This window comes from Brevibacillus sp. (genome assembly GCF_003521185.1).
GTDB classification, from domain to species: domain Bacteria; phylum Bacillota; class Bacilli; order Brevibacillales; family Brevibacillaceae; genus Brevibacillus; species Brevibacillus parabrevis.
The window spans coordinates 57672-169695 of sequence record NZ_DOTK01000089.1; the positions used below are offsets into that span (position 1 = coordinate 57672).

Annotated in this window: 105 protein-coding genes, 1 pseudogene and 1 riboswitch; of the genes and pseudogenes, 78 read left to right on the forward strand and 28 right to left on the reverse strand. The window is 53.6% G+C overall.

Going from position 1 to position 112024, the window contains the following annotated elements; all coding sequences use genetic code 11:
* Positions 1 to 719: 719 nt before the first annotated feature.
* Positions 720 to 1610, reverse strand: a complete 891-nt coding sequence (locus DEP07_RS26010) for a LysR family transcriptional regulator (RefSeq protein WP_173596184.1) — start codon at positions 1608 to 1610, stop codon at positions 720 to 722.
* Positions 1611 to 1776: 166 nt separating this feature from the next.
* Here DEP07_RS26010 and DEP07_RS26015 point away from each other — a divergent pair, with 166 nt between their 5' ends.
* The 6 genes from DEP07_RS26015 (at position 1777) to DEP07_RS26040 (ending at position 8522) form a co-directional block, all read left to right on the forward strand.
* Complete coding sequence (locus DEP07_RS26015) at positions 1777 to 2712, forward strand: dipeptidase (RefSeq protein WP_122963261.1); 936 nt, start codon at positions 1777 to 1779, stop codon at positions 2710 to 2712.
* 26 nt (positions 2713 to 2738) lie between these two features.
* Entirely contained in the window at positions 2739 to 3830 is a 1092-nt protein-coding gene (locus DEP07_RS26020) for a DmpA family aminopeptidase (RefSeq protein ID WP_287103222.1), read from the forward strand.
* Between the two features lie 56 nt (positions 3831 to 3886).
* Positions 3887 to 5203 carry a serine hydrolase domain-containing protein gene (locus DEP07_RS26025; RefSeq protein ID WP_287103223.1) on the forward strand — a complete coding sequence of 439 codons (1317 nt, stop codon included), beginning with the start codon at positions 3887 to 3889 and terminating at the stop codon, positions 5201 to 5203.
* Positions 5204 to 5571: 368 nt separating this feature from the next.
* Positions 5572 to 6720, forward strand: coding sequence for an ABC transporter substrate-binding protein (locus DEP07_RS26030; protein ID WP_370641104.1), 1149 nt, complete (start codon positions 5572 to 5574; stop codon positions 6718 to 6720).
* 17 nt (positions 6721 to 6737) lie between these two features.
* Positions 6738 to 7688, forward strand: a complete 951-nt coding sequence (locus tag DEP07_RS26035; protein ID WP_287103224.1) for a carbohydrate ABC transporter permease — start codon at positions 6738 to 6740, stop codon at positions 7686 to 7688.
* Positions 7689 to 8522 (forward strand): carbohydrate ABC transporter permease, encoded by an 834-nt coding sequence (locus DEP07_RS26040; protein WP_122963087.1) that lies wholly within the window; start codon positions 7689 to 7691, stop codon positions 8520 to 8522.
* Positions 8523 to 8527: 5 nt separating this feature from the next.
* On the opposite strand, the gene DEP07_RS26045 is transcribed toward DEP07_RS26040, so the two are convergent.
* The 10 genes from DEP07_RS26045 to DEP07_RS26090 form a co-directional block, all read right to left on the reverse strand.
* A complete protein-coding gene (locus tag DEP07_RS26045) occupies positions 8528 to 9406 on the reverse strand; it encodes a phosphotransferase family protein (RefSeq protein WP_287103225.1) in 879 nt (292 codons plus the stop codon).
* Positions 9407 to 9481: 75 nt separating this feature from the next.
* The gene (locus tag DEP07_RS26050; RefSeq protein WP_122963089.1) at positions 9482 to 9928 is read right to left on the reverse strand and encodes a hypothetical protein; all 447 of its coding nucleotides are present in this window, start codon (positions 9926 to 9928) and stop codon (positions 9482 to 9484) included.
* Between the two features lie 99 nt (positions 9929 to 10027).
* The gene (locus DEP07_RS26055) at positions 10028 to 10921 is read right to left on the reverse strand and encodes a DMT family transporter (RefSeq protein ID WP_122963090.1); all 894 of its coding nucleotides are present in this window, start codon (positions 10919 to 10921) and stop codon (positions 10028 to 10030) included.
* A 64-nt stretch (positions 10922 to 10985) separates the two neighbouring features.
* Positions 10986 to 12302, reverse strand: coding sequence for a sodium:solute symporter family transporter (locus tag DEP07_RS26060; protein WP_122963091.1), 1317 nt, complete (start codon positions 12300 to 12302; stop codon positions 10986 to 10988).
* Entirely contained in the window at positions 12299 to 13003 is a 705-nt protein-coding gene (locus DEP07_RS26065) for a response regulator transcription factor (protein WP_122963092.1), read from the reverse strand. The genes DEP07_RS26060 and DEP07_RS26065 overlap by 4 nt, the downstream gene beginning before the upstream one ends.
* A 5-nt stretch (positions 13004 to 13008) precedes the next feature.
* Complete coding sequence (locus DEP07_RS26070; protein ID WP_229049852.1) at positions 13009 to 13728, reverse strand: sensor histidine kinase; 720 nt, start codon at positions 13726 to 13728, stop codon at positions 13009 to 13011.
* Positions 13729 to 13898: 170 nt separating this feature from the next.
* Complete coding sequence (locus DEP07_RS26075; RefSeq protein WP_122963094.1) at positions 13899 to 14888, reverse strand: ABC transporter ATP-binding protein; 990 nt, start codon at positions 14886 to 14888, stop codon at positions 13899 to 13901.
* A 4-nt stretch (positions 14889 to 14892) separates the two neighbouring features.
* Positions 14893 to 15915, reverse strand: coding sequence for an ABC transporter ATP-binding protein (locus tag DEP07_RS26080; RefSeq protein WP_122963095.1), 1023 nt, complete (start codon positions 15913 to 15915; stop codon positions 14893 to 14895).
* 12 nt (positions 15916 to 15927) lie between these two features.
* A complete protein-coding gene (gene nikB, locus DEP07_RS26085) occupies positions 15928 to 16848 on the reverse strand; it encodes a nickel ABC transporter permease (protein ID WP_122963096.1) in 921 nt (306 codons plus the stop codon).
* Positions 16849 to 16861: 13 nt separating this feature from the next.
* On the reverse strand, positions 16862 to 17761 hold the full coding sequence (locus DEP07_RS26090) for an ABC transporter permease (RefSeq protein WP_122963097.1): 900 nt from the start codon (positions 17759 to 17761) through the stop codon (positions 16862 to 16864).
* Between the two features lie 184 nt (positions 17762 to 17945).
* On the opposite strand from DEP07_RS26090, the gene DEP07_RS26095 reads away from it, so the two are divergent.
* From DEP07_RS26095 to DEP07_RS26105, 3 genes are all read left to right on the forward strand, one after another.
* Positions 17946 to 19190, forward strand: a complete 1245-nt coding sequence (locus DEP07_RS26095) for an amidohydrolase (RefSeq protein ID WP_173596192.1) — start codon at positions 17946 to 17948, stop codon at positions 19188 to 19190.
* A 6-nt stretch (positions 19191 to 19196) separates the two neighbouring features.
* The gene (locus DEP07_RS26100; RefSeq protein WP_287103226.1) at positions 19197 to 20420 is read left to right on the forward strand and encodes an amidohydrolase; all 1224 of its coding nucleotides are present in this window, start codon (positions 19197 to 19199) and stop codon (positions 20418 to 20420) included.
* Positions 20421 to 20530: 110 nt separating this feature from the next.
* Complete coding sequence (locus DEP07_RS26105; RefSeq protein WP_173598367.1) at positions 20531 to 21751, forward strand: amidohydrolase family protein; 1221 nt, start codon at positions 20531 to 20533, stop codon at positions 21749 to 21751.
* A gap of 246 nt (positions 21752 to 21997) precedes the next feature.
* On the opposite strand, the gene DEP07_RS26110 is transcribed toward DEP07_RS26105, so the two are convergent.
* Positions 21998 to 22672 (reverse strand): MBL fold metallo-hydrolase, encoded by a 675-nt coding sequence (locus DEP07_RS26110; RefSeq protein WP_287103227.1) that lies wholly within the window; start codon positions 22670 to 22672, stop codon positions 21998 to 22000.
* A gap of 301 nt (positions 22673 to 22973) precedes the next feature.
* Between DEP07_RS26110 and DEP07_RS26115 the strand changes: the two genes are divergently transcribed.
* Positions 22974 to 23669 carry a hypothetical protein gene (locus DEP07_RS26115; protein ID WP_287103228.1) on the forward strand — a complete coding sequence of 232 codons (696 nt, stop codon included), beginning with the start codon at positions 22974 to 22976 and terminating at the stop codon, positions 23667 to 23669.
* Positions 23670 to 23866: 197 nt separating this feature from the next.
* Here the strand turns inward: DEP07_RS26115 and DEP07_RS26120 are convergent, their stop codons facing one another.
* A complete protein-coding gene (locus tag DEP07_RS26120; protein ID WP_242772157.1) occupies positions 23867 to 25111 on the reverse strand; it encodes an amidohydrolase family protein in 1245 nt (414 codons plus the stop codon).
* A 308-nt stretch (positions 25112 to 25419) separates the two neighbouring features.
* On the opposite strand from DEP07_RS26120, the gene DEP07_RS26125 reads away from it, so the two are divergent.
* Positions 25420 to 26889: an amidohydrolase family protein gene (locus DEP07_RS26125; protein WP_173598364.1), complete on the forward strand. Its 1470-nt coding sequence runs from the start codon at positions 25420 to 25422 to the stop codon at positions 26887 to 26889.
* A 95-nt stretch (positions 26890 to 26984) separates the two neighbouring features.
* On the opposite strand, the gene DEP07_RS26130 is transcribed toward DEP07_RS26125, so the two are convergent.
* Both DEP07_RS26130 and DEP07_RS26135 read right to left on the reverse strand, forming a co-directional pair.
* Positions 26985 to 27749, reverse strand: coding sequence for an SDR family oxidoreductase (locus tag DEP07_RS26130; RefSeq protein WP_122963104.1), 765 nt, complete (start codon positions 27747 to 27749; stop codon positions 26985 to 26987).
* 54 nt (positions 27750 to 27803) lie between these two features.
* Positions 27804 to 28010 carry a hypothetical protein gene (locus tag DEP07_RS26135; RefSeq protein WP_122963105.1) on the reverse strand — a complete coding sequence of 69 codons (207 nt, stop codon included), beginning with the start codon at positions 28008 to 28010 and terminating at the stop codon, positions 27804 to 27806.
* 513 nt (positions 28011 to 28523) lie between these two features.
* Here DEP07_RS26135 and DEP07_RS26140 point away from each other — a divergent pair.
* Together DEP07_RS26140 and DEP07_RS26145 are read left to right on the forward strand one after the other, a co-directional pair.
* Positions 28524 to 28967 (forward strand): aminotransferase class I/II-fold pyridoxal phosphate-dependent enzyme, encoded by a 444-nt coding sequence (locus DEP07_RS26140; RefSeq protein WP_173598363.1) that lies wholly within the window; start codon positions 28524 to 28526, stop codon positions 28965 to 28967.
* A gap of 127 nt (positions 28968 to 29094) precedes the next feature.
* The gene (locus DEP07_RS26145; RefSeq protein ID WP_287103229.1) at positions 29095 to 30168 is read left to right on the forward strand and encodes a branched-chain amino acid aminotransferase; all 1074 of its coding nucleotides are present in this window, start codon (positions 29095 to 29097) and stop codon (positions 30166 to 30168) included.
* 185 nt (positions 30169 to 30353) lie between these two features.
* On the opposite strand, the gene DEP07_RS26150 is transcribed toward DEP07_RS26145, so the two are convergent.
* Positions 30354 to 30872 carry a DUF3231 family protein gene (locus tag DEP07_RS26150; RefSeq protein WP_122963108.1) on the reverse strand — a complete coding sequence of 173 codons (519 nt, stop codon included), beginning with the start codon at positions 30870 to 30872 and terminating at the stop codon, positions 30354 to 30356.
* 266 nt (positions 30873 to 31138) lie between these two features.
* On the opposite strand from DEP07_RS26150, the gene DEP07_RS26155 reads away from it, so the two are divergent.
* The 11 genes from DEP07_RS26155 to DEP07_RS26205 all read left to right on the forward strand — a co-directional run bounded on the left by DEP07_RS26155 (position 31139) and on the right by DEP07_RS26205 (position 45403).
* Positions 31139 to 32743 carry a glutathione ABC transporter substrate-binding protein gene (locus DEP07_RS26155; RefSeq protein ID WP_122963109.1) on the forward strand — a complete coding sequence of 535 codons (1605 nt, stop codon included), beginning with the start codon at positions 31139 to 31141 and terminating at the stop codon, positions 32741 to 32743.
* Positions 32744 to 32953: 210 nt separating this feature from the next.
* Entirely contained in the window at positions 32954 to 34543 is a 1590-nt protein-coding gene (locus DEP07_RS26160; RefSeq protein WP_287103230.1) for a glutathione ABC transporter substrate-binding protein, read from the forward strand.
* Positions 34544 to 34656: 113 nt separating this feature from the next.
* A complete protein-coding gene (locus DEP07_RS26165) occupies positions 34657 to 36228 on the forward strand; it encodes a glutathione ABC transporter substrate-binding protein (RefSeq protein ID WP_287103231.1) in 1572 nt (523 codons plus the stop codon).
* A gap of 15 nt (positions 36229 to 36243) precedes the next feature.
* Positions 36244 to 37473, forward strand: a complete 1230-nt coding sequence (locus DEP07_RS26170) for an amidohydrolase (protein WP_122963111.1) — start codon at positions 36244 to 36246, stop codon at positions 37471 to 37473.
* Between the two features lie 222 nt (positions 37474 to 37695).
* Complete coding sequence (locus DEP07_RS26175) at positions 37696 to 39267, forward strand: glutathione ABC transporter substrate-binding protein (RefSeq protein WP_287103232.1); 1572 nt, start codon at positions 37696 to 37698, stop codon at positions 39265 to 39267.
* A 274-nt stretch (positions 39268 to 39541) separates the two neighbouring features.
* Complete coding sequence (locus tag DEP07_RS26180; RefSeq protein ID WP_122963113.1) at positions 39542 to 40162, forward strand: NUDIX hydrolase; 621 nt, start codon at positions 39542 to 39544, stop codon at positions 40160 to 40162.
* A gap of 185 nt (positions 40163 to 40347) precedes the next feature.
* Positions 40348 to 41787 (forward strand): MDR family MFS transporter, encoded by a 1440-nt coding sequence (locus DEP07_RS26185; RefSeq protein WP_122963114.1) that lies wholly within the window; start codon positions 40348 to 40350, stop codon positions 41785 to 41787.
* A gap of 178 nt (positions 41788 to 41965) precedes the next feature.
* Positions 41966 to 43216, forward strand: coding sequence for a GNAT family N-acetyltransferase (locus DEP07_RS26190; protein WP_280648178.1), 1251 nt, complete (start codon positions 41966 to 41968; stop codon positions 43214 to 43216).
* A 90-nt stretch (positions 43217 to 43306) separates the two neighbouring features.
* Entirely contained in the window at positions 43307 to 43483 is a 177-nt protein-coding gene (locus DEP07_RS26195) for a hypothetical protein (protein WP_167470237.1), read from the forward strand.
* Positions 43484 to 43638: 155 nt separating this feature from the next.
* Positions 43639 to 44115: a PilZ domain-containing protein gene (locus DEP07_RS26200; protein WP_122963116.1), complete on the forward strand. Its 477-nt coding sequence runs from the start codon at positions 43639 to 43641 to the stop codon at positions 44113 to 44115.
* Between the two features lie 136 nt (positions 44116 to 44251).
* Positions 44252 to 45403, forward strand: coding sequence for a DUF2087 domain-containing protein (locus DEP07_RS26205; protein ID WP_280648179.1), 1152 nt, complete (start codon positions 44252 to 44254; stop codon positions 45401 to 45403).
* Positions 45404 to 45445: 42 nt separating this feature from the next.
* On the opposite strand, the gene DEP07_RS26210 is transcribed toward DEP07_RS26205, so the two are convergent.
* The 3 genes from DEP07_RS26210 to DEP07_RS26220 all read right to left on the reverse strand — a co-directional run bounded on the left by DEP07_RS26210 (position 45446) and on the right by DEP07_RS26220 (position 46748).
* Positions 45446 to 45751 carry a hypothetical protein gene (locus tag DEP07_RS26210; RefSeq protein ID WP_280648180.1) on the reverse strand — a complete coding sequence of 102 codons (306 nt, stop codon included), beginning with the start codon at positions 45749 to 45751 and terminating at the stop codon, positions 45446 to 45448.
* A 124-nt stretch (positions 45752 to 45875) separates the two neighbouring features.
* The gene (gene gerQ, locus DEP07_RS26215) at positions 45876 to 46298 is read right to left on the reverse strand and encodes a spore coat protein GerQ (RefSeq protein WP_122963119.1); all 423 of its coding nucleotides are present in this window, start codon (positions 46296 to 46298) and stop codon (positions 45876 to 45878) included.
* Positions 46299 to 46325: 27 nt separating this feature from the next.
* A complete protein-coding gene (locus DEP07_RS26220; RefSeq protein WP_122963120.1) occupies positions 46326 to 46748 on the reverse strand; it encodes a cell wall hydrolase in 423 nt (140 codons plus the stop codon).
* 182 nt (positions 46749 to 46930) lie between these two features.
* Here DEP07_RS26220 and DEP07_RS26225 point away from each other — a divergent pair, with 182 nt between their 5' ends.
* Genes DEP07_RS26225 through DEP07_RS26235 form a run of 3 tightly spaced genes read left to right on the forward strand, consistent with a single transcriptional unit; the run spans position 46931 to position 50723 of the window.
* Positions 46931 to 47347, forward strand: coding sequence for a MerR family transcriptional regulator (locus tag DEP07_RS26225; RefSeq protein WP_242772145.1), 417 nt, complete (start codon positions 46931 to 46933; stop codon positions 47345 to 47347).
* A complete protein-coding gene (locus DEP07_RS26230) occupies positions 47344 to 48915 on the forward strand; it encodes a class I adenylate-forming enzyme family protein (RefSeq protein ID WP_122963122.1) in 1572 nt (523 codons plus the stop codon). The genes DEP07_RS26225 and DEP07_RS26230 overlap by 4 nt, the downstream gene beginning before the upstream one ends.
* The gene (locus DEP07_RS26235) at positions 48912 to 50723 is read left to right on the forward strand and encodes an acyl-CoA dehydrogenase family protein (RefSeq protein ID WP_280648182.1); all 1812 of its coding nucleotides are present in this window, start codon (positions 48912 to 48914) and stop codon (positions 50721 to 50723) included. Before DEP07_RS26230 ends, DEP07_RS26235 begins: the two co-directional genes overlap by 4 nt.
* Before the next feature lie 65 nt (positions 50724 to 50788).
* On the opposite strand, the gene DEP07_RS26240 is transcribed toward DEP07_RS26235, so the two are convergent.
* A complete protein-coding gene (locus tag DEP07_RS26240) occupies positions 50789 to 51355 on the reverse strand; it encodes a YqaA family protein (protein WP_063228694.1) in 567 nt (188 codons plus the stop codon).
* Between the two features lie 316 nt (positions 51356 to 51671).
* On the opposite strand from DEP07_RS26240, the gene DEP07_RS26245 reads away from it, so the two are divergent.
* From DEP07_RS26245 to thrS, 4 genes are all read left to right on the forward strand, one after another.
* Positions 51672 to 51890: a hypothetical protein gene (locus DEP07_RS26245; protein ID WP_063228695.1), complete on the forward strand. Its 219-nt coding sequence runs from the start codon at positions 51672 to 51674 to the stop codon at positions 51888 to 51890.
* Positions 51891 to 52043: 153 nt separating this feature from the next.
* A complete protein-coding gene (gene mqnC, locus DEP07_RS26250; RefSeq protein WP_122963124.1) occupies positions 52044 to 53150 on the forward strand; it encodes a cyclic dehypoxanthinyl futalosine synthase in 1107 nt (368 codons plus the stop codon).
* 185 nt (positions 53151 to 53335) lie between these two features.
* Positions 53336 to 54256, forward strand: a complete 921-nt coding sequence (ytxC, locus tag DEP07_RS26255) for a putative sporulation protein YtxC (protein WP_122963125.1) — start codon at positions 53336 to 53338, stop codon at positions 54254 to 54256.
* Between the two features lie 332 nt (positions 54257 to 54588).
* Positions 54589 to 56502 (forward strand): threonine--tRNA ligase, encoded by a 1914-nt coding sequence (gene thrS / locus DEP07_RS26260; protein ID WP_122963126.1) that lies wholly within the window; start codon positions 54589 to 54591, stop codon positions 56500 to 56502.
* Between the two features lie 89 nt (positions 56503 to 56591).
* Here the strand turns inward: thrS and DEP07_RS26265 are convergent, their stop codons facing one another.
* Positions 56592 to 58322, reverse strand: a complete 1731-nt coding sequence (locus DEP07_RS26265) for a methyl-accepting chemotaxis protein (protein WP_281869045.1) — start codon at positions 58320 to 58322, stop codon at positions 56592 to 56594.
* A 148-nt stretch (positions 58323 to 58470) separates the two neighbouring features.
* A riboswitch (cyclic di-GMP riboswitch) is annotated at positions 58471 to 58553 on the reverse strand.
* A 188-nt stretch (positions 58554 to 58741) separates the two neighbouring features.
* Between DEP07_RS26265 and moaA the strand changes: the two genes are divergently transcribed.
* The 12 genes from moaA to leuB all read left to right on the forward strand — a co-directional run bounded on the left by moaA (position 58742) and on the right by leuB (position 70442).
* Positions 58742 to 59767 carry a GTP 3',8-cyclase MoaA gene (gene moaA, locus DEP07_RS26270; protein WP_287103233.1) on the forward strand — a complete coding sequence of 342 codons (1026 nt, stop codon included), beginning with the start codon at positions 58742 to 58744 and terminating at the stop codon, positions 59765 to 59767.
* A gap of 262 nt (positions 59768 to 60029) precedes the next feature.
* The gene (gene infC, locus DEP07_RS26275; protein WP_005829338.1) at positions 60030 to 60533 is read left to right on the forward strand and encodes a translation initiation factor IF-3; all 504 of its coding nucleotides are present in this window, start codon (positions 60030 to 60032) and stop codon (positions 60531 to 60533) included.
* Positions 60534 to 60563: 30 nt separating this feature from the next.
* The gene (gene rpmI, locus DEP07_RS26280; protein ID WP_012685334.1) at positions 60564 to 60761 is read left to right on the forward strand and encodes a 50S ribosomal protein L35; all 198 of its coding nucleotides are present in this window, start codon (positions 60564 to 60566) and stop codon (positions 60759 to 60761) included.
* Between the two features lie 91 nt (positions 60762 to 60852).
* Complete coding sequence (rplT, locus tag DEP07_RS26285; protein WP_063228701.1) at positions 60853 to 61212, forward strand: 50S ribosomal protein L20; 360 nt, start codon at positions 60853 to 60855, stop codon at positions 61210 to 61212.
* A 270-nt stretch (positions 61213 to 61482) separates the two neighbouring features.
* A complete protein-coding gene (locus DEP07_RS26290) occupies positions 61483 to 61716 on the forward strand; it encodes a hypothetical protein (RefSeq protein ID WP_173596209.1) in 234 nt (77 codons plus the stop codon).
* A 154-nt stretch (positions 61717 to 61870) separates the two neighbouring features.
* Positions 61871 to 62572, forward strand: coding sequence for a phosphoadenylyl-sulfate reductase (locus DEP07_RS26295; protein ID WP_217021942.1), 702 nt, complete (start codon positions 61871 to 61873; stop codon positions 62570 to 62572).
* A 22-nt stretch (positions 62573 to 62594) separates the two neighbouring features.
* Positions 62595 to 63746, forward strand: a complete 1152-nt coding sequence (gene sat / locus DEP07_RS26300) for a sulfate adenylyltransferase (protein ID WP_287103234.1) — start codon at positions 62595 to 62597, stop codon at positions 63744 to 63746.
* 607 nt (positions 63747 to 64353) lie between these two features.
* Entirely contained in the window at positions 64354 to 66090 is a 1737-nt protein-coding gene (ilvB, locus tag DEP07_RS26305) for a biosynthetic-type acetolactate synthase large subunit (protein WP_173596212.1), read from the forward strand.
* A 1-nt stretch (position 66091) separates the two neighbouring features.
* Positions 66092 to 66598: an acetolactate synthase small subunit gene (gene ilvN / locus DEP07_RS26310; RefSeq protein WP_063228706.1), complete on the forward strand. Its 507-nt coding sequence runs from the start codon at positions 66092 to 66094 to the stop codon at positions 66596 to 66598.
* Positions 66599 to 66655: 57 nt separating this feature from the next.
* Positions 66656 to 67678, forward strand: coding sequence for a ketol-acid reductoisomerase (gene ilvC, locus DEP07_RS26315; protein WP_122963131.1), 1023 nt, complete (start codon positions 66656 to 66658; stop codon positions 67676 to 67678).
* A gap of 56 nt (positions 67679 to 67734) precedes the next feature.
* Entirely contained in the window at positions 67735 to 69270 is a 1536-nt protein-coding gene (locus DEP07_RS26320; RefSeq protein ID WP_122963132.1) for a 2-isopropylmalate synthase, read from the forward strand.
* A gap of 77 nt (positions 69271 to 69347) precedes the next feature.
* Positions 69348 to 70442 carry a 3-isopropylmalate dehydrogenase gene (leuB, locus tag DEP07_RS26325; protein ID WP_173596213.1) on the forward strand — a complete coding sequence of 365 codons (1095 nt, stop codon included), beginning with the start codon at positions 69348 to 69350 and terminating at the stop codon, positions 70440 to 70442.
* Positions 70443 to 70517: 75 nt separating this feature from the next.
* Here the strand turns inward: leuB and DEP07_RS26330 are convergent, their stop codons facing one another.
* Positions 70518 to 71864 carry a TrkH family potassium uptake protein gene (locus tag DEP07_RS26330; RefSeq protein WP_122963264.1) on the reverse strand — a complete coding sequence of 449 codons (1347 nt, stop codon included), beginning with the start codon at positions 71862 to 71864 and terminating at the stop codon, positions 70518 to 70520.
* A gap of 93 nt (positions 71865 to 71957) precedes the next feature.
* On the reverse strand, positions 71958 to 73400 hold the full coding sequence (locus DEP07_RS26335; RefSeq protein ID WP_173596215.1) for an aminotransferase-like domain-containing protein: 1443 nt from the start codon (positions 73398 to 73400) through the stop codon (positions 71958 to 71960).
* Positions 73401 to 73592: 192 nt separating this feature from the next.
* On the opposite strand from DEP07_RS26335, the gene DEP07_RS26340 reads away from it, so the two are divergent.
* The 18 genes from DEP07_RS26340 (at position 73593) to DEP07_RS26425 (ending at position 90561) form a co-directional block, all read left to right on the forward strand.
* Complete coding sequence (locus DEP07_RS26340; protein ID WP_173596216.1) at positions 73593 to 74099, forward strand: MogA/MoaB family molybdenum cofactor biosynthesis protein; 507 nt, start codon at positions 73593 to 73595, stop codon at positions 74097 to 74099.
* A gap of 133 nt (positions 74100 to 74232) precedes the next feature.
* Positions 74233 to 76011, forward strand: coding sequence for a B12-binding domain-containing radical SAM protein (locus DEP07_RS26345; protein ID WP_122963136.1), 1779 nt, complete (start codon positions 74233 to 74235; stop codon positions 76009 to 76011).
* Entirely contained in the window at positions 75974 to 76462 is a 489-nt protein-coding gene (locus tag DEP07_RS26350) for a DNA alkylation repair protein (protein ID WP_281869047.1), read from the forward strand. The genes DEP07_RS26345 and DEP07_RS26350 overlap by 38 nt, the downstream gene beginning before the upstream one ends.
* Positions 76463 to 76640: 178 nt before the next feature.
* A complete protein-coding gene (locus DEP07_RS26355; RefSeq protein WP_063228714.1) occupies positions 76641 to 77258 on the forward strand; it encodes a DedA family protein in 618 nt (205 codons plus the stop codon).
* A gap of 3 nt (positions 77259 to 77261) precedes the next feature.
* Positions 77262 to 77621, forward strand: coding sequence for a DUF1294 domain-containing protein (locus DEP07_RS26360; protein ID WP_122963137.1), 360 nt, complete (start codon positions 77262 to 77264; stop codon positions 77619 to 77621).
* Between the two features lie 183 nt (positions 77622 to 77804).
* Positions 77805 to 78569 carry an IclR family transcriptional regulator gene (locus DEP07_RS26365; protein WP_122963138.1) on the forward strand — a complete coding sequence of 255 codons (765 nt, stop codon included), beginning with the start codon at positions 77805 to 77807 and terminating at the stop codon, positions 78567 to 78569.
* A 164-nt stretch (positions 78570 to 78733) separates the two neighbouring features.
* Positions 78734 to 79273: a 3-hydroxyanthranilate 3,4-dioxygenase gene (locus DEP07_RS26370; protein WP_122963139.1), complete on the forward strand. Its 540-nt coding sequence runs from the start codon at positions 78734 to 78736 to the stop codon at positions 79271 to 79273.
* Positions 79258 to 80250, forward strand: coding sequence for an amidohydrolase family protein (locus tag DEP07_RS26375; protein WP_287103235.1), 993 nt, complete (start codon positions 79258 to 79260; stop codon positions 80248 to 80250). The genes DEP07_RS26370 and DEP07_RS26375 overlap by 16 nt, the downstream gene beginning before the upstream one ends.
* Before the next feature lie 14 nt (positions 80251 to 80264).
* Positions 80265 to 80726 carry a RidA family protein gene (locus DEP07_RS26380; protein ID WP_122963141.1) on the forward strand — a complete coding sequence of 154 codons (462 nt, stop codon included), beginning with the start codon at positions 80265 to 80267 and terminating at the stop codon, positions 80724 to 80726.
* 13 nt (positions 80727 to 80739) lie between these two features.
* Positions 80740 to 82191 (forward strand): aldehyde dehydrogenase, encoded by a 1452-nt coding sequence (locus tag DEP07_RS26385; protein ID WP_274875089.1) that lies wholly within the window; start codon positions 80740 to 80742, stop codon positions 82189 to 82191.
* A 31-nt stretch (positions 82192 to 82222) separates the two neighbouring features.
* A complete protein-coding gene (locus DEP07_RS26390) occupies positions 82223 to 83002 on the forward strand; it encodes a 2-keto-4-pentenoate hydratase (RefSeq protein WP_274875090.1) in 780 nt (259 codons plus the stop codon).
* Between the two features lie 14 nt (positions 83003 to 83016).
* Positions 83017 to 83916 (forward strand): acetaldehyde dehydrogenase (acetylating), encoded by a 900-nt coding sequence (locus tag DEP07_RS26395; RefSeq protein WP_242772129.1) that lies wholly within the window; start codon positions 83017 to 83019, stop codon positions 83914 to 83916.
* Positions 83903 to 84931, forward strand: coding sequence for a 4-hydroxy-2-oxovalerate aldolase (dmpG, locus tag DEP07_RS26400; RefSeq protein ID WP_122963145.1), 1029 nt, complete (start codon positions 83903 to 83905; stop codon positions 84929 to 84931). Before DEP07_RS26395 ends, dmpG begins: the two co-directional genes overlap by 14 nt.
* A 3-nt stretch (positions 84932 to 84934) precedes the next feature.
* Complete coding sequence (locus DEP07_RS26405; RefSeq protein ID WP_122963146.1) at positions 84935 to 85726, forward strand: 2-keto-4-pentenoate hydratase; 792 nt, start codon at positions 84935 to 84937, stop codon at positions 85724 to 85726.
* 64 nt (positions 85727 to 85790) lie between these two features.
* Positions 85791 to 85985, forward strand: coding sequence for a 4-oxalocrotonate tautomerase (locus DEP07_RS26410; RefSeq protein WP_122963147.1), 195 nt, complete (start codon positions 85791 to 85793; stop codon positions 85983 to 85985).
* A gap of 22 nt (positions 85986 to 86007) precedes the next feature.
* Positions 86008 to 87291, forward strand: a complete 1284-nt coding sequence (gene kynU, locus DEP07_RS26415) for a kynureninase (RefSeq protein WP_122963148.1) — start codon at positions 86008 to 86010, stop codon at positions 87289 to 87291.
* A gap of 56 nt (positions 87292 to 87347) precedes the next feature.
* The gene (locus tag DEP07_RS26420) at positions 87348 to 88763 is read left to right on the forward strand and encodes an amino acid permease (protein ID WP_122963265.1); all 1416 of its coding nucleotides are present in this window, start codon (positions 87348 to 87350) and stop codon (positions 88761 to 88763) included.
* Between the two features lie 49 nt (positions 88764 to 88812).
* Positions 88813 to 90561, forward strand: a complete 1749-nt coding sequence (locus DEP07_RS26425) for a hypothetical protein (protein WP_173598349.1) — start codon at positions 88813 to 88815, stop codon at positions 90559 to 90561.
* 157 nt (positions 90562 to 90718) lie between these two features.
* Here the strand turns inward: DEP07_RS26425 and DEP07_RS26430 are convergent, their stop codons facing one another.
* Entirely contained in the window at positions 90719 to 91720 is a 1002-nt protein-coding gene (locus tag DEP07_RS26430) for a virulence RhuM family protein (RefSeq protein WP_242772123.1), read from the reverse strand.
* A 269-nt stretch (positions 91721 to 91989) separates the two neighbouring features.
* Here DEP07_RS26430 and DEP07_RS26435 point away from each other — a divergent pair, with 269 nt between their 5' ends.
* The 4 genes from DEP07_RS26435 to DEP07_RS26450 are packed head-to-tail and all read left to right on the forward strand — an operon-like array spanning position 91990 to position 96999.
* Positions 91990 to 93525, forward strand: coding sequence for a spore germination protein (locus tag DEP07_RS26435; RefSeq protein WP_122963150.1), 1536 nt, complete (start codon positions 91990 to 91992; stop codon positions 93523 to 93525).
* Positions 93522 to 94682 carry a GerAB/ArcD/ProY family transporter gene (locus DEP07_RS26440; RefSeq protein WP_122963151.1) on the forward strand — a complete coding sequence of 387 codons (1161 nt, stop codon included), beginning with the start codon at positions 93522 to 93524 and terminating at the stop codon, positions 94680 to 94682. Before DEP07_RS26435 ends, DEP07_RS26440 begins: the two co-directional genes overlap by 4 nt.
* A complete protein-coding gene (locus DEP07_RS26445; protein ID WP_122963152.1) occupies positions 94675 to 95835 on the forward strand; it encodes a Ger(x)C family spore germination protein in 1161 nt (386 codons plus the stop codon). Before DEP07_RS26440 ends, DEP07_RS26445 begins: the two co-directional genes overlap by 8 nt.
* A 12-nt stretch (positions 95836 to 95847) precedes the next feature.
* Positions 95848 to 96999, forward strand: a complete 1152-nt coding sequence (locus DEP07_RS26450) for a GerAB/ArcD/ProY family transporter (protein ID WP_122963153.1) — start codon at positions 95848 to 95850, stop codon at positions 96997 to 96999.
* Between the two features lie 34 nt (positions 97000 to 97033).
* Here the strand turns inward: DEP07_RS26450 and sspI are convergent, their stop codons facing one another.
* Positions 97034 to 97270 carry a small acid-soluble spore protein SspI gene (sspI, locus tag DEP07_RS26455; RefSeq protein ID WP_063227234.1) on the reverse strand — a complete coding sequence of 79 codons (237 nt, stop codon included), beginning with the start codon at positions 97268 to 97270 and terminating at the stop codon, positions 97034 to 97036.
* A gap of 227 nt (positions 97271 to 97497) precedes the next feature.
* On the opposite strand from sspI, the gene DEP07_RS26460 reads away from it, so the two are divergent.
* Both DEP07_RS26460 and rlmB read left to right on the forward strand, forming a co-directional pair.
* A complete protein-coding gene (locus DEP07_RS26460) occupies positions 97498 to 98151 on the forward strand; it encodes a potassium channel family protein (protein ID WP_005829288.1) in 654 nt (217 codons plus the stop codon).
* A 2-nt stretch (positions 98152 to 98153) separates the two neighbouring features.
* Positions 98154 to 98969 (forward strand): 23S rRNA (guanosine(2251)-2'-O)-methyltransferase RlmB, encoded by an 816-nt coding sequence (gene rlmB, locus DEP07_RS26465; RefSeq protein ID WP_287103236.1) that lies wholly within the window; start codon positions 98154 to 98156, stop codon positions 98967 to 98969.
* A 63-nt stretch (positions 98970 to 99032) separates the two neighbouring features.
* Here rlmB and DEP07_RS26470 read toward each other — a convergent pair.
* Positions 99033 to 99272, reverse strand: a pseudogene (locus DEP07_RS26470) (LysR substrate-binding domain-containing protein); the annotation flags it as partial.
* On the opposite strand from DEP07_RS26470, the gene DEP07_RS26475 reads away from it, so the two are divergent.
* Positions 99244 to 99357 carry a zinc-binding dehydrogenase gene (locus DEP07_RS26475; RefSeq protein ID WP_233454121.1) on the forward strand — a complete coding sequence of 38 codons (114 nt, stop codon included), beginning with the start codon at positions 99244 to 99246 and terminating at the stop codon, positions 99355 to 99357. The pseudogene DEP07_RS26470 and the gene DEP07_RS26475 overlap by 29 nt on opposite strands.
* A gap of 108 nt (positions 99358 to 99465) precedes the next feature.
* Here the strand turns inward: DEP07_RS26475 and DEP07_RS26480 are convergent, their stop codons facing one another.
* On the reverse strand, positions 99466 to 100185 hold the full coding sequence (locus tag DEP07_RS26480; RefSeq protein ID WP_122963155.1) for a DUF2225 domain-containing protein: 720 nt from the start codon (positions 100183 to 100185) through the stop codon (positions 99466 to 99468).
* A gap of 454 nt (positions 100186 to 100639) precedes the next feature.
* Here DEP07_RS26480 and pheS point away from each other — a divergent pair, with 454 nt between their 5' ends.
* From pheS to larB, 5 genes are all read left to right on the forward strand, one after another.
* Positions 100640 to 101674 (forward strand): phenylalanine--tRNA ligase subunit alpha, encoded by a 1035-nt coding sequence (gene pheS, locus DEP07_RS26485; RefSeq protein ID WP_122963156.1) that lies wholly within the window; start codon positions 100640 to 100642, stop codon positions 101672 to 101674.
* A 15-nt stretch (positions 101675 to 101689) separates the two neighbouring features.
* Positions 101690 to 104113, forward strand: a complete 2424-nt coding sequence (gene pheT / locus DEP07_RS26490) for a phenylalanine--tRNA ligase subunit beta (RefSeq protein ID WP_242772117.1) — start codon at positions 101690 to 101692, stop codon at positions 104111 to 104113.
* 81 nt (positions 104114 to 104194) lie between these two features.
* Complete coding sequence (gene zapA, locus DEP07_RS26495; RefSeq protein WP_063227229.1) at positions 104195 to 104470, forward strand: cell division protein ZapA; 276 nt, start codon at positions 104195 to 104197, stop codon at positions 104468 to 104470.
* 77 nt (positions 104471 to 104547) lie between these two features.
* On the forward strand, positions 104548 to 105408 hold the full coding sequence (larE, locus tag DEP07_RS26500) for an ATP-dependent sacrificial sulfur transferase LarE (protein WP_281869069.1): 861 nt from the start codon (positions 104548 to 104550) through the stop codon (positions 105406 to 105408).
* A complete protein-coding gene (gene larB / locus DEP07_RS26505; protein ID WP_287103238.1) occupies positions 105401 to 106171 on the forward strand; it encodes a nickel pincer cofactor biosynthesis protein LarB in 771 nt (256 codons plus the stop codon). Before larE ends, larB begins: the two co-directional genes overlap by 8 nt.
* A gap of 51 nt (positions 106172 to 106222) precedes the next feature.
* Here larB and DEP07_RS26510 read toward each other — a convergent pair whose 3' ends face one another.
* A complete protein-coding gene (locus DEP07_RS26510; protein ID WP_063227226.1) occupies positions 106223 to 106597 on the reverse strand; it encodes a phage holin family protein in 375 nt (124 codons plus the stop codon).
* Positions 106598 to 106794: 197 nt separating this feature from the next.
* On the opposite strand from DEP07_RS26510, the gene DEP07_RS26515 reads away from it, so the two are divergent.
* The 5 genes from DEP07_RS26515 to DEP07_RS26535 all read left to right on the forward strand — a co-directional run bounded on the left by DEP07_RS26515 (position 106795) and on the right by DEP07_RS26535 (position 111964).
* Entirely contained in the window at positions 106795 to 109152 is a 2358-nt protein-coding gene (locus DEP07_RS26515; protein WP_122963160.1) for an endonuclease MutS2, read from the forward strand.
* Between the two features lie 20 nt (positions 109153 to 109172).
* Positions 109173 to 109583, forward strand: coding sequence for a DUF350 domain-containing protein (locus tag DEP07_RS26520; RefSeq protein ID WP_122963161.1), 411 nt, complete (start codon positions 109173 to 109175; stop codon positions 109581 to 109583).
* 41 nt (positions 109584 to 109624) lie between these two features.
* Entirely contained in the window at positions 109625 to 109942 is a 318-nt protein-coding gene (locus DEP07_RS26525; RefSeq protein ID WP_287103239.1) for a 2Fe-2S iron-sulfur cluster-binding protein, read from the forward strand.
* Between the two features lie 298 nt (positions 109943 to 110240).
* Positions 110241 to 111539: a nucleotide sugar dehydrogenase gene (locus DEP07_RS26530; protein ID WP_122963163.1), complete on the forward strand. Its 1299-nt coding sequence runs from the start codon at positions 110241 to 110243 to the stop codon at positions 111537 to 111539.
* Positions 111540 to 111763: 224 nt separating this feature from the next.
* Positions 111764 to 111964, forward strand: coding sequence for a cold-shock protein (locus DEP07_RS26535; protein ID WP_063227221.1), 201 nt, complete (start codon positions 111764 to 111766; stop codon positions 111962 to 111964).
* The last annotated feature ends 60 nt before the right edge of the window (positions 111965 to 112024 follow it).

Below are 112024 nucleotides of genomic sequence, written 5' to 3' on the forward strand. Positions count from 1 at the left end.
CGTCAGCGTGCTCCCGCTTCTGTGAGCGGCTGCTTTTGACGCGGTTTCGCTTTTTCCCCGGAGCCGTGCAGTCTAGGCCCCCAGCGGGTATCCCAAGAAGCTACAGCGATTCGTCTCTTTCCTCGCCACGCCTGAAGTACCGATGACGCAGACTTCAAAGAGTCAGCCCAAGCAAGCTTTTATGCATTCAGCCTTTTCCTTGAAACCCCCGATCACCACACCTAGCCCCAGACGAGGAAAGAGACGAAATGCGCGAAAGCTCTTTGGGATACCGACCGAGGTTCCGAGGAAAAAGCGAAACACGGTTTTAAGCGTCAGCGTGCTCCCGCTTCTGTGAGCGGCTGCTTTTGACGCGGTTTCGCTTTTTCCCCGGAGCCGTGCAGTCTAGGCCCCCAGCGGGTATCCCAAGAAGCTACAGCGATTCGTCTCTTTCCTCGCCGCGCCTGAAGTACCGATGACGCGATCTACAAAGCGCCACCCCAACAGGCTTTGCTCCTTAAGCTTTTTCCCGCCTCACCTGAAGTACCGATAACGCAATCTACAAAGCGAAGCCCAAGCAAGCTTTCATGCATTCAGCCTTTTCCTCGCCACACCCGAGTTACCAATAAAGCAATCCACAAAGCATCCTCCCAAGCGCTCCCCATTCAACCGAAGCCACCCAAAAAGAAAAAGCCTCGCGCACAAAAACGTGCCGAAGCCTTTTGCCAACGGTATATCCCTCACTGCAACGCCTTGTTTTGCATCAAAAAATCGATAAACGTCCGCATGATTCCGTTCACAGGCGTGTCTTTCAAGTAAATCAGCTCAAAATTGCGGTTGATTTGCGGCAGGTTGAGGACATCTACTTCCTTCAACTCCCCGTCGCTCAAATCCTTGCTGATCGCAAAGCGCGGCAAAAAGGCGATGCCAAGCCGCTGTTTCACCATCCGCTTGACGACCTCGATGTTGTCCGCTTCCATGACGACATTGTTTTGCAGTTGAAAATGGCTGAACGCGTTGTTGATCAGCTTCCAGTCCAGAGAGCCGCGGTTGAACAAAATCAGCCGTTCGCGCGCCACCTCTTCGATCGACACCTGATGGCGATAGGCAAACGAATGCTCAGGGTAAATCGCCAGCACCATGTCGTCGGACATGAGCTGAATCCGGTTGATCTGCGGGTGGTTGACCGCCCTGGCGATGCCGAACGAAACCTCGTGGTTGAGCACCATATCGAGCACCTGATGAGAATGTCCCGTGAGGATCGTCAGCTTGATTTTCGGGTACAGCTGCTGAAACTGTTCCACGAGATCCGGCAAGATGTAGAAGGCCGAAACGAATACGGTCGAAATGGTCAGCTCGCCTTCCACGTCGCCTTGCGACCGCTGAATCGCCTGTTGGCCTTCTTGCAGTGTGTTCATGATATTTTTCGCGTAGGGCAAAAACAAGTCGCCTTCTTTGGTCAGCGAGATCGTATGTCCGGTGCGTTGAAACAGCTTGCAGCCCATCGAGGTTTCCAGCGCTTTGATCCGCATGCTGACGGTCGGCTGGGAAAGGTACAACAGGTCTGCTGTTTTGCTGAAACTCCCGGTCAAGGCAACAAAGATAAACGCTTCCAGTTGTTCCATATTCATAGGGGTAGGCTCCATTATGCAAAATTTTGAAGATGCCTATAGCAAAAATTCATTGGAATCGCACTTAAAAATACATTACCGTAAAATGAGAGAATTAGGTAGAGTTCGACCAGAGAAAATAGAGCGAGGAATGATGGGAATGCAGGGAATGATGGGAATGCAGGGAATGATGGGAATGCCGATTATCGATTTGCATTGCGATGCGCTGTTGAAGCTGTGGGAGGAAAAGGGCAGCATCTCCTTCACCGATTCCGACAAGCTCGATGTGAACAGAAACAGACTGCACGAAGGCGGAGTAAAGGTGCAAAGCTACGCGATTTTCACGCCACCCGATCTGCCGTCGGAAAGCCGGTTCCAGTGCGCGCTGGATCAGATTCATTACTTTTACGCCGAAGTGCTCGGCAAACACCCGGAAATGAAACAGATTCGCGACTGGAGCGATCTGGACAAGCTCGGCGACGGCGAGATCGGAGCCATGTTGACACTCGAAGGGGTCGAGCCGATCGGCAACGACTTGAAAAAGCTGCACATTTTGTACCAGCTGGGCGTGCGTTCTGTTGGGCTTACCTGGAACCTGGCGAACTTGGCGGCTGATGGAGTGCTGGAAGAACGGAAGGGCGGGCTGACCGCGTTTGGCAAAGAGCTGATCCAGTTTCACAATGAACGAAAAATTTTGACAGATGTTTCGCATTTGTGTGAGCGCAGCTTCTGGGAGACGCTGGAGCTGGCAAAGTACCCGATCGCGAGCCATTCCAATGCGCAGGCGATTTGCGGCCATCCCCGCAACCTGTCCGATGAGCAGGCAAAGGCGATGTTTGCCAAAGGAGCCAACGTCCACGTCGTCTACTGCACGATGTTCATTAACGAGTCGACACCGCCGACAATCGACGATCTGATCCGGCATATCGACCATTTTTGCTCGCTCGGCGGAGTACGCCACATCGGGCTAGGCTCCGATTTCGACGGGATTTCTGCCAAAGTCGTCGGACTGGAGCATGCGGGCATGAGCCAAAATTTGATCAATGAACTGCTCAAACGATACACAGAGGATGAAGTGCGCGGGTTCGCCTACGAAAACTTTTTGCGCAACCGTCCAGTGTAAGCAAAAAAGCGCAAGGAGGAGTAACCATGGACCGCACTGAAAAGAACAGAGGAAAAATTCGCGAATGGGGAGCTGTCGTCGGCAAGCTGCCTACAGGCGAAAAAAACGATCTGACAGACGTGGCAGGTGTCCGCGTGGGGCATGTGACGATTCAGCACGAGTTGGCAGACGGGGAGTGCGCATGTACAGGAGTGACGGCGATTTTGCCGCACGGAGGGAGTCTGTTCCGCGAAAAGGTGACCGCTGCAAGCTACGTCATCAACGGCTTCGGCAAGACGACCGGGCTTGTGCAAGTAAACGAGCTGGGGGTGCTGGAATCGCCGATCATGCTGACCAACACGTTTTCGGTGCCAGCCGTCACGCAGGGCACATTGCAATACATGCTGGCTACCAATGAGGAAATCGGCGATACGACAGGAACGGTCAACATCGTGGTCGGCGAGTGCAACGACGGGCACCTCAACTCCATCCGCCGCTGTGTGGTACGGCCGGAAGACGCAGTGGCGGCGATTGAAAACGCTTCGGAGCAAGCGGTAGAGGAAGGAGCGGTCGGAGCAGGAACGGGCATGATCGCTTTTGGCTACAAAGGCGGAATCGGTTCGTCTTCACGGGTCGTGGCGGCGGATGGGCAGAAGTACACGCTCGGTTCGCTGGTGCTGTCCAATTTTGGCAGCAAGGACGACTTTTTGGGCCACCGGCTGTTTGCCAACAGCAATACCAACGCCGACGAAACAGAAACGGCCAAACAGGCAACCGAGCGCAAAGAGGACGGTTCGATCATCATGGTACTGGCTACGGACGCGCCGCTGAGCGATCGGCAGTTGCTGCGCGTCGCCAAGCGGGCAGGAATCGGGCTGGGGCGTACGGGAAGTCACTTCGGGCACGGGAGCGGCGACATCGTCATTGCCTTTTCCACCGCACAGAAAATTCCGCACAACACAGACGCGCATACCGAGACGCGCGTACAGCTTCGCGAGGATCACCCGATCATGAACGAGCTGTTTGCGGCGGCGGCAGAGGCGACGGAGGAAGCGATCTACAACTCGCTGTCCCAGGCAGTCACGACGAATGGCAGAAAAGGGCGCACGGTGCACGCGCTACCGACCACGCTTTTGTAAAAAGGTCGGCTTCAGCAAGAACGATCTCATTTATCCCAACAATATGGAGGACGGCTATGGAGCGACTGCAAACGACAGAGCTTGCGCATTACGTAGAAACTTTCATGGAAGAGCACAGCGTCCCTGGCCTTGCCGTGGCGCTGTCTCTTCACGGACAAACGATCTATGCCAAAGGGTTTGGCGTGCGCGATCTGGATACAAAAGAGCCTGTTACGCCCGAAACGGTTTTTGGCATCGCTTCCGTCACCAAGTCGTTTACGGCAGCGGCGATCATGCAGCTTGTTCAAGAAGGAAAGCTGTCGCTGGATGATCCGGTCAACAAATACTTGCCGTCGTTCCGACTGACAGGCTGCGATGCGGGCAAAATCCAGATTCGCCATCTCCTGTCCCATACCTCCGGCGTTCCGCCGCTGCTGCGCAAAGAAGAGCTGATCCAGTTTCACGAGCACCTCGATTATTTGGCTCACGTGGAATTTGCCGCGCTGGGCGAGCCGGGACAGTATTTCAGCTACGCCAATGACATGTTCCTGCTGCTTGGGGCGATCATCGAGCGAGTGACGGGCCGTCTGTACCGCCGTTATATGACGGAACGGCTGCTGGAGCCGCTTGGCATGCACCGCTCTACGTTCAGCCTGGAGGAAGTCGCGCGTCTGTCCAATGTCTCTACCCCGTATGCGCGGCGAGGGGCAAACCAGCAGATGACAAAGGTTGCCTGGCCGACGCTCGGCAACTACGAGGTTGGCGGCGGCATTCGTTCCAGCGTGGAGGATTTGCTTGCGTACGGAAGCCTGTACGTAGGCGGAGGACCCGATCAACAGCAGGAAATCGTGCCCGCCAAAGGACTTGCGCCGATGTGGCAGCCCGTCCATCGGCTGACGAAAGACGCCTGGTACGGATATGCGCTCAAGACGACAACGGACTACGCGGGGGTCACGCTGGTCGAGCACGGGGGAGGGCAGCCAGGCGTGTCGTCCAATTTCGGTTTTGTGCCAGAAAAAGGTCTGGTTTGTGTCGTGCTGTCCAACATGGAAAACGTGCCAATCCGCAAAGTATGGCTGGCAGCGGTAAACGCGGCGCTGGGCTTGCCGCTTGCCCACAAGGAGCCAGACGCGCCGCTGTATCAGATCGACGGCGAGGAGCTGGACAAGCTTGTCGGGACGTACGCTTGCGCAGAAGGCGGGCACCTGCGGCTCTTCGTCAGGGAGGGCGTGCCCGTCGCCGATGTGGCAGGCACCGAGTTTGCCCTGCGCGCTGCCGCAAGCGATACATTGATCTTTACAGACAGCGAGCTGCCGCTGCGCTTTTTCTTCAAGGCGGATCGCCGAGCCTGGGCTGTGCTGCTCGGGATGAGGATGCTGCAACGCGTCGAATAGTCTTTTGCAAAAGCTGCATTCGCAAGCCTGTTTCACGGGGGAAGTAAGCCGTGGAACGGGCTGTTTGCTTTGCAGCGAAAAAGAGTAAAGAAAGTGAAAATATTGGTAAAAATTTTAAAACTAATAATTCTGAATATTTACTATAATACGAACTGTCTTCCAAAAGTAGAGGGGGTTCGTGTATGGGAGTTCGATCCTGGATATTTGCGGCACTTCAAGTGAGTATCGCCACGGCATTGCTGGTTGGGTGTAGTCAGCCCGCCGCCAATTCCGGCCAAGCGCAGCCAGATGGCGCGAAAGAGCAAGCTGGACAAGAAGTCAGGCTGAAGATGGTCGAGAGCATTACCAGTCCGCAGCGCACAGCGCTTCTGAAGGAAATGCTGACCCAGTTTGAAACGAAAAACCCGGGCATCAAGGTAGACCTGATCTCCCCGCCTTTCGAGGGGGCCGATCAAAAAATTACGCAAATGTTGATGGCAAAAGAAGAGCTTGATGTGCTGGAGGTCCGTGAGTTCAATGCGAAGCAGTTCTCGATGAACGGCTTTATTGAAAATCTGAAGCCCTACACGGAAAAATGGAGCAATTACGACCAGCTGACCGATGTGGCAAAACGCCGCGCCACTTGGGTCGACAACACCCCTTACTATATTCCGAACGGCTTGTATCAGCGCGTCCTGTACTATCGGGCGGACTGGTTCAAGGAAGCGGGCATCGAAGCGCCCAAGACGTGGGCTGAGCTGTTGGCCGCGGGCAAAAAAATGACCGACCCGGCCAAAAACCGTTACGGGTACAGCTTCCGGGGAGGCCCTACCGGGTGGGACTACGCCTTGATTGCGATGTGGGCCTACAACGGCACCGAGGTCGATCCGTCCTCTGCTTTTTTCCTGAAAGACGGCCGGACGCTTTTTTCTACCCCGGAGTCATTGGAGGCAATGCGCTACTACAAGCAGCTGTACAAAGAAATATCGCCGCCCGATTCGGTAAGCTGGGGCTTCCAGGAGATGGTGCAAGGCTTCGTGGCAGGTTCGACGGCCATGCTGATCCAAGACCCCGATGTCATCGATGGAGCCAAGGAAAAAATGCAGGAAGGAACATGGGCAACCGCCCCTTTGCCGATTGGGCCATCAGGTGTAGCCCAGCAAGTGGTAGGCGGACCAGGCTGGGGCATGACAGCATACTCCAAGCATAAAGCGGAAGCATGGAAGCTGATCGAATTTCTTTCTGACCCCGAGCAAAGCACCCACTTCGCCAAGAAAACGTCTGTCATTCCTGTGGTAAAAAGCGCAGCGGAAGACGAGTTTTACAAAACCGGATACTTCCAGCCGTTCATTGAGATGAACCAGCAGCCGCAAACATTCATCGATGTATCCAGACCTGTCGACTACAAAGGCTGGGGAGCGTGGCAAAGCGCGGCAGACAAGGAAATCCAGAGCTATTTGCTCGATCAGCTCTCTGCGGAAGACTTGCTGAAAAAGTGGGACGAGTATTGGACAAAAGAGCGGGCTGAGCGCAAATAGACGAGGGGGGAACGGTCTTGCAAACAGAGAAGCCCATCGTCGTAACGAAAGAACCATTCGTTTCGCCACCGAAAAAGCCGTTTCGGCTGTCCAGGGAAGGAGCTTTCATCTGCCTTTGCTTGCTGCCAGCGGTATTGTTTGTCGGCATTTTTACTTACTATCCGCTGCTGCGCGGCATCATCATGTCCTTCCAAAACTACACGCTGTTTAATTTGCTGGATGTGCGCTTCATCGGATTGGACAACTTCTTCGCTGTCCTGACCAGCCCGGAGTTTCCCCGCGTGGCGTTGAACAGCTTTTACTGGGTGGCTGTCTCGCTGTTCTTCCAGTTGCTGTTCGGCTTTGCCTTGGCGTTGTTCATGCGCCGCCGTTTCCGGGGGAGAGGCATCTATCAGGCGTTTGTGTTTTTTCCGTGGGCGATGTCCGGGTTTTTGATCGGATTGATCTGGCGGTGGATGTTCAATGCGCAATTTGGCGTCATTAATGACTTGCTGGTGAAAAGCGGGTTGATCGCTGCCCCGATCCCGTTTTTGGCCGATGGAAAATGGGCGCTTGCGGCCGTGATCATCGCAAACATTTGGTACGGTGTCGCTTTTTTTGCCATCATGATTTTGGCTGCCCTGCAATCGATCCCGGAGGAGCTGTACGAGGCGGCAGCGATGGACGGCGCGGGGCGCATCCAGCAGTTTTGGAGCGTGACCTTGCCCTACATTTTGCCGACGATGCTGGTGACGATTCTTCTTCGGGTCATTTGGATCTTGAATTTTCCCGACATCATTTACGCGATGACCAATGGCGGTCCGGCAGGCTCGACTCACATCTTCGCCACGTATATGATCGATAAAGTCATTTTCGGACAGGATTACGGGCAAGCCTCGGCTGTAGGGGGCATCATTGTCTTGCTCCTTCTGGTGTTCACCGTGTTTTACGTCAAGGCGACCCGCATGGAGAAGGGAGGGGATTTCTAGATGCAGCGCGATCACATATGGTGGCAAACAGCGCGGGTAGTTGTCTTGGGCGGATTTTTGGCCTTTGCGATTTTTCCGTTGTACTGGATTGTCATCACGTCGCTCAAAGGGCAAAAAGAAATTTTCTCGTTGCCGATCCGCTACTGGCCCGATGAGGTGACGTTGCTCAATTATGTGGAGATTTTTCGCATCTCGCATTTTCAGGTCTATATCTGGAACAGCTTTCTCGTATCGCTGTTCGCTTCGGCGCTTGTCGTCGTGATCGCCATGCTTGGCGGGTACGTTCTGGCCCGCTTTTCGTTTCGGGGCAAAAGAGAGGTCATGTTCGGCTTTCTCGTCACACAGATGATTCCGATCTTCATCGGGATGGCGCCGCTCTATGTCATGATGTCGAAAATGCATATTTTGAACAGTCTGTTTTCTTTAATCCTGATTTACACCGTCATGCTGATTCCGTTTTGCACGATCATCATGTCCGGCTTTTTTCAACGCATCCCGAACGCGTTGGAAGAGGCGGCCATGATGGATGGCTGTTCCCGGATCAGCGCGTTGTTTCGCGTAATCGTGCCGATCATGCTCCCCGGTATCGCAGCCACGTTCATTTTTGCCTTCGTGCAATGCTGGAACGAGCTGATCATGGCCGTTTTGTTCATCGATGAAGAGTCAGTCAAGACGATCCCGGTCGCCATGAACGCTTTCATCAAAAAGTACGACATCGAGTGGGGAGCGATGTCGGCAGCTACTGTTCTGTCTGTCATCCCGACGATGCTGTTGTTTGCCTTTTGCCAAAAGTACCTGGTGGAGGGGCTGACGCAAGGAGCCGTGAAAGGATGAAGACGCTACACATAGTCCCGCATCCCCGCCCGATACGCCTGTTCATCCCCTTGCTCGATGCCGAACAATGCTTCCTGCAAGGCAAACGTGCTGCGATAAAAGCGCATGCGGACGAGGACGGAATCCAGATCGGGGTACCACGGTGACAGGCAGGACAAAAAGTTCTCGCCATAGCTCGCGGCGAGTCCGGCGAAATCGTAAGCCGCGTCGCCGATGCCTGCTCCGCCGAAGTCAATGATGCCCGTGATCCGCTGTTTTTGCGCGTCGTACAAAATGTTGGTCGTGCCGAAGTCACCATGAATGAGCCGCGGCGCAAACGCAAAGTGGGCAGGATCAGCCAGATACGTCTCAAATCGTTCAGCAATCTCCTGTTTGGCCGACTCGCGCATGGCCGGGAACAGCCGGGAGACGATTCGGTCGTAAAGCTCCGTCAGCTCGTCTGCCATGCCAACCGAGTCGGAAACAAGCTCGGGGAGCCGCTGTTCATACGGAAAAGAGTGCAGCTCGTACAGAAATCGCCCGAGCTGGGCCGCGATGGCAGGGAGCTGATTGTGACGGGCTGCTTGCGCAAACGCTTCACGCGTAAACGGCTCTCCGCGTAGCAGCGGGTAGCCAGTGAAGACTTTACCAGGCTCCTCCGGCACGAAGGAACGATAGACCGGAGCGGGGATCGGCAGGGAAACGCTATCCTGGACCGCTTGCAACACGGCTGTTTCTTTTTTCAACTGGCGAATGCCCAGCGCGTACTTGGGAAAGCGAAACACGTACGCGCCGTTGACGATCCACACATCGTTGTTTTGTCCGATCTCATTGCGAACGAGAGAGTGGACAATGAAATCAGGATAGACATCCTGGATGGCGCGTATGCAGCTTTGTTCATTCATAGCCGTTCTCCTTTTAGCGTGTAAAATGTGAAAAAGAAAGAGCACTCTCCCGCGTGGAAAGTGCTCTTTTCGCATTCAGGAAGCAGCCAGCTCGAATCGGACCACCGTTTCCTTGCCGCCCGCGAGCTTTTCCTGCTCGACGACTCGCCAGTTTCTGGAGATCGTCTTGCGCATCCAGTCGAGCGCTTCAACTGACAAGCGAACCTGGCTCAGTGCCGTTTCCTCTACCTCATAATCTTGCTCGGCCAGCAGCTGATAGCGCTTATTCAACAGGAACTTGATCCCGTTTATCGTCGTGAACTTGATTTGATAGCCGTCGCGAATGGCTTGTTCCAGCGCAGCAGAATCGTTTTGGTACAGTTCAAAGAGGGGAGAGAAATCGTATTTGCCGCCTTCCACATCAGCGAAAGGCTCCGAATCGCCCGTTCTCAGCCTGTGAATGATTTCTTCATCGACAAATCCATGGGCACGAGCGGCTTCCAGAAGCATCGTCTCCCATTGGGACAGCTTAACCGTAGACATGAACAGCCCTCCTCGATCTTTGCATGTACTGTCTAGTATAATCTCTGCTTTTGTAAAACTCAACCATAATTCCGACTGTTTTTGTATGAAATAAAAATGTCACGAAGAAACAGGCGAAGCGGACTTATGATCGCGCGGCTCTTTGGAAGTGGTGGTTAGCGTAACGCCTGCGATGATCAGGAGCGCTCCAAACAGTTGAATGAGCGTGACGGGCTTCGCCAACAGGAAAAAGCCGAACAGCATGGCGATAAACGGCTCCAGGTTGGAAAACATCGCGGCTTTGGCCGCTCCGACTTTTTGCAGCTGGCTGTTCCAGATCAAGGTGACGATGCCGTGCATGATGACAGCGGTCACAAACAACAAAATCCACGAAGACAACTGCGTGCTGTAGGCAACTTGCGGCAAGCTGGCGAAGACGAACGGCAGCAGCGCGCCGAATCCGATCAGGTTGGAAAAAAGCGTGGTCACGAGCGGAGGCAGTCGGTGGCCGAGCATGCGGACGAGAATGATTGAGACGGCAAATGTCAGCATCGTCAGCACGATCCAGAGAATGCCGACGTCAAAGTGCAGCTCGGCCCCTGTGTAAATGACGAACAGAACGCCAGCCGTACCGATGACAGCGCCAAGCCCCATGCGCCATGTCAGCGCTTCTTTTAAAAACAGGGCGGCGAGCAGCGCAGTCGTTACCGGAGTCAAAGCCAAAATCAGCGACGAAGTAGTAGGATCAGCCGTCACCAGCCCTTTGTAAAACGACCACTGGTTAATCCCGACGCCGACAATGCCGAGAGTCGCAACCAAAAGCCAGTCGCGCCGTGACAGCTTCGGAATCGTCAGTCGTCCTTTTGCCCAGATCAACAAAAACAGCGCGATGAACAGCAGACGCATGACAGACAAAAACAGCGGCGAAAATTCCGCCACCAGCATTTTGCCAAAGACAAAATTGCTGCCCCAGGCGGTGACGCAAAAAATGAGCAGCAAGTAAGATCGCAGCATGACATTCGTTCCTTCCTGTGCGATCAGCGCCAGCCAGCACCAGCAGCGTAAGGGCTTGCAGGCGTTACGCCGTGCGGAAGTAGCGCCTCCACAGCCAGGTGATGCTCAGGTAGCCTACCAGGAAGAAGGCCGTAGCAAAAGAAGCGATCCAGATCGCTTTCATCGGATCGACAAACGCTCTGCTGACGTACCCTGCTGCCTGTCCTACCACAGCGCTGATCAAAATGAAATTGGATGCCTTCCCCCGCGACCAGACGATGACGATCAAGGGCAAAATCAGGGAGGCGTAGATGATGCCGAAGAAAAACAGCAAGTCGAGCAAGGTCGGCTTGAAATAGCTCGTCAGACCAAAAGACACCGCGCCAATCATGATGGCGAGCATGTAGCCCGTGCGAATTTTTTGCCGTTCGGTTGCACGCGGGCGGAACAGCTGATAGACGTTGTTGACCATCAGGCTGATCATGGAATGCAGCCCGGCTCCGAATGCGGACATGATCGCACCGAAGGAGCACAGGACGAACAGGACAAGCAAAAACATCGAATCGATTTTGCGGACGAGGTCGAACATGAGCGAGTAGATGTCGTCAAAGCCGCCCGTGAAAATGACGATGATGATTAGCGACGAAAAGGCCAGCGGCACCGTGGCGAAAATCAGTCCGGACAGCAAAAAGGTCGGGACGATTTTTTTCTCTTCCATCATATACAGCCGCTGCCAGGAAGCCTGGTCGGAAAAAACTTGTCCGAAGCCGATCAACAGCCCCGTGACGATAAACAACAGCCCTTCCTTGTTACTTGCCACGAGCAAATACGGATGGTACAGCCGCAAGCCGTTGTAGACGTGCTCGACGCCTTTTCCGATGAAAAAGTAAACCGGAATGAGAATCGCCGCAGCAAATGTAATCACAATCTGCACGATGGCAAAGCGGTGGATCGAGCGGATTCCACCGATGCCGGCAAACAGGACGGAGAACACAAAAAAACAGAGCAGACCGAGCGGGATAGGCAAGCCGAACAAGATGTTCAGCAAAACGCCGCCAGCCATCCCTTGGACAAACATCGCTTCGATCGTCGTCAACAGCAACAAAATAATCATCAACCAGTAGCCAAAAGGGTGCAGCTTGCCCTGCAAGTAATCGCCGATGGTCATGCCTTCGGAAAATTCCCGGCGCACCCGGCGACCGAGCAAACCGAAGAAGCAGAGGGCGACTGCCCCCATCAAGGCGAAGCCGATCCCGCCGAAGATGCCGTATTTGACGAGCGCCTCTGGTGAGCCAAAAATGGTGTTGCCAGTCACCCAGCGGGCAAGAATGGAGACGGCCCCGAGTCCGATCCCGATTTTGGCTGCGCCCAGCACGTACTCGCGAAAGGATAAATACGTCAAAATACATTCCCCTTGTCCCGATATTCTTTGGGAGTTTTCCCGACCACCTTGCGGAAGATGGTGCTGAAATAGTGCTGGCTGTTGAAGCCTGTGCGCTCCGCTACGGTCGAGATGCTCCATTCCGGATGGCCGATCAGAAATTTTTTGGACATCTGAATCCGGTACTGCATCAGGTACTCGGAAAACGAAACGCCGACTTCCTCATGAAACCGTCGACTGAGATAAGTCGGATTGATGTGCACCTCTGCGGCGAGGTCAGCCAGGTTGAGCTTTTCGGCAAATTTCTGGTGGATGATGTTCATCGCATCGGAAATAATCCGGGTGTAGGCGGACAAGGCAGGACTTTTCTGGTATTTGTTCAAAATCTCGACCAGCTCGCTCTCGATGACAGGCTTCGTGATGTAATCGACGACACCGAGGCGGATGGATTGTTTGGCGTAATGAAAATCTTGGTAAGCAGTCACGATGATCAGTTCGATCTCTTTATGCTGGGCACGCAGCTCCTCGCCGAGCGCCAGCCCGGATTTCCCCGGCAAATTGATGTCCAGAAAGGCGAGATGAAGAGGCACCTTCTGGCTGATCGCCATGGCTTGGCTGCCGTCAGCGGCCTTGTACAGATTCCACAAGGGGAACATGGGCTGGATCAAGTATTCCAGCTGGTCCAGCTCCAACGGTTCGTCATCCACGAGTAGTACGTTCATCTTGTTCACCTCACATCAACATGTTCAAAAATACACGGCCATTGAACAATCACACGCGTTCCTCCCTCAGATGAGCTTTCTAGCTGTAATTGTGCGTGATCACCAAAGCAAAGGTGGAGTCGGCGCCGGATGTTGTCCAAGCCGTGGCCGCTCTTCTCATGCGGCTGTTCGGCTTCGCTGTCTGTTCCATTCTCATGCTCGAAGGCGGCGAGGTCAACGGAGCCGTTGTCTGCGACGACGAGCAAGACATCGTCTGCCTGGCGGCTGATGTGAATTTGCAAAACAGCGTCGCCCATCTTGCGCTCCAGCCCGTGTTTGAACGCATTTTCCACGAGCGTTTGCAGCACGAACGGAGGGATCGAGGCGGTGAGCAAATCGTCCGCGCATTCGAGAGTAATATGCAGCCGGTGGCCGAAGCGGAGCTTTTGAATCTCCAGGTACTGCTCGGTGTATTGAATCTCCCGGGCGAGTGAAATCAACGGCTCCGTCGATTTGTACTTGAATTTGAGAAACTGGGAGAGGACTTCGAGAGCCCTCACCAGCTCTTTTGTCCGGTTGAGCCGTGCCAGACTGAGGATGACATTCAATGTATTAAACAGGAAGTGCGGCTGGATTTGCTGGTTCAGCTGATTGTAGAGCGCTTGCTGAAGCTCCTTTTCCAGCTCGATCTTCACATTTTTGTTTTCCAGCAGGTCGATGCGCTTTTCAAAAATGAACAAAAACAATAAAGCAATAGCTCCTATAATAGGAGCCAAAATGAACAACAGAATGAGCAGAGTGAAACCTTCGAAGCTTATCATGAGATCCCTTCTGTATGGTCGTCTTTGATTTTGCAGTTACCATCATATCATGCCGCTTGAGGTTCGCTTGCTTTTTTAGAAAATTTTAATGTCTCTTACGGCACGAGGTGGCAGGCAACCTGATGCGTGCTGTGTACGTTGGTCAGAGCCGGAACTTCTGTCTTGCAGCGCTCGACCGCGAGCGGGCAGCGCGTATGGAAGCGGCAGCCTTGCGGTGGATTGATCGGCGAAGGCACGTCTCCGCGCAGGATGATCCGTTCTTGCTTTTTGCTGACGTCCGGGACCGGAATCGCGGACAAAAGCGCCTGTGTATACGGATGCTGCGGACTGTCGAACAGCGACTTCTTGTCGGCGATTTCCACGACTTTGCCGAGATACATCACCATCACGCGATCAGAAATGTGGCGAACGACGCCAAGGTCATGCGAGATGAACAAGTAGGTCAGCTTGAACTCTTTTTGCAGGGATTTCAACAGATTCAGCACTTGTGCCTGAATCGAAACGTCGAGAGCAGACACCGCTTCGTCGCAAATGATCAGCTTGGGCTGCATCGCCAGAGCGCGGGCAATCCCGATCCGCTGCCGCTGCCCGCCGCTAAATTCGTGCGGAAAACGATCGATTTGATCCGGGCGCAGACCGACGTGGCTGAGCAGTTCAATGATGCGCTCCCGGCGCTGATTGGCAGGGACGATGTTTTGGATCGCCAGTGCTTCGCCGAGAATTTGCGCCACGGACTGACGCGGATTCAGCGATGCGAACGGGTCCTGGAAGATGACCTGCAAGTCTTTGCGCATGCTGCGCATTTGCGATTTGGACATGGCGAGCAAGTCTTTTCCTTCGAAAAATACCGAGCCGCTTGTCGGTTCATCGAGGCGAAGGATGGCGCGTCCGGTAGTCGATTTTCCGCAGCCGGATTCGCCTACGATGCTGAGCGTTTCGCCTTCAAAAATCGTGAAGCTGACATCGTCAACCGCTTTGACGTGATTGACGGTGCGGCCCAAGATGCCGCCTTTGATCGGGAAGTGCTGCTTGAGGTTTTGGACTTCGAGCAGTGGTTTTTTCGTTTGATCGGCTGTCATCATCATGACGTCATACCCCCATTTCTGTAGCAGTCTTGCTGGCGCCATCCCATTCAGGCGTGTACATCCAGCAGCGTACCTTGCTTCCGTCGTCGCTTGTCAAAAGCTCGGGCAGCTTGGAGTGGCACAGTTCAGTGGCATGCGGGCAGCGCGGGGCGAAGCGGCAGCCAGTCGGCATGTTGAAGGGGCTTGGAACGTTGCCCTTGATCGCCACCAGCTCTTCCACATCCTCGTCCAGACGGGGGAGGGAGTTCATCAGACCGATCGTATACGGGTGCTTCGGATTTTCGAACAAGTTTTTGGCGGTCGTGTACTCGACGACTTTTCCGGCATACATGACAGCGACGCGGTCGCACGTCTCTGCGACGACGCCGAGATCGTGGGTAATCATGATAATGCTCATGCCCATTTCGGCCTGCAGCTTTTTCATCAGCTCCAAAATTTGCGCCTGGATCGTCACGTCGAGCGCGGTCGTCGGCTCATCCGCGATGAGAATTTCCGGGCGGCAAGCGAGTGCCATCGCGATCATGACGCGCTGACGCATCCCGCCGGACAACTCGTGCGGCTCCTGGGTCGCGCGTTTTTCCGGGGAAGGGATGCCGACGAGGCGCAGCATGTCGACCGCTTTTTCCCACGCTTCTTTGCGGCCCATGTTCTGGTGCAGACGCAGCACCTCGGCGATTTGCTCGCCGACCGTGTACACCGGGTTGAGCGATGTCATCGGCTCCTGAAAAATCATCGAGATTTCGTTGCCGCGAATTTTGCGCATCTCGGCTTCTGATTTGGCAATCAGGTCTTGCCCTTTGAACAAAATTTCTCCTCCTACAATTTTTCCCGGAGGGCTGGCAATCAAACGCAAGATCGAAAGCGAGGTGATACTTTTTCCACAGCCGGATTCGCCTACCAGACCGAGCGTTTCTCCTTTGTTCAGGGAGAAATCAACGCCATCCACGGCTTTACTGACGCCATCATCTGTGAAAAAGTGCGTTTGCAGGTTGCGAACGTCCAGTATTTTTTCTTGTTGTCCTGGCATGGTGCTCCCTCCTTAGTTCAGATCGATTCGTTTATTGAAGTAGCGATACAGTACGTCGACGAGCAGGTTGACGAACACGAAGATGACGGAAGCGATCAGTACGCCGCCCTGGACGACAGGCAAATCGCGCATGCGGATCGCGTCGACGATCAGACGGCCCAAGCCGTTGATGGCAAAGACGGATTCGACGAGAACCGTACCGCCCAACAGGAACCCGAACTGCAAGCCGACAACGGTGATAATCGGAATCAGGGCGTTTTTCAACGCGTGCTTGTAAACGATCACTTGTTCACGCAAGCCTTTTGCCCGCGCTGTGCGGATGTAGTCCTGGCGTACGACGTCGAGCATGCTGGAGCGGGTCATCCGCGCTACGATGGCAGCTCCGGCCGTTCCGAGCGTGATCGCGGGCAAAACCATGTGTTTCCACGTGCCCCAGCCAGCGACCGGGAACCATTGCAGTTTGACCGAGAAGTAGTAGATCAGGCTCAAACCGAGCCAGAAGCTTGGCAGCGAGACGCCGAGCAGGGCGACGATCATGATCGTGATGTCAGCCGCGGAATACTGCTTGGTAGCCGAGATGATCCCCGCGACCATTCCGAGTACGACGGTGACAAAAATACTGGCAATGGCAAGCTCGATCGTTGCTGGCAGGCGAGCCATGATTTCGTCGAAGACAGGCAGGTTGGAGCGCAGGGACGTACCCAAATCTCCGGTCATGACGTCCGTTACATAATGGAAGTATTGCACCATGACAGGCTGGTCGAGCCCGAGCTGTGTGCGAATTTTGGCAATCGTTTCTGCAGAAGCACCTTCACCAGCGAGCAGGACAGCCGGATCGCCGGGAACCATTTGCATGATCAAGAACACAACCAGAATGACACCGAGCAGGACGGGAATCATCTGTAACAGGCGACGAACAATGTAGACAAACATGAAGCCTTCCCTCCTATTGTTTCATTCTTGGGTCCAGAGCGTCCCGCAGGCCGTCTCCGAAAATGTTGAAGCCGAGTACGAGCGTAGAAATCGCCAGGCCAGGGAACATGGCCAAATAAGGAGCGGTGAACAAAAAGTCGCGTCCGTTGCTCAGCATGGCGCCCCATTCCGGCAGGGGAGGCTGTGCGCCGAGCCCAAGGAACGACAGACCGGCAGCGGACAAAATCGCTGTCGCGAGACGCATCGTTGCTTGCACGATAATAGGAGACAAAATATTTGGGAAAATGTGCTTGAAAATGATCGTGAAGTCGTTGGCGCCGAGCGAGCGAATCGCGTCGATGTATTCCAGCTTTTTCACCGTCAAGGTAGAACCGCGGACGATCCGGGCAAACACCGGAATCGAGAAGACCCCGACAGCGACCATGACGTTGAACAAGTTGGGACCCAGGGCGCTGACGATAGCCAGCGAGAGCAGGATGCCCGGGAACGCAAGCAGAACATCAATGACACGGGAGATGACCGTGTCGACCCATTTGCCGTAGTAGCCGGACAACAGACCGAGAATAATTCCGAAGAAAGCGCCGATAAAAACAGCGACGAATCCGACAGACATGGAAAGACGTGTTCCGTAGAGGAGACGACTGAGCACATCCCGACCTTTGTCGTCCGTACCCATCCAGTGATCAGCGGATGGCGGCTTGAGCTTGTTCACCAGATCAATCGCGTAAGGATCGTGCGGAGCGATAACTGGTGCCAACAGGGCGATTGCGATGTAGAACAAGACGATAAACCCGCCTACCATCGCCAATTTGTTTTTGCGCAATTTCCGGTAAAAAGTCCGCCATCTGCCTGGGCGTGCTGCCGCAGCTTTTGACGGAAGAGCTTGATTGGTTGGTGCGAACTCAACCTTCATGATGTGACCCCCTCCTTTGCTTACGTCAAAGTTATCAGAAAAATGTATGAAGTAAAGGCAATTTGAACAAGTCGTAAAAATAGTGAAAATAGACGTAAAGATTGTGCAAATCAACGCTCGTCCCTTCCTAGATAATGGGTAGGGAAGGCATAGATACACATTTCCCAGAGAGGATGGATGATGGATGGGCACTGCCTATTGGCTGACCAATGTTCGTTTGGAGACGGGCTATCGCAGGGAAAACGGAGTCGTCGCTGGAACGGATGCATCCTTGTTTCACATCTTGATAAAAGACGGAAAATTTGCACGTATTGCACAGGCGACGGAGACGCTTGCGGACGATTTGCCGCAAAAAGACGCCAAAGGACTTTTGGCGTTGCCGTCCTTCATTGAAAAACATGTGCATCTGGACAAGACACTCTTGGGCGAGCCGTGGCGGGCTGTCATTCCGGTAGCGAACATTATCGAGCGCTGCGAGATTGAAAAGCGGGCATTGCCAGCCTTGCCGACGACTACGCAGGAGCGGGCGGAAAACCTGTTGTCCGTGCTGCTTTCCTACGGTTCCACACACGTGCGCACACACGTCGACATTTATCCGGAAGCGGGCATCTCCAATCTGGAATCGGTGCAGGCAGCGCTGGCTACTTATGCGAATCGGGTAACTCATGAGATCGTGGCGTTCCCGCAGCACGGACTTTTGCGGACGGATGCGCAGCCGCTGTTGCGTGAGGCGCTGCGCCAGGGCGCGACACATGTCGGCGGAGTAGACCCGGCAACGGTAGACGGCGATCTCGAACAATCGCTGCACCAGATGATGGAGCTGGCGGTCGAGGCGAACGCCGGGGTTGATTTGCATTTGCACGACCCGGGACATTTGGGAACGTTTACGATGAAAAGGCTTGCAGCCATGACGGTAGACGCCGGGTGGCAAGGCCGCGTAGCGATCAGCCACGCTTTTGCGCTCGGAGACATTCCGGTGCCGGAAGCAGAAGAGATGGCGACGATCTTGCGGGAAGCGGGCATTACGATTATTTCCAGCGTTCCGTTCAGCCGGGCGATCCCGCCTGTGTCATTGCTGCATCAAAACGGAGTGGACGTGGCGCTTGGCTGCGACAACATTTTTGATACGTGGCAGCCGTACGGCAACGGCGACGTGCTGGAGCGCTTGTGGCGCTTGGCGGAGCGCAACCGTTGGCTGGACGAGCTGGCTTTGTCCCAGTCGCTTCGCTTCATTACGGGCGGGAAAACGACTTTGGATGCGAACGGCACGCAACTGTGGCCTGCTGTAGGAGAAGAAGCGAGCCTCGTTCTGGTGGAAGCGTCGTGCTCGGCTGAAGCAATCGCGCGGCGGGCAGATCGCCAGGCGGTCTTTTTCAAAGGAAGCCAGGTCGCCGGACAAGTGGAAGAAGCGACCACAACGAAGGGATGATCGCAAATGAAGGCATCTCCGTACTGGATAATTAACGCTCGCCTGGAGTGCGGGTATGAGTGGGATCAGGGAGTTGTCACAGGAACGCGTACCGAGCTGTGCGATTTGCTTATCGAGAACGGGAAAATCACCCGAATCGTTCCGTCCAGCGAAATTTTGGAGGACGGAGTGCCAAAAAAGGATGCGAAGGGTCTGTTGATTTTGCCTGCGATGGCGGAAAAGCACATCCACCTGGAAAAAACGTATTACGGCGGGCCGTGGAAAGCGACGACTCCGGTGAAAAACTTGTTTGAACGGCACGCGGAGGATCGCACGTTGCTGCCGATGTACTTGAAGCAGGCACAGGCGGGAGCGGAGAGCATTTTGTCGCTTTTGGTGGCAACGGGCGTTACGCACGTGCGCACGCATTGCCACGTCGACCCGACTGTCGGCCTCGGCTTTTTGGAGGGCATGCTGCGGGCTTTCGAAACTTTTACAGACAAAGTGTCGCATGAGATTGTCGCCTTCCCGCACTACGGCATGCTGCGCACGCAAGCACGCGAGACGGTGCGAGAGGCGCTGCGCCAAGGAGCGACGCATGTGGGCGGCGTCGATCCCGGCGGTGTCGACCAGGATATCGAACGCTCGCTGCAAACGATCATGGAGCTGGCTGTGGAAGCGGATGCCGACATCGACTTGCATCTGCACGACCCTGGGCACCTCGGACTTTTCACGATCAAGCGGATCGCAGCGATGACGGAAGAGGCAGGGTGGCAAGGGCGTGTCACGATCAGTCACGCGCTCGGGCTGGGAGATGTGTCGCTGGAGGAGGCGAGAGAGGTAGCGCAGCAGCTGGCAACGCTCGGCATCTCGATCGCATCGACGGTTCCGATCAACCGCCCGACGATTCCGATTCCGCTGTTGCACAAAGCAGGCGTCGCCGTCATGCTCGGCAACGACAGCCTGACAGACAACTGGACGCCGTTCGGAAGCGGAGATTTGCTGGAAAAAGCAGGCCGACTCGCGGAACGTTTTCGCCTGACGAATGAGCGGTCGCTGGGAGTGGCCCTCGGCTTCGTGACAGAGGGGCGCATTCCGCTGGACGATGCGGGCAATCGTCTGTGGCCGCTGGTAGGGGATGAGGCAAGCCTGATGGCAGTGGAAGCCGCTTCTTCGGCAGAAGCGGTGGCAAGGCGGGCGAAGCGCAGAGTGGTGCTGTTTCAGGGCAACAGGGTAGCGGGCGAATGGTAACAGGCAACAGGCGGCGCGACATGTGGCGAAGAAGCCAACGGTCGGCGGCAAGCCTTGCGCGGTGACAGCGGTTTTTTACAAATTCCATCTGGAAAGGATGTTATGAATACATGTCTACAGCCTATTGGATTACGAACGTTCGCCTGGAGCGTGGATACCGGACAGAAAATGGCAAAATTGTCGCAACCGACACAGAGCTGGCGCACCTTTTGATCGAGGACGGCCGGATTGCCCAAATCGCCTATGGCGACGAGGCAGGGGCGAGCGGACTGCCTGTCAAAGATGCGAACGGCTTGTTGGCTGTACCGTCGTTTCAGGACATGCACATCCATATCGACAAGACGTACTACGGCGGCCCGTGGAAAGCGGTCACTCCGGTCAAAAGCATTTTGGAACGTCTGGAAGAAGAGAGCCGACTGATGCCCAAGCTGTTGCCGACGGCGCAGGAGCGCGCGGAAAAGATGCTGGAACTGCTTTTGTCCGCCGGTTCGACGAAAATTCGCAGCCATTGCAACATCGATCCGTATATCGGCCTGAAAAACTTGGAGGCGACACTTGCTGCCATGGAAACGTTCAGCGGCAAGTTGGAATGCGAGGTCGTTGCTTTCCCGCAACAAGGGCTTTTGCGCAGCAATCAGGTGGAGAACATTCGCCAGGCGCTGAAAATGGGCGCGACCTACGTCGGCGGCGTCGATCCGGCGACTGTCGATCAAAACATCGAGAAATCGCTGGCGACGATTTTTGAACTGGCGGTAGAAGCGGATGCTCCGATCGACGTTCACTTGCACGATCCTGACCATCTCGGCATTTTCACGTTCAAGCGTCTGGCGAAAATGACCGAAGAGGCAGGCTGGCAAGGCCGCGTCACGATCAGCCACGCCATCGCTTTGGCTGACGTCAGCCTGGAGGAAGCGGGAGACGTAGCCGAGATGCTCGCCGCACTCGGCATCTCGATCACTTCTACGGTTCCTGTCAACAAGGCGACTATTCCGATTCCGCTTCTGCGCGACAAAGGCGTCAAAGTCATGCTCGGCGACGACAGCATTACCGATCACTGGTCGCCGTTCGGCCAGGGAGACAGTCTGGAAAAGGCAGGACGATTGGCGGAGCGCTTCCGCATGCAGGATGAGCGTTCCTTGTCTCAGGCGCTGGGCTTTATCACAGGCGGCAAAACGCCGCTCGACAAAGAGGGCAACCGCCAATGGCCAAATGTAGGAGACGAAGCAGACATGGTGTTGTTGCACGCTTCCTCTGCGGCAGAAGCGGTGGCGCGCCGAGCGAAGCGCCAGGCTGTCGTGTTCCGTGGCAATGTGGTGTCCGGGGCGCTGTAAGCTGACAGGTACTTGAAACGTTACGTACCATTTGCAGCAAAACATTCATGGCCGTTTTGTTGACTGCAAGCGGTCACATCCCATTTCACGAAAAACGTCGAGATGTTTTCACAGAAAAAAAGAGGCAGACCGCTTGCGGTTTTGCCTCTTTTTTGGCGTATGGAGCCATGCTTGTTTGCTAATGCGTTCGTGAAACAGCCCGTTCTTCCTATGAAATCAACGCCTGAGACGACAGACAGCGCGCGATCATGCCTGGCCAAGCTTCACGATTTGCTCGCGGACATTTTCCCTGCACATTCCCCCGTGATAGCAGACGACGGCTTCCAGGTCGAGGTCTGCATACTTTTTCAGCGAGCGCCGGGCTGCGTCCATATCTGGTGTCGTCGGGGCATGAATGCCGCCGATCATCCCGTCTACACTGTACAGCGAATCTCCGGCAATGAGCGTCTTGCTCTTTTTTACATACAGGCTGATATGTCCGGGAGTATGTCCGGGCGTATGAATGACGCGAATCCCGCCGCAAAAAGCCAGATCCTGACCGTCCTTTACTGTATGATCTACGCGGCCTTGCGGGGGATTCTCCAGGTGGCTGTCTTTTAACAGCGGCAACTCTCCCTGAATGTACGGCTGATCCAGCGCGTGCGCGTAAATTTTCACACGTGGACCGCATTCCTGCAAAATCTCAGGCAGACAGCCGATATGGTCCATGTCCTGATGCGTCAAAATCACGGCTTGCAGCTGGGCGATCGGCACTCCTGCCGCGTCCATGGCTGCGCGCAAATCTTCTATTTGCCCGGGAAAGCCTGTGTCTATCAAAACGCTCATTTCTCCCTCGCGCAGAAGCATGGGGTGAACGATATTCCCGTGAAAATCGAGCGAAAGCATGTAAACCCCCGGTGAAATTTCCGCCGCCATTGTCATCGTCATCAACCTTTCGTAAAATTACATTTTTACGTAAATATATAATATTACGTTGGTTTTGCCGTTGTCAATCTTTACCGGATGATTTGGCTTGCTGCCCTTGACCTGGTTGTATCGTGTGGCACAAGAAAAAAGCTCCCGACTGTACACACTCAACAGTCGGGAGGTGGCTTGCCTCTTCGTCGGATAGGGAAAATTTCCTTGTTTTTTATTTATTTCACATATAAAAATATTGAAAAATAAATAAAAGTAATATAGTATAGTGCCCGAATCTACCAAAAATAGGAAGCGGTGCATAAGAATGATAAAGAGATCTGTATTCGCTATTGCTGGTCTTGGCTCATTGTTATTGTTTGCGAATAGCGCTTCAGCCGACATCACGTCTGCGACTTCATCTGTCGACATCAGTAGCTCAACCACAAGTAGCTACAAAGTAAAGTTTTCCGCTAAGACGCTTAATAATAATGCGAACGCTAAAGTGTATACGTATACTTTGTACAAAGGAGTCGTGCTCGTAGACGAAGTAGAGGATAGAGTTCGGACGTCAGGTGCTTATACTTCCAGTCATGGACCGAAAATTAGATACAAGGTTGAGAGCGAGCATACTGAAAGTTTAGGCGCTGGACCAATAAGTGACTTCAAAATGTCCTCGGATACGGCCGTGTATAATCCGATTGATTGGACACTCGTTAAGGAAGATCCACATGAAGCCAAAGAATACGAGAATCTACTCGTACAAAGCGCCAATGAAATTGCTGACGATACTGGAATAGACTTGTCAGAATACACTGTAGTCGACAAAGAGGTAGTTTTCAATTTGGACAAAGACCTCTTTAAAGAGGTCAACGCCGTGACTAAGATTTCGATTGGTGATACACGCCCACAAATTTACCTCCATGAATCCCGTGAAAGTTTGTATGTACTGAAGCAATCAGCAGACGGGGAAAGCACGGTTACGGAATTTGTACTGGAAAACGATAAGTGGGAAAAGCAATAGTGTAAGGGGGGAGGTAGCGAAAGCTGCCTCTTTTTTCTTTCTTTAATGTCACAACTGCCATCCGATTACGGATGTATCCACATACACTACGAAAAGGGGCGGCATGCCAAATGAAAAACAGATACGAAATCAGGGGAGACGGATGCTTGCCAGCTCCCACCTTGGCCGCGTTCTCCTTCCAGACGTGGCGCCTGGCACTAGTTTTCCCCTCGTCTCTCCAACGCCCCATGCACGACTTTCCCTTTGAACATGACAGCAGCCCGGCGCGATCTTCTGGCGATGGCTTCGGCGGAGCAGGAAGCTTCGGCAAAAACGATGTTCGCTTCGTCACCAGCTTTGGGCCATGCGCGGTTGCCAGCGCGGTCGAGCGTCGTTTTGCCGCCTGTGATGAAAAAGAGCGATTGCACCAGCGAGCGCTCGTCCACCCAGCGATAGCGCTCCACGAGGCGATTCAGCTTCTCCAGCATGTCGCCCGTTCCGTACGGCGACCACGAATCGTAGAAACCGTCATAGCCAAGAGCTACGCGCACGCCTTTTTCGTGCAGAATCGGTACGGGAGGCATCGCTCGGTTGATCGGCACGGTCGTCATGATCATCGTGCCCAATCGGGACAAGCGCTCCGCCATTTCTGTGCTTTCCTCGACAGATACATCACCGAGAGCAAAGGCGTGGCTGATCGCCATCCGGTTTTGCCAGCCTGCTTCTTCTGTCAGGTCGAGAATGCGCTTGATCGTATAAAAGCCGAGCGTGCCCGGATCGTGCAGGTGGATATCGACATCGGCGTCAGCTTCCACGGCAATGTCCATCATCTCCCGCAGCGAACCTTCCAGCTCGTTATCGATGCCAGCCGGGTCCAATCCGCCGACGAGCGTAGCGCCTTCTTTCATCGCCTGTCTCATCAAGGAGCTTGCTTGTGTGCGCAACAGCCCTTGCTGCGGAAAAGCGACAATCTCGTAGGTCATCCGGTCGCTGTACGCTTCCAGTGCGGCCCGTACGCCCTCCAAGTTTTTCAGGCCGATGTACGGGTCAATATTGACGTGCGTCCGTACATGTGTGGCGCCGCCGTTCAGCAAAAGCTGCAACATCGCTTCGGCCCGCTTTTGCGTGGTTCCGGTCATCAGCGGCATTTCTGTCGCTTCGAACTCCAGGCGATCAATCAGCTTTTTCGGAGGGAGACACGACTTCCATGTAGCGCCTGCATACGTTTTGTCCAGATGGTTGTGCTTTTCCACGAACGACGGGAGCGCAAGCAGTCCGTTGGCGTCCTGCTGCGGAAGCGTTGTGTCGAGTGGCTTGGTCGCGGAAATGATCTCGTTAATCACCCCGTCCTGAATTTTCAGGTGGCAAATTTCCGAGCGTGTGTGGACTACCCCATCCTCTCCGGTTTCAAATCCGCTATCGAGACGAACGTTGGTTAGCCAGTATGAGTATGCTTGACTCACAAAAAATCAGCCCTTTCGCATGAAAAATAGTAAGAGGATCGTTGAAAAAAGCCCAGCCTAGCTTCATTGCTCTCTATTAATTGTAAGGAATATTTTGAATAAAGATTTGCAGCTTCTTTACGAGTTTTTGCATGATTTTTACTTATTGGCGAAATTCTTGCCGTTTTTTGAAAAGTAGTAAAGATTGTGCAAATACATGTAAAGCAATTGAAACAAACTTGACAGAATATTTCTTATACTGGCAAAGGATACAAAGATAGATAGTGGAGAGTGTGAGCACGAATCCGGAAGCAAGGGGGAGGAACAGCATGAAAAAGAAACTGACAGCCAAATATGTCATCGGGTACGACGGAGAAGACCACATCATCATCAAAGACGGGGAAGTCGTCTACGAAGGTGAGACGATTTTGTATGTAGGACATGCGTATGACGGAGAAGTGGACGAAGTGACCGACTTGGGCAATGCCGTGATCAGCCCGGGGTTCATCGATCTGAACGCGCTTGGCGATATTGACCACGACATCGTGCATCTGGAAGTGTCGGCGCAGCGAAACAAAAATTTGCTCTGGTCGGAAGCGTACTACAACAAAGGCTACCACGAGGTCATGACGCCGGAGGAAGAGGCGTTCAAATCGCTGTACGCCTACAGCCAACTGATCTTGAACGGCGTGACGACGGCGATGCCGATCACCTCTGTCTTTTACAAGCGCTGGGCAGAGACGTACGAGGAACTGGCAGCGGCAGCGGAGCATGCAGGACGTCTGGGACTGCGCATGTACATGGGACCGAGCTACCAGTCGGGAATGCGCGTCGTCAAGGCAAATGGCGAGATTGAGGTGCTGTGGAACGAAGCGGAAGGACGGGCAGGGCTTGAGCGGGCTGTCCAGTTCGTCAAAGACTTTGACGGCGCCCACAACGGCCTGATCCGCGGCATGCTCGCGCCGGAGCGGATCGAGACGCAAACGCCGGAAAATCTGGTTCTGACGAAACGCTACAGCGATGAGCTGGGTTGCCCGATCCGCCTGCATGCGGCGCAAGGAAGCTACGAGTACACGGAAATTCATCGTCGCCATGGCATGTCGCCCATCCAGTACCTCAACGAAATCGGGTTCCTGGGCAAAAGGACGGCGATTCCACACGCGCATTTCATCCCTGGCTACAGCGAAGCGACGATCGGGGAAGGCGACGATCTGGCTATCCTGCAAGAAACGGGAACAACGGTCATTCATTGCCCGCTCGTCATCGGACGCCACGGCTCCGCGCTGGAATCTTTTGCCCGCTACAAGCGTCGCGGCATTAATATCGCGATCGGGACGGACACGTTCCCGCCAGACTTCATCCAAAACATTCGCACGGCCAGCATGCTTTCCCGCTTGCAGGAGCGCGATGTGGCAGACTCCAGCTACGCGGATATTTTCCGCGCGGCAACACTGGGCGGCGCCCGCTTCCTCGGAAGGGACGATCTCGGCAGACTCGCTCCGGGAGCGCAAGCCGACATCATCGCGATCGACCTGGACGGATTCCACATGGGAACCGTTGACGATCCGATTCGCACCCTGATCATGTGCGGCTCCGGGCGCGATGTGAAGCTGTCGATCATCGCAGGACGCACCGTAATGAAAGACCGCGTGCTGCCAGGCGTTGATCTTGCGGAAATCAAGGAGCGCGGCCAACGCTATTTTGACAAAATGCGCCTCGGCTATGTGGAGAGAGACTATCAACAGCTTGGCGAAAAGGAACTGTTCACGCCGTCGTTTCGCATCGTCAACAAACCGTAACGCTCTGCACTAAAAGCCAATCCAAAAAGCACAATCTGCTGTTGTATAGCGGATTGTGCTTTTATTTTGCGCGCAACACACGCAACAGTGGCAGCTCAACGCAAAAATCCTCCTTCCGAATGAATGATTTGTCCGGTAATCCATCCCGCTTCCTCGCTTGCCAAAAAAGCGACCAGACGTGCCGCATCTTCCGGTTGGCCGATCCTGCCCATGGGGCTGCGCTCCAAGAGGAACGGCACCAGCTCTTTTGACATCCATCCGGTATCTGTAGGGCCGGGATTGACTGCGTTGACGGTAATTCCGAGCGGAGCGACTTCTGCGGCAAAAGTAATCGTGAACGCATCCAGCGCCCCTTTTGTCGCGGCATAGGCGATTTCGCCAGGCATGGGACCTTTCGATTGCCCGGAAGTCAGGTGAATAATCCGGCCGTTGCCAGGCTGGGAGAATCGACGGGCAAATTCGGCGCTGAGCATGATCGGCGCGCGAACGTTGAGCGCATAATGAGCGTCCAGACTGGCAGCCGAAAGCGACTGATAATTGTCGGAAGTGGAATGGCAAGCGTTGTTGACGAGAATACAGGGAGCGCCAACCTGCGAGCTGGCTTCATCGAGGACATGCGACCACGAGTCAGGCTTGGACAAATCGATTTCGCTGCACGCGCACTGTACTCCATAGCGGGTCAACTGTTCGCGCAGTTGCGCTGGCTCATCGTCTTGTATCCCCCAGTCCATTGTCTTGTCGTACGCTGTCCAATACGTGAAAAACAGATCAATCCCTTGTGCAGCCAACGCTCTGCATATGGCAGCACCAATACCGTTCAGCCGACTTGCTCCTGTGACGATGGCGACTTTTCTACTCATAGGCACGAAACCTCCTCAGCGATAATGGATCATTTGCGTTTTGCCCACGGGTAATCAAAACAAGTTCAGCAACAACGATGGCGGAGCCAAGTAAATATACCCGATGATGAGATAGGCGAACAGCAAGAAAAAGCAAATCCCGGAAATGGTGAGGTGTATGCGAATTTTTTTCGGATGGTAACCAAACAAACCGAGGAGCAGGCAAACGAAGCCGACGATTCCCAGCAAAAGCGGGATCGCGATGATAATATATTCATTCATGATAAAAATCACCCCACTTTACTACCTTCTTTTCGTTCCATGTAAAAGTCCAATCTTTGATGGGATGCGTGAGCACAACCAGAGCGCTGTTTTGCAAAATGCAGTCCATTTTTCTTGCGCCGATGAATACTGCCTTTTTTGGGAATAGTCAATCACTTCGCTGTTCGCTCGCACATGCCGATGAAAATCACCCGACTCCATGAACAGGTACAACGTTTTCTGGAAAATGGGCGAAGCGTACTGATCGTAGCTGTTGCTTTTCGTCAGGAAGCGGTCGAGCAGTGCGGGAGGCAGAACGAGATAGCTGAGCCGAATAGAGGGGCACAACACTCTGGAAAACGTTCCGACGTACACGACGCGTCCGGTGGAGCATGTCGACTTCCATTCCTTTCGTTCCTGGCACTGGAAAAAGCAGAAAACTGGATATTTCTTCTTTGTAAAATTAAGGATATTCTACATCATAACATCTTTGCAAAGCGAATCGGAAGCAGGGATGAGAAAGTCGCACGCGACATGGAGGAGAGAAGCAATGACGATGATTTTGCCTCATATCGAAAAGATGCCCGGCTATGTGGAAGGCGCGATGCCCTCGGCGGGAACAAAAGCGTTCCGCCTGAATCTGCGATCGCACGCCATCTCGCGCTTGCGGCGTTGCGCGATCAAAGCTATATGCAAGAGACGACAGGCAGGATCAAGCGGACGCGGGCGGTTTTTTCCAAGCAGCTTGAATCGCTCGGTTTCAGCGTCGTCCCAGCGCAGACGAATTTCATTTTGTGCCAGCCACCAGCGAAGGCAGAAGGACAGTCTGCGCGCGAGCTGTATGAAAAGCTGATGGAGCAAGGAATTTACGTGCGCTATGATCAACTGCCGCGCCTTGCGGACATGCTGCGCATCACAGTCGGAACGGAAGCGGAGATGGAAGAGGTTTATGCTGCACTTTCCCCGATGATAGAGTAACTTTCCTGTTAGCCGTTTCTGGCAAAAAGAAAGTTAAGCTGGCAATCATTCGAAATAGTTGATATTTTAAATATATAAAGCTTATTTCAGAAATGCAGGATTTTAATAATCAAGGGAGATGTAGAAGATGGAGTGTCAGCTAACGATTGTCCGAACAGAACAGAAAAAAGAGAAGCCAGCACTCGACAAGCTGGGGTTCGGCGTGCATTTTACCGACCATATGTTCACGATGGATTACACGGAAGGAAAAGGCTGGCACGATCCGCAAATCGTTCCGCACGCTCCGCTGACGCTCGATCCGGCTGCGATGGTACTCCACTACGGACAAGCGATTTTTGAAGGAATGAAAGCATACCGCAACAAAGCAGGCAAGGTGCTTCTGTTCCGTCCGGAGCAAAACTTCAAGCGGATGAATCGGTCCCTGGAGCGGATGAGCATGCCGCAAGTGGACGGGGAATTTATGGTCGATGCGCTGAAACAGCTGGTAGCGCTTGAAAAAGAATGGATTCCGGCAGAGAGCGGCATGTCGCTGTACATCCGTCCATTCGTGATCGCTACGGAGCCATGTTTCGGCGTGCGTCCATCGCACACGTACAAGCTGATCATCGTTCTGTCTCCGGTTGGCGCTTACTATGCAAATGGTATGGAGCCAGTGAAAATTTACGTAGAAAACAAATACGTTCGCGCTGTCCGCGGCGGTACAGGCAATGCCAAAGTAGCGGGGAACTACGCAGGCGCTCTGAAAGCACAGGCGGAAGCCAAGGAAAAAGGCTACGAGCAAGTGCTTTGGCTGGATGGCGTAGAAAATAAATACATTGAAGAAGTCGGCAGCATGAACGTATTTTTCAAAGTGGGCGAAGAAGTGTGGACCCCTGCTTTGAACGGCAGCATTTTGGAGGGAATCACCCGTGATTCGACGATCCACCTGCTGAAAGACTGGGGCATCCCGGTAGTAGAAAAGCGGATTTCCGTCGAAGAATTGTACGAGGCGTACACAAAAGGGCAACTGGAAGAAGCGTTTGGAACAGGCACGGCAGCGGTCATCTCGCCAGTCGGCGACCTGAACTGGAACGGCCACCAAATGATTCTCAACGGCGAAAAAACAGGCCCGTTGACCACCAAACTGTACGAAACAATGACCGGAATCCAGTATGGCGAAAAAGAAGACAAGTTCGGCTGGTCTGTAGAAGTCAGCAAGTAATTTCATAACGACAATGCGACAAGCTGCAAAGCATGCCTTCCTCGTCTCGACGAGCGGGGGCATGCTTTTTTATGGCGCTACGCCAGCGAGATTTGCCAAGTTGCTTCCCTCAATGTAATCAAAAATGACCGAACGTGCAAATAAGCACTGCCCACCCAGTGACAGTGCTTATTCACGACAACAGGCTAGACGTGCGCAAGCTCTGGCGCGTGCATGTGCAGGGGTGGGGAAATCAGCCAGCCCTTTTCCTTGAGGATGCGCTGCAGACGAAAACCGGAGTGCGCTTTCGCAAAGTGGAACTCGGCAAACATCAAGCCGATATCCTCGCGCAGCGACTGGCTCATGACCTGGCTGCATGTCAGCAAGCCTCCGGCAATATCCCGGGCAATTCCCAGGGCAATCTCGGAGTCGTTGAGCCTGGCTCCGACCGGAATGCTGCTCCGATCAGCCAGTGGCCGATCGGGAGGGGAAGGCGGCAAGGCGACGCCGTTTATTTTAAGTACATCCTCCAACTGGTCAATTTCCTTTTTCATCGTTTGCATGATATCTTCGAGAAAGTCCTTCAAATCCGTATCGCCAGCATGATTCATCGCTGTCTGATAACCAGCGAGCAGAGCTTTTGTCGTCGCCAAATAAACCCAGACGCCAAACACTTCGCCATAATGCAGCGGCTCTTGTTTGGAATTGTCACCAAAAATCCCCATGCCTGTCCTCCTTCTGATGCCGTTCATCTGACGGCGGCACTCGAATGATCTTCCGCCCATTGATAAGATTCGCCATGCACGGCAAATTCACCGTGGAAAATGTAGGCACTCGCCTGGTAGAGATTTTTTTAACATTCAAAAACAACAAGGTAAAGATAGTGAAAAAGAAAGTAAAGATCGTGCAAAGATTAATAGTAAGAAAATTAGTAATATTTTGTTATGTCATTATTTTTCTTTTTACCAACGAGACAAAGGGGGCATTTTCATTGAAGAAAACGCGCATCGTACGTTCCATTCTTGCTTTGTCTGTCGCGTTTGCGACCGTTTTGACAGGCTGTTCCGGCACCTCGCAATCGCAACCGGCTTCGACCGGCTCCAACTCCGGACAAGCAACCGGCAGTCCTGCGCCATCCACCCCTGCTGCGTCTGGCGGCGGTACGTTGATTATCGCCCGGCTGTCTGACGCGAACAACCTCGACCCGCATTTCAGTACGCAAATCAACTCCATGGCAGTCGTGCAGCACAAAATGTACGAAGGTCTGGTGATGATGGACCGCAACAGCGAGTACAAGCCGCTTCTGGCGACAGAATGGAAGCAGAAAGACGATGTGACATGGGAATTTACTTTGCGGGACGGCGTGACGTTCCACGACGGAACCGCGTTTGATGCGGAAGCTGTGAAGAAGACGATCAATCGCATTTTGGACAAAAACCAGCCGACTCCCAAGGCAAACATGTTCGGGATGATCAAGGAAGTCAAAGTGATTGATCCGAAAAAAGTGGAGATCATTTTGCATTATCCATTCGCGGGATTGCTTTCTGTCCTCGCCAGCGCCGAGGGCGGCATCATCAGCCCGAAGGCGATTGAGCAGTACGGCAAAGACCTGGCCAAGCACCCGGTAGGGACAGGCCCGTTCGTCTTTGAGTCGTGGACGCCCGGTCAGGAAATCGTCATCGTCAAAAATGAAAACTACTGGGGCACGAAGCCAAAAGTGGACAAAGTCGTGTTCAAGACGGTTCCGGAGGACACGACGCGTGTCGCGATGGTGGAGACAGGCGAAGCGCACGTTGCCGAGCAGCTGCCCGTCACGGAGCTGGAGCGGGTGCAAAACTCCGCGAATATGTCGCTGGGGCGCTTCGAGTCTTTTGCCGTGGATCATATCGGGATGAATGTCAAAATGAAGCCGTTTGACGATGTCCGCGTCCGCCAGGCGATTGCGCATGCGATTGACAAGGAAGCGATTATTCAAGGCGTCTACAATAACGTCGGCAAAGTCGCGATCTCTTCGCTCGGTCCAAAAGTAATCGGCTATAGTCCGAACATCAAGACGCCTGAGTACGACTTGAACAAAGCCAAGCAATTGCTCACAGAAGCCGGATACGGCAACGGACTCAAGGCGACCGTGTACTTGAATGACAACAAAGCTCGCATCAACGTGGCAGAGGTGCTGCAATCGCAGCTGAAAGGCATCGGCATTGACCTGCAAATCCAGGTGATGGAGTTCGGGGCGTATTTGGAGCTGGCGGCAAAAGGCGAAGCCCAGATGTTCATCAGCGGCTGGGGCAATGCCACAGGCGACGGCGACTATAACCAGTACAACTTGTTCCACAGCACGTCTGCGGGAGTGCCAGGCAACCATTCCTTCTACAGCAACCCAAAAGTCGACGCGTTGATCGAAGCAGCCCGCAAGGAAAAAGACCCGGAGAAACGCAAGCAAATCTACGCAGAGGCGCAACAGATCGAGATGGACGAAGTGCCGCTGCTCCCGTATCGCAGCTCTGAAAACCTGGCAGCTATCGCGAAAAATGTGCAAGGCGTCTACATCAGCCCTTCCGGCTACATCGAGGTCAGCGATGTGACGATTCAATAGGCTGTGCCAAAAGTCTCTCCCAATTGCTGGGAGGGGCTTTTTCTTTTGCCATCCCAATATGTGGAAAAGGCGAAAAAAGAGTAAAGAAAGTGAAAATAGTAGTAAAGAGAGTGAAAAAATAATGCCTGAATAGTAGGTAAAATGAGACATGCGCGAATGGTCAAAAAATTACAGCACATCCGGCGCAAACAAAAGAGGGGGAAACACTACATGAAAAAGACGCGCTTTTTCCAGACGCTGATCGCCATGACTGTTGCCGTATCGGCAACGCTGGCCGGCTGCTCGCAGGCGCCAGCGCCAGAAGCGGGGACGAACGCCAATACGTCCGGGCAAACAGCAGCGCCTGGCACGGGCAAAGCAGGTGGCACACTGGTCATCGCCCGGTTGTCGGACGCAAACAATCTGGACCCGCACTTTCTTACGCAAATTAACTCGGCAGCTATCATTCATCACAAAGTATACGAGGGTCTGGTCCGCATGGACAAAGAAAGCAAATACGTCGGTTCGCTGGCAAGCGAATGGAAGCAAGTGGACGATGTGACGTGGGAGTTTAAACTGCGCACAGGCATAACTTTCCACGACGGCACCCCATTCAATGCAGAAGCGGTGCAAAAGACGATCGCCCGCGTCCAGGACCCGGCAGTCGGCTCGAACCGCGCCAACCTGTTCGAAGCGATCAAGGAAGTAAAAGTCGTGGATGACAACACGGTGCAATTTATCCTCAACTACCCGTACGCTCCGCTGTTGTCCGTTCTCGCCAGCGCAGAAGGCGGCATCCTGTCGCCAAAAGCGATCGAGCAGTACGGCAAAGACTTGACCAAGCATCCAATTGGAACAGGGCCGTACAAGTTTGAATCGTGGACGCCAGGACAAGAAGTTGTGCTGGTGAAAAACGACAACTACTGGGGAGACAAGCCGAAGCTGGACAAGGTTGTCTTCAAAACAGTACCTGAGGACACAACCCGACTGGCTATGGTCGAGACAGGCGAAGCACAAGTGGCTGAACAACTTCCTGTAACAGAAGTAGACCGCGTGAAAAACTCGGCAAACATGACACTCGGCCGCTATGCGTCCTTCTCCAGCGAGCATATCGGCATCAACAACAAGAAAAAGCCGTTTGACGATGTGCGCGTCCGTCAAGCGATTGCGCTTGCGATCGACAAGCCGACGATCATTCAAGGGGTGTACAACGATGTGGGAACGGTCGCTCATTCCTCGATCTCTCCTACGATGGTCGGCTACAGCGCGAACGTAAAAGACCTTGGCTACGACATCGAGAAAGCGAAAAAATTGCTGGCGGACGCAGGCTATGCCAACGGCTTCAAGGCAACCGTCTACCTCAATGACAACAAGGCGCGGGTCAACGTAGCGGAAGTATTGCAACAACAACTGAAACAAATCAATGTCGATCTGGAAGTCAAAGTGCTGGAGTTTGGCGCCTATATCGACGCAGCGAGCAAAGGCGAAACAGACTTGTTCATCAGCGGCTGGGGCAACGCGACAGGCGATGCTGACTACAATCAGTACAACTTGTTCCACACGAAGTCTCACGGCGCACCAGGCAACCACTCCTTCTACAGCAATCCGGAAGTAGACAAGCTGATCGAAGAAGGACGCAAAGAGAAAGACGAAGAAAAACGCAAACAAATTTACGAAAAAGCGCAACAGCTCGAAATGGATGAAGTAGCAGTCGTGCCTTACCGCTTCGCAGAAAACTTGGCAGCGATTGAAAAAGGGGTAGAGGGCGTCTGGATCAGCCCGGCTGGTCACATCGAAATCGACGAAATCACCTTGCCATAACCGCAAGCTTCCAAGAGCAATGAATCGCAGCATAGCCGAGTTCCTTGAAGGGATCAGCTATGCTGCTCTACTTTCAAAACAAGAGACAGAAAAGCAAAAACGGGGGCGATTTTATGAAAAGACGCAAAGGATGGAGCATTCTGATGTCGGGCGTGCTCGGCGTTGGACTGGTGCTTGCAGGGTGTTCGGCACAACCGGAGCAGGGGGCTGCGGACAATCCAGCCAAAAGCGAAGCGGCTGATGGAACACAGACGCTGATTATTGCCAGACAATCGGATGCCAACAACTTGGACCCGCACTTTATTTCCGCGATCAACGCGGCGAGCGTCGTCCATCACAAAGTGTACGAAGGATTGATTCGCCGTGACGAAAATATGGAGTTCAAGCCGATGCTCGCAACCGAGTGGAAGCAGCTGGACGAAGTGACGTGGGAGTTCAAGCTGCGCCAGGGCGTTGTTTTCCACGACGGAACACCGTTTAACGCAGAAGCGGTCAAAGCGACGTTTGCTCGCGTCCTCGACCCGAAAGTCGGCTCTCCGCGCGCCACCCAGTTCCAAATGATCCAGGAAGTGAAAGCCGTAGACGACTACACTGTGCAAATCAAGCTGACTTACCCATACTCGCCGCTGTTGTCCATTTTGGCCAACCATGAAGGGAGCATTATCAGCCCGAAAGCGATCGAGCAATACGGAAAAGATTTGAGCAAGCATCCGGTAGGCACAGGGCCGTTCGTGTTCGAGGCGTGGACGCCGGGACAGGAAATCGTGCTCGCACGCAATGACAACTACTGGGGTGAAAAGGTAAAATACGCAAAGACCGTCTTCAAGGTCGTTCCGGAAGATACGACGCGAATTGCCATGGTTGAGACAGGCGAAGCCCATATTGCGGAGCCGCTGCCTGTAACCGAGATCGAACGCGTCAGCCAGTCGCCGCAAATGGCTCTGTATCGCACAGAAGGACTGGGCACCGATTTTATCGGCTTCAATACGAAGAAAAAGCCTTTTGACGATGTCCGGGTTCGCCAGGCGATCAACTATGCGATCGAGACAGATGCCATCATCCAAGGCGTTTTTAACAATGTAGGAACAAAAGCCAATTCTGCGATGAGCCCGAAAGTTCTCGGCTATAGCGAGGCGCTGAAAGGCTACGAGTTCGACCCGAACAAGGCCAAGGCGCTGCTCAAGGAAGCGGGCTATGCCAACGGCTTCAAGACAACGCTGTGGACCGGGGATCGCAAAGAGCGGATCAATGCCGCAGAAGTCATTCAGTCGCAGTTGAAAGGCATCGGCGTGGAAGTAGAGGTCAAAGTGCTGGAGTACGGAGCGTACCTCGATGCCGAAGACAATGGCGAGACAGACATGTTTATCAGCGGTTGGGGCAACGCAACAGGCGACGGCGACTACAACCAGTACAACCTGTTCCACTCCAGCTCGCTCGGCAAGGGCGGCAACACGACTTTTTACGTAAACAAGGAAGTGGACAAGCTGATCGAAGAAGCGCGCCGCGAGCCGGACAGCGCCAAGCGCAAGCAACTTTACGCCCAGGCGCTGGAAATCGAGTCCAAGGAAGCGCCGATGGTTCCGATCCGCAATCTGGAACACGTTGCAGCGGTCAGCAAAAAAATCAAAGGCTTCTGGATCAGCCCATCCGGTTACATGATGATTAACGATATTACGATGGAGTAAGAAGGGGGAGCGAACATGGAGAGCGGGAAAGACAGCCTCTGGATCAAAAACGCACGTCTGGAAAGCGGGTTTCAAGAGGAGAACGGGAGGATAACAGGGACGGTGACAGAGCGTGTCCATCTGCTTTTGGCGGACGGCCGCGTGGAAAAAATCGTCCCTGCCAGCACTCCGCTCCCACAAGCTGCCTCTTACTGGGACGCAGAAGGACTGCTCATGCTGCCGTCTTTTCGGGAGATGCATATCCATCTGGATAAAACGTTTTACGGAGGTCCCTGGCAGGCAGTCATTCCTGCTCCCAACCGCTTTTTCCGGATTCAACAAGAGCAGGAACTGCTGCCGCGCCAGCTTCCGGTAGCCAAACAGCGTGCAGAAGGCTTGCTGCACCTGCTGCAATCGCACGGTGCGACACACGTCCGAACGCATTGCAATATCGATCCGGTCATCGGATTGCAAAACTTGGAGGCCACACTCGCTGCTCTGGAAACTTACCGGGAAAAGCTTTCCTGGGAAATTGTCGCTTTCCCTCAGCATGGATTGCTGCGCAGTGATTCCGTAGCACTCGTCCGCGAGGCGATGAAGCATGGGGCGGGACTCGTCGGGGGTGTCGATCCAGCTTCTTTTGACGAAGATATCGAAAAATCGCTGCACACAATGATGGATATTGCGGTAGAAGCCAATGCGGACATCGACCTGCATTTGCACGAGCCGGGGCATTTGGGCATTTTTATCATGAAGCGACTCGCTGCGATGGTGCGCGATGCTGGCTGGCAAGGCCGGACGACTGTCAGCCACGCCTATGCGCTGGGAGAGGTGCCGACGGCTTTGGCAGAAGAAATCGCGGAATTGTGCACGGAACTGAACATCGCGATCATGTCCGCAGTGCCGATCGACATGCCGACGATCCCGATTCCGCTGCTCCGGGCAAAAGGGGTGCAGATCGGGCTCGGCAACGATAACATTACCGATCATTGGGACCCGTTCGGCACAGGAGATATGCTGCAAAAAGCGAATCGCGTAGCGGAGCGCTTCCGGCTCATTGACGAGAAATCGCTTGCCCGCACGCTCGGCTTGGTCACTGGCGGTATCACCCCGCTTGACGAGGCAGGGAATCGCGCCTGGCCAAAGCCCGGTGACGCTGCCGATGCTGTGTTTGTCCGGGCCAGTTGCTCGGCTGAAGCTGTCGCACGTCAAGCTGCGAAGGAAGCAGTCGTGTACGCGGGAAAAATCGTCTGGCAAAAGCAGTAGCCATCTGCTTTTATTGGAGAAAACCGCTTATCCGTTCACAGGGGATGAGCGGTTTTTTCACGCAGTCCCTTTCCGGAAGCTGAATTAGATAAAATTAAATAAAAGTAAAAATATTATAAATAGAAGTAAAGATGCTGAAAGGCTGCGCAGAAAGTCTACCGTATAATGCAAATAAGAAATAGATTCAGAATTTTCGACAGCATTGTACAGGGGGACACGCAGATGAAGAAAACACGCTTGTTTGGATCGCTGCTCGCGCTGTCGCTGACCGTCGGTGTAGCACTGACGGGATGTGGCGCAGGTACAGAGCAGCAAAACGCAAATGGAGCACCGGCTTCCGAGGCGGCAAAAGAAGGCGGAACCTTGATCGTAGCGCGCAAGGCAGACGCAAACAATCTCGATCCGCATTTCATTTCCAACATTCCATCCGCCAACTATATTTACGGCAAAGTATATGAGAGTCTGGTGGCGCGGGACAAAAACGCAGGCTACAAGCCAGCGCTGGCTACCGAGTGGAAACAGGTTGACGATCTGACTTGGGAATTTAAGCTGCGCGAAGGCGTTACTTTCCACGACGGCACACCGTTCAATGCCGAAGCCGTGAAAAAGACGTTCGAACGTGCCCTCGATCCGAAAGTAGGTTCCCCGCGCGCTTCCAACTTCGCGATGATCAAGGAAATCAAGGCAGTCGACGACAAAACGGTTCAGTTTATTTTGGACTACCCGTTTGCGCCGCTGCTGTCGATTCTCGCAAGCACGGAAGGCAGCATTATCAGCCCGAAAGCGATTGCCGAAGGCGCTGACACATTGGCGAGAAAGCCGGTAGGAACCGGGCCTTTCAAATTTGAAGACTGGATTCCAGGTCAGGAAATGACCCTGGCGAAAAACGAAAACTACTGGGGCGAGAAGCCGAAAGTGGACAAAGTCCAATATAAAGTCGTACCGGAAGACACGACCCGCATCGCGATGGTCGAGGCAGGCGAAGCGCATATCGGCGACCAGCTTCCTGTAACAGAGGTGGAGCGCGCACAAGCAACGCCAAGCATGAACATGGTTCGCGCAGAAGGTCTCGGTGTGGAATACATCGGCTTCAACGTGACGAAAAAACCGTTTGACGACGTACGTGTGCGCCAGGCTGTCGCGCATGCGATTGAAAAAGAAGCGATTGTCAAAGGCGTGTACAACAACGTAGGGACAGAAGCAGTCTCTTCGATGTCTCCTAAAGTGATCGGCTACAACCCGAACCTTGAGGACTACAAGTACGATGTGAACGAAGCGAAGTCGCTGCTTGCTGCGGCAGGGTACGCGAACGGCTTCAAAACATCGATTGTGACCGATGACCGCAAAGAGCGCATGAACGTAGCGGAAGTAATCCAGTCCCAGCTGAAGGGCATTGGCATCGACGTGGAAATCAAAGTAATGGAGTACGGGGCATATTTGGAGTACACAGACAAAGGCGAGCATGCGATGTTTATCGGCGGCTGGGGCAATGCCACAGGCGACGGCGACTACAACCAGTACAACGTCTTCCACAGCTCCTCTAAAGGCAGCGCCGGAAACATTGCCTTTTACAACAACCCGGAAGTCGACAAGCTGATTGAAGAAGGCCGCCGCGAAAAGGATGAAGCGAAGCGGAACGCGATCTATGCCAAGCTGCAAGAGATCGAGCTGAAAGAAGTTCCGGTCATTCCGATCCGCACCATCGACCACGTATCGGTAACAGCCAAAGATGTAAAAGGCTTCTGGTTAAGTCCGGTAGGCTACCTGATGCTGGACGAAGTCACAATTCAATAAGCTTTCACCAGGACAACACGATGAGACAAAGGGATGGCGCCAGGCGCTGTCCCTTTGTCTATAGGAAGGGAGCGAGGCTGTCAACATGACCGGGAGTGCTGCTCGCCAGCGGCCTGGCAAGGCTTTGGATCGAGCATGGACAGCGCAAAAGCAAAGCCGAAACGGGGCGGAGTGGCGGTAGTGCATATTTCGGGCGAACAGAGTAGCCAACACTTCGCCTAACTGGTAAGGTGGAAAAGAATGAGAAACCGATACGCAGATGAGGTGGAGTTGGATGACGGAAGAACGCTTTGACATTTTTGACGAATCAGGACAGCAGATCGGTGTGGAAGCGCGCAGCGAGGTGCACCGAAAAGGGGATTGGCACCAAACTTTCCATTGCTGGCTTTACCGGGTGCACAATGGACAACTGGAGCTTTTGTTCCAGAAAAGGCATCCGGAAAAAGATACGGGCCCGAATTTGCTTGATATAACATCGGCAGGCCATTTGCTCGCAGGGGAGCGGCCCTGTGACGGAGTGCGGGAATTGGAGGAAGAGCTTGGACTTGTCGTGCCGTATGAAAAGCTCCGCCAGATTGGCGTCATTCGCGATGTGATTACGGCGCCAGGCATCATCGACAAGGAGCTGTGCCACGTATTTGCGATGGAGTGCGATCAGCCGCTGCACGAATATCGCTTGCAAAAGGAAGAAGTGACAGGACTTCTCTGGGTGAATGTGCAGGAGTTGGAGGCGTTGTTTGCAGACCAGCTTTCGCAAGTGGCAGCGAAAGGGTTTTTGACCGATGCGGCAGGAGAGCGCTACGACGCTAGTCTGATGGTCAAGCAGAGTGATTTTGTTCCCCATGAAGTGCATTATTATCAGGAAGTGTTTCAGGCGATCAAAAGCTGGCTGTAACAAGATCAGGAGCGAAGGCGGCTCCCCGAGTCCCCAGTCTTGTCAATCCTTTCGCGCGTTGCAACAACGGCGCGGACAGGTGGCAGACGCGTTTTTGTTTCATAGGTAAGCAAAGTTTTGTGATATACTATGACAACGCTTTTTGGCGAATCGCGATCGTGCGTAGATAGAGAGAGGAGATCGAGATGAGAGTAAAAATTATGGTGGCACTGATGCTTTCCACCTTCCTGGCCGCCATGGAAGGGACGATTGTCAGTACAGCGGTGCCGCGGATTACAAGTGATTTATCGGGATTTGAGCTGGTCAGCTGGGTTTACGCCATCTACATGCTGGCGACTGCCGTGTCTGCCCCGATTTATGGCAAACTCGCTGACTTGTTTGGACGCAAAAATGTGTTGCTGATCGGGATCGGTATTTTCTTGCTTGGTTCCACGCTTTGCGGTGTGGCCATGACGATGGGCCAGCTTATCGTGTTCCGGGCGATTCAAGGCTTGGGCGCGGGTGCGGTCATGCCGATTACGATGACGATTATCGGCGACTTGTATACCGAGCAGACGGCGAGAGCGAAAGCCCAGGGCTGGATCAGCGCTGTATGGGGCCTGTCAGGTGTGGCAGGGCCGCTCGTTGGCGGGTTTTTGGTCGACACGCTTTCCTGGCGTTATATCTTTTTTCTCAATTTGCCGTTCGGGCTTTTGTCCTTTTTCATGCTGGTCTGGTTTTACCGCGAAAAGCTGCTGGCAAAAGCGAAGCGTCATATCGATTATCCGGGAGCGCTGATCTTCACCGTGGGCACGATTGCCTTGCTGTACGCGCTGTTGACGGGCAGCCAGGATCAGTCCTGGACCAATCCGGTGACGATTTCCTTGATTGTGTTTGCACTCGTGACCTACCTGGTTTTCGTTACGGTAGAAAAGCGCTCGCCTGAGCCGCTGATTCCGCTCACCCTTTTGACGAATCGCAACGTGACGATGATCAACATGCTGACGTTTTTGACCAACGGGATTGTGATCAGCATGGTCGTGTACTTGCCGATCTGGAGCCAGGGCGTACTGGGGGAAAGCGCGACGATGGCAGGCTTTGTCCTGACTCCGATGCCCGTCTGTTGGACGATCGGCTCGATTTTGTCCGGCAATCTCTTGGGCAAGCTGCGGGCAGAGCAGTTGATTATCGGAGGGACGGCCATATTGACCGTTGCCACGACGCTTTTAACGATTCTGTCTTCCCATTCGGCAAGTTACTTGATTTATGTCGCCGTAGGCTTGGTGGGGCTTGGCATGGGGCTGATCAGCCCGATCGTCATGGTCAAAATTCAGGCGTCGGTCGCTGTCGACAAACGGGGAACGGCTGTCGCATTGAACACGTTCACAGGAACCTTCAGCCAAACCTTCGGGGCGGCAGTCTTCGGGATGCTATTCAACATGGTCACGGTAGCGGGAGGCCACGCGAATCTCGGGGCATCCTTCGAGACAGGCTCCATCCCTGCGGAACAGCTGGCGTCGATCCGCGATTTGCTTTCTTCCGGGGTCCACGTCGTCTTTACCGGAACACTGGTTATCGCGATTGGCTGCTTCCTCTTGTCGCTTGTGATTGCCAAAAATCAGCGGCAACAGGCGAACAGCCAGTAATTTATCAAGCGTCGGCCATCCGGTCGGCGCTTTTTGGATGGCCAAGCCAAATATGGCTGAAAATGAAACTTTTCCAAAATATACAAAAACTTGTTGCTATTTACCGCATAGATTCTATAAAATTTTTTTAGACGAAATGGTTTGTCCCAAATGCGTACAGACAGGAGTGATTGTGACGATGGACGAGATTCGCCCTGTTTCTTTGAACGATATCGACGAGGTAGCGAGAATTGCCGCCATGGCTTATCCGGGAAGCAATCTTCTCGGGACGGAGGGCAGACAGCAGTTCGCTGAACGGGTCAAAAGCACGCTGGAAAATGACCCGAACGTAAGCTATCACGGATGCTATCGGGACGGACAGCTCGTAGGAATCATGAAGTGGTACGATTTTTCCATGTATGTATACGGTCAATCTGTACTGACAGGAGGAATCGGCACGGTCGCTGTCGATCTGTTGCATAAAAAAGAAAAGGTAGCGAAAACGATGCTGCACGGGTTTCTCGCGGCTTACCGGGAGAGAGGGATTCCACTTGTGTCGCTCTATCCGTTTCGCGTTGATTTTTACAAGCAGATGGGCTTTGGGACAGGAAGCAAAATTCATCAGTACAAATTCAAGCCTGCAAGCCTTCCCTATACGGGCAAGGATCAAATCGTGTACGTGACAAAAGAGGACAAGGAGCAAGTGCTGGCGTGTTACCAGCGGGTCGCCCGGCAGACGCACGGGATGATCAAACGGACGGAGCGGGATGTGGACAGCCTGCTGAATGTGCCGGAAAAAATCGTCGTCGGTGTCCGACAGGAGGACAAACTGACGGGATATCTTGCCTTCCAATTTGAAAGCGCTCACGAGGAAAATAAAATTTTCAACAACATCGTCGCGAAAGAGCTGGTCTATGAATCGCGCGAGGCGTTGGCGCAGCTACTCTCCTTCCTGCACAGCCAGGCGGATCAAATACAGCGGGTTGTCCTCAATACAGCCGACGAAGACTTCCATTTGCTTTTGTCTGATCCGGGAAATGGAACAAACCGACTTTTGCCTAGCGTCTACCATGAGAGTCATGTTTCAGGGGTTGGGCTGATGTATCGGGTGATTGATGTACCGGGCTTTTTCCGGCAAATGTCCGCTCATCGCTTTGGCGCAGAAACGGTTCGCTTGCAGTTGACGGTGCGCGACTCCTTCCTGCCGGAAAACAGCGGGACATGGCTTGTCCAGTTCACAGACGGACATGCTCGCGTGGTAGAGGAAGGACAGGCAGACGCTGCTGTTCAACTGGATATATCCGATTTTTCCTCGCTCGCCATGGGGGCGGTTCGTTTCAGCAAGCTGCACGAGTACGGTCTGGCAGAACTGGATGACCTGCGCGCGTTGCCGCAGTTGGATCGGCTTTTTTACACGGCGAAAAAACCGCAGAGCATGACGCCGTTCTGATTTTTAAAATTGTCATGATTTTGCCATAATTGGTCATCTTATTTTGCCTCTCCCCATATGTTGTTAACAAACGGGGAGGGGGCAGGTCTTATGATTTTTTTTACCGTCGTCATCTTTTTTGCGTTTTTGCTGGTTGTCTGGTTTGTGGTGAAGCTCCTGTTCCGTCTGGAGAAGCGCGATTCCATCAAGTACGACCAAAGGGAGCTTTGGGAATCATTTGACACAAAGTTGCAGGACATTCGGTACAAGAAAGAGAAAAATAAATAGAGCGCCAGTCACACGGCGCTGTTTTCTTTTGTGACATGCGGTGGGAAGTCATTACCTAAGAAATGAATGCGGGCAGCGAAAACCTTGTGCCGACAGGGACGAGGGCTTCGCCGCGTTTGGGAATAAATCGGGCAAGGGAAAGGAAGGTGAGAGCAATGGCGAGTGGATCAGAGGGTCACAAACGTGAATATTTCCGGTTGAAGCTGGAGCATCCCCTCTGTGCATTCATGACCATTGTTCTTGTCAAAGGAAAGACGATGGAGATCGGCAGCGCGAAGGTGCTGATTGAGGATATCGGCGCAGGCGGACTGCGATTTCTCTCGCACTTGAAAATGCCGGCCAGCGACCAGCTCGTCTTGCAGTTTGAGACGGAGTTGTGCGGTTCGACATTGAAAATGTACGGACATGTCGTGCGTACAAGCCCGTGGGAGCAAGATTTTTATGAATACGCGGTACGGTTCACGATGGAAGAAGCGCAGCATTTGGAGATCAACCAGTTGGTGAACCGTCTGGCCATTCGCTATCGGCAAAACCGGGTAGGGACGGAAGGGAGCTTTTGGAAGGGCGATCGGCAAGCCTTTCTGCAAGAATTGGCCCAGGCGTCGCAAACTTTGGAGACGACGAGAGCATAGGGCAAAACAGCAAACGAATCAAGACGAGCAGGCTTCTTGTTGGTGGGGTGACCAACAAGGGGCTTTTTTTGACAATGCACAAACGAAGTGTTATATTGTCTGCAATAAACTAAACATTTTGGGGATGTGCTTGTCAATGGGCATCAATGAATCGTTTTGGACTGCTTCATTGGAGGAAGCCAAGCAAGGATATGTAGAGCGGGAGCACGATTATTTGTGCTTGCTATGTGGAGCAGAAGTGGAAAAAGGAATTATCTATCCGGTAGACGGCGCCCTGTTCGAGGCGTCCCGTTACATGCGTCATCATATCGAGCAGGAGCATGAATCGGTTTTTGCTCATCTGAGCGGGTTGGACAAGCGGTTGACCGGACTGTCCGATCATCAGGCCAGCTTGATGCGGTTGTTTTATGCGGGCAAAAGCGATGCCGAGGTGCAAGCCGAGATGGGCATCGGCAGCGCTTCGACGATCCGCAATCACCGTTTTGCCCTCAAAGAGAAAGAGCGGCAAGCAAAAGTATTTTTGGCAATGATGGAGCTGCTGCGGGAAACGGACAAAGCAAGCACAGGCTCTTCAACGGGCAAGGGAAAGCCAAACAAGCAGGCTGAAAAGCAGAGAGAGGCCGGGCCGTCTGAATATGCCGCGGTTGTGCAAAAGTATTTTCCGAACGGGCCAGGCCATTCGCTGGCGCGGATACCACGCAAGCATAGCCACAGGCAGATTGTTTTTCAGGAGATTGCCAATCGCTTTGCGCCGGACAAGGTGTACACGGAGCGGGAAGTCAATGAGCTGCTGGAAGCGATTTATGAGGACCACGTCACCTTGCGCCGTTACTTGATCGACTTCGCTTTGTTGAGCCGGGAAGCCGACGGCAGCGCGTATTGGCGCACGAGCCAGGCGGGCGGCGACGGAGCGGAGCAAGAGGCGATGACGGATCGCAAGCAAGAGCTGAAACAGCTATACAAAGAAGTGAAGAGCGAGGCTGGCGTCTACCAGATCCGCAACAAAGAGAACGGCAAGGTACTCGTGGCGAGCACCATGAACATCAAAACGATGAACGGCAAAAAGTTCATGTTGCAGCACGGCTCCCATCCCAACCGGGAACTGCAAAACGATTGGAACGAGCTGGGCGCTGATGCATTCGAGTTCGAGGTGCTGGAAGTGCTGGAAAACAAAGACGAGCCTGCGTTTGATGCGAAGGCTGCTTTGGAGAAATTGGAAGCAAAGTGGGTAGAGAAGCTGGCTCCATACGGCGACCGCGGATACCATACCCGAAAACAGGCAGAGTAGAGAAAGCAACAGGCTACCTTGAACTGGAGGGTAGCCTGTTTTTTAGTCGAGCAGGCGAAAGCGCTCCAGGTGGTCGTGCAATCCGATCTGCTGCAAAATCTCGATTTGCCTCGGGCCAATCAGGTCAAAGTGGGGAAAAGCGGCGCGGTTGTGAATATAGGCGGGATTCAAGCCGTGCTGGCGGCACCATTCCACCAGCTTGTTTGGATCGGCGCAGTCTACTTTTGTCACGGTTTTCATCTCAGGAAAACGCGGGTCCAGCCAGTAATGCGTCAGAAAAGCAATCTCTCCGCGCCGGACCGCCTGTTTCCACTCGTTTAACTCTGCTCGTGAAATGCCGAATGCCACGAATGCTCTCCTCTTTCTGTTGAAAAGATGTGTGGCACAAGCGCATGCTTTGCCTATCGCCCCATTATAGCAAAAAGACAGCGCCCATCTGAACGAGAGATGGACACTGTCTTTTTGGTAAAGCTTAACGTACCCCCTGAGGAAGTGTCGGAGGAATGTAGTTCAGCTCTTCGTCGGCTGTGATGTAGTCGGTATTGACCATGAGCAGCAAGTAGCGTTTGCCCGTTTGCGGGTCGCTGAGAATGATGTGGTCGCGCCCGGCTGTCTCCAGCACGCCGCGGAAAATTTTCGCGTTCCACTGGCTGTTGTTCTCGAACGTCTGATAAACGGTAATGACTTTGCCGCGATTCATGCGCAAAATGTTTTCGATGTACGATTCTTCCATGACTTGCCCCGGCGTATAAGGCGTGCCAGGGATCAGCGCGCCGCTTGGCTGCATAGGAACCAATTGCGGCTGCTGTTGTTGCTGCATGCCAAAAGGAAACTGTGCGGAAGGATACATTTCATACCCGTAAGGATACGGTTGGTATGGGATTTGCTGACTCATGATGAACTCGCTCCTTTTATCTATCTGTTAAAAAACGCGCGGACAATCGGCTCTGGTTGGAATGAAGAAGCAGTGCGCCTTGTAACGCCCGGAGTTTGCCTGATCCCACCAGGTGGCAGGGCAATTGCCGACAGGACGGTAAAACCAAAGCGCATTGGTGGCTGGACGTGTCCGCTCGCCATTGATCGTTCGCTGGGCCAAACGTCTTTCGCGCTCACGTGCCCGCTGGTAGAAGTACGGCTTTTGCACAGACTCATATCCGCCCGGAGATTGATAGACCATATCTCGCATCGTCCGTATGTTCTTGAAGTCAAGGCAGTTGGCGAGAATCCGGTTGACGCCCACATTCCCCACCATCAGCATCCCCAGCTCGCCTTCGCCTTCCGCTTCCGCGCGCATTAAACGAGCCAACATATCGACGTCATTGCTGTTCGCTTTGATAACGGCCATTGCTTCACCTCCTCATAAAACTCACAATGACAATATATGGGCGTATGCCAGATCGGTGATTGCACCAGCGAAATTTTTCGGTAGATCGGGGCGGCAGTTGACGTTAACGTAAACGGAAGGTAAAATATGGTTAATCAGTTATTTCTGAATATTAGAAAAGAAAGGTAAAGGAGCAGGAGACGATGAACAGAGAAGGCGACGAAAAGCAAGCACCATGGTCCATCTCTGATCTTGCTCACGAACTGGATGTCAGCACGAGAACGATTCGTTACTACGAGGAAGTCGGCCTGATTTTTCCGGCTCGAACTGAGCGGGGGATCAGGTATTACAGCCGCCAGGATCGGGCCAGGCTGCGATTGATTATGCGGGGAAAGCGCTTCGGCTTCTCGCTGGAGCAAATCCGGGAAATGATCGAGTTGTTTGGCGAGGATCGCAGCGGTCGCGCCCAGTTGCTGCGTGCCATTGATTACGGCAACCAGAAGCTGGCGGAGATTGACGACAAGATCAGGGAGCTGTCGCTGCTGCGGGAAGATATTCTCGCTTACAAGCTGGGGTTTGAACAAAAATTGCTGGAAGAAAATGGGGAGGGGAACCGATGAACGTATCAGCTTTGCTTGCTGTAAACGGACGCAAATATCCCGACAAGCCTGCACTTGTCGCAGGTGATGCAGAACTTACCTTTGCCGAGTGGAATGATCAGGCGAGCAGGTGGGCCTATCGTTTGAGAGAGCATGGCGTCGAGCCAGGAGATCGCGTGGTTTTGATGCTGCCGAATTGTCCGGAGTTTGCGGTTTTTTACATAGCCGTTATTCGCTGCCAGGCGCTTGTCGTACCGATCAATGCGCGGTCGACCCAGGAGGAAGTGCGCTACATATGCGAGCATGCAGGGGCGAAAGCACTGATCGTTCACGAAGCTCTCGTGCACGCGGTCAACGAATGGATCGAACAAGGAACGAATCTGCTTGCCATCAAGACGGGCGGCAGTCAGGGCGTTTGGCTGGGAACAGTAGCTTGGGAGACAGGCGAAGACGTTCTCGGCAAGCTGGATGAATTTGCGATCGACCCGGATGCTCCGAACTTGACAGAAGACAGCGAAGTCAGCATTTTGTACACGTCAGGTACAACGGGCCGGCCAAAAGGTGTTTTGTACACGCACAGAAGCTTGCTGACCGTCGCGACCATGATGGCCATCGAACTGTCGATCCAGCATCGCTCTCGCATCCTCCAGCTCATGCCGCTCAGCCATTCAGCGCCGCTGCACTTGTTTTTTATCTCAGGCTTGATGGTCGGAGCGACGCAAGTGATGGCGCTCACGTTTTCGCCGGAGCTTCTCTTGTCGCTCGTGCAAAAGCACCGGATTACCCACTTTTTCGGGGCGCCCGTTGCTTACTTGCTGACGATGAAGCATCCCGAGTTCGCCCGGTACGATTTGTCATCCGTGGAGTTTTGGATGTACGGAGGCGCTCCTCTGTCCAAGGAAATGGCTGCGCAGATGGAGCAAGCGTACGGCAGGGACAAACTGGCTTGCGTCTACGGGCTGACGGAAGCAGGGCCGACGGGCACTCGCCTGCTGCACCGCGAGCACCCGGACAAGGTGGGCAGCGTCGGAAACCGCGGCGTCCTGTTCGCCGAAGTCGAGGTTGTCGACGAAGCGGGCAGACCTGTCCCGGCAGGTACGCCTGGCGAGGTGCGAGTTCGCGGAGCAGGCTCGATGAAAGCCTATTACAACAACCCGGAAGCGACGAGCGAGGCGCTGCGCGACGGCTGGCTTTACACGGGAGATATCGGAAAATTCGACGAGGACGGCTTCCTGTGGATCGTCGACAGGAAAAAGGATGTCATGATTACGGGCGGAGTCAATGTCTACCCGAAGGAACTTGAACAGCTGCTGGAGCGTCACCCGGCGATTGCCGAAGTGGCTGTCGTGGGGCTGCCCCATCCCGAGTGGGGCGAGACGGTTACCGCCTATGTAGTGCTTGTTGCAGGGGCTGATCCGGCGCACGATTGGCTGACAGAAGTGCGCGGCTTTTTGAGCGGACACCTTGCCGATTACAAGCTGCCGCGACAGGTGAAAGTCCTCGCCCAGCTGCCGCGCAATACGAGCGGAAAAGTGCTCAAGCATGCTTTGCGCGATTCGGCTGCGCAAAAGGAAGTGGAGCTGACATGAGCGACCTGCAAGCGAAAATCGACCAGCGCCGCTACAGCGACAACATCCCTCACCCGCGCGCAGGCAGCCAGCAAAACTTTTTTGCGGCAGACCCCAACCTTGCTTTTTTGCTGGAGCGGTATTTGCCGGCGCCGATGCACGATTGGGCGAAGCAGCAGCTTGGTTGGCTGGGGGCACATGCGGCGGGGCCGCTGGATGAGCGGGCAGCCTATACCGATCGGGACGGCAAGCCGCACTTGCGCAAATACAATCGCCTTGGCGAAGACGTTTCCGAGATCATCACCAACGAAGGCTACAAGCAGACGGTGGCTGACGTGTACGGGGCGGGGATCGTCCATTATTTGTACCACGACATTCCCGAGCTTGGGTTCAAGGCACCGTACAGCTACTCCTTTTTGCTGGGCTACCTCGTCAGCCAGACCGAGCCAGGCTTTTATTGCCCGGTGACCTTGACGATGTCGGCGGCGTATTTGATCGATAAATACGGGGATGAGCAGCAAAAAGAGCAGTACCTCAGCGGGCTGACCTCGCGGGATCGCCGTTCGCTGTACGAGGGAGCCACTTGGCTGACGGAGCGTCAGGGCGGCTCGGATGTCGGGGCGAATCTCACGGTTGCCAAGCCGACAGCCGGGAAGCCGGGCGTCTATCAGTTGACGGGCGAGAAATTTTTTGCCAGCAATGCGGGTGCGATGGTCGCCACGGTGCTTGCGAGAATCGACGACAGCAAGCCGGGAACAAAAGGCTTGGGACTGTTTCTCGTCCCGTGGGTTCGGCCGGATGGCACGCGCAACCAGATTGAGGTTCGGCGTTTGAAAGATAAGCTCGGAGTGAACGCAGTGCCGTCTGCGGAGGTGCTGCTGCACGGCGCGGAAGGCTATTTGATCGGACAGCCGGAAAATGGCTTCAAATACATGGCGGAAGCGCTGAATTTGTCGCGAATTTGCAATGCGATCGCATCGGTCGGAATCATGCGCCGAGCCTTGTATGAAGCCAAATATTACGCGAGCGAGCGGCATGCTTTTCAAAAGCCGATCGACCAGTACCCGATGGTCAGAGAAATGCTGGTCAACCTGCTCTTGGATACGGAAGTAAGCACAGGCGCCGTGTTCGACATGATTGCTATCTACGACCGCGTACAGGATGGTTCGGGGGGCAGGGACGATTTGGCGCTTTGCCGGCTGTTGATTCCCCTGTTGAAATACCGGACGGGAGAGGAAGCGGTGGAAGCCGCTCACACAGCTATCGAGATTCACGGCGGCAACGGTTTTATCGAAGAGTATGTCACACCGCGCTTGCTGAGGGATGCGCAGGTGCTGACGGTGTGGGAGGGCACTTCGAACATTCTTGCGCTGGACATTTTGCGCGTCATGCAAAAAGAAAACAGCCATGCGGTCTTGATCCGGCTGTTGCGTTCGCGTGCGGCAGGCTGGCACCATGCCTTTTCCCGGCCGTTCGCCCAGCTTTTGCAATCCGAGCTGGCTGTACTGGAGGAGAATATTGCTTATTTGCTCCAGCAGTCGCCTGATTATCTCAGCTATAAATTGAAGGCGCTCGCCGACCACATGATTGACTTGTACACGCTTTCCTGCATCGTCAGCGAAGCAGAGGATCAGCTGCTGCGAGACAACAATGCCCGCAAATACGTGCTGGCAAAGCTGTACGCAAACAAGCATTTGCTGCCGAAGACAAAGCGGGGCATCCAGGGTGACGAGCTGCTGGATGTGCAGTTTTTCCGCGAGCTTCTGGACTATGAGCCGATCCCGCTGGAGGCGCTACAGCAGCAGTCTGCCTTTGTGTTCGCCACGTAACCAATCGCATCAAAAGGAAAAAACGCCCATGCAGCCAATTCGAGGTTGCTTGGGCGTTTTTCATCTCAGGCATAGCGTTTTCTGCGTTTGTTCCAGATGAACCAGCCAACGGCTACAAGTGCAGCGGCTGCGAGCAATGAGACTTCCAAGTATTCGTCCAGCAACACTTTGGCATGTTTGCCGTACAAGTAAAACAACGTACCGATCAGGAAAAATTTCAGGCCGCGACCGACGATGGCAAAGAGCATCAGCTTTGTCAGCGAATAGTTGAAAACGCCGCTCAATACGGTAAATACTTTGAACGGGATGGGCGTAAATGCGCCGATCAACACCGCAGCGTCTCCGTTTTTGGCGAATTTCTCGGTGGCGACCACGACCCATTTTTCCGGGAGCAGCTTGTGCAAAAGCGGTTTCCCCAGCCACTTGCCGAGCAAAAATCCGATTGGCGCCCCAAGAATCGAGGCGGTAAAAGCCACCGTTGCAAAGCGGAGGGCCGATCCGGGGTCAAGCAGACTCATCGCAATTTGCATAAAAAAAGGAGGAATCGGACTGATGAACGAATCCAAAAATGCCATGCCAAAGAGGCCCCATATTCCATATTGCATGAAAAGTTCTGTGATTTGATCGAGCATGAGCATCTCCTTAAGCACATTTCCTCTCGGGAATCAATTATACAGGAAAAAAGCGGTTTTCAGTAGTTAGGATATGCTTGGTCGTGCGGACAAAGACCGAAAAAGCGGGCTGATCCAAACAGATAGAAATACGATTGATTACACCGGGGGGTTACATTTTCCTGGTATTTTCCGGCTTTTAAGGAGATTCGTCCTGAGCGAAACGGCCCTGTGTATGCGTGAGTCGTGGTCGGGAAGTCCCTAGCTTTTCCATTGACGATAGGAAAGAATATCCATTAGTATAGAGAAGAAGGACATACAGCGTTGGGAGGAGCCCATGAAGACATTGGGATCGGGGAAAGTCGTTTTTTATGCGCCGGATGGAACCAGCGTGCAACTGACAGGAGAAATTGACGTGCGCGGAGACCGGGTAGCCGTGACTGAAATCATTTACTTTAACGGTCAGCCTAATGGTGCGCGTGAAACCAATCTGCCACTTTCGCAAACGGTCATCTACTGGGAACCGGAAGTGTATGAGCAGATCGGATTTGAATGATAAAAGAACAAGAAATATCGGGCAGCCCTGCTTTTTGCGGGGCTGTTTTGCATAAAGCTCCTGTTTGTGGCAGCACCTCGGGCTATAGCCGTTATGTCCCGAGTGTGATATCATGTGGGATGGAATTTACGTATGGTACAAGGAGTGATCCTGATGATCGATGCTATATTGGAGCGTGCCCTTGCAGGGGAACGACTGGGCCTGGAAGACGGCCTGGCCTTGTTTGCCAGCAACGAAATTGAAAAGATCGGACACTACGCCAATCTGGTGATGCAAAAGCATCATCCGGAACCAATTGCCACGTTTGTTATCAGCCGAAATGTGAACTACACGAACATTTGCGATACGTATTGCCGCTTTTGCGCCTTTTACCGTCGTCCAGGCTCAAGCGAAGGCTATGTACTGCCAAGAGAAACCATTTTCCAAAAGATTCAGGAGACCGTAGACGTAGGCGGTACGGAAATCTTGATGCAGGGCGGAACGAACCCGGATTTGAAAATTGATTACTTTACCGACCTGCTGCGGGCGATCAAGGAACGTTTTCCGAAAATCACCATGCACTCGCTGTCGGTAGCGGAAGTCATCAAAATCGCGGAAGTCTCCAACATGTCGGTCGAGGATGTGCTCAAAGAGCTGAAGGCAGCGGGGCTGGATTCCTTGCCGGGAGCGGGCGGAGAAATTCTCGACGACCGTACGCGCCGCAAAATTTCCCGTTTGAAAGGCTCTTGGAAAGAGTGGATCGATACGCAAAAAGCTGCTCACCGCATCGGGTTGCCAGGTACGGCGACGATGGTAATCGGCTTTGGCGAGGAGATGGAGGAGCGCGTGCTGTCTTTGCTGCGCATCCGTGAAGCACAGGACGAGACGCACGGCTTCAAAGCGTTCATCGTCTGGACGTTCCAGCCTGACAACACCAACATGAAGGCCGTCAACAACACGCCGGAAGAATACCTCAAGTCTTTGGCGATCAGCCGACTCATGCTGGACAATATCGAAAACTTCCAATCTTCCTGGGTCACCATGGGCCCGCACTACGGCCAATTGTCGCTCTCTTACGGAGCAAACGACTTCGGTCAGACGATGATGGAAGAAAACGTCGTTTCAGCCGCCGCATGTACGTACAAAGTGAACACCAACCAGATTCTCGAACTGATTCGCGGAGCAGGCAAAATCCCTGCGCAGCGCAATACCCAGTACGACATCCTGCGCGTGTTCCAGGACGGCGAGATGGCAGAGAAAGATTTTGTGATGCAAAACTAATTGATATACCAGCTGTTTCCACGCGCTGCTTGATCACCAGCCTTTGTCAAAGGGGAAGTGATGAGGGAGCGCGTTTTTCATATGGAACGACCCCATTTTCCAATCCCCGGTTTCCAATCGTTTAAAAGTATATCGCCAATCAAGGGACATATACTGTAACTACAATTGCGGTTGGGGGGATGAAAATGCAAACGTATCGCGTATTGCTGGAGAATGTCCCTGAGCATAGTGGCACGTATCGCGTGATCGTAAACGAAATGCTGGAGCGAGTCAATACGGCCCCGGTGCGCATTACATACAAGGAGCAAGAGCAGGAGGACTACTGCACGTTCCTTTTTCAAAGCTGGTGCGAAGAAGAATATGATGCGCAGACGATAGAGTGGGCGAGAGCTTTTGTGGCATTGACGTTGGCAGAGTGGGTGACACAGGTCAAGGAAGCGGACATCATGCAGGAAATGGCTGCCGATCTGTTGGCGGCAGAACAGCTGGAAGAAGAATGGGGAGAAATTTTGCCTTACATCGAGCGCATGTGCCAGGAAATCGAGCAGGATGGCCGCGAGCTTTTGGCTGCCACGACCCGCAAGGCCAATGTTTACCGCAAGGCGTTTTTGTATCTGGAGCAGGAGCGGACGATCAACGTCCTGGGTTTCATCCGGTTCCGGCTGCAAGAGCATTGGAACGAGCTGTTTGAACTGGTGGAGTCCGGGATTGACGAATATCTGGAAGACAAGCAATACCAGGAATTTGTCGAGCTGTTGCGCTACTTCATCGCCGTGCAGGAAGTGAAACAGGAAGTGGTCCATGTTGTTCCTAGTGTGGACAAACCTTTCCATCTTTATGACAAACAGGGAGACCGTCTCTGGCTGGAGCAGCTGGATTCCGTGCTCAGCATGGACGAACAAAAGTGCCGGGACGAGGATTATTTGGTCAGCGCCTTGGTTACACTGGCTCCTGAGAGTATCGTGCTGCACATGGCTGGCGACAGACCGGGGCTTGCGCAAACGATACGCAGCATTTTCGACAGCCGGCTGATTACGTGCCATTCCTGTTCATTATGCATTGGGCAAAGACGTGTACTTGACGGGAACAATCCGAGTCCACTATAATAAGCAACAACAAACGTATATGGCTTACAAATACGATGAGAAGGACATGGACGATATGAAGATCGCTCTAGAGAGGCGGGCCTAGGCTGGGAGCTTGCTGCGAGATCATATGGATCTACCCCCTTCGAGTAGCAGCCGGGAACGAAGCGCGTTTGCTTCCACTATCGGTTTGCCGGTTCCCATACCGTTATCATGTCATGAGGAGTCTGTTTCGGTGTTCCTTTTTATGCAAACAGACTTGAACTAGGGTGGTACCGCGAGAATGCACTCGTCCCTTTTTGGGATGGGTGTTTTTTATTTTCTCAAAAACAAACAGGAAGGAAGAATCCAAGGTGGCACAAATTAACGTAACATTCCCAGATGGCGCAGTTCGTCAGTATGATGCTGGGATCACCATCGAAGAGATCGCAGGCTCGATTAGCGCAAGCCTGAAGAAAAAAGCAGTAGCCGGTAAAAAAGACGGCAAAGTGGTGGATTTGTACACGCCACTTGAGGATGATGCAGCGATTGAAATCGTCACTCTCGATACACCGGACGGATTGGAAGTATATCGCCACAGTACCGCTCACTTGCTCGCCCAGGCTGTACGCCGCATCTACGGCAGCGAAGTGAAATTCGGTATCGGTCCCGTGATTGAGGATGGCTTCTACTACGATATGGATATTCCGGTAGCACTCTCGCCAGAGGATTTGGGCAAGATCGAAGCCGAAATGGAAAAAATCGTGAAAGAAGATTTGCCGATTCGCCGCAGAGTGGTGAGCCGCGATGAGGCGATTCGAATCTTCTCCGATCTGAACGATCACCTCAAGCTGGAACTGATTCGCGATCTGCCAGACGAGGCTACCATTACTTTGTACGAGCAGGGCGAGTTTTTCGACCTCTGTCGCGGCCCGCACTTGCCATCGACTGGCTTCATCAAGGCGTTCAAGCTGATGAGTGTAGCAGGCGCATACTGGCGCGGAAAAGCGGAAAACCAGGTGCTGCAACGCGTATACGGTACAGCTTGGCCGAAAAAAGCCGACATGGATGAATATCTGCACTTCATCGAAGAGGCGAGAAAACGCGATCACCGCAAACTGGGCAAAGAGCTGGGATTGTTCATGTTCTCCGAAGAAGCTCCAGGCATGCCGTTCTACCTGCCATACGGCTTCACTGTCCGCAACGAGCTGGAGCAATTCTCCCGCCGCCTGCAGCAGTTGGCGCAGTACACAGAGGTGCGCTCTCCGTTCCTCATGAACGAGCGTCTCTGGAAAGAGTCCGGCCACTGGGATCACTACAAGGAAAACATGTACTTCTCCGAGGTCGAGCACGCGACTTATGCGCTGAAGCCGATGAACTGCCCTGGACACATGCTGATTTACAAAAATGCGATGCACTCCTATCGCGACCTGCCAATCCGCTACTCCGAATTTGGTCAGGTGCACCGCCACGAGTATTCCGGCGCGCTGAACGGCATGCTTCGCGTTCGGACTTTCTGCCAGGATGACGCGCACGCCTTCGTTCGTCCTGACCAGATCCAGAACGAAATCAAGAGCATGATTCAACTGATCGATAAAATTTACAACGTCTTCGGCTTCGAATACAGCGTAGCGCTCTCGACTCGTCCAGAGGATTCCATGGGCTCCGACGAACTGTGGGAAACTGCGGAAAGCTCCTTGAAAAAGGTGCTGGAAGACTTGGAAATGCCTTACGAGATCAAAGAAGGCGACGGCGCTTTCTACGGTCCGAAGATCGACTTCCAAATTACCGACGCGTTGAAACGCCGCCACCAATGCGGAACGATCCAGCTCGACTTCCAGATGCCAGAGAAGTTTGACCTGACTTATATTGGCCAGGACAACGAGAAGCACCGTCCGGTTGTCTTGCACCGTGCGATGTACGGCTCGATGGAGCGCTTCATCGGCATCCTGATCGAGCACTATGCCGGGGCGTTCCCAGTATGGCTGACCCCGGTTCAGGCTCGCCTGATGAACATCAGCGAGGTACACATTCCTTATGCCGAGCAAGTCAAAGAAAAACTGCAACAAGCAGGAATCCGCGTGGAGCTGGATGCGCGCAACGAAAAAATCGGCTACAAAATCCGCGAAGCGCAAGTGCAAAAAATCCCGTACATGCTGGTCATCGGTGAAAAAGAGATGGCTGACGGCACACTGTCTGTTCGCAGACGCGGCGTAGGCGACGAAGGTGCCATGACTGTGGATGCCTTCGTGGAAAAAATCCGCGCTGAAATCAACGAAATGAAGTAAAAACAACAAAACGGTCATGAAAAAGGGCAGTCTCTTCCGCGATGAAGAGAACTGCCCTTTTTGCTTTTTTCGTGATTCGTGAAAGGAAATTACAGAGCGGATTCCAGGCGGGACAACAGGGAGACGACCTCGCTCGATGCCTCCTGGAGCAAGAGATACGTTTGCTGCGCTCCCGCCAGATCTTGAGCCTGGTACTGCTCGACGGCTTGCTTGGCGTAAGCATGAACCATCCGGTGCGGCTCCTCAAGCTTTTTGAAGATCGGATTGTTTCGCACTTGGGCAGACAACTCGCCATAGTACCAGTTCCCGAGACGGCATGTGTGGTGGGAGCCCATTTCGCTTGCGTTCAAGTGCTCCAAGCCCAAAAACATGTTGTAAATTTTCCATTTCCACAGAAGATGGTCGGTTTTTGCCACGCGGACGATGTCTTTCGAGCTGAGCTTGACGTTGATCGTAAAGAATGTTTTGCGGTAATCGTCCATTTTTCGGCTCAATTCCAAAATCAGCTGGGCCGTATCCTTGGCGATTTCCTGCGAATGCGCGCTCAAGTCAAAGATCGTGGAGTTGCGGCGGGCAATGTCCGTTACGGAAGAAGCCTGCTCCTCGGTCATGGCGGCAATTTGCGAGGTCGATTGGCTGATTTCCTGCATCGCGGTCACAATTTTGTTCAAGGCGACGTCAGCGTATTGGGCCTCACTCACACAGCGCTCAACCAGTTTGCCTGTATCGTCCATTTGCTGGGTCACCTGATTGGAGACATGCTGCAACGATGCCATATTGGTTGTAATTTGGCTGATTTGTTCTTTTGTATGCTCGGCCAATTTGCGAACTTCCGAGGCGACAACCGCGAAGCCGCGCCCCTGGTCGCCTGCCCGCGCAGCCTCGATACTGGCGTTGAGGGCGAGCAGATTCGTTTGCTCGGCGATTTCCCGAATAATATGCACGACATCCTGGGTCTGGTGAATCTCCTGATCGAGCTTGTTGACGCGGCCCATGACCTCTTCGAAGACGCGCCCGACTTGGCGGATGTCTCCCAGCGCGGCATTGATGATCTGCCTGCTCTGTTCTGCGGAGTGGACGGCATCGTCCGTTCCTTCCGCCACCTTGATAGCGTGGTTGGCCACTTCCTGAATGGAAGCGCTCATTTCTTCCGTAGCTGCTGTCACGCTGTGGCTTTCCTCAATTTGTTCGTCCATGCCCGAGATGAGCTGTTTGGTCGTATCGAGCTGTGTCATATGATTCAACATGTCGGAGATGCCGAACAAAAATGATTTGAACGTCTCTTCCATATATACTTCCACGATCAGTTGCTGATCGAACGCTGCCAGTTTTTGGACGGATGTGACCATTTGCATCATTTGATGCGGCTGATGGCTCCATTTTTCCATCAAGATCGATGTCATGATCTGAATCAACATATGATGAGCGGAGATAAAATGATCGGCTGTCAGATGAATGCGGCTGTGAACTTGTCCAATCACAATTCTCGTCTTCACGTATTCGTAATCCACATTCGCCTGCAGAAACTGTTCAAGATACAACTCCAATGTGTGTTTCAATTTTCCTAGTGTTGAGTGGTCGAGAATCAGTTTTTGCAATTGATCAACAGCCGTGATTGCGCCGTAAAATTGGTCGACAATCTTCGCTTTAAAGGGCGAAAGCGTTTCGGCAGCATTTTTGACATGGGCGAGCGTGTCTTGATCCACCCCTAAAAAGGACAAGCGCTCCTTTACTCGTTCTCCTACTTGATCGATGTCAGTCGTGTGAGAGGATTTTACGTACTCTGTCCATGGCTTTGTTTTCTTCGTAAAAAATGGCATGCAGACCTCCGGATTCTTTGCTTTTCTCTTTTTTAGTCGTTCGCTTCAAAACGGGGGAAGAGAGCATACGTCAATGGTGCTTTGGTGAGTGAATTGGCGATAGTGGACACGACAAATGTTCTGGGATAAAATAAACCGACCCTACAGCAATAATAGGGTCGGTTGCACTACTCACTCCCAGCCATTCAAGTGCCCACATACAAATCGCTGATCATCGCTTCCACTTTCAGTTATACAATTTCACAATATATAGTCATATTAGCTTATATTAATTGAAAAAGGGAATAGCAAAAATGAGCTATTTACACTTTCAAGCAAAATATTATGGTTTTGCATAGGAACAACCAGGCGAAAGTGCAGGAAAGCTATTACGCCCGATCGTGGATATGATACGCTAGGAAAAAGGAGAGTGACAGCCAATGCCAGAGCAGTCGCCACTCGTTGATACACGAAATCGCCCTCTCCGCGATTTGCGTATTTCCGTGACAGACAAATGCAATTTTCGTTGCAGATACTGCATGCCTGCGGAAATTTTTGGACCGGACTTTGAGTTTTTGCCGCAGCACAAGCTGCTTTCATTTGAAGAGATTGTTCGCCTGACCGACATTTTCGCCTCGCTTGGCGTCCAGAAAATCAGAATTACAGGTGGAGAGCCGCTCATGCGCAGAGGCTTGCCTGTGTTAATTGAAATGATAAAAAAAGTAGCAGGTATTCACGACATCGCTATGACCACCAACGGTTCGTTGCTCGTCCGCCACGCGCAGGCTCTGAAGGAAGCAGGACTTGACCGCGTGACAGTCAGTCTCGACAGTCTGGACAACGAGCGGTTCGGCACATTGAACGGCAGGGGCTATCCGGTAGAAGCCGTGCTGGACGGCATACGGGCGGCGGCTGAAGCAGGTCTTGGCGTGAAAATCAACATGGTCGTGCAGCGGGGAGTGAATGACCAAGATATTTTGCCGATGGCCAAATACTTCCGCGAGCAGGGGCATACTTTGCGCTTCATTGAATTTATGGATGTCGGAAACTCCAATGGCTGGAAGCTGGATCAGGTCGTGCCGTCCAGCGAAATCGTCGGCATGATTCACCAGGAGATGCCGCTTGTTCCGATCGAGGCAAATTACTTCGGGGAGGTCGCTTCGCGCTATCGCTACGAGGACGGGGATCAGGAGATCGGGCTGATTTCTTCTGTGACGCAAGCTTTTTGCTCCACCTGTACCCGCGCCAGGCTGTCCGCAGAGGGCAAAATGTACAACTGCTTGTTCGCTTCTGCGGGAGAAGACTTGCGCGAGCCGCTGCGAAACGGAGCGAGCGACGATGAGATCAGAGCGCAGATTCAGACGATCTGGAGCAAGCGCGATGAACGATATTCAGAAGAGCGGCTGGATGAGACGCCTGGCCTCGTAAAACGTCCCAAGGTGGAAATGTCGCACATTGGAGGATAGTGTGTGATAAGCCTTGACAAAGACAACTCTAACCTGTATCATGAATTGAGTGTATAAACACTTCATACTTCGAGAACAAGCAGAGGCGCCCAGCTTCTCACCTGCGTCGACGTCTTCCACGACTGTTGACAGGTAACTCTTATGCAAAGATCCTTGGATCTGATGAAATTGCTTAGGTGAGATATGTGCGGGCGCAGATGCGTTCGCACATTTTTGTTCCTTCTCGAAATTGACGGAGGTGGCAAGTATTAGCAAGGATCAAATGTTAATCAACGAAGCGATCCGTGCCCGTGAAGTCCGTTTGATCGGTGCTGACGGGAGCCAATTGGGAGTCGTACCTTTTAGGGAAGCGTTGCGCATTGCCCAGGAAGCCGAACTGGATCTGGTAAACGTTGCTCCTACAGCCAAACCGCCTGTTTGCCGTATCATGGACTATGGAAAGTTCAAGTACGAGCAGGCGAAAAAGGAGAAAGAAGCGCGGAAAAACCAGAAGATCATCGAGCTGAAAGAAGTGCGTTTTTCGTCCAACATCGAGGAACACGATTTTCAAACCAAGCTTCGCAACGTCCGCAAGTTCTTGGAGGATCATCACAAGGTGAAGTGTACGATCCGTTTCCGTGGACGTGAAATCACCCACTCCGAAATCGGCCTTGGCGTTATGGAACGTGTGGCTGCCCAGTGTGAAGATCTCGCTACGCCTGAGCGTAAACCGAAGATCGAGGGCCGCAGCATGATCATGATTCTGGCTCCGAAAGCGGAAAAGTAAGATAGTAGTTTAGACAGGAGGATTTTTCAGATGCCTAAAATGAAAACCAACAAGGCTGCTGCGAAACGTTTCAAAAAGACTGGAAGCGGCCAATTGAAGCGCGACCGCGCATTTGGTAGCCACTTGTTCGCTAACAAATCGACGAAAGCGAAGCGCCACCTGCGCAAAGCTGCACTCGTTTCCAAAGGCGATCAAAAACGTATTGAGCAAATGCTCACTTACCTGTAAGTTTTTGTATCACTACACACATTACGCAGCATGAGCTCCCTAAGCGCCTAGCAGTAGGCCGCCATGCTGGAAAGACCAGGAGGAGTTTAGTATGCCAAGAGTAAAAGGTGGCATTGTTACACGCCGTCGTCATAAGAAAATCTTGAAGCTGGCGAAAGGATACTTCGGTTCCAAACATCGCCTGTTTAAATCCGCTAATGCGCAGGTAATGAAATCCCTGCTTTATGCATACCGTGATCGTCGTCAAAAGAAACGCGACTTCCGCAAACTGTGGATCACTCGTATCAACGCGCAAGCTCGCTTGAACGGTCTGTCCTACAGCCGTCTGATGCATGGCCTGAAAGTGGCTGGCATCGAAGTGAACCGCAAAATGCTGGCTGATCTGGCTGTTAACGACAAAGCTGCTTTCAACGAACTGGCAACAGTTGCAAAAGGCAAGCTGAACGCTTAATCAGCTGCATCACGAGCCGACCTTTTCCCCGTGGGGAGAGGGTCGGTTTTTTTGCGTATAAAGGTCTTTCCCTTTTTCCATCCGCAAGACAGCAAGTATCGGCAAAAAGCAGCCAAACGGCTTTTGCCGCCAAAAAATGGGCGTGGGACGTAGAAGAACTTCCGTCTCAGGTTGGAGAGAAAAACAATCTTCCGTCCGTGTCGGAGGGACTGCCTCCTGCCATACAATAAAAAGTGTCAAAGGAAAACATTGGATAGGGAGAGATCATATATGAAAAAACAAAAATGGATGATGATGATGGGTGCTACGGCGGTTGTTTGTTCGGCGTTGTTCGTTCCGGGAGCATTTGCCAAAGAAAAAGACGATGTCTATGTAGCACCGGTCGTTTTCACGAAAGGCGCACCTCTTGTGCAAAACGTGGATCAGGTCAAAAATACGATTCCTACCAGCAGCACATTTATTATCCCGCCTGCCAAAGAAGACGTGAAAGTAGAAAAGAAATAACAGCGAAATACCGCGAGAAGCGATCAGGCATAATGTCTGGTCGCTTCGTTCATTTTGGCGTGGCCGATGCAGTTTTGTCGGCAGGACGAATCTCCACTTCCGGATTTTCAACATATGATGGTGGGTGAATCCTAGCAGGAAGGGAGTTTCGCTGATGAGCAATCGCCAGAGGATGGCGGATGAGGAATTGCAGGTATGGGCATACCGGATGGAAGCCAAATTGCCACAGGACGTGCTGGTTCTGGCGGTAGAAAACTTTGCAGGCAATCTCGTCCTCGCCTCAAGCTTTGGTGCCGAAGATGTAGTGCTGATCGACATGCTGCATAAACTGGCGCCGACCATACCTGTCTTTTATCTCGATACGAACAAGCATTTTGCCGAAACCTACGAGACGCGGGACAAACTGCAAGAGCGTTACCAGACCAAGTTTATCCAGGTGTTGCCACAGATGACGCTGGCTGAGCAGGAAGAGAAGCATGGAGCGAAATTATGGGAAACGGACCCGAATCTTTGCTGCCAAATTCGCAAGGTAGAGCCATTGCAGCGGGTTTTGTCCGGCTACGACGCGTGGATTACAGGAATACGCCGCGATCAGGCGCCGACACGCGCCCATGCGAAAAAAGTGGAGTGGGATGACAAATTCAATCTGGTGAAGTTTAATCCGCTTGCGGACTGGACGATGGATCAGGTGTGGGAATATATACATGCAAATCAGGTCCCTTACAATCCGCTGCATGATCGCCACTATCCGAGCATTGGCTGCAGTGTGTGCACCCGGCCTGTCCTCCCGGGGCAAGATCCGCGTGCAGGGCGCTGGGCCGGCTTTGACAAGACCGAGTGCGGTCTGCACAAGTAGGAGAGGAAGAGGGGGAGTTGGCATGCAAACGATCTTGCCGCACGGCGGAACGCTCATCAATCGGCTGGTGAACCAGGCGGAAGCGGCAGACAACGCAGGTGTCAAAAAAGTGATCACGATAGACGAATGGACCTTGTCCGATCTCGATTGTTTGGCGATTGGCGCCTTTTCGCCGCTGACAGGCTTTATGAACGAGGCAGACTACCGCTCTGTCGTCGAGACGATGCGGCTCGCAGACGGGACAGTGTGGCCTTTGCCGGTAACACTTGCTGTCGATCCGCTCGCGCATGCGGACATTCAGCCGGGAGACAGGGTGTTGTTGCGCGGGGAGGATGGGGAGGATTATGCGGTTCTTCACGTGCAAAGCTGCTATGAGCCGGACAAGGAACGGGAAGCGAGACAAGTATTTCGCACGGCCGATCAGGCGCATCCGGGCGTGAAAAAGCTTGCCCAGAAGCCGGGCCTGTATGTGGGCGGCCCTGTGCAAGTGCTGAAAAGACCGAGGCCAAAGCGTTTTGCCGAGTATTATTTGACGCCGCAAGAAACGCGAGAAAGCTTTGCCAGACAAGGCTGGAAAACGGTGGTCGGCTTTCAGACGAGAAATCCCGTCCACCGGGCGCACGAGTACATCCAGAAAGCGGCGATGGAAATCGTTGACGGGCTGTTTCTCAACCCGTTGATGGGGGAGACGAAGTCGGACGATATCGATTCGCAAGTGAGAATGAAAAGCTATCTCGCCCTGCTGGAAAATTACTATCCGAAACAGCGCGTGCTGCTCGCCGCCTTTCCGGCAGCCATGCGTTATGCGGGGCCGAGAGAGGCGGTTTTTCACGCGCTCGTCCGCAAAAACTACGGCTGCACGCACTTCATCGTAGGCCGCGATCATGCAGGAGTCGGCGATTACTACGGGACGTATGACGCGCAGCACATCTTTTCTGCGTTTGAGCCAGGCGAGCTGGGTATCCAGCTTTTGTTTTTCGAACACAGCTTTTACTGCACGGCTTGCCAGGGGATGGCGACCGCGAAGACTTGCCCGCATGACGCGAGCTTGCACCTGACGCTTTCCGGGACAAAAGTGCGCGAATTGCTGCGCAGCGGCAAGACTCCGCCCCCGGAATTTACCCGCCCGGAAATCGCCAGCATTTTGATCGAGGGTCTGCGCGAACAGAGATAAACGTGTTCCCAAAACAGGGGGAAGGGACGGCAGTGCCGTTCCGTTTCCTTGTCCAAAACGGGGACAAGCCGGAACAAAAATGTATCCGCTTTCACGCAAAAACCGCGCCGTTCCGCCATTTTCTATTGAGCACTCGTTCGGACGAAAGTCTAGTAAAATCTTTTTGTTTTCGTTGACACCCCAAAAGTGCCTAGCTATAATCAGACGTAACACTTTATTTTCTGACAACAACAATATTAGAAATATTGTTATAATAGCAGGCTATGACGAGGATGGTGCACGTCTCCCCTTTTACAGAGAGCCCTGATTGCTGAGAAACGGGTATCGGGTACGTTGCATTGCTCACCTCCGAGCTGTTTTGCTGAAATGTGCGTAAAATCACATAGTAGGCAAAACCGATTAACACCCGTTAGCGTGTTACAGTCCGCATTTATTGTGACTGGCTGAGATCGGCTGACCGTGAGGCGCCGATAAAGTTGGGTGGTACCGCGAACCCTTTCGCCCCAAAAGACATGGAAATCGAACCGTGTCGGGGCGAAAGGGTTTTTCTATGTGTCTATAGGTATTGTTTATAGGTACCTGTTGAGAAGTGGGAGGAGGAGAGGAAATGAGTGTTGAAATGGCCGAATTGCAGAAAAAGAACGGCATGCCACCGATCCAGTTCGGTGAGGAAGTGACAGGAGCAGAAACGCTTCTGCGCTGTTTGATCCTGGAGCAGGTCGAGTACATTTTCGGCTATCCAGGCGGAGCGGTTCTCCCGATCTACGATTCCTTGTACGGGAGCTACTTCAAGCACATTTTGACTCGCCATGAGCAAGGCGCTATCCACGCTGCTGACGGATATGCCCGCGCCACTGGCAAACCGGGCGTATGTATCGCCACTTCCGGGCCGGGGGCGACCAACCTCGTAACGGGAATTGCGACAGCCCAGATGGACTCGGTTCCGCTGGTGTGCATCACCGGAAACGTAGCCCAGTCGTTGATCGGAACAGACGCGTTCCAGGAAGCGAACATTACAGGGATCACGATCCCGATTACAAAGCACAGCTACTTCGTCCGCGATATCCGCGATCTGCCGCGCATCGTGAAGGAAGCGTTCCACATCGCAACGACAGGACGTCCGGGTCCGGTGCTCATCGATATTCCAAAAGATGTGGCGAATGCGACAGCGCCGTTCACCTACCCGGACAAAGTCGAGATTCGCGGCTACCGCGACACGCTCGTGCCGACAGACGAAGAAGTGCAAACATTTGTTACCGCGATTGGCGAAGCGAAGCGCCCGGTCATTTTGGCAGGCGGCGGCATCATCGCCTCGAAAGCCGAAGCAGAGCTGCTCGCTTTTGCCGAAAAGGCTCGCATCCCTGTCATCAACACTTTCATGGGTCTTGGCGGTTTCCCTGGAACGCACGAATTGGCGCTCGCCATGCCGGGCATGCACGGAAACTACACCGCCAACCAGGCGCTGCTGAACGCAGACTGTGTCATCGGGCTGGGCGCGCGTTTCGATGACCGGATCACGATGGGCCGCACAAAAGAATTTGCGCCGAAAGCTCGCATCGTTCACGTCGACATCGATCCGGCAGAGCTGGGCAAAAACGTGGAAACAGCCGTAACGGTGGCTGGAGATGTCAAAAGCACCCTGGCCAAAGCGATTCCGGTTGCCCGCACTTGCGATTCCGAAGCGTGGATCAGCCAGTTGAAAGAATGGCAAGCCCAGTATCCGTACAAGTACAAAAAAGACGGCGACGTGCTGAAGCCGCAAGCAGTCATCGAGCTTCTGTACAGCTCCACAGATGGGGAAGCGATCGTCACAACAGACGTTGGACAACACCAGATGTGGACAGCACAATACTACAAGTTCAAGCATCCGCGCTCGTTTATCTCTTCCGGTGGCCTCGGCACGATGGGCTTCGGCTTCCCGGCAGCGATCGGCGCACAGATCGCGCATCCTGATCGCACAGTAATTTCAGTGGTTGGCGATGGCGGCTTCCAGATGACAAACCAGGAGCTGGCGATTGTCTCCCAGTACAACATTCCGGTGAAAGTCGCGATTGTGAACAACCAGTGCTTGGGGATGGTTCGCCAATGGCAGGAATTGTTCTACGACAATCGTTACAGCCAAATCGATCTGACGTGCAGCCCGGATTTCGTCAAACTGGCGGAAGCGTACGGAGTCAAAGGATTGCGTGCAACCACACCAGAGGAAGCGGAAGCGGTTTGGGCAGAGGCGCTCAAGCATGATGGGCCAGTCGTAGTGGACTTCCGCGTCGCGCAGGAAGAAAACGTATATCCGATGGTAGCGTCAGGCGACACATTAGATCAGATGGAATTGGGGGACGATTAGGATGCAACAACATACCATCGCCGTACTCGTCAACGATCACCCCGGCGTTTTGACCCGAGTCGCTACCTTGTTCGGGCAGCGCGGCTATAACATCGACAGCATCACGGTGGGCGGAACAGAAGAACAAGGTCTGTCCCGGATGATTATTACCACAGGCGCAGATGACCGTCAGATCCAACAACTGATGAAGCAACTGCAAAAACTGATCGATGTCATCTCGGTGACGAACCTCAGCGAAAATCCTTATGTTTCCAGAGAGCTGGCGCTGATCAAGGTAAGTGCTTCGCCAAGCCAGCTGGCAGAGCTGAACGGGATCGTCGAGCCGTTCCGCGCCGCGATCGTCGATGTCGGGCCGACTTCGCTGATCGTGCAAGTGACGGGTGACACCGAAAAAATCGACGCGCTGCTTGTCCTTTTGCAAAGCTATGGGGTACTCGAACTGACCCGCACCGGATCAGTAGCGATGGCGCGCAGTATTGTTCCAGCAACAGCCGCAGCAACGGTTTAAATTGCAAAATTCAGAATAGAAATTCAAACTAAACGATATTTCAGGGAGGCTACACAAATGGTAAAAATGTATTATGAAGCGGACGTAAACAAAGAGGTACTGCGTGGCAAAACAATTGCGATCATCGGCTACGGCAGCCAAGGCCATGCGCAAGCACAAAACCTACGCGACAGCGGTTATAAAGTAGTAGTAGGTCTGCGCCCCGGGAAATCCTGGGATGTAGCGGCTAAAGACGGCTTTGAAGTTTTGACGGTAGCAGAAGCAACCAAGCGCGCTGATGTTGTGCAAATCTTGATGCCAGACGAGCGCCAGGCGCAAGTGTACCGCGACGAGATCGCGCCAAACCTGAAATCCGGCGCAGCACTGTGCTTCTCCCACGGCTTCAACATCCACTATGCGCAAATCGTGCCGCCAGCAGACGTTGACGTCATCATGTCCGCTCCGAAAAGCCCTGGTCACCTCGTTCGCCGCGTATACCAAGAAGGCTTCGGCGTACCTGGTCTGATCGCGATCTATCAGGATGCGACTGGCAATGCGAAAGACCTCGCTCTGGCCTACTCCAGCGGAATCGGTTGCACCAAAGCAGGCGTAATCGAAACAACCTTCCGTGAAGAGACAGAAACAGACCTGTTCGGTGAGCAAGCGGTATTGTGTGGCGGAGCAAGCGAGCTGGTAAAAGCAGGATTCGATACGCTGGTAGAAGCAGGGTACGCCCCTGAGATCGCCTACTTCGAGTGCTTGCATGAGCTGAAGCTGATCGTCGACCTGATGTACGAGGGCGGTCTGGCTCGCATGCGCTACTCGATCAGTGACACAGCGGAATACGGTGACTACAGCACAGGCCGCCGCATCATCACAGACGAGACTCGCAAAGAAATGAAAAAAGTGCTGGCTGAAATCCAAGACGGTACTTTCGCTCGCAACTGGATCTTGGAAAACCAAGCGAACCGCCCTGGCTTCACTTCCCGCCGCCGTCTGGAAGCAGAACACGGCATCGAAGTAGTAGGTCAACAACTGCGCGGCATGATGTCTTGGCTGAACAAAGACACGAAAAAAGAAGAAGCGAAAATCGGTCAATAAGGATCGTTACAAAGAGACATATATAATGTAGGAAAAAATGTGGAGGTGAAAAGTTCATGCGGACCATTGAGATTTTTGATACGACATTACGTGATGGGGAGCAGTCTCCGGGCGTCAACATTAGCACGAACGAAAAGGTGGAGATCGCCCTCCAACTGGAAAAGCTGGGCGTAAACAGAATTGAGGCCGGCTTCGCGGCTGCTTCCCCGGGCGACCAAAAGTCTGTGGCCGAAGTGGCGAAGCGGGTGAAAAACTCCACCATCGTAAGTCTCGCACGTGCCGTCAAAGACGACATGGATAAGGCGTACGAAGCGCTGCGCAACGCGCAAAACGCATCCCTCCACGTCTTTCTTGCAACCTCTCCGATCCACCGCCAGTACAAACTGAACATGAGCAAGGAGCAAGTCCTTGCTCGTGCGGTGGAGGCAGTCACGTATGCGAAAAAGTATTTCACGGAAGTACAATTTTCTGCCGAGGATGCAGCGCGTACAGAGATCGACTTTTTGGCCGAGGTAGTGGAGGCAGTCATCAAGGCTGGGGCTACGACTGTCAATATTCCGGACACGGTTGGCTACATGACGCCTTATCAGTACGGAAACATTTTCCGCGAGTTGAAAAAGCGCGTGCCGGCTACAGACGGAATCCGCCTGAGCTGTCATTGCCACGATGACCTGGGAATGGCTGTCGCGAACAGTTTGGCAGCAGTAGAAGGCGGGGCGACCCAAGTGGAAGGCACGATCAACGGGATCGGTGAACGCGCCGGCAACGCTGCCTTGGAAGAAGTCGCGCTCGCTCTTGAGACTCGCAAAGATTACTACCAGGCGACAACCAAGCTGCACTTGAAGGAAATCGCGCGGACCAGCCAGCTGGTGAGCCGTTTGACGGGAATGATCGTGCCGGGCAACAAGGCCGTCGTAGGAGCGAACGCTTTTGCGCACGAATCCGGTATCCATCAGGATGGCGTTTTGAAGGAAGTTACCACCTACGAGATTATTCGTCCAGAGTCGGTCGGCTTCAAGTCAAACAAACTGGTTCTCGGCAAGCACTCGGGCCGTCACGCCTTCAAGGAAAAGCTGGTGGAACTGGGCTACCACCTCGACCAAGAGGAAGTAAACGCCGCTTTTGCCGCATTCAAAGCATTGTGCGACAAGAAAAAGGAAATTACGGACGACGACATTCTTGCCTTGATCGATACCAAAATCGTTCGCGGCCAGGAAGCGTTCCAGCTGGAATCGGTTCAACTCGCCTACGGCAACATTTCCGTGCCGACCGCCAGCGTTCGTCTCAAGCGGGCTGACGATTCGGTCGTAGAAGAAGCAGCGATTGGCAATGGTTCCGTCGATGCGATCTACAAAGCGATCGACCGTGCGACTGGAGAAGAAGTCACTTTGATTGACTACAAAATTCTTTCGGTTACGCATGGCCAGGATGCGCTCGGCGAAGTGTATGTCCGTCTGCAACAGGGCGAGCTGACGGTTACGGGCCGTGGAGTCAGTACGGACGTGCTGGAAGCGAGCGCGATTGCCTATATACGCGCCATCAACAAAATTTTGGAGCGTCGCGGGGAATCGGTACCAGTGGCTGTGAACTAGAAAGAAAGCGTATTGGATAGGAACAGGAACCAGCAAGGAACGAAAAACCATTACAGAAAAGAAATGCGGGATAAACGATGAAGAAAAACTATCGCATCGCCGTTCTTCCTGGTGACGGTATCGGACCGGAGATCATGCAGGAAGCAGTCAAAGTCCTTCAGCTTGTAGGAGAGCGCGAAGGCGTTACATTTACGTGCGAGGAAGGCCGAATCGGTGGAATTGCCATCGACACGGACGGAACTCCTTTGCCGGAAGCAACCATCACATTGACGAAGCAAGCTGACGCTGTGCTGCTTGGCGCAGTAGGCGGACCGAAGTGGGATCAAAACCCGGGACATCTGCGCCCGGAAACTGGCCTTTTGGGCATTCGCAAAGCGCTTGGATTGTTTGCCAACATTCGCCCGGCGACCATGCACAGCTCGCTCGTCGACGCCTCTTCGCTCAAGCCTGAAGTGGTTTCCGGCGTAGACCTGATTGTCGTGCGCGAGCTGACTGGCGGCATTTACTTCGGGGAGAAAAAGCGCTACGACGGCCCGAACGGAGAAGTAGCGGAAGATCAGTGCATCTACAACGAAGCCGAAGTGGAGCGAATCATCCGCGTGGGCTTCGATATCGCCCGCAAGCGTCAAAAACGTCTCGTCTCCGTCGACAAAGCGAACGTCTTGGAAAGCTCCCGCCTCTGGCGCAAAGTAGCCGAACGCGTTGCAGCCGACTATCCTGACGTGGAGCTGTCGCATCAGCTGGTCGATTCGTGCGCGATGCAGCTTGTTCGCGCACCGAAGCAGTTCGACGTCATCGTGACGGAAAACATGTTTGGAGACATTTTGAGCGATCAGGCGGCTATGCTGACCGGATCGATCGGAATGCTCGCTTCTGCCAGTCTGGCAGCGGGAAGCTTCGGTCTGTACGAACCTGTGCACGGCTCCGCGCCTGATATTGCCGGAAAAGGCATTGCCAATCCGCTGGCGACGATTCTTTCCGTAGCGATGATGCTTCGCCTCTCGCTCGGCATGGATGAGGCTGCGGCAGCGGTCGAGAATGCCGTGTGGGCCGTTCTTGAGGCCGGACACCGCACAGGCGATATCGCAGCAGATCCGAGCAAAGCGATTGGCACCGTGGCAATGGGCCAACTGGTTCGCGACGAGCTGTCCAAACAGTTGCAGCATAAGTAAGCAAAAGCACGAAAAAGATGAAAAACCCTGCCGCAGCGTCCCAATGGACAACTGGCAGGGTTTTCGTTCGTTCATTCAACCGATCGTGATTTTGCCTTTTGGATAGCGGAAGTATTCTTTCTGCCTGCGTTGGGCCAGCGCGAATGCGATCGTCAGCGGCCCGACCCGTCCTGCGAACATCGTCAAAATGATCAGCGTTTTGCCGATCGGGGAGAGACTGGGGGTCAGCCCCATCGATAACCCGGTCGTGGCGAAAGCGGACGTGACTTCGAACAAAATCATTTCAAAACGTGCGCCTGCTTCCGTAATGGACAGAGCCATCGTGACGGCCATGACGATGAACAACCCGGTCATGGTCACGGTCAGCGACTTGTAAATCATGTGCGGCAAAATGCGTTGCCGGAAAAAGATGACGTCTTCCTTCCCTTTGATCTGGGCGATGACCGCACCGATGAGCGTGGCAAACGTCGTCGTCTTGATCCCGCCCCCGGTGGAACCGGGAGAAGCCCCGATGAACATCAGCAAAATGATCAGGAACAGCGAAGACTGGCGCATGTCGCCGATGCTCAGCGTGTTCGACCCGGCCGTTCGCGCCGTCACAGACTGATAGAGCGAGCCGAGCACTTTTCCGAGCATGGAGAGCGGCTGCAACGTTTTCGGGTTCGTATACTCCAAAATGAAGATCAGCACCGTACCGCCCAGCACCAAGAGGGCAGTCGTGGACAGGACGACTTTGGTATGCAGCGACAGGCGGCGCGTATGGCGATATTCGTACAGATCGCTGACGACGATAAAGCCAATCCCGCCGAGAATAATCAATAAGCATACGACGAGCGTGACGAGCGGATCGTCTACATAGCCCGTCAGGCTGGCGAAGTCGCCCATCAAGTCAAAGCCGGCGTTGTTGAAATTGGAGATGGCGTGAAAAAAGCCAAAGTAGATCGCTTTTGGCAAAGGAAAGTCGAAGGCGAACCGGATCGAAAGCAAAACCCCGCCGATCAGCTCTGCCAGCGCGGTGAAAATCAGGATCATTTTGGCCAGACGGACGACGCCTTCCATCGTCATCTGGTTCAGCGACTCTTGCAAGATCAGCCGCTCGCGCAACGAGATTTTTTTGCGCATGATCAAGGAAAAGAAAGTGGCGACGGTCATGAAGCCAAGACCGCCAATTTGGATAAGCGAGAGGATGACCATCTGACCGAAAGTCGTAAAGGTCGTTCCGGTGTCCACGACGACCAGACCTGTCACGCAGGTGGCCGAAGTGGCGGTGAACAGAGAATCAAGCCACGGCAGTCCTTGTCCGTTGACGGTAGCGCTCGGCAGGGTCAACAGGAATGTGCCGAGAAGGATAATCAGGGCGAACCCAAGGACGAGTGTTTTCGGGGGATCAAGCTGTAGCTTGTCAGTCCATTTTCTGATCATGTAGGTCATACCTCGACTTCTTTATACGATTGTGAATGGTTTGATGCGAGAAAAGCTCGGTATTTCCTTAGTATGGCGTTTCCCCTGAAAAAATTACCGCAAAAGGGCGGCCCCCAGGCGATGCAGCCAGTGCTTCAGTTCGCGCTCCTCCAGCGGGGCGAGCGGAAACCGGACAGCAGGGCGGCGCTTGGTGTCGTCAGGCTCGTCAGCTACCCGAAAAGCATGGCCGCACGTAAGCTCAAGCCCTTCTTCCCGCAAGATGGTTACGACCCGCTCTTCCAGCTCGGTGGCGTTCGTAGTCGGATTTCCCCATTCGATCCACGTATTCAGCCCGCCGGAAATCGGATACATCCGGGCGTGGGACGGCAAAGCCTGCTGCTTTTCCTTCCAAAGCCTAAGGAAGCGGGACTGGAACAGAGCGCGGTGATCCGGCAAATACTTTTCGTAAAACCAGGGATCGCCGAGGAGTGTAACGGCTGCCTCTACGACCAAGAGCGACGGCTCCGCGCCTGTCATCGAGACAATCTGTCTGTAGCGCTCCAGCTCCTCTTCGGCAAAATCAGAAGGCAGCATCAGGACGCCGAGTTGCAGATCGCGCGCCAGCGTCTTGGACAGAGAGTGCAGGTAGTACACGTCGACAGGGCTTTTTTGCTGAAAAGCCATCTCGTAAATCGGCTTGCTCGGCTCCTCGAACCACAAGTCGCCGTAGTGGTCGTTTTCCACGATGCGCACGCTGTGGCGTTCGGCCCAGGCAAGCAGTTCTTCCTTGCGTTTCAGCGAGTAGCTGATCCCGGTAGGAAAATGATAGTGCGGATTGATCAAGAGCCAGTTGGCCGGGTAGTGCTCCTGTTCCTGATCGAGTGCTTCTATGCTGACTCCTTCGTCGTCGAGCCGAATCGGACGCACCGTGATGCCGCACTGACTGAGCAAGCGCAAAAAGACGGGGTAGCTGTATTCCTCCACGTAGACGACATCGCGCGGATTCATGATGCGCTGGGCGAGAAAGGCGAACCCGCTCGTACTCCGGTTGAACAGCAGCACGCGTTCAGGGGAGTGCGGCAAGCCTCTTCTGCTCAGGTGGTCAGCAAATACTTTGGCGGCTTGGGCGCGGCGGAGTTTCTTTTGCGCCGAAGGTTCGTCCAGTACGGCCAGGCTCTCGTAAAAGGCGCCGCGCAGTCGCTTGACCAGCTCTTCGCCAGGGCGGGGAGAAGAGTCGGCGAGCGAAGCGATCGGAATGTCGGTGAGCGGCAGGCGGCTTTCCAGACGCGCTTCTTTTGCCAGTTGCGTCAAGTAGTAGCCTTTGCCGTGCACCGCCTCCAGCCAGCCTTCCAATGCGAGGTGATCGTATGCTTTTTTGACGGTTTCCAGCGAGCAGCCGCTGACGGTTTTCATATCGCGAAGGGAAATCAACTGCTGACCGTCTACAAGAAAGGCCCCGCGCAGAATAGCTGTTTTCAGTTGCTCGGCTAGTTGCACATAAATGGGCGTGTGGGATTGCTTGTGAAAATGGAACGAAAAAAATGGGCGTTCTGCCATCCGGGGACGCCTCCTTGTCTGTCGAAAATAGCTGTCATCAGCATTATATCGAAAACCGCGCCATCTCGGGTAGCAGAAGTGTGAAAAACGTCGAGAGGTTTTCACGGAAATCGCGCGGTTGAGCCGTACCGGATTGAGGGAAAATGGTAGAATGAGAGAAAATGCGCCAGCAGGAAAAGGGGAGGACGCAAAATGAGCACACAGGAGCACAAGGCATTGTCGCCCAAACACGTAACGTGCATGGTCATCACCGTGTCAGATACGCGAACCGAAGAGACAGACAAGAGCGGACAATTAATGAAGCAACTGGTGGGCGAAGCAGGTCATCACGTTGCCCTGTACCAGATCGTGAAGGACGAGCCTGCCGAGGTGATCGCAGCTATCGAAGCAGGAGTGGCGCATCCAGACGTGCAGGTCATTTTGCTCAACGGCGGGACAGGCATATCGCCGCGCGACAACACGTTCGAAGCGGTGCGCGGCTTGCTGGAAAAAGAAATGCCCGGCTTTGGCGAGCTGTTTCGGATGCTGAGCTTTACGGAAGATATCGGATCGGCGGCCATGCTCAGTCGCGCAGTCGCGGGCACCCGGGGAGGAAAAATGATCTTCTCCACGCCTGGATCGACAGGTGCGGTCAAGCTGGCGATGAATCGCCTGATCGTGCCGGAACTGGGGCATGTCGTGCGAGAGTTGAATCGCTGATCAGAACAGGATTTGCCGTGTTCTTGTCTCGTGTGGTACTGTTACGAAAGGAAATCGCTCGGTTTTCCACCGACTGTCGCAGCACAGATGGTTGGTGGCATGGCCGGATTGTGCAAGGAGAGTAGACTCATTCATGAAGATTGTATTATCGACCTTAAATGCCAAGTTCATTCACTCCTCACTGGCTTTGCGCTATTTGCGCAGCTACGCCCAGGAAGCTTTTCCGGGCATCGAGCTGGTGGAGTATACGATCAACGACGTGACGCTCAACATCGTGGCGGACATCTACAAGCGACAGCCCGACCTCGTCGCCTTTTCCTGTTATATCTGGAACATTCGCGAGACGTTGGACGTGATCCGCACATTGAAAAAAATATGTCCCGATGTTCCAGTGATTCTCGGAGGGCCGGAAGTGACTTACGATGCGGACGAATGGATGAAAAAGCATCCGGAGATTGATGTCATCGCCATCGGAGAAGGGGAGCAGACTTTTCTTGCGCTGCTGCAAACCTATCAGGAGGCGAAAAACAGCGGTCAGCCTCCTCGCCTGCGGGATGTAGCGGGAATCGCCTATCGCGACGACGAGTACGTTCGCTTTTCCATGCCGAGAGCACAGATTGAAGAGATGGATGCGATTCCGTCGCCATTTGTGGATCATCTCGACGAACTGAACAACCGCGTCGTCTATTTCGAGGCATCCCGGGGGTGTCCGTTCAAGTGTCAGTACTGTCTTTCTTCTATTGAAGATGGCGTGCGCTACTTCAGCCTGGAGCGGGTGAAGGAAGACTTGCTGCGATTGATTCAGCATGGCATCAAAACGATTAAGTTCGTTGACCGTACGTTTAATATCAATAAAAAGTATGCGTTGGAGATTTTCCAGTTCCTTATCGACAATCACAACGGCACTGTTTTTCAGTTCGAGATTACGGCAGACATTTTGCGTGCGGACGTCCTGGACTTTTTGACGGAAAATGCGCCTCCGGGGATTTTCCGCTTCGAGATCGGCGTCCAGTCTACCAATGACGAAACAAACCGCCTGGTGCAGCGCATCCAGCGCTTCGACCGTCTGTCCAGAACGGTTACGCAAATCAAGGAATCGAAGAAGATCGACCAGCATCTCGATTTGATCGCGGGCTTGCCGGAGGAAGACTATCACTCCTTCCGCAAGACGTTCAACGATGTGTTTGCCCTGCGTCCGGAGGAGCTTCAGCTCGGCTTTTTGAAAATGCTGCGCGGAACCGGAGTGCGGGCGCGCGCTGCCCAACACGGCTATGTGTTTATGGATGAAGCGCCTTACGAGATTTTGGGCAACAACGTGCTGTCTTTTGCGGATATGCAGAAGATCAAGCGGGTGGAGGACGTGCTGGAGAAATACTGGAACGCGCACCGGATGGATCTGACCTTGGAATGGCTTTTGGCCAATCAGTTCGAGACGGCGTTTGACTTCTTCCAGACGTTTGGCGACTATTGGGAAAAGCAAGGCTGGAGCCGCATCGGGCATCAGCTGGAAGATTTGTTCACTCGCTTGCAGTCCTTTTTGGAGCAGCAAAAGGTCGAAGGGCTGGAACACGTGCTCAGCCTGATGAAATTCGACTACCTGCGCAACCAGAAGCATCGCCCGCGCAAGCTGTGGTGGGAGGATGTCATGGACAAGGAAGCGATGCAGCTGACGTATGCTGCCGTTTACGAGCAGCGCGACCGTTTGCGCGAAGACTTTGCCGCGCATGCTGCGCTGGAAAAAGACTACTTCAAGCACACCGTAACGGCGAAAGTGACCTTCGATGTGGAGAAGTGGATGAGAACCGGAGAGATCATCGAAGGCGATTTTACCCTTGTCGTATACTATCCGTATAAAAAAGAAGAAACGAACGATTTTGCTGTCGTCACTTCTGCCGTTCACGCTGCTGGCTGAGCGCGAGTATCAATACGTGGCGATGGACTTGCTGGAGAAGCGAAAAAAGCAGCTGACACCTGAGCATCTGCCGTGGATCGTCCACTGGATTACTACAAAGTCGTGGTGGGACACGGTCGACTATTTGGCGGCTCATACCACAGGCAAGCTGTTTTCCCTCTATCCCGAGCTGATCCGGCCGAATGTGACAGCGTGGGTGCAAGGAGACGACATCTCGCTTGCGCGAACAGCGATCCTGTTCCAGCTGTCTTATAAGGCCAAGACCGATCAAAAGCTGCTGTTTTCCTTGATCGAGTCGGGTGCAGCGTCCAACCAATTTTTCATTCAAAAAGCGATAGGCTGGTCCCTGAGGGAATACGCTAAAACAGAACCCGAAGCAGTGCGTGGCTTTGTAGAAAGGACTGTGCTGTCGAACCTGAGCAAGCGAGAGGCGCTCAAACACTTTGGTTGATCGGCGCGTCGAGTTGTCCATGATTTCTTCGCTTGATAAAAATGGTTCATCTATTGCAAAATAGACAAGTACCTTTTTGCATGTTCACACGTAATAACTAAGAGTCACATACTGCGCGCAGCCACTGCCCGTCGACTGAAATTTTGCCGCCAGTGGCAAAGATAGGGGATTTTGCCTCATGGAAATCAACCTGCTGATGTCAATCATCGAACAATACGGCTACGTTGCGATTTTTTTCCTGCTCTGGCTGGGGATTGTCGGCTTGCCCATCCCGGATGAGCTGGTCGTCGCCACGGGAGGTTTTCTCGCCTCGATTGGCCTATTGGACCCGTTCTACTCGTTTTTGGCCGGGTACATGGGAGTTGCTTCCGGATTGACCATAGGTTTTTTATTAGGAAAATACTTTGGGAAGCCGATCTTGCAATGGCTGTCCAAAAGCGAAAAGATGAGACATGCTGTAGAGCGATCGACAGGCTTGCTGGAGAAATACGGCACGACAGCCTTGTGCATCAGCTATCTCTTTCCGGTTGTCCGCCACGTCGTGCCTTATTTGGTGGCGCTGGGAGGCATGACGTACCGCCGCTATGCCTTGCTGTCGTATCCGATCGGACTTGTCTGGACGATTGCTTTTTACTTTCTCGGCTATGTATTCGGAAACAACGTAGAGGCGATTATCGGGATGATTCGCCAGTACGGGTTTTACGCGTTGCTGGTCGTCGTGGTGGGACTGGCCGCCTGGTTGATCGTGCGCAAGCTCATCATCAGCAATCGCGCGTATCGGGCCAAAGGAGAATAAGCGATGAGACTGGAACAAGTGGCAACGCACAGGCGCAATCGCAATCTGGTGCTTGCGCTCGCCTGGTTGCTGGTGCTCGGAGGGTATTTCAGCTTCGAGCCGTTTGTCACGGCAGCGGGCGCTCTGATTGTGAACGGCTACGCCTGGTTTCTGATGTACACGGACAAGCGTCTGGCAAAAAGGAAAAGCTGGCGGATTCCCGAGGCCAGCCTTCTGCTCGTCGCTTTTCTCGGAGGAGGACCGGGGGCACTGGCGGGGATGCTGTTGCACCGCCACAAAACCCGGCATGCCTCCTTCCTGTTTTTTGTCCCACTGTTTTGTCTATTGCAAATCGCGCTGGTCGTCTGGATCGGCAGACAATAGGGCAAGAACCTCGTGTGCAACGAATGACGCGAGGTTCTTTTTTTGTTTTCCCATAATGAAAACGCATAAATGACAGAAAACTCTAAATTGTATGTTGCGCATTTGGGAAATCGAGCCTATAATAAAAAATGTAATCAACATTATCGAATGTCGTTCGATAATATCGAACGAACAGGAGGGATCATGAGCGAAAAGTTTATCCAATCTGTGGATCGAGCCATCGATATTTTGGAGCTGTTTTCCCTCGCGCAGCAGGAGCTGAGCGTCAAGGAGATCAGTGATCGGCTGCAACTCTCAAAGAGCACGGTTCACGGCTTGATCAAAACCTTGGAGCACAGAGGGTACCTGGAGCAAAAGCCGACCGATCAAAAGTACAAGCTCGGACTGCGTCTGTTCGAGCTGGGGAACCTGGTTGGCAGCGGCATGGAGCTGCGCAATCTCGCCTACCCGATCATTCAAGAGTTGGTCGCGAAATTGCAAGAGACGGTTCACCTGGTCGTGCTCGACAAGGACGAAGTGGTGTACGTGGAAAAAGTGGAAGGGCCTGCTGCCCTGCGGATGTACTCCATGCTGGGGAAGCGCGCTCCCATGTATTGCACAGGGGTAGGGAAAGCGCTGTTCGCTTACTTGGATGAGGCGACCGTGGATCGCATTTTGCAAGAAGCGGAGATGACGGCATTCACGCCGTTTACGCTGACTGATCCGGACGCGATCAAGCAAGAGCTGGGCAAAATTCGCGAGCAAGGGTACGCCATCGACGACGAAGAGATCGAGATCGGCCTGAAATGCGTGGCAGCGCCGATTTTCAACCATGAAGGGAAAGTGATCGCCTCCATAAGCTGCGCCGGTCCCAAACATCGCTTCTCCGACGACAAAATGGCGACGTTTATTCACGAAGTCAAGCAAGCTGCGCTGGCGGTTTCCAGACGGTTTGGGTATCGAGGCTGATGGGCAACAAAAAGAGACTTCCCCCTTGTTGGAGCAGTTTTCAAGCGGCCAGCCGAAAACACCACAAAGAGAAGTCTATCTGAGAACCATTCGCCAACCATACTCAAACCTCCTGCAATTGGTGAGAGAATCATTTTTCAAATACGAAAAGGAGCGTGTCCGATATGAGCACTATCACAAAACCAATAAATATTTGGAAGTTCATCGATGAGAATAAAGACAGCCTGAAACCGCCTGTAAACAACAAAGTCGTTTGGAAGGACGCCGAACTGATGATGATGGTGCTGGGCGGGCCAAACAAACGCCGCGACTTCCACGTCGATCCGTCCGAGGAAATTTTTTATCAGCTGAAGGGCGACTGCTACGTGGAAATCATCAACGCCGAAGGCAAGCGCGAGGTCATCACGGTACGCGAGGGAGAAATGTTCCTGTTGCCAGCGAATGTTCCGCATTCCCCGCACCGTGTAGCAGACACGATCGGGTTGGTCATCGAGCGCAACCGGGATGAAGGCGAGCTGGAAGATTTCGTCTGGTTTTGCGAGAAGTGCGACCAGGAGATGCACCGCACCCGCGTGCAGCTGACAGATATCGAAAAACAGGTGAAAGAAGCGATCCATACTTTCAACGGTAGCGAAGATTTGCGCACATGCAAAAACTGCGGTCATGTAGCGTCGGAGGAAGTGAAAGAATGGCAGCCAGAATAGATTTTCACACGCATATCATCCCGGCAGATTTGCCTGACTTTTCGCAAAAATACGGCGGAGAGCGTTGGCCGACCCTGCAGCCGACATGCTCGTGCGGAGCGAACATCATGGTCGGCGGAAAGCTGTTTCGGGAGATTACCGATCAGTGCTGGGACCCGCAAAAGCGGATCGCGGACATGATCGCGGAAGGCGTGGACATGCAAGTGCTCTCGCCGATTCCCGTCACCTTTTCCTATTGGGCGCCGAGCGAGGCGGCAGAAGCGATGGCCCGCCTGCAAAACGACTTTATCGCCGATACAGTGCGTCAATATCCCGACAGGTTCATCGGACTCGGAACCGTTCCTTTGCAAGATGTGGAAAGCTCGATTCGCGAGATGGATCGCTGCATTCATCAACTAGGGCTGAAAGGGATCGAGATCGGTTCGAACATCAACGGGCAAAACCTCGACGATCCAGCCTTCCTGCCGTTTTTTGAGATGTGCGAGAAGTGGGACGTGCCGCTGTTTGTCCACCCGTGGGAGACGTTGGGTCGGGAGCGGATGCCGCGCCACAACTTCATGTACACCGTCGGAATGCCGAGCGAAACCGCGCTTGCCGCAGCGAGTCTGGTCGGCGGCGGGGTCATCGAGAAATTCCCGAATTTGCGCGTCTGCTTTGCGCACGGCGGCGGTTCTTTTCCGTACATCCTGCCGCGTCTCGACCAAGGCTGGAACGTGTGGCCGCACCTGCGCGTGACGGAGCATCCGCCGGGTCATTACACACAAAACTTTTACTTCGACTCGCTGAACTACGAGCCGTTGAATATCCGGCTTTTGATCGAAAGGTTCGGCCACGAAAAAATCGTCATGGGCACCGACTATCCGTTCTTGCTGCGCGAGCTTCCGCCGGGCAAAGTCATCGACGAGACGCCAGGGCTGACAGAAGAACAAAAAGTCGCCATGCTCGGCGGCAATGCATTGAGATTTTTGAAAGTGTGAGAGGAGAGGTAGGAGTGGGAGAACAGACAAAGACACCGGAGGAAAATCTTGCTGCCTTGCAGCTTTCGCTTCCGCAGCTCCGTACGCCAGTGGGCAACTACGTAGCTTGCGTCCGCACAGGCAATCTGTTGTTTACGGCAGGACAGGGAGTGGATCAGTACAAAGGCAAGCTGGGAAGAGACTTGACCGTCGAGGAAGGCTACCTGGCAGCCCGTCAGTCCATGCTGAACGTGCTTGCAGCGGTCAAGGCGGAGCTTGGCGATCTGGGAAAAGTGAAAAGAGTCGTCAAAATATTGGGATTTGTCAATTCGACGGAAGAGTTTACCGACCAGCCGAAAGTGATGAACGGTGCTTCCGATCTGTTGGTTGCCGTCTTTGGCGAGGCGGGCAAGCACGGTCGCTCTGCGGTAGGCATGGCCCAGCTTCCGAACAATACGGCAGTTGAAATCGAGATGGTACTGGAGATCGAGGACTAGGCAGGAGGGAACTATGAACAGCATTCACGTGAAAAATGCCAAGTTGTTTATCAACGGCGAGTACGTCGATGCGCAGTCCGGCGAAACGTTTGACACGATCAATCCGGCCACGGGCGAGAAGCTGGCGGAAGTGGCTTGCGCAGACGTACACGATACAAACAGGACGATTGAAGTAGCACAGGCTGCTTTTGAGAGCGGCGTGTGGAGCAAAAAATCGGCCGAGGAACGCGCGGAAATTTTGTGCCGGATGTCTGATCTGGTGATGGAACGCGTGGAAGAGCTGGCGACAGTCGAAACGCTCGACGTCGGCAAACCGATCAAGGAAAGCCTTGGCTTCGATATCCCGCGAGCGGCGCAAAACCTGCGGTTCTTTGCGGAAATGGCGAAGTATGTCCACCATGAGCACTACGACAAAGGCAACTTCATGTCGTACGCCAAATACGCTCCGGCAGGCGTGACCAGCCTGATCATCCCGTGGAATTTGCCGTTCATGCAGATGACGTGGAAAGCTTCTGCGGCGCTGGCGGCAGGCAATACCGTCGTGGTCAAACCGGCGTCGTATACGCCCTTGTCGGCACTCATGCTCGGTGAGATCGCCAACGAAGCTGGCCTTCCTGCTGGCGTTCTGAATATTTTGACGGGACCAGGCGGAACGGTCGGGACGGCCATGACCACCAACCCGCATGTGCGCCGCATCTCGTTTGTCGGCGAGACGACGACAGGCAAAACGATCATGAAAAACGCAGCCGCCGAGCTGATTCCCGTCTCTTTGGAGCTGGGCGGAAAATCGGCGAACATCGTGTTTGCGGACGCGGACCTGGACGAAGCGGTAAAAGGCTCCGTAGAGGCGATTTTCCGCAATCAGGGCGAGATTTGCCTGGCTGGCTCCAGACTTTTGGTGCAAGAGACGGTGTACGAGCAATTTTTGGAAAAGTTCGTGGCCGCCGTGCAGAAGATCAAAGTCGGCGATCCGCTGGCTCCAGACACAGACATGGGCGCGCTCGTCTCCAAAAGCCATCTGGAAACCGTCGATGAGTACGTGCAGATTGGCTTGGCCGAAGGGGCGAAGCTGGCACATGGCGGCAAGCGCGTAGCGGGCCTGGACAAAGGCAATTTTTACGAGCCGACCGTCCTGTACGATGTCGATAACAAAATGCGGGTGGCCCAGGAAGAGATTTTCGGCCCGGTACTGGTCGTCATCCCGTTCAAAACAGAAGAAGACGCGATTCGGATCGCCAACGATTCCATCTACGGACTGGCAGGGGTGGTCTGGACGAACGACTTGCGCCGGGCGCACCGCGTCGCGGCAGGCATCAACTCGGGCTTGTTGTGGATCAATTGCTGGTACGTCCGCGACCTGCGCACGCCTTTTGGCGGGTCCAAGGCAAGTGGAATCGGCCGGGAAGGCGGACGCCACAGCTTTGAATTTTATACCGAAGCCAAAACCGTGACGATGAAGCTGTAGGCAGCGGGGAGAGTCGAAAGGTGGTCAGAAGATGGGGAGCTTAGTGGAGACAATCGCGCAAGAACTGCTGGCGGCCGAGCAAAGCTGCCAGCCAGTGGCGCCGATAACGGAACGCTTTGCAGGCTTGGAGGCAAGCGATGCGTATCGCATCCAGCTCAAGGTGTTGGAGAAAAAGCTCGACAGCGGTCGGGCAGTCATCGGCAAAAAAGTCGGGCTGACCAGCCTGGCGATGCAGCGGATGCTCGGTGTGAATGAGCCGGATTACGGTCATTTGCTCGACAACATGCTGGTGTCAAACAACGGGACTGTCGAGGTGAACAGGCTTTTGCTTCCGAAAGTGGAGGCGGAGATCGGCTTCGTGCTCGGAGCGGATTTGCAGGGGCCAAACGTCAACTATCTCGACGTGCTGATGGCGACCGAATATGTGGTGCCGACGCTGGAGATCATCGACAGCCGGATTGCCGACTGGAAGATCAAGCTCGTCGATACGGTAGCGGACAACGGTTCCTCGGCGCTTGTCGTGGTCGGCGATCAGCGCACGCGCCTGGCGGGTCTGGATTTGCGCAGCGTGGGAATGGCGATGTACAAAAATGGGCTTGAAGTGGGAAATGGAGCAGGAGCAGCGGCGCTCGGTCATCCGGCGCACGCAGTGGCCTGGCTGGCAAACAAGCTGCATGAATTTGGCATCAGCCTGAAGGCGGGTGAACTGATTTTGCCGGGAGCGCTGTCTGCTGCTGTCGCTGTTCAAAAGGGAGATGTCGTCATGGCCAGCTTTGGCGCATTGGGTGCCGTAACCGTGACGTTTCGTTAGAGAGGAGACATACTGTGAGAAAAATCAAGGCGGCCATCTTGGGTTCAGGAAACATCGGGACCGACCTGATGTACAAGTTGGAGAGAAGCAGGGAAATCGAGATCGCAGCCGTCATCGGGATTGATCCCGACTCGGATGGTTTACAGCGGGCAAAAGAGCGGGGATATGCGGTATTTGCCAACGGGATACAGGCGATTGCGGATCAGCCTGACATGGCGGAGATCGTGTTTGATGCCACCTCGGCAAAAGCGCACGTGCGTCACGCAAAAGCGCTGAAGGAGCTGGGCAAGGTAGCGATTGACCTGACTCCGGCAGCTCGCGGCCCCTTCGTCTGTCCGGTGGTAAATCTGCAGGAGCAGCTGGAAAAAGAAACAGCCAACGTCAACATGATCACTTGTGGCGGTCAGGCGACGATCCCGATCGTCTATGCGATCAACCGGGTAGCCGATGTCAGCTATGCGGAAATCGTGGCGACGATTGCCAGCAAAAGCGCAGGCCCGGGAACGCGTGCCAATATCGACGAGTTTACCGTGACGACTCGCCAAGGGCTGGAGCAAGTCGGGGGAGCGGATCAAGGCAAGGCGCTCATCATCCTCAATCCTGCGGAACCGCCCATTTTGATGCGCGACACGGTGTATTGCGAAGTCAAGCAGATGGATCAGGCGGCGATCCGCCAGTCGATTGCGGAAATGGTCGAGCAAGTGAGACAGTACGTTCCTGGCTACCGATTGAAGCAGGAACCGCTGTTTGAAGAAAATCGCGTAACCGTGTTCCTGGAGGTCGAGGGTGCAGGAGATTATTTCCCGCCTTACGCAGGCAATTTGGACATCATGACGGCTGCGGCCGTGCGGGTGGGAGAAGAGGTCGCCCGTCATCTTTTGGATGGGAGAGGGGTTAGCCTTGGAACGGAATAGCGATAAACCAATCAAAATAACAGAGGTTTGCTTGCGCGACGGCAGCCACGTCGTTGCCCATCAGTTCACGCGCGAGCAGGTGCAGGCTGTCGCCAAAGGGCTGGACGATGCAGGCGTCCCTTACATCGAAGTCAGCCACGGAGACGGTCTGGGCGGTTCGACGATCCAGTACGGACGCTCTCTCGTCGGTGAGATGGAACTGATTGAAGCGGCAGTTGCTTCGTGCAAACAAGCGAAAGTCGCGGTGTTGCTCATACCGGGCATCGGTACGGTACATGAACTGAAGGAAGCGCAAAACCGCGGGGCGGGACTGGTTCGGGTAGCGACCCATGTGACGGAAGCCGATGTATCTGCGCAGCACATTCACATTGCGCGCGAGCTGGGAATGGAAGTGTGCGGCTTCTTGATGATGGCCCACTCTGCCCCGGTCGAAAAGCTGGTCGAGCAAGCGAAGCTGATGCAGAGCTACGGTGCCGAGGCGGTATACGTGACCGATTCGGCGGGAGCGCTTTTGCCTGATCAGGTACGGGAACGCATTCGCGCGCTGCGCCAATCGCTGGACATCGAAATCGGCTTTCACGCGCATAACAACTTGTCGGTGGCGATCGCCAACACTTTGGTTGCGCTGGAGGAAGGGGCGACCCGGATTGACGGCAGTCTCCGCTGTCTGGGAGCCGGAGCGGGCAACGCACAGACGGAAGTGTTGATTGCGGTGCTGGATCGCATGGGAATGGACATCGGGATTGATTTGTACAAACTGATGGACGTCGCCGAAGAGATCGTTGGCCCGATCATGCCGCACTCCCAGGAAATCCGCAAGGGCAGCCTCGTGATGGGCTATGCCGGAGTTTACTCCAGCTTCCTTTTGCACGCAGAGCGGGCGGGAAAACGGTTTGGCGTCGATCCGCGCGACATTTTGCTGGAAGTAGGCAGGCGCAAAGCCGTCGGCGGACAGGAAGACATGATCATCGATGTCGCGGCTGAACTGGCGAAGTTGCAAAAGGCAGGGGGATGACAGATGACAGTGACGCAGGAAGTGCAAAGCGAGCTGGTCGAATATTTACTTAGGGCACAACGGGAACGGCGTGAGGTGGAAAAGCTGACGGCGAAGTACCCTGACTTGCCCATCGAGACTGCCTATGAGATTCAAGCGCAGCTGATTGCGCGAATGGAAGCTGATGGTGAGCGCTGCATCGGCTTGAAGCTGGGATTGACCAGCAGGGCCAAGCAGCAAATGATGGGGGTGCACGAAGCTATTTACGGCTACCTGACAGACGGGATGCTCGCGCTGGAGTGGGAGCCGCTTTCCTGCCAACGCTTCATCCATCCCAAGGCAGAGCCGGAAATCGCGTTTCTCATGGGCGAAGATTTGGCGGGAACAGCCGTGACGGCCGAAGATGTGCTGCGCGCCACGCGCTATGTCGCGCCAGCCATCGAAATCATCGACAGCCGCTATGAAAATTTCCGTTTCACCCTCCCGGATGTCGTGGCGGACAATTGCTCTTCTTCCGCTTTTCTGGTAGGCAGCAAATGGGTATCGCCCCACGAATTTGATCTCGCGTTAACAGGTGTGGTCATGAGCAAAAATGGCGTGACTCAGACGACAGGCTCCGGAGCGGCCGTGCTGGGATCGCCGGCAGCGGCAATGGCCTGGGCAGTCAACAAGCTGGGCGAGCGCGGACTTGGTTTGAAAAAAGGCCAGATTGTGTTGTCCGGTGCGATCACAGAAGCGATTGCCTTTGAACCGGGTGACGTCATTACCGTGACGGTCGACGGTTTGGGCAGTGTCTCCTTCGGCTGCCAGGCGTAGACCGGCAACATAGTCAACCGAGGCAGCGGCTTTACAGCTTGTTGAAAAGACAGAGGTGATGTTCATGCCAATCGTACAGGTGTCCATCCTGGAAGGCCGAGACAAAGAACAGATCAGACAAATGATTGAGGGCGTTACTCAAGCCATCACAGATAGCTTGCAGGTGAAGCCGGAGCAAGTCCGTGTACTGGTAACAGAGGTTCCCCCTTCCCACTGGGGCGCGGGGGGAGTCACAAAAGAACAATCCCGTTCCCTGTAACGGAAAATCAAGGAGGTCACTCATGTCTCAATCATCTATCCCACTAACACAAAGCTACGCCCAACAGCTGGATGCCCAGGACGAGTTGACAAAATACCGCGAAGAGTTTTACTTGCTGCCTGCCATGTACCTGGATGGCAATTCGCTGGGACTTATGTCAAAACGAGCAGAGAAAAGCTTGCAGGACATCATGCTTTCTTGGAAAGAGCTTGGCATTGACGGTTGGACGACAGGACAGCATCCGTGGTTTTTCCTGCCAGAAAAATTGGGGGAAATGAGTGCGTCGCTCGTCGGGGCTGAACCGGAGGAAGTCATTGTGACTGGTTCTACCACCGTCAACTTGCATCAGTTGGCAGCGACTTTTTATCAGCCGCAAGGGAAAAGAACGAAAATCATTGCGACAGAGCTTGACTTCCCGACCGACATTTACGCCCTGCAAAGCCAAATCAAACTGCACGGCTTGAATCCGGATGAACAGCTGGTTCGCATCGCTTCCCGGGACGGCCGTCTCATTGAAGAAGACGACATTATCAGCGCGATGACAGAGGAAGTCGCACTCGTCATTTTGCCGACTGTGCTCTACCGCAGCGGACAACTGCTCGATATCGAACGTCTGACCAAAGCAGCTCACGAGAGAGGCATCCTGATCGGCTTTGACGGCTGCCACTCGGTAGGAGCCATCCCGCACTACTTCAGCAAGTGGGAAGTGGATTTCGCTTACTGGTGCAACTACAAGTACCTGAACGGCGGCCCTGGCTGCGTAGGAAGCCTGTATGTCAACCGCAAGCATTTTGGCAGAGTACCGGGATTGACAGGCTGGTACAGCTCGAAAAAAGACAAACAGTTCGATATGGAACATACGCTGGACGTCTGCGAGACGGCTGGTGCCTATCAATTGGGAACGCCGAACATGCTAAGCGTCGCACCGCTGCTCGGTTCGCTGGAAATGTTCCAGGAAGTGCCGATCGAGAAGCTCCGCGAAAAGTCGCTCAAGCTTACGAGATACATGATGGATTTGATGGAAGTGGAGCTGGCTGGCATGGGCTTTACCGTAGCGAATCCGACAGAGGACGAACGCCGCGGCGGTCACGTCAGCCTGGAACACGAAGAAGCGGTGCGAATTTGCAAGGCGTTGAAAGAGGGCGGGATCATTCCGGACTTCCGCGCGCCGAACATCATTCGCCTGGCTCCGGTTGCCTTCTACACGACGTACAGCGAAGTCTGGGAAAGCGTGCAAGTGTTAAAAGCGATCATGCAAGAAAAGCGCTACGAAAAATTCGAAAACAAGCGCGGGGTTGTCGCCTAAGCGCTTGGTTAAAGGAGTGAGTGCACTTGGCAAATCAAAATCAATTTCAAGACATCATGGAACGTGAAAAAGGGCTGCAGCGCGGGTTAACCACCCGCCAGCTCGCCATGATTGCCATCGGCGGCGCAATCGGTACGGGGTTGTTTTTGGGAAGCGGGATGGCGATTGGCTTTGCCGGACCGAGCGTAATTGTCAGCTATTTGATCGGGGCCGTGATCGCACTGCTGCTGATGGGCTGCCTCGCGGAAATGACGGTAGCTCATCCGACGACAGGCTCGTTTGGCGCCCATGCGGAGCGTTACGTGAGTCCGTGGGCAGGCTTTTCCGTCCGCTACGCGTACTGGTTCAGTCTGGTCTGCGCGATAGGAACCGAAGTATCTGCGATGTCTGTCTACATGAAATACTGGTTCCCTGACGTTCCAGGCATCATCTGGATTCTCATCTTCTCAGCCGTTCTGCTTTATGTAAACGCTACCAGTGTCAATTTGTTCGGTACCGTCGAATACTGGTTCTCTATGATTAAAGTCGCTGCCATTATTTTGTTTATCGTATTCGGAGCTTATGTCGTATTCGGCGGTAGCGCGAACCCGGAGATCGGCCCGCAAAACTTCACGAACAACGGAGGCTTTTTCCCGAATGGCATGTGGGGCATGTGGATCGCCATTTTCATCTCCTTGTTCAGCTATCTCAGCATTGAAATGATCGCGGTCAGTGCTGGAGAAGCGAAAGAACCGGAAAAAGCGGTTCCGATGGCGTTGAAGTCGGCAGTCGTTCGTCTCGTCCTGTTCTACATCATGACGCTCGCTTTGATGCTGATGATCGTTCCTTGGCAAAATGCCGGAAGTGATGCGAGTCCATTTGTCAAAGTATTTCAAATTATCAATATTCCGGGCGCGGCTGGCATCATGAACTTCGTCGTGCTCACGGCTGCCCTGTCTGCGATGAACAGCCAGCTGTACATTTCTACCCGCATGGTATTTTCCTTGTCCCGCGCAGGCTTCGCTCCTGCCAAACTCGGAGAGCTGAGCAAAAAAGGCGTTCCGGTCAAAGCGCTGGCGCTGTCCACCATCGGAATTGCCATCGCCTCGATTATCAACATCGTCGCACCTGACCAGTCGTTCGTCGTGATGATCTCCCTTTCCAGCTTCGGTGCCATGTTCGCCTGGTTCATGGTCTTTGTCACCCACTTGTTTTTCCGCCGCAAATGGGAGGAAATGGGCGGTCGCAAACTGCCAGTGAGAATGATCGGCTTCCCGTACTTGACGATTATCGGAGCTGTTTTACTGGCTTGCGTCGTACTCTCGACCTGGTTCCAGCCGGAATTTAAGGACACCTTGACTATGGGCTTCCCGCTTTTGCTGCTCATCACGATCGCCTACTTCATCTGGAAAAAGGCAAACCCGGCTGCCTATGAAGCGTCCGTCAACATGGGCAAGCAAGGCGCAAGCGACAAGAAAGACATCCCATCGTAACATCCAGACTTTCATAAAACGTTGAGAGAAAAGGTAGGGGGGAAATTCGATGAAGAACAAGCAGACAAAGCGAGTCGTCAGTGCATGGCTTGCCACTGCGCTCGCGGTAGGCTCGCTCATCCCGTTGACAGCCGTAAATGCTGCGGGAGAGGCTCAGTCAAACAGCTTTACCGCTCCGCGTACCGGACTGAATGTGAATGCGCCTGATGCGCCGCCGCCGTATCCAAAAGCAGAGCACAAGCTGCTCCCTGGCGAACCGGCGGAGCCTGCGGCTGGTACGTGGGGATACGATGTCAAAACAGGCAAGTTCAAGCATCCGGCTGCTTCGCCGGACAACGAAGGGCCGCAGCCGTTCAATGGAAGCTTGCCTTATTTGGATCAAAACCAGTACATCAAAAACATGAAAGTCGAAGGATTTTACCCGTACGTGGCAGGGTGGGGCCACAGCTGGCAAGCCACTTTTGACTTGAATGGCCGCCGCTATTTGTACGACTACGAAACGACGATGTACAACGTGTACGATATTACTGATCCGCGCAATGCCAAGCGCATCGCGTACAAAAACTTTGACACCAAAGTAGAACACCAGTTTGGACCGATGACGATCAAGTACAACAAACAACTCGGCAAGCTGATCGCTGTGCAAGTTTACGAAGTGCCGCGCTACGGTGTACTGTCCAACAAATACACCAATCCCGAAGAAGTGGAAGCGATCAAAAAACGCGAAATGCTGCGCGGCTTCCGGATTTATGAAGTAACCAGCCCGCTGTTTACCGATTGGAAGCTACTCTCCGAAACGGCGCTTGACCCGAAGGCGAAGCCTGGCGATGCCGTACAGCAAGGCTCGGGCGGTCTGGATGTGCCTGTGTATAACGGCGACAAATATTTGTTTATCGCCGGAGCGCCGGACGACAGCTTCTCCAATACCGAGTACAAAAGCTATCTGTACTCCGCAGGACAATTGGCCTTTGACGTCTCCGATCCGACCAAGCCAAAACGTCTGGATACATGGTGGGTGCCTGGACAGCGCAAAGGGGAAGAAGCCGAGTACAACAAAAACCCGCGTGCAGGCAACAAGACGACCTGGATGGGCGCGAGAATGCCGCTGTTCATTCCGAAGCCGGTTGAACAGGGCGGCAAGTACGGCTATGCAGCGATGGGCGGCTACGGCTTCTGGGTAGTGGACATCAGCGATCCGAACAACATGAAAGCCGTATCCCATATCGACATGCCGATGAGTGTGAGCGGTACGGAAGGCGACAATATCGATGTGACCAAAGTAGAGACGACCGGAATGGTCTATTACAGCGGCTACCCGCTTGGCGAAGACTGCCACGAGCCGTACAAGGAAATTTATGCGATCGACGTTCGCGACCCGCTGAAACCGAAAATCGCCATGACCTTGCCACGGCCTACGCCGCCAAGCGACGCTCCGTTCACAGACTACTGCCAGCGTCGCGGCAGCTTCGGACCGAAGCGCAGCGGCTACGCGGCGATTCAGCCGGGCACGCCTAGCCAAACGGTCATGCCGTACGCCTTTTACAACGCAGGCGTGCAAGTCTTTGACCTGAAAGACCCGAACAAACCGACGATTGGCGCTTACTTTGTGCCAAAAATGTCCGGCGAATACTTGAGCAACGACGGCAGCGGCTTCGAGCAGAGCGAGCACTCCAATCCGGTGCACAGCATTTTCGTCGAGTGGGATCGCAACCTCGTGTGGGCTTTCTCCAACCACGGCATCTACGTGCTGTCCACCCCGCTTCTGGGCAACCCGGTCAACGGATTGCCGAAAAAGTAGCCGCAACGGATGGCTCAAAAAAGAGAGGGTTTCGACTTTAGGAGACTACTGAAAAAGCCCCGTTGATACAGAACAGGTACAGCCACTCAAGAAAAATGAGGGGGTGTACCTTTTTCTGTATCTTTCAGGGAAACACGCAACATAACAGTAAAAAAAGCTAACGCTTATCTAATTGATTGTTCTTCACGAACTCATCAAAATCGTCGCTTTCATCATCAATCGCTAATCGATGCTGATTGTACTTCTCATACTCCGCTGTAGCCAATTTCTCCGCAACTTCTTGTGAAATTTTACCTGCATTCGTTAAAATCTCACGTTCATTAAACTTCAAAAATGAATTTAGCTTATCAATCCAATCCTTCATGTACATGAGGGACTGGCGTTCTGCTTGGTCTTCCGCATAGTCCAAGTACATTGTTACAATGCGATTTAATGACTGCAATTCTTTGTCGGTCAAATAATTTTTAGCTACTGTTACATCGCTTTTCCTAACTTTGTTGCCTTTCCAACTTGTTAGTCCCATATTATCTTTTTCTGCGTTTGCTCGCTCGGCAATCAGCTCTGCCGCTGTATGTCCATGAATGGCAAAGTGAAGTTTGTTCTGCACAGTCGCAAAAAATTCCTTGGACATGCTGGCGTTGGGATCGTAGTCAACAGAAGTGGCGTAGATATCTGTAATTTTGCGATAAAATCTTTTCTCGGATGCACGTATGTCACGAATTCGCTGAAGGAGTTCGTCGAAATAGTCTTGCCCGAAATGGCGCATGTCTTTCAAGCGCTCATCATCCATCGTAAAACCTTTGACAAGATATTCGTTTAGCCGTTCTGTTGCCCAACGTCTGAACTGTGTACCTCTGTGCGAGCGGACGCGGTAGCCGATAGCAATGATCAACTCCAAATTGTAGTGCTTGGTGCTGCGTTTTATTTCTCTTTTTCCTTCGATTTGAACTTGTAAGTATTCCTTACAAGTTGACTCCAACGATAGTTCTCCTTCTTCATAAATGTTCTTAATATGAAGTGTGATGTTCTGCGGCGTTGTTTGATATAACTCCGCGATGGCTTTCTGCGTCATCCAGACGGTTCCGTTTTCCAACTTCACATCGATTTTCGTTTTCCCGTCCTCGGTTTGGTATAGTAAAAGGTCAGTATGATTGTCCATGAAAAGTTCCCCCTTAGCTTTTGCTTGTTTACGGGATGGAAGCATATGTTCTTATTTTGTCGTATTTAAATAATATACGTTGAAAAAGCATCTCGCAAGGTTAAGACTACTGAAAAAGCCCCGTTGATACAGAACAGGTACAGCCACTCACAAAACCGAGGGCGCTGTACCTTTTTTCTTGTTTCCTTAAAAAATGGGTTTTCATTTCCTTTCTTGGGCACACTATCCGTACTCGATATCGCATGCCCACAATCTAGGAGGGGAAGGCGTTGAGCCAGTTTTGGAAAGCGTGGCAAAAGCGGAAGGACACCCTTCAGGAGAAGGCGCTACATCATCATACGGACAGAAGTATGGAAAATATTTCGGATATAGAGCTTTCATTGGTGATTGATGAAAATATCATGATGATCGAGAAAGGCTTGGGCGATTGCGATGATCTGGTCATCCGGCGTTTCCGGGACAAGCGGGATACCGATTGCGCGATCGTGTTTCTGGACGGGATGGTCGATCGCAACATTATTAGCGAATTTATCATCACGTATATGACCAACCCGCAAATTCCCGTCGATCTGCCTGCGTCAAACGAGCTGGAGTCCACCGACGGGCTGAGACAGGTCATCCGCAATGTTTTGTCGGGAACAGCCGTGCTCATGCGAAATGGCGAAAGCAAAGCGTACTTGAACAACACGCGCGGCTGGGACAGACGAAGCGTGGACGAGCCGCAGACAGAGTCTGTCGTGCGCGGGCCGCGGGATGGCTTTTGCGAGACGCTCTGTGTCAACTCCGCGCTGATCCGGTTTCGCCTGAAGGACCCGAACCTGCGGGTGCGCCACATGGTCATCGGGCAACGGACGCAGACCGATATTTATGTGATGTACATCGAGGGGATCGCCCATCCGCCGATGGTGCAAGAAGTGCTGGCACGCATGGAAAAAATCAATGTCGATTCCATCCTGGAGAGCGGCTACATCGAGCAGTTGATCCAGGATCGCAGGTGGTCGCCTTTTCCCCAGATTCAAAATACCGAGAGGCCGGACAAGGTAGTGGCTAACCTGCTGGAAGGCAAAGTAGGCATCCTGGTCGACGGGACGCCTTTTGCCTTGATTGCTCCGGCTGTGTTCTCCCAGTTTTATCAAAGCCCGGAGGATTACTATGAGCGATTTTACATTGCGACACTGCTGCGGTTTATCCGCATCATCAGTATTTCGATCGCCTTGCTCCTGCCGTCCCTGTACATTGCCTTCAGCGCCTTTCATCCGGAAATGATCCCGTCCCGGCTCGTGATTGCGATGGCAGCGGGCAGGTCGACGGTTCCGTTTCCTTCGCTGGTAGAGGCGTTGTTTATGGAGCTGGCCATCGAGATTTTGCGGGAGGCGAGCGTCCGGCTGCCGGGGCCGATCGGACCGACAATCGGGATCGTCGGAGCGCTGGTAGTAGGGGAGGCGGCGGTGTCTGCCGGGCTGGTCAGTCCGGTCATGGTCATCATTGTCGCGGTGACGACGATCGGATCATTTGCGTCTCCCAGCTACAGCGCGGCGATTGCGATCCGGATGCTGCGCTTTCCGGTCATGCTTCTCGCGGGAATGTTCGGCTTGTACGGGATCATGCTGTTTTTGATCGTCATTTTGATTCATTTGTCCTCGCTCAAATCGTTCGGCGTGCCGTACATGTCGCCGCTCAGTCCGCTGAATTTGAGGGGGATGAAAGATTTGTTCATCCGGGCGCCGCACCATTTGCTGCGAACCCGCCCCACCATGTTTCATGTACACGATGAAATCCGAATGAGAGAGGATGAAAAACCGTGAGCAGGCAGGACGTGAGCAGCCAACAACAAACGTTTTCCTTGTGGCAGCAGACGTCCTTGATTACCAGCACGCTGATTGGGGTAGGGGTTTTGACCTTGCCGCGCACCACCTCGGCCATCTTGTATGAGGCGGGATGGATGTCACCCCTGTTCGGTTCGATCGTCGCTTTTGTCTCCGTCTGGATGATCGCCAAGCTCAGCCAGCATTTTCCGGGGATGACCTTCATCGAATACAGCACGATTGTCTGGGGAGCGAAAAAAAACTCGCGCATGGGAAAATGGCTCAGTCTCCCCTGGATCATCCTTTATCTCGGGTTCATGTACTTGTCGACGGCAATCGTCTCGCGAATTTTTGGCGAGGTGGTAGTGACATCGGTTTTGCTGGATACGCCGCTCGAAGTGATTATCATTACCATGTTTTTGCTGGCATTCATTCTTTCCTTGCACGATCTGGAGGTTGTCGCGCGCATCAACGAGCTGTTGCTGCCGATGATTTTGTTTCCGCTTTTGTTCATCGCGTTTGCTTCCTTTCAAAAAGCGGAGTGGAACAATCTGCTGCCGCTTTTTCGAGCCAGTGGCTCCTCCTTGATCAAGGGGGCTTACGAGGCGATTTATTCTTTTTCCGGCTATGAGATCATGCTCATCTTTTTTGCTTACGCGCATGAAAATCAAAGCAAGGTAAGGGCAGGCTTTTACGGGATCGCGATGGGCATGTTCGTCTACACCTTGATTGTCGTGGCTGGCATTGTCGTATTCGGCTACGAGGAGCTGCAGCGCGTGGCCTGGCCGACTCTGGAGCTGGTGAAAACGACGCAAGTGCCCGGATTGATCCTGGAACGTCTGGAATCGGCTTTTCTCGCTGTGTGGGTTACCGCTGTGTTTACGACAGTGGCGAACGCTTACTACGCCGTCGTATACGGATTGCGGCAGCTGTTCAACAGAGGGTTGGGCTTTCAGCGATTGATCTCGGCTATCATGTTCATTCCGCTCTACTATATCGCGCTGTGGCCGCAAAACATCGTCGAAATGTTTCGGGCCAGCTCCTACTTGGGCATATACAGCCTCATCCTCAATCTGGGAATACCGGCCCTCTACTTGACTATGCTTTTCTTCCGAGGTGTGGGACGAAAACAAAAGGAGAGGAATGCAGATGGCTAAAGGGTGGCTCCGAATGGCAATTGTTTGTTTGTGCGCCTCTCTTTTGACCGGATGCTGGGACAGAAGAGAGCTGGAGGAGCGAACCTCCGTCCTCGCGATCGCGATCGATATGGCAGAAGGACAAAAAGATTTGTACAGATTGACTGTGCAAATTCCGATTCCGATCAAAATCGCGGGAAGCAGCGGACAGGGAGGCGGCGGGAATGCCGATGCGGTAAAAATCATGAGCGTGACCGGGCGGACGATTCTCGATGCCAACAACAACCTGCAATTGCGGCTGAACCAAAAGCTGTTTTTGGGCCATACCCGCGTGCTCGCTGTCAGTGAAGAAGTGGCGAAAAAAGGAATCAGCGACATCATGGACAGCTTCCGCCGCGAACCGCAAATCCGCCGCCTGATGTGGCCGATCGTCGTCAAAGGAGAAGCCGCCACCTTGCTCAAAATCAAGCCGCAGCTGGCGCAAATCCCTGTCGTGTTTCTCATGGATCTGATTGAGAACGGAGTGAAGATGGGCGCGATCCCGGATCAGACTTTGGGAGACTATTTCAACCAAACGTCCAACAAATCGATGCAGCCGTTCCTAAACTACGTGCAGGCAAGCGCAACCGAAGTGCGCTGGCGAGGTGTGGCCGTCTTTCGCGAGCACAAGATGGTAGGCACGCTGAACGATGTTCAGTCGTGGTCGCTTTTGCAACTGCGCAACGAAGACCGGGGAGGCGATGTCGTCATCCCGTTGCCCAATACAGACAACGGCTATGTCACCTTTCGCCCCCATTTTGTCAAAACCAGGCTGGAGCTTACGGAGAAAAGCAAGGGAGGAAACAAAAACAACGAAGCGTTTGCGGCGATGTTTTACTGTGAGCTGCAGGGCGATATCGTGGAAGTGACCGCGAATACGAAAGTGTCGCCGGAAAAGTTTATCCAGGACATGCAGCGGCTGATCAAAAAAGAAATGGAGGAGCGGGCGAAAAAGCTGTTCTACCAGTTGCAAAAAGAAGACAACAGTGACATTTTGAAGCTCGGCCTTGCTCTTCGGGCACACCATTACCGCGATTACTGGGAGAAGCACGATTGGCATAAGGATTTTAAAAATTTTCCAATTGGCGTAGATTATACGATCAAAGTTCGCCGCTTAGGGATGGAAATGCAATAGGAGCCGATGAAGATGGAAAATCAACGGGGCAGCATCAGTACATGGCAACTAATCGCAATCCTGATCAGCTCGATGATCGGTGTAGGCATCCTTACCTTGCCGCGGACAGCAACGACCCAGATGCAGGAGATGGGGTGGCTGGGGCCGCTGATCGGCGGATTGATTGCGGTCATTCCGCTCATGTCCATCATTTACTTGAGCAAACAGTACCCGGGTTTGACTTTTGTCGAATACGCTCCACTTATATTTGGCGGCAAACGTCACCAGACATGGGGGAAAATTCTCCATTTCCCCTGGATTCTCGCCTACCTCTTGTTTCAGTTTTTGAATACGGGCATGGTGGCGCGCGGGTTTGGCGAAGTGATCGTGACGACCGTGCTTTTGGATACACCGCTGGAAGTAATCGTGCTGACCTTGTTCATGATTGTTCTCTATTTGTGCATGCACGAGTTCGAGGTGCTGGTCCGTGTGAACGAGCTGTTGTTTCCGATCATGTTTGTTCCGATCCTGATCATTCCGTATGTGACGATCAATAGCGCGAGCTGGTACAACCTGCTTCCGTTGCACATCGACTCGTGGAAAGGGACTGCCGAAACCGCCATCGGGACGTTTACGATGTACACGGGATTTGAGCTGATGATGATCTACTTCGGATTGGCTATGCCGGGGGCGAGAATTGCGCTTGCTACATGGGGCGGGTTGAGCTTCACAGTCGTGTCGTACGTGCTGACAGTGGCAGCGGGCATTGTCGTGTTTGGCTACGAAGAACTGCAACACCTCATCTGGCCGACATTGGAGATGGTCAAGACAGCGCAGCGGACAGGCTGGTTTCTGGAGCGGATGGAGTCCGCTTTTCTCACGATCTGGATGGCTTCTGTCTTCACGACGTTTGGCAACATGTACTATACGATGATTTACGCGACGCGCTTGTGGCTGAAGAAGGGAATCCGATTCCAGCGCATCGCTGCCCTTGTTTTCATCATCCCGCTTTTTTATGTCTCGCTGGGACCACAAAACATCGTCGAGTTTTTCGCCTATGCCCAGAAGTTGACGTATTTCAGCTATTTGCCAACCGTGCTCTTTCCGACTTTGTTGGCGGTCATCCAGTTGTTTCGGGCGAGAGGTGCTCATGCTGTGGCAGACGACAAAAAGGGAGGGACGTAAAGTCGTCTCTCCCTTTTGCCTGATGTCTTTTGGATTAAATCGGCTTTTCTGCCTGAGCGGGCAGGTGGGATGCGATCGTCTCCACCATCTCCTGGCGGGCGGAGGAGTCGCTGTTTTGCCACAGCACTTCAAACAGGACGCCGAGACCAGGCAATGTTTTTTCCTGGCCGCTTGTGATCGCATCGGTGATCGTTTCTTGTACCGCTCCTGAATCGGAGCCTTGCATTTTGTACATGATCGCTTGACGCAAATTGAGCGAGGCAATGTTCATAACCTTATCTAGCACCTCTCTTGTGTAAATGAATACATGGGTTAGTATTTGTCTTCGCGGGATTGCCCATACCCCCTTTTGTGGCGAGGGATTTCATTGTACTATCAGAAAGTGCCGAATCATAAGGCTGGAAAAAGTAATGCAACTTTGGCGCTCTCTTGTGCAAAGCACGGTTTGCTAATGCTATAATGCTTCATATTGGATATGGATCGAAGGAGAAGATCAGCATGTCAAAACAATTTGCCATTATCGGGATGGGACGGTTTGGTTCCAGCGTGGCCAGAACGTTGTATGAAATGGATTATGAAGTGATGGGAATCGATGAAAACGAAGAACGCATCAATGAAAATATTCAGTACGTCACCCACGCGGTTGCGGCTGACTCGACAGATGAACGGGCTTTGAAAGAAATCGGCATTCGCAACTTCGACGTGGTTGTCGTGGCGATCGGGGTGGATATTCAGGCGAGCATTTTGACAGTCCTGACACTCAAGGAACTGGGCGTGAAAAAGATCGTCGCCAAGGCGCAAAATGAGCGACACGGACAAGTGTTGTACAAGGTGGGAGCCGACCGGGTCGTATTCCCCGAGCGGGACATGGGCGTGCGGGTAGCGCATAACCTCATCTCCGCCAACGTCCTCGATTTTATCGAACTGGCAGAAGACTACAGCGTGGCAGAGGTCGTGGTATCGTCCAAACTGGTAGGCCAGAACTTGAGACAGCTCGATATCCGCCGAAAATACGAGGTCAACGTCATCGCGATCAAGAGCGGAGACAAATTCAATATCGCACCAAGCCCGGATGAAGTCATTCAGTACGGAGACGTGCTTGTCGTGATCGGAAACAACAAAGATTTGAAAGCATTTGAGGAGCGGGCGTAACCATGGCATATGAAATCATCACTTCTGTTCAAAACCCGCTGGTGAAAAGACTTCACCAGTTGCTCGATAAAAAAGGCAGGGAGGAGCAGGGGCGTTTTCTCGTCGAAGGCGCCCATCTGGTAGAAGAGGCGCTGAAAAGCGGAGCGCACGTCGTGACAGTCCTGTACGATCAGGAGCGGAATCTCGATCCGGCCTGCCAGCGGGCACTCGCGAATCATTCCCAGGATACGCAGGTGATCGCAGCTTCTGCTGCTGTTTTGGCCAAGCTGTCGGAAACGAAGTCGCCGCAAGGAATTGTGGCTGAAGTAAACAAGACGGCGAACGAATGGGACGAATGGGTGAACAAGCTGTCCGACCAGGACGACACGCTGCTGTTGTTCCTCGACGAAATCCAGGACCCGGGCAATCTGGGCACGATTTTGCGGACGGCAGAAGCGGCTGGAGTCGACGGGGTCGTGCTCGGCAAAGGCAGCGTCGACATCTACAACGGCAAAGTCGTGCGCGCCACGATGGGAGCGATGTTCCGCCTCCCGCTATTCATGCGGGAACTGGGCCAAGCGGCAGAAGAGTGGAAGCGCCAGGGCGGCCGTGTTCTCGTCTCTTCTTTGGCACAGGACAGCGTAGCGTACGATCAGGCGGAGTATTCCGGCAAAATCGCGCTCGTCATCGGCAACGAAGGCAGAGGCGTTTCCAAAGAAATGCTGGCGTGCGCGGACCAGTTCGTGCACATTCCGCTGTACGGCAAAGCAGAGTCGCTGAATGCCGCGGTCGCGGCGGGAATTTTTGTGTATGAGGCACAACGCAACAGAAGACGGTGACAGGTAACCAAAACAGGGATACTGGGCATTGCTCCAGTGTCCCTGTTGTTTTTGACCGTGAGTTCAATCAGCTTCAGCCGATTCGGCAAAGTACCTGATGAGAAAGTCGCGAAATTTGCGGGCAGCGAGGGAGAGGTAGCGCTTTTCGTGCCAAACAATCTGGAAATTGCGCTGGCAAACGGGGAACTCAATGCGCAGCAGGTTCAGCGGGGAGTTCGGGCCTCCGCAGTTGCCTACCAATGCAACGCCAAGCCCGGCCCGGACAAGGCTTGCAATGGCGGCAGGCTCGTCGACCCGGCACACTTTCCCGCTGGAGCAGGCCGGCGATGCGCATCGGGCCATCGAAGCGAGACGCGGACGCGGGAAGATCGTCCTCACCATCGACTAAGCAAGGGCGGGAGAGAACCAGGGGGTGCCGCGCCCTTTTGCCCTTTGTCACTCACGTAGCCAATAAAAAAGGCATTCCAACAAAGTTGAAATACCTGCATGCTGCATGTCAGCCGATTTTTTGCTCGCTTTTTTTCTCTTTAAATTCCTCGCGCGCCAGCTGCCATTGATCTTGCGCCATGCGAATGATGCCGCTTTCGATCGTGTGATTGCGGAAAGCGAGTGCCTTGCCGAAATACTTGATGGCGAGATCGAATTTTTCCAGGCGGCGGTACAGCTCGCCGATGAGGTACAGAAGGCGCACCTCAGACATGTCCTTGTCGCCGCGCGTATAGTCGGAGTGAATGTACGACTCTTCGTACTCGTCTACTGCCATCGCGATGAAGCGCAGCTCTTCCGGGAGGTTGTTCTGGTAACGGTACAGCCAGGCAAGCCGCAAGTACAGGCCGGCTTTCACCGAGTGCGGCTGGTCTGTCAACTCAGCGGCGTAAATCGCCAGCTTGTAGCTGACAATCGCTTCCGGCACCTTGCGAATCGAGCCGAAGTCTTTTGTTTGCCACTTTGAAGAGATATGCTCAGCGACCGCCTGCTTTTGCCAAGGAGCCAGCTTGGTTGTGAACTGGTCGGTAAAAGCAAAGCCGCATGTCGGGCATACATTTACGGTGTACAATATCGGATTCAAGGACTGCTCCTTGAAAGTGGTATAGAAGTCGCTGTCGCGGTGAATCATGGTAAGAGTTCCGCTTCTGACTCGCTTGGTGGAGAAGGCTGCTTCGCAGTGCCGACAGACATTGGTTTTATCATAGAGGGCCGAAACCTTATCGATCATGTCAAAAGTCCCCTTTCAGATTCGCGAAAATCGATCTAGGGCAAGCAAGTGAGTATGTAACATTTGTAGAATTGAAAGTTAGCTCTTGTTGCGCTATAATTTTCCTACATCTTGATTATAACGCAAAGCGATGACGGAGACTAGTACGCAGGTCCTATCTGTTTTTCAGGGAGAAGATGCCACAGACTGCGAGCATCTTTAGCACGATAGCTGCCGAATTCACTCCGTAGCCGCACTCTGAACCGCATTGGCGCAGTAGGAGCAGCCGGGTCATTCCCGTTACCAATGAACTGAAGTGAGGCAGAAGTCTTGCTCGCAGTTAGTGATAATGTCACGGTTTTGTCACAAGCGAGCAATCTGTCTAACAAGGGTGGTACCGCGAGAAAAAAGTAACTCGTCCCTTTTTGGGGCGGGTTTTTCTTTTTTTATCAACAGAAAAAAGGAGCGATTCGAAGTGCAAACTCGGTTGCAAGAAATGAAGGAGTCCGCACTGGGGCAAATCAGCCAGGTGACGGAAGCTGCACAACTTCAGGATTTGCGCGTCAAATACCTGGGGAAAAAGGGCGAGCTGACAGAGCTTCTGCGCGGCATGGGCAGCCTGTCTCCTGAAGAGCGCCCGGTGGTAGGGCAACTCGTGAATGAAGTGAGAGAAGCGCTGGAGGCTGCTTTTTCCGGCAAGCAGCAAGCGATTGAAGAGGCGGCACTGAATGCGAAGCTGTCCTCGCAGACGGTCGACGTGACTTTGCCAGGACGTCCGGTGCCTGCCGGAACGATGCACCCGCTCTCCCGCATCATCGAGGAGATCGAAGACATTTTCGTCGGACTGGGCTTTGAAGTAGCTGAGGGTCCTGAGGTCGAGCTGGATCATTTCAACTTCGAGATGCTCAACCTGCCAAAAGGTCATCCGGCCCGCGACATGCAGGATACGTTTTACGTGACCGACGAAATTTTGATGCGCACCCATACTTCTCCGGTGCAGGCGCGCACGATGCTGAAAAAAGAAGGCAAGACTCCGGTAAAAATCATCTGTCCCGGAAAAGTGTATCGCCGCGATGACGACGACGCGACCCATTCCCACCAATTCACGCAAATCGAGGGACTGGTTGTCGATAAAGGCATCGGAATGAGCGACCTGAAAGGAATCCTTTTGACCTTTGCCCGCCAAATGTTCGGCGCCGATCAGCAAATTCGTCTGCGCCCAAGCTTCTTCCCGTTCACGGAGCCGAGCGCAGAGGTAGACTTGCAATGCTTCAACTGCGGCGGCCACGGTTGCCGGGTGTGCAAACAGACAGGCTGGATCGAGATTTTGGGTTCTGGCATGGTGCATCCGCGCGTGCTGGAAATGGCAGGGTACAATCCGGAGGAAGTCAGCGGATTTGCGTTTGGAATGGGTGTAGAGCGAATCGCTATGCTCAAATACGGGGTGGAGGACATCCGCCATTTCTATACCAACGACGTGCGTTTCTTGCGTCAGTTCAACCGAGGCTAGAGAGGAGAGGCAAAGATGAAGGTATCATACCAATGGTTATCCGAGTACGTCGATCTGAGTGGAATGACGCCCCACGAGCTGGCTGAAAAGCTGACTCGCAGCGGGATTGAAGTAGATGCGGTAGAATCCCGCAACGCGGGTGTTTCCGGTGTCGTCATCGGCTATGTAAAAGAACGCAGCAAGCACCCTGACGCTGACCGCCTGAACGTATGCGTCGTCGATGCAGGGCAAGGAGAAGATTTGCAAATCGTCTGCGGCGCTCCAAACGTAGACAAAGGACAAAAGGTGCTCGTGGCCCTGATTGGCGCGAAATTGCCTGGCGGTCTGAACATCAAGCGCTCCAAGCTGCGCGGCGTGGAATCGCAAGGCATGATCTGCTCGGCAAAAGAGCTGGGCCTAAACGACAAGCTGCTGGCAAAAGATCAGCAAGAAGGCATCATGGTGCTGCCTGAGGATGCGGAAATCGGCATGGATGCGATCTCCTACCTCGGTCTGGACGACTACGTGCTGGAGCTTGGCTTGACGCCAAACCGCTCCGACTGCCTGAGCATGCTCGGTGTTGCTTACGAAGTAGCCGCTATTTTGGGCAAAGAAGTGGTACTGCCGCAGATCGAGCTGACGGAAAATGGCGGAGACAACCCGCTGCAAGTGTCGATCGCAGCCGAAAACGAATGCTATCAGTACCATGGCCGCCACTTCACCAACGCGAAGATCGCCACTTCTCCGCAATGGATGAAAAACCGCCTGATGGCAGCGGGCGTTCGTCCGATCAACAACGTCGTGGACGTAACCAACTACGTTTTGCTCGAATACGGACAGCCGCTGCATGCGTTTGATGCGACACAAGTCCAGGATCGCACGATTGTCGTTCGCCTGGCGGAAGAAGGGGAGAAGCTGGTTACGCTTGATGATCAAGAGCGCGAGCTGGATGCGCAAACTTTGCTGATCACCGACCCGGCAAAAGGCTTGGCGATCGCAGGGGTGATGGGCGGAGCCAACTCCGAGATCACGAATGAAACGAGTGAAATCATCCTCGAAGCCGCTTGGTTCACGCCGCAGACTGTACGCCGCACCGCTCGTACGCTGGGCATGCGCACAGAAGGCTGCGTCCGTTGGGAAAAAGGAGTCGACCAGGCGCGCGTGCAGGAAGCCGGGGAGCGAGCTGCTGCCCTGATCCAGCAACTGTCTGGCGCAACCGTATCCAAAGGCATCCGTTCCGCTGTCGTGAGCGAAGCGAAACCAGCGGTTGTTTCGGTGACTCTCGCCAAAATCAACCAGCATCTCGGAACGAGCTTGTCGGCCGCAGACGTCTCCCCGATTTTCGAGCGTCTGCAATTCCCGTTTGCCGTGGCAGAAGACAACTGGACGGTAACAGTCCCAACCCGCCGTGGCGACATTACGCTACCTGAGGATTTGGTGGAAGAAGTGGCTCGCCTGTACGGCTACGACAACATCCCGACCAGCTTGCCGACTGGCACGACTACGCAAGGCCAGCTGACCAATGAGCAAAAACTGCGCCGGACGATCCGCCACCACCTGATCGGAACCGGATTGAACGAAGCGATCTCTTATGCGCTCGTGCACCCGGATCGCGTAGAGGCAGTAGCAGGACTCCACCAGCATAAAGTCAATCCGGTATCCTTGCTGATGCCGATGAGCGAGGAGCACAGCACGCTGCGCACAAGCCTCGTTCCAAGCCTTTTGGAGACAGTGGCGTACAATAAAAATCGCCAAAATCACGACGTCGCCATCTTTGAACTTGGCCGCGTGTTCTTGTCTGCGGAAGAAGCGCTGACGCAGCTTCCAGAGGAGCGCCTGTATGTGGCAGGTGCGCTGACAGGGCAGTTGCTGTCGCAAAACTGGATGGGCGCGAAACAGCCTGTAGACTTTTATCAGGTCAAAGGGATCGTCGATTCGCTCCTGGCTCGTCTGGGAATCCGCACAGCCGAGTACAAGGCGGCGGCGGACATTGCTGGCATGCATCCAGGCCGCACAGCGGAAGTATGGGTCAATGACAAGCGCCTCGGCTATCTGGGGCAAGTGCATCCAGGTACGGAAAAAGCGTACGATCTGTCTGAGACTTACGTGTTCCAGTTCGATGTAGCCGAGCTGATTGAGGCAGCAGCAGATGCGGGCCACTACAGTCAGCTGCCGAAGTTCCCGGCTGTGACGCGCGATCTGGCGCTGGTTGTCGATCGCAGTGTGCCAGCAGGAGCGCTGGAAGCGACGATTCGCGAAGCGGCGGGCGATCTGCTGGAATCATTGACACTGTTTGACGTGTACACTGGCGAGCGGATTGCGCAGGACAAGAAGAGCATGGCGTTTGCCCTCGTGTTCCGTAACGCGGAGCGCACGCTGCAAGATGAAGAGATTCAGCAAGTGACAACGGCTGTTGTCGAAGCGCTGAAAAACAAGACGGGTGCCGAACTACGCATGTAACATGGCTTGACGAACTCTGACATTTTCAGTAACCTAAAAAGGATACAGTAGAGCAAAGGTCGCAGTAGGGAGGAACCCCTCGTGCAAGGTGATGGGAAAAATCGTTTGACGGTGGATATCTTCGGCCAACAATACCGGCTCAGTGGCAAGGCAAGTGTCAATCACATACGCATGGTGGCCGGTTTCGTTGATGACAAGATGAACGAAATCGCGAACGGCAACCATCGATTGGACACGGCTAAAATTGCCGTACTCTCTGCGGTGAACATCGCGGATGAATACTTCCGCTTGCGTCAAGAGTACGAAGAACTGCTGAAGATCCTTCAGGAAGATGCAAATGAAAAGCCGATAGATTAAGGGAAAGAGGGGCTGCGGCCTCTCTTTTCGCATTGTGCGGCAAAAGCTTGGACACAAAGGAGGGGCAGCTTGTGGAGATGGATAAACGTATGACAACAGGCAGCGAAGGGTGGACGCTGGCGGAAAAGAACGACAGGCTGGGAGCTGTCCTGCGCGAGATGGGAACGGTTCTGGTGGCGTTTTCCGGGGGAGTGGACAGCACTTTTCTGTTGGCGAGAGCGATTGAGGAGCTAGGCGAGCAGGCGATTGCCGTGACGGCTGCTTCGGAGACGTTTCCCACGCGCGAGTTTGAAGCGGCGAAGTTTCTGGCCGCCAAGCTTGGCGCACGGTTTGTCACGACGGAAATTCGCGAAATGGAAAATCCGAATTTTGTGTCCAATCCGCCCAATCGTTGTTTTTATTGCAAAGACGGCCTGTACGAGCACCTCGGCAAGCTGGCGGAGGCAAACGAGTGGAAAGCCGTCATTTGCGACGGAGCGAACATGGACGATCGCGGCGATTACCGCCCGGGCCGTATAGCCGCAGCCCAGCGAGGGGTGCGCAGCCCGCTTCAGGAAGCCGGATTTTATAAGGAAGACATCCGCGCGCTCTCCAAAGAAATGGGACTGTCTACGTGGAACAAGCCGTCTTTTGCCTGTCTCTCTTCCAGGATTCCCTACGGCTCCTCGATTACGCTGGAAAAAATCGACCAGGTGGATCGGGCGGAAGGGTTTTTGCTCAGCCTCGGCTTTCACCAGGTCAGAGTCCGGCACCATGACACGATTGCGCGAATCGAAGTCAGTCCGCAAGAGTTTGAGCGGCTGCTTGCCCACCATGCCGACATCCACAAAGCGTTGCAGGAAATCGGTTTTTCGTACGTCACCCTCGATTTGTTCGGATATCAGACCGGGAGCATGAACGCTGTACTGGAAACGGAAGTGAAGGCCAAGCATGGATGATCTCAAAAACATTTTGCAAAAGGTAGCCGCTGGACAGCTCAGCGTGGAGCAAGGCGAAGAGCAGCTTCGCGGCATCAGCCGCCTGGACTATGCGACGCTCGATCTGGCTCGCTCGGAGCGAACAGGCTTCCCGGAAGTCGTCTACGGGGAGGGGAAAAGCGCAAGCCAGCTGCTCGGAATCATGGAAAAGCTGCGCGAGCATCAAAAGCTTGTTTTGGTTACCCGGGTGAGTGAGCAGCAGGCACGCGCAGTTCAGGAGAGCTGGCCGGATGTCCAGTACATCGCAGAAGCGCGCTTGCTGTTGTCCACCCATGAACCGCTGGTGCCAAAGCGGGACGGCTACGTTGCCGTGGTGGCAGCCGGAACGTCGGACTGGCAGGTGGCGCAGGAAGCGGCCTGGACAGCGCGTTGCTTCGGCAGTGAAGCACGGGTTATCGTCGATGTCGGCGTCGCGGGCATCCATCGCTTGTTCCAGCGTCTGGAGGAAATCAGGTCGGCAAGCGTCATCGTCTGTGTCGCAGGGATGGAGGGAGCGCTCGCCAGCGTAGTGGCTGGACTTGTCGACAAGCCGGTCATCGCCGTGCCCACTAGCGTCGGATACGGGGCCAGCTTTGGCGGTGTCTCGGCGCTTTTGACCATGCTCAACTCCTGTGCCAACGGCGTAGCGGTCGTCAATATCGACAACGGTTTCGGCGCGGGCTACCTGGCTGGTATGATCCATCGCCAGTCTGCCGCAAGTGCCATAGATGACGGAACAAGCTGAAAAAGAGCCAGCCCGCGTATAACGGGTTGGCTCTTTTCACGAAAAGCTCTCTTACGTTTCCTGGCGGTTTCCGGCATCGCCATTGCGCATGTCCATGTGAGTCTTGATCGGAATGAACAGGTCGATGATCCCGATCACAAGAGAAGCCAAAAGCGCTCCGATGACCGTGACATGGAAACCGGAAACGATGAACTGAGTCAGATAGATCACGACTGCACTGACTAGAAAGCCGATGATTCCGCGGTTGTACGGGGAAATGCGGTCTCCGAACATGGCTTCCACAACCCAGCCCAACAGGGCAATTACAACAGCGGCAAGAAATGCTGTCCAGAAGCTGCTAACGGAAAATCCGGGAACCAGAAATCCGACGAACATCAGGACGACGGCAGCGACGACAAAGCGGACGAGATGGCGCATGATCGTCATGGATACTCCTCCTTTTGGATTGGTTCTTTTTCATTCTGGCTCTTTCCAGGCGGAACTATGCCAAGCAGGAGGCGTGTAAAATTATCCTTCAAACCGCTGGCGTGATATAATGAGGAAATCGTAGTGATTGAAGGTTCAGACCGTGGTACTCATCCGCGCAGTCCGACGGTCGCCGCTGATGAAATAAGGAGGATACAGTGGAACAACGGGTCTTAAAAACTTTGGAATACGATAAAATTATCGCCCTGTTAGTTGACAAGGCATCTTGCACATATGGAAAAGAAAAAGCAGCAGAGCTGACGCCGTTCGTTCAACTGGACGAGGTCAAAATCGCCCAGCAAGGAACGCAGGAAGCTGCTACGGTACTCCGCTTGAAAGGCAGCGCCCCATTGGGAGGCATTCGCGACATCAGAAGCTCCGTCCAACGAGCCAGGCTGAATGCGATGCTGGCCCCGCTGGAGCTTTTGGACATTGCCAGCACGATCATGGCTGGCCGTCGCTTGAAAAATTTCTTGCTGGATATGTGCCAGGACCATGACTTGCCGCTGCTTCAGCTACAGGCAGAGCGCATCGAGGGCTTGCGCGAGCTGGAAATGGAAATTCGCCGCTGCATCGATGAAAACGGCGATGTGCTGGACAGTGCCAGCGTCGAGCTGCGTCAGGTTCGCCAAGAAATCAGGCAGGTGGAATCGCGCATCCGTGAGAAGCTGGATCAGATGACGCGCTCCTCCTCGTATCAAAAAATGTTGATGGAAAACATCGTAACCATCCGCGGCGATCGCTTCGTCATTCCGGTGAAGCAGGAATACCGCCACGTCTTTGGCGGGATTGTCCACGACCAGTCTGCGTCTGGTGCCACTTTGTTCATCGAGCCGGAAGTGATCGTGTCGATGAACAACAAGCTGCGCGAACTGCGCTTGCGTGAAGAGCGCGAGGTTGAGCGCATTTTGTACATTTTGACCGAGCAAGTCTCCTTTGCGGTGGAAGCTCTGAGCGAAAATGTCGATGCGCTGACTGAGCTTGACTTCCTGTTTGCCAAGGCACAGCTCGCCTGGAGCATGAAGGCAGTCTGTCCCAAACTGAACGACCGCGGTTATTTACAGATGAGAAAAGCGCGGCATCCGCTGATCCCGCGAGAAGTCGTCGTTCCTGTCGACGTCGAGCTGGGTGGAGAGTATCAGGCGATTGTCGTGACTGGTCCGAACACGGGCGGTAAAACCGTTTCGTTGAAAACGATCGGGCTGTTGTCGCTGATGGCGATGTCGGGGCTGCATATCCCGGCAGAGGAAGAGAGCGAAATGACGGTGTTCTCCTCCGTCTTTGCCGATATCGGGGATGAGCAGTCCATCGAGCAGAGCCTTTCCACCTTTTCCAGCCATATGACCAATATCATCTCCATTCTGGAAAAAATGGATGAGAAAAGTCTGGTGCTGTTCGATGAGCTGGGAGCGGGTACAGACCCGACAGAAGGGGCTGCGCTCGCCATGTCGATTATCGACCATGTGATTGACTCCGGCGCGCGGATGGTGGCCACGACCCACTACAGCGAGCTGAAGGCGTATGCGTACGACAGACCGGAAGTGATCAACGCCAGCGTGGAGTTCGATGTGCAAACTTTGCGCCCGACTTACCGTTTGCTCGTCGGCGTGCCAGGGCGGTCCAACGCTTTTGCCATTGCCAGACGATTGGGGCTGCCGGAAGCGATCATCGAAGTCGCTCGCGGTTCGATCAGCGAGGAAGACAACCAGGTGGAAAGCATGATTGCTTCTCTGGAACGCAACCGCAAATCGGCAGAAGCGGACAGAAATGCAGCCGCCTCCTTGCGCCGCGAAGCGGAAGAACTGCGTCGCCAGCTCGATGAAGAGCGCGCCCGTTTTGCCGAAGAGAAAAACAAGCTGATGGAACGCGCCGAAGAAGAAGCGCGGATCGCTGTCCAACTGGCCAAAGAAGAGGCGGAGACGATCATTCGCGAACTGCGCGAGATGCGCGACGATGGCGTCGAGATCAAGGAACACCGCCTGATCGAGGCGAAAAAGCGGCTCGGCAACGCAGTGCTTGAGCTGGAAAAGGAAAAAGTGAAGAAGCCGGCCAGAGCCGTTCGCGCCACCCAGATCAAGGTGGGCGACGAAGTCATGGTCACCAGTTTCGGACAAAAAGGAACTGTGCTGGAAAAAGTGAATAACGACGAGTTTCTCGTGCAGATCGGCATCATGAAGATGAAAGTCAGACGAGATGACATGAATGTGCAAAACTCGATCACGCAAAAGCCGCAGGCTGCTCCGTACACATCGGTCAATCGCCGGACAGCCAGCATCAAAATGGACCTCGACTTGCGCGGATATAACGTCGAGGATGCCATTCGGGAGATGGATCAATTCCTGGACGATGCGCTTTTGGGCGGACTGCACTCCGTATCGATCATTCACGGGCATGGCACAGGCGTCTTGCGCAAAGGAGTGCACGAATACTTGCGCAGCCACCGCAACGTCAAGTCCTTCCGCCTCGGCGGTCAAGGTGAGGGCGGCGTTGGCGCTACGATAGCCGAACTGAAATAGAGATGTCGGGAGGAGATTCCATGGCAGGCCTTATGCACAATCCATATTTTGCAACTGCCGCTTACTTTACCGTTACGGGACTCGCGATGATTTTGTTTTTGGTCGTCTTCGAACTCGTGACGCGTTATCACGTATGGGCAGAGCTGAAACGTGGAAACATGGCCGTCGCGATGGCAACAGGCGGAAAAATTTTCGGGATCGCCAACATTTTCCGCTATTCGATTCAGGCGAATCTTTCTTTGGGGCAAGCGCTGATCTGGGGCACATTCGGATTTTGCCTGCTATTGGTCGCGTACTTCATTTTTGAATTTATGACCCCTTCGTTCAAGGTGGATCAGGAAATAGCCAATGACAACAGGGCGATCGGCTTTATTGCGATGGTCCTGTCCATCGGCTTTTCTTATATTATCGGAGTCAGCCTGTCCAGGTAGAGCGCAGTCGTGCTTTCGACGCGGCGAGGGAGGGAAGCGGTGTGGAAGACAAACGGCCACAGCAGTTTGCAGGGATCGTCTGGGAAAATGGCAGGCAGCACAGCATTGCTATGACGGATGGGGAAAATTTGCTCATGGCGCTGGTGCGCGCGCAGATGCCGATCGATTTTTTCTGTACCACCGGAAAGTGCCGGACTTGTATGGTCAGAGCAAATATTCCCGCAGGTTCTGCTCCCGCTCCTTCTGCGACAGAGCAATACCGTCTGGGGGACGCAGCGCAAAAAGGGTATCGGCTTGCTTGTCAGGTTTACGTGAGCGGGCCGTTGACCGTTTTTTTGGACAGTTCCGGCTCTGCTTGAAAAGAAACCCTGGTTGAACGATATTTCAATCGAGAGTATAATTAGGATTTGGCAGAGAGTTCCGCACTTTTTTCCCAATCGGGTGCGGTCCCATGCCCTCTTGGACAGGGCCGAGCCTACAATTTGAAACATGGGGAGGAGCAGCCTTGGAGACGTTGTACAAGGTCCTCATAGGATTGTGCGTGCTTTTTATCGCTGCGGGCATTTACTATCTGTCGTAAGCAGTTTTGCAAGTTGGCCGCGTGACTGTTTGGTCACCAGGACCTTACCTTAGAGAACGTGAAAGAGGAGATACGCAATGACTCAGCCTGTACGCGTAGCTGTAGTGGGATTAGGGTTTGTCGGCTTGCCGCTTGCTCTTACTTATGCCATGAAAGGAGCAAACGTTGTCGGCATTGACGTCCTGCCTCACGTCGTCGATGAAATTAATGCGGGTCACTCCCACCACCTGGAGTCCTATCAAGGGAAGACTTTGCCGGAAATTTTGAAAGAACAAATAGAAGCGAAGCGGTTCCGCGCTACGACCTCCTACGAGGAAGCGGCTGCGGAAGTCGATCATTATATCGTGACAGCCGGTTTGCCAGTGCATAACGGCGACCCGGACCTCGGCCCGTTGAAAAACTGTGCCCAAACGCTTGGGGGCGTGCTGAAAAAAGGCGATACGATCATGATCAGAAGCACGGTCGTCCCGGGAACGACAGAAGAAGTGATTTTGCCGATTCTCGAAGAGGCGAGCGGTCTGGTCGCAGGCGTCGATTTCTACCTCACGTATTGCTCCGAGCGAATTGCGGAGGGACGAGCTTTTGAAGAGTTCATCCACATGCCGCTCGTGCTCGGCGGGATCAACGAGATCAGTGCCGAAAAAGGCAAAGAGCTGCTGTCCGTCATCAGCGAAACGGACATTACTATCTCGGATATCCGCGTCGTGGAAACAGCCAAAGTGATCGAAAACATCCAGCGTGACGTGAATATCGCCATGGTGCAGGAGTTTGCCCGTTTTGCCGAGGCGTTCGGGATCGATACGTTTGAACTGATCAAGGTCGCCAATACGCACACGCGTGTGAACCTGTTGACCCCAGGACCGGGTGTAGGCGGCTTCTGCCTGCCAAACGCCCTGTACTACCTGCAACCGAAAGCGCGCGAGCTGGAAGTGTCCCTGCCGATTTTGCAGCAGGCGCGCCTCACGAACGACGCTGTGCCGGAAGTGCTGATCGGCATGCTGGAAAAAGCGTTGAAGCAAAAAGGCAAGTCGCTCGCAGGAAGCCGTGTAGCTGTCTTGGGCTTGGCGATGAAAGATTTCTCCAACGACGACCGCGTCAGCCCGGTGCATGACCTGATCAAGCTGTTGCTCGCCAAAGGCGTCGAAGTTCGCTCGTATGACCCGGCTGTTCCGACTGCGTACGAGCACAAGGCAGACTCTCTGGAAGCAGCCGTGCGCGGCGCTGATGCCCTGTATTTGACGGCGGTGCAAAAAGAATTTGCCGAAGTGAACTGGGATGAGGTAGCAGAAAAAATGGCTGACTCGCCGATCCTGTTTGACACGAAAAACCGCATTCCGCTCGATTCGGTCAGCAAAGCGACGGTTGTCCGCATTTAACAAATAAATACGCGAACAGCATTCCACAAGGGAAGCCTCCGCAAAGCGTCACATGCAGCGTTTGCGGAGGTTTTTTACGCGAGAATCGCGCCTGTCAGCACGTACAGGAGAAACCGATTTTGCGTTTCGCTGTTTTCACGTATAACTCCCCGTTTTTATGGCAATAGTAACCAGGTAAGATCATATTTCAATGTCATGTAAGTGATACATGCTAGGAGGCAAAAATGGAACGTGGTAGAGTAAAATGGTTCAACAGCGAAAAAGGTTTCGGTTTTATCGAGAGAGATGGGGCAGATGACGTATTCGTTCACTTCTCCGCGATTCAAGGAGACGGGTACAAATCCTTGGATGAGGGACAGGAAGTAGAGTTTGACGTGGAAAACGGTCAACGCGGCCCTCAAGCGACAAACGTTCGGAAGCTGTAAAAGCCAAAAACGACAAACAGACTCAGTTGCTGAGTCTGTTTTTTTTGGTGCGCCCAGCAT

What these genes read in the sequence shown, in the direction of transcription:
- DEP07_RS26010 (WP_173596184.1), bottom strand. Translation starts at nt 1,610, where the DNA reads ATGAATATGGAACAACTGGAAGCGTTTATCTTTGTTGCCTTGACCGGG.
- DEP07_RS26015 (WP_122963261.1), top strand. Translation starts at nt 1,777, where the DNA reads ATGATGGGAATGCCGATTATCGATTTGCATTGCGATGCGCTGTTGAAG.
- DEP07_RS26020 (WP_287103222.1), top strand. Translation starts at nt 2,739, where the DNA reads ATGGACCGCACTGAAAAGAACAGAGGAAAAATTCGCGAATGGGGAGCT.
- DEP07_RS26025 (WP_287103223.1), top strand. Translation starts at nt 3,887, where the DNA reads ATGGAGCGACTGCAAACGACAGAGCTTGCGCATTACGTAGAAACTTTC.
- DEP07_RS26040 (WP_122963087.1), top strand. Translation starts at nt 7,689, where the DNA reads ATGCAGCGCGATCACATATGGTGGCAAACAGCGCGGGTAGTTGTCTTG.
- DEP07_RS26045 (WP_287103225.1), bottom strand. Translation starts at nt 9,406, where the DNA reads ATGAATGAACAAAGCTGCATACGCGCCATCCAGGATGTCTATCCTGAT.
- DEP07_RS26050 (WP_122963089.1), bottom strand. Translation starts at nt 9,928, where the DNA reads ATGTCTACGGTTAAGCTGTCCCAATGGGAGACGATGCTTCTGGAAGCC.
- DEP07_RS26055 (WP_122963090.1), bottom strand. Translation starts at nt 10,921, where the DNA reads ATGCTGCGATCTTACTTGCTGCTCATTTTTTGCGTCACCGCCTGGGGC.
- DEP07_RS26065 (WP_122963092.1), bottom strand. Translation starts at nt 13,003, where the DNA reads ATGAACGTACTACTCGTGGATGACGAACCGTTGGAGCTGGACCAGCTG.
- DEP07_RS26075 (WP_122963094.1), bottom strand. Translation starts at nt 14,888, where the DNA reads ATGATGATGACAGCCGATCAAACGAAAAAACCACTGCTCGAAGTCCAA.
- DEP07_RS26080 (WP_122963095.1), bottom strand. Translation starts at nt 15,915, where the DNA reads ATGCCAGGACAACAAGAAAAAATACTGGACGTTCGCAACCTGCAAACG.
- nikB (WP_122963096.1), bottom strand. Translation starts at nt 16,848, where the DNA reads ATGTTTGTCTACATTGTTCGTCGCCTGTTACAGATGATTCCCGTCCTG.
- DEP07_RS26090 (WP_122963097.1), bottom strand. Translation starts at nt 17,761, where the DNA reads ATGAAGGTTGAGTTCGCACCAACCAATCAAGCTCTTCCGTCAAAAGCT.
- DEP07_RS26095 (WP_173596192.1), top strand. Translation starts at nt 17,946, where the DNA reads ATGGGCACTGCCTATTGGCTGACCAATGTTCGTTTGGAGACGGGCTAT.
- DEP07_RS26100 (WP_287103226.1), top strand. Translation starts at nt 19,197, where the DNA reads ATGAAGGCATCTCCGTACTGGATAATTAACGCTCGCCTGGAGTGCGGG.
- DEP07_RS26105 (WP_173598367.1), top strand. Translation starts at nt 20,531, where the DNA reads ATGTCTACAGCCTATTGGATTACGAACGTTCGCCTGGAGCGTGGATAC.
- DEP07_RS26110 (WP_287103227.1), bottom strand. Translation starts at nt 22,672, where the DNA reads ATGACAATGGCGGCGGAAATTTCACCGGGGGTTTACATGCTTTCGCTC.
- DEP07_RS26115 (WP_287103228.1), top strand. Translation starts at nt 22,974, where the DNA reads ATGATAAAGAGATCTGTATTCGCTATTGCTGGTCTTGGCTCATTGTTA.
- DEP07_RS26125 (WP_173598364.1), top strand. Translation starts at nt 25,420, where the DNA reads ATGAAAAAGAAACTGACAGCCAAATATGTCATCGGGTACGACGGAGAA.
- DEP07_RS26130 (WP_122963104.1), bottom strand. Translation starts at nt 27,749, where the DNA reads ATGAGTAGAAAAGTCGCCATCGTCACAGGAGCAAGTCGGCTGAACGGT.
- DEP07_RS26135 (WP_122963105.1), bottom strand. Translation starts at nt 28,010, where the DNA reads ATGAATGAATATATTATCATCGCGATCCCGCTTTTGCTGGGAATCGTC.
- DEP07_RS26140 (WP_173598363.1), top strand. Translation starts at nt 28,524, where the DNA reads ATGGAGGAGAGAAGCAATGACGATGATTTTGCCTCATATCGAAAAGAT.
- DEP07_RS26145 (WP_287103229.1), top strand. Translation starts at nt 29,095, where the DNA reads ATGGAGTGTCAGCTAACGATTGTCCGAACAGAACAGAAAAAAGAGAAG.
- DEP07_RS26150 (WP_122963108.1), bottom strand. Translation starts at nt 30,872, where the DNA reads ATGGGGATTTTTGGTGACAATTCCAAACAAGAGCCGCTGCATTATGGC.
- DEP07_RS26160 (WP_287103230.1), top strand. Translation starts at nt 32,954, where the DNA reads ATGAAAAAGACGCGCTTTTTCCAGACGCTGATCGCCATGACTGTTGCC.
- DEP07_RS26165 (WP_287103231.1), top strand. Translation starts at nt 34,657, where the DNA reads ATGAAAAGACGCAAAGGATGGAGCATTCTGATGTCGGGCGTGCTCGGC.
- DEP07_RS26170 (WP_122963111.1), top strand. Translation starts at nt 36,244, where the DNA reads ATGGAGAGCGGGAAAGACAGCCTCTGGATCAAAAACGCACGTCTGGAA.
- DEP07_RS26175 (WP_287103232.1), top strand. Translation starts at nt 37,696, where the DNA reads ATGAAGAAAACACGCTTGTTTGGATCGCTGCTCGCGCTGTCGCTGACC.
- DEP07_RS26180 (WP_122963113.1), top strand. Translation starts at nt 39,542, where the DNA reads ATGACGGAAGAACGCTTTGACATTTTTGACGAATCAGGACAGCAGATC.
- DEP07_RS26185 (WP_122963114.1), top strand. Translation starts at nt 40,348, where the DNA reads ATGAGAGTAAAAATTATGGTGGCACTGATGCTTTCCACCTTCCTGGCC.
- DEP07_RS26190 (WP_280648178.1), top strand. Translation starts at nt 41,966, where the DNA reads ATGGACGAGATTCGCCCTGTTTCTTTGAACGATATCGACGAGGTAGCG.
- DEP07_RS26195 (WP_167470237.1), top strand. Translation starts at nt 43,307, where the DNA reads ATGATTTTTTTTACCGTCGTCATCTTTTTTGCGTTTTTGCTGGTTGTC.
- DEP07_RS26200 (WP_122963116.1), top strand. Translation starts at nt 43,639, where the DNA reads ATGGCGAGTGGATCAGAGGGTCACAAACGTGAATATTTCCGGTTGAAG.
- DEP07_RS26205 (WP_280648179.1), top strand. Translation starts at nt 44,252, where the DNA reads ATGGGCATCAATGAATCGTTTTGGACTGCTTCATTGGAGGAAGCCAAG.
- gerQ (WP_122963119.1), bottom strand. Translation starts at nt 46,298, where the DNA reads ATGAGTCAGCAAATCCCATACCAACCGTATCCTTACGGGTATGAAATG.
- DEP07_RS26220 (WP_122963120.1), bottom strand. Translation starts at nt 46,748, where the DNA reads ATGGCCGTTATCAAAGCGAACAGCAATGACGTCGATATGTTGGCTCGT.
- DEP07_RS26225 (WP_242772145.1), top strand. Translation starts at nt 46,931, where the DNA reads ATGAACAGAGAAGGCGACGAAAAGCAAGCACCATGGTCCATCTCTGAT.
- DEP07_RS26230 (WP_122963122.1), top strand. Translation starts at nt 47,344, where the DNA reads ATGAACGTATCAGCTTTGCTTGCTGTAAACGGACGCAAATATCCCGAC.
- DEP07_RS26235 (WP_280648182.1), top strand. Translation starts at nt 48,912, where the DNA reads ATGAGCGACCTGCAAGCGAAAATCGACCAGCGCCGCTACAGCGACAAC.
- DEP07_RS26240 (WP_063228694.1), bottom strand. Translation starts at nt 51,355, where the DNA reads ATGCTCGATCAAATCACAGAACTTTTCATGCAATATGGAATATGGGGC.
- DEP07_RS26245 (WP_063228695.1), top strand. Translation starts at nt 51,672, where the DNA reads ATGAAGACATTGGGATCGGGGAAAGTCGTTTTTTATGCGCCGGATGGA.
- mqnC (WP_122963124.1), top strand. Translation starts at nt 52,044, where the DNA reads ATGATCGATGCTATATTGGAGCGTGCCCTTGCAGGGGAACGACTGGGC.
- ytxC (WP_122963125.1), top strand. Translation starts at nt 53,336, where the DNA reads ATGCAAACGTATCGCGTATTGCTGGAGAATGTCCCTGAGCATAGTGGC.
- DEP07_RS26265 (WP_281869045.1), bottom strand. Translation starts at nt 58,322, where the DNA reads ATGCCATTTTTTACGAAGAAAACAAAGCCATGGACAGAGTACGTAAAA.
- moaA (WP_287103233.1), top strand. Translation starts at nt 58,742, where the DNA reads ATGCCAGAGCAGTCGCCACTCGTTGATACACGAAATCGCCCTCTCCGC.
- infC (WP_005829338.1), top strand. Translation starts at nt 60,030, where the DNA reads ATGTTAATCAACGAAGCGATCCGTGCCCGTGAAGTCCGTTTGATCGGT.
- rpmI (WP_012685334.1), top strand. Translation starts at nt 60,564, where the DNA reads ATGCCTAAAATGAAAACCAACAAGGCTGCTGCGAAACGTTTCAAAAAG.
- rplT (WP_063228701.1), top strand. Translation starts at nt 60,853, where the DNA reads ATGCCAAGAGTAAAAGGTGGCATTGTTACACGCCGTCGTCATAAGAAA.
- DEP07_RS26290 (WP_173596209.1), top strand. Translation starts at nt 61,483, where the DNA reads ATGAAAAAACAAAAATGGATGATGATGATGGGTGCTACGGCGGTTGTT.
- DEP07_RS26295 (WP_217021942.1), top strand. Translation starts at nt 61,871, where the DNA reads ATGAGCAATCGCCAGAGGATGGCGGATGAGGAATTGCAGGTATGGGCA.
- sat (WP_287103234.1), top strand. Translation starts at nt 62,595, where the DNA reads ATGCAAACGATCTTGCCGCACGGCGGAACGCTCATCAATCGGCTGGTG.
- ilvB (WP_173596212.1), top strand. Translation starts at nt 64,354, where the DNA reads ATGAGTGTTGAAATGGCCGAATTGCAGAAAAAGAACGGCATGCCACCG.
- ilvN (WP_063228706.1), top strand. Translation starts at nt 66,092, where the DNA reads ATGCAACAACATACCATCGCCGTACTCGTCAACGATCACCCCGGCGTT.
- ilvC (WP_122963131.1), top strand. Translation starts at nt 66,656, where the DNA reads ATGGTAAAAATGTATTATGAAGCGGACGTAAACAAAGAGGTACTGCGT.
- DEP07_RS26320 (WP_122963132.1), top strand. Translation starts at nt 67,735, where the DNA reads ATGCGGACCATTGAGATTTTTGATACGACATTACGTGATGGGGAGCAG.
- leuB (WP_173596213.1), top strand. Translation starts at nt 69,348, where the DNA reads ATGAAGAAAAACTATCGCATCGCCGTTCTTCCTGGTGACGGTATCGGA.
- DEP07_RS26330 (WP_122963264.1), bottom strand. Translation starts at nt 71,864, where the DNA reads ATGATCAGAAAATGGACTGACAAGCTACAGCTTGATCCCCCGAAAACA.
- DEP07_RS26335 (WP_173596215.1), bottom strand. Translation starts at nt 73,400, where the DNA reads ATGGCAGAACGCCCATTTTTTTCGTTCCATTTTCACAAGCAATCCCAC.
- DEP07_RS26340 (WP_173596216.1), top strand. Translation starts at nt 73,593, where the DNA reads ATGAGCACACAGGAGCACAAGGCATTGTCGCCCAAACACGTAACGTGC.
- DEP07_RS26345 (WP_122963136.1), top strand. Translation starts at nt 74,233, where the DNA reads ATGAAGATTGTATTATCGACCTTAAATGCCAAGTTCATTCACTCCTCA.
- DEP07_RS26355 (WP_063228714.1), top strand. Translation starts at nt 76,641, where the DNA reads ATGGAAATCAACCTGCTGATGTCAATCATCGAACAATACGGCTACGTT.
- DEP07_RS26360 (WP_122963137.1), top strand. Translation starts at nt 77,262, where the DNA reads ATGAGACTGGAACAAGTGGCAACGCACAGGCGCAATCGCAATCTGGTG.
- DEP07_RS26365 (WP_122963138.1), top strand. Translation starts at nt 77,805, where the DNA reads ATGAGCGAAAAGTTTATCCAATCTGTGGATCGAGCCATCGATATTTTG.
- DEP07_RS26370 (WP_122963139.1), top strand. Translation starts at nt 78,734, where the DNA reads ATGAGCACTATCACAAAACCAATAAATATTTGGAAGTTCATCGATGAG.
- DEP07_RS26375 (WP_287103235.1), top strand. Translation starts at nt 79,258, where the DNA reads ATGGCAGCCAGAATAGATTTTCACACGCATATCATCCCGGCAGATTTG.
- DEP07_RS26385 (WP_274875089.1), top strand. Translation starts at nt 80,740, where the DNA reads ATGAACAGCATTCACGTGAAAAATGCCAAGTTGTTTATCAACGGCGAG.
- DEP07_RS26390 (WP_274875090.1), top strand. Translation starts at nt 82,223, where the DNA reads ATGGGGAGCTTAGTGGAGACAATCGCGCAAGAACTGCTGGCGGCCGAG.
- DEP07_RS26405 (WP_122963146.1), top strand. Translation starts at nt 84,935, where the DNA reads ATGACAGTGACGCAGGAAGTGCAAAGCGAGCTGGTCGAATATTTACTT.
- DEP07_RS26410 (WP_122963147.1), top strand. Translation starts at nt 85,791, where the DNA reads ATGCCAATCGTACAGGTGTCCATCCTGGAAGGCCGAGACAAAGAACAG.
- kynU (WP_122963148.1), top strand. Translation starts at nt 86,008, where the DNA reads ATGTCTCAATCATCTATCCCACTAACACAAAGCTACGCCCAACAGCTG.
- DEP07_RS26420 (WP_122963265.1), top strand. Translation starts at nt 87,348, where the DNA reads ATGGAACGTGAAAAAGGGCTGCAGCGCGGGTTAACCACCCGCCAGCTC.
- DEP07_RS26425 (WP_173598349.1), top strand. Translation starts at nt 88,813, where the DNA reads ATGAAGAACAAGCAGACAAAGCGAGTCGTCAGTGCATGGCTTGCCACT.
- DEP07_RS26430 (WP_242772123.1), bottom strand. Translation starts at nt 91,720, where the DNA reads ATGGACAATCATACTGACCTTTTACTATACCAAACCGAGGACGGGAAA.
- DEP07_RS26445 (WP_122963152.1), top strand. Translation starts at nt 94,675, where the DNA reads ATGGCTAAAGGGTGGCTCCGAATGGCAATTGTTTGTTTGTGCGCCTCT.
- DEP07_RS26450 (WP_122963153.1), top strand. Translation starts at nt 95,848, where the DNA reads ATGGAAAATCAACGGGGCAGCATCAGTACATGGCAACTAATCGCAATC.
- sspI (WP_063227234.1), bottom strand. Translation starts at nt 97,270, where the DNA reads ATGAACATTGCCTCGCTCAATTTGCGTCAAGCGATCATGTACAAAATG.
- DEP07_RS26460 (WP_005829288.1), top strand. Translation starts at nt 97,498, where the DNA reads ATGTCAAAACAATTTGCCATTATCGGGATGGGACGGTTTGGTTCCAGC.
- rlmB (WP_287103236.1), top strand. Translation starts at nt 98,154, where the DNA reads ATGGCATATGAAATCATCACTTCTGTTCAAAACCCGCTGGTGAAAAGA.
- DEP07_RS26475 (WP_233454121.1), top strand. Translation starts at nt 99,244, where the DNA reads ATGGCGGCAGGCTCGTCGACCCGGCACACTTTCCCGCTGGAGCAGGCC.
- DEP07_RS26480 (WP_122963155.1), bottom strand. Translation starts at nt 100,185, where the DNA reads ATGATCGATAAGGTTTCGGCCCTCTATGATAAAACCAATGTCTGTCGG.
- pheT (WP_242772117.1), top strand. Translation starts at nt 101,690, where the DNA reads ATGAAGGTATCATACCAATGGTTATCCGAGTACGTCGATCTGAGTGGA.
- larE (WP_281869069.1), top strand. Translation starts at nt 104,548, where the DNA reads ATGGATAAACGTATGACAACAGGCAGCGAAGGGTGGACGCTGGCGGAA.
- larB (WP_287103238.1), top strand. Translation starts at nt 105,401, where the DNA reads ATGGATGATCTCAAAAACATTTTGCAAAAGGTAGCCGCTGGACAGCTC.
- DEP07_RS26510 (WP_063227226.1), bottom strand. Translation starts at nt 106,597, where the DNA reads ATGACGATCATGCGCCATCTCGTCCGCTTTGTCGTCGCTGCCGTCGTC.
- DEP07_RS26520 (WP_122963161.1), top strand. Translation starts at nt 109,173, where the DNA reads ATGGCAGGCCTTATGCACAATCCATATTTTGCAACTGCCGCTTACTTT.
- DEP07_RS26530 (WP_122963163.1), top strand. Translation starts at nt 110,241, where the DNA reads ATGACTCAGCCTGTACGCGTAGCTGTAGTGGGATTAGGGTTTGTCGGC.
- DEP07_RS26535 (WP_063227221.1), top strand. Translation starts at nt 111,764, where the DNA reads ATGGAACGTGGTAGAGTAAAATGGTTCAACAGCGAAAAAGGTTTCGGT.